The organism is Arthrobacter sp. StoSoilB13 (assembly GCF_019977255.1).
Lineage (GTDB): Bacteria > Actinomycetota > Actinomycetes > Actinomycetales > Micrococcaceae > Arthrobacter.
Map to the genome: position 1 here is coordinate 1 of NZ_AP024647.1, position 115,343 is coordinate 115,343.

Consider the following 115,343-nt stretch of genomic DNA (forward strand, 5'->3'; position numbering starts at 1 on the left):
ACTGGGGGCGGTAGTGTGGCCAAGGCATCCAAGTTCCCGGCCACGGCAGATTGTTCTGTGCTCACGCAGTCAGCTTTGCCCAGAAAGGTGAACAAAAGGTGTCGGCGGCTTCCTGCCGTTCACGGTTTGTTGCACGAATGATCGCTTTGCCGTTACGGCAGCAGCAGGACCTTCCCGTGGTGAGGCGTCCTTCGAGATCCCTGTGTGCCTGGGCCGCTTCGGCCAAGGGGTAGGTAGCGCCGACCCGAACCGCCAGCGTGCCGTTCGCTGCGGCCTCGAAGATCTCGGCTGAGCGCCAACGCCGCTCGTGCGTGTTCTGGACGAAATGGCCCATCGTGGGGCGGGTCAATGTCAGTGAGCCGCCGGAGTTCAGGCGTTGGGGATCGAACGGGGGGACGGGACCTGAAGCGGCGCCGAAGAGCACCATGGAACCCCTGATGCGCAGGCTCCGCAGGGAGTCGTCGAACGTATCCTTGCCCACGCCGTCGTACACCACATTGACGCCCTCGCCGTTGGTAAGTTCGCGGACCTTGTCCGCGAAGCCTTCATAGCGGAGGACTTCATCGGCGCCGGCGAGTTTGGAGAGGTCGGCCTTTTCGTCTGAGGAAACTGTGGTGATGACCCGTGCCCCACGCGCCTTCAACAGTTGGGTTAGAAGCAGTCCCACACCGCCGGCTCCCGCGTGCAGCAGCACCGTGTGGCCAGGTTCCACACGGAAGGAGGAGTTCATCAGGTAGTGGGCGGTTATTCCTGCAGTGGCAGGGCGGCTGCGGTGTGATCATCGACGCCGGCCGGCACGGGGAGCGCCCTCGCAGCGTCCACGAGTGCGTAGTCAGCGTAGGTCCTGGAACCTTCGGCAGTGGCGATCCTGTCACCTACAGAGAAGTCCTCTACACCCTCACCGATTGCTTCGATGGTTCCGGCGGCTTCCGCGCCGGGGGTGAAGGGGTACTCAACCTTGTAGGTGCCGCGGCGCTGGTAGGTCTCAATGAAATTGACCCCGGCAGCTGCGACCTTGATCAACAGCTGCCCGGGACCAGGTACGGGTGGCTCCACGGAAGCATATTCGAGGACTTCAGGTCCTCCCGGCTCCTTGGCAACAATCGCGTGCGTCATGGTGGCTCCTTACTCCGGGACGGTCCTTCCGGTGCCCGGTTCCAGAACCCATCCTATGAAGGATGACGCCTTTGGTTGTGGAGGCCTAGAAGCGTCCGTGCGTCGAAGCGACGGGGCAGTCGAAGCCACGACCAGCTGCCAGGCCTACCTCGTTGAGGTAGCTGACCACTATCCCGTAGGACTGAATCAGCGTGGTTTCCGTGTACGGGATGGAGTGCTTCGTGCAGAACTCGCGGACGATTCCTGCTGCCTTGTGAAGGTGGGGCCGGGCCATGTCAGGGAACAAATGGTGTTCCACCTGGCGGTTCAGCCCGCCCAGCAGGAAGTCCATGAAGCGTCCGCCTGAGATGTTGCGGGAGGTAAGGATCTGCCGGTTGAGGAAGTCGACTCGGCTGTCCTTGGGAAGGACAGGCATGCCCTTGTGGTTGGGGGCAAAAGAGGCACCCATGTAGAAGCCGTAGACCATGATCTGGACACCGAGGAACGCAAACGCCATACCGATGGGCAGGAAGGTGAAAGCGAGAACCGGGAGGGCGGCAAGACGGGCCACCAGGATAGGCGTCTCCACCCAGCGGTGGCGCACCTTCTGCTTGCCGAAGACAAAGCGAAGCGAGTCGAATTGCAGGCTCAGGCCAAGGAGCGTGAGGAGCGGGAAGAAAAACCAGCCCTGCTTCCTGGTCAGGAAGGCCAGGCGCCCCTTGCGTTCGGCGGCCGCATCTTCGTAGAAGACCAGCGCGTTGTTCCGGATGTCAGGGTCCTTGGAAATGACGTTGGGGTGGTTGTGGTGGGCACCGTGCTTTTGCTCCCACCAGGAGTAGCTGATGCCTGCGATTCCTGTTGCCAGGAGGCGGGCTGACCAGTCGTTGGCGCGACGGGACGCGAAGATCTGCTTGTGTCCGGCCTCGTGGGCCAGGAAGCTCAATTGTGTGCAGAAGATACCCACGGCGGCAGCGATCAAGAGCTGGAACCAGGAATCACCCAACAGGGCGAAGCCTGTCCAGGTGGCGGCCATGAGGATCATGAGGGCTACGAAGAGCCAGATGTAGAACCGCTGCGCCGTTCGAGAAGACCGGCAGCTTTCACGCTCTTAAGGAGCTCCGAATAGCTTTGAACAACGGGGTTTGGCTGAATTGCGCGTGTCTTGGGGCGCTCAGCGGTGGACGTGGGTGCCATATATGTGCCCCGTATCGCTAACGGGCAACGCTGCAGCCGACGTTCGGACTGCACGGTCTGGATCACCCTCCACTAAGCATACGCCGTCCGCACTAACTTATGTGACGCCGTGCACTCGCCAGAAGACGGCATGCATAAATATCGGCACCCATGAATAGTTTTGCTGTACAGTGGAGCTATGACTATTTCTGTTGCCGTCTCCGGTGCCAGCGGCTACGCCGGGGAGAAGTGCTGCGCCTGCTTGCGGGCCATCCGAACGTCACTATCGGTGCGATCACTGCGCACAGCAACGCCGGTTCCAGACTAGGGGAGTTGCAGCCTCATCTCCACGGTTTGGCGAGCCGGATTCTTGAAGACACCACTGTGGAGAACCTGTCCGGGCATGATGTCGTCTTCCTGGCCCTCCCGCACGGCGCTTCTGCGGAGATCGCTGCCCAATTGCCGGAAGGCACAGTAGTCATCGACGCCGGAGCGGACCACCGCCTGCAGGATCCGGCTGCCTGGGAAAAGTTTTACGGCTCGGCCCACGCCGGGACCTGGCCGTATGGGCTCCCTGAACTGCCGGGACAGCGCGACGCCCTCAAGGGTGCCAAGCGCATTGCGGTCCCGGGCTGCTACCCGACGTCGGCCCTGCTCGCCTTGACGCCGGGGTTCGACAATAACCTCCTCCTGACGGACGACGTCGTAATTGTCTCGGCCTCTGGTACCTCCGGTGCGGGCAAGGCGGCAAAGGTCAACCTGATCGGTTCCGAAGTCATGGGATCCATGAGCCCCTATGGAGTTGGCGGCGGGCACCGCCACACGCCGGAAATCGAGCAGGGGCTTTCCAATGCCGCCGGCGAGCCGGTGACGGTGTCCTTTACTCCAACCCTGGCTCCGATGAGCCGCGGTATCCTCACTACGGCCACTGCGAAAGTCGGGCACGGAGTTACCTACGCCGAACTGCGCCAGCCAGGCCTGGGCGGAAGCTTATGACGACGAGCCGTTCGTCCACCTTCTCCCCGAGGGCCAGTGGCCCAGCACCAAGTCAGTGCAAGGTTCCAACCACGCAGTCATGCAGGTGGCCTTCGACCAACACACCGGCCGCGTCATTGTCACGTGCGCTATCGACAACCTCACCAAGGGAACCGCCGGCGGAGCCGTGCAGTCCATGAACATAGCCCTCGGCCTGGACGAAACCGCCGGCCTGAACCTGCAGGGAGTTGCACCGTGACCATTACCGCACCCAAGGGATTCCGGGCTTCCGGCATCAAAGCCGGCATTAAAGCTTCCGGCAACCCGGACCTGGCCCTCGTCGTCAACGACGGTCCGCGAAAGTCCGCTGCCGCCGTCTTCACCTCAAACCGCGTCGCCGCTGCTCCAGTTCACTGGTCACGCCAGGTGGTCAGCGATGGCCGTGTGGACGCCGTGATCCTGAACTCCGGCGGAGCCAACGCCTGCACTGGCCCGCAGGGATTCCAGAACACGCATGCCACGGCCGAGAAAGTGGCCGAAGTGCTGGGAGTCTCAGCTTCCGACGTCGTGGTTTGCTCCACTGGCCTGATCGGCGAGCAACTGCCCATGGACAAGATCCTTCCGGGCGTTGAAACCGCGTTCGGCGAGCTTTCGGCAGACGGCGGTTCGGCCGCTGCCACGGCGATCATGACCACGGACAGCGTCTCCAAGGAGGCCGTCTTCACAGGAACCGACGCCGAAGGCAAGCAGTTCACAGTTGGCGGCATCGCCAAGGGTGCCGGCATGCTGGCCCCCGGTCTGGCAACCATGCTTGTTGTCCTCACCACCGACGCCGAGGTACCGGCGGACGAGCTCGACGTCGTCCTCCGCGATGCCACGCGTGTCACGTTTGACCGCGCGGACTCTGACGGTTGCATGTCCACCAACGACACCGTGGTGCTGATGGCCTCGGGTGCCTCCGAAGCACTGCCCTCTGCGGAACAGCTGAGCGAGGCCATTACGAAGGTCTGCGCCGAGTTGGCCCGTAAGCTTATCGGCGACGCCGAAGGTGCAAGCCACGACATCGCCATCCGTACCTTCAACGCGGCAAGCGAACGCGACGCCGAGATCGTTAGCCGCGCTGTTGCGCGCTCCAACCTCTTCAAAGCGGCCATCTTCGGCAAGGACCCCAACTGGGGGCGGGTACTCTCTGCCGTGGGCACCACCGATGCCGTGTTCGAGCCGGACCAGCTCAACGTGTCCATGAACGGCGTGCAGATCTGCCGCAACGGCAGCATCGGCGAGGACCGTAACATGGTGGACCTTGAACCGCGTGAGGTGCGCGTCGACATCGACCTGCAGGCCGGCGACGCCGAGGCAACCATCTGGACCAATGACCTCACGCACGACTACGTGCATGAGAACAGTGCATACTCGAGCTGAGCGGATGACTATGACTGCGCACACCCGGGAAACCACGTCCGCGAGCCACGTCTCGGCCGAAGCAGCCCAGGACAAAGCGGGCACGCTGATCGAGGCCTTGCCCTGGATCCAGCGTTTCGCTGGAACCACCATGGTGATCAAGTACGGCGGGAACGCCATGGTCAACGATGACCTTCGGCGTGCCTTCGCCGAGGACATCGTGTTCCTCCACCACGTGGGCATCCACCCTGTGGTGGTGCACGGCGGCGGTCCGCAGATCAACTCCATGCTGGGCCGGCTTGGCATCGAGTCCGAGTTCAAGGGTGGGCTGCGCGTCACCACTCCGGAAGCCATGGACGTGGTGCGCATGGTCCTCACCGGCCAGGTGGGTCGTGAACTTGTGGGCCTCATCAATTCCCATGGTCCGTATGCGGTTGGCATGTCCGGCGAGGATGGCGGCCTGCTGCGCGCAGTCCGCACCGGAACCGTGGTGGACGGCGAGGAAGTTGACCTCGGCCTGGTGGGCGAAGTTGTAGGCGTGGACCCCGCCGGGATCACGGACATCCTCGACGCCGGCCGCATCCCGGTGATCTCGACGGTCGCCCCGGAAATCCTCGACGACGGCAACGGTTCCGGTCCCACTACCGGCCAGGTCCTGAACGTCAACGCAGACACCGCGGCTGCAGCTGTCGCTTCTGCGCTGGGCGCCTCCAAGCTGGTCATCCTGACCGACGTCGAGGGCCTCTACGCGAACTGGCCGGACAAATCGTCGCTGATCTCTTCGCTGACTGCCTCCGAACTCCGCGAGATGCTGCCCAAGCTCGAGTCGGGAATGATCCCCAAGATGGCTGCATGCCTGAAGGCGATCGACGAAGGCGTGGAACGCGCGCACATCGTGGATGGCCGGCTGCCGCACTCAATGCTGCTGGAAACCTTTACGACCGCGGGCATCGGCACCCAAGTTGTCCCTGACGAGGAAGTGAACGCATGACCGCGAACGAAGCAGAACTGGTGGAATCCCCAACAGACGCCATTACTGGCCACAGCTCAGGCGCTGACTGGCTGGCCCGCTACAACTCGTCGCTGATGGGTGTCTTCGGCACGCCCCAGCGGGTCCTGGTCCGCGGCGCGGGTTGCCTCGTGTGGGACGCCGACGGCAAGGAGTACCTGGATCTCCTCGGTGGCATCGCCGTGAACGCGCTGGGCCACGCCCACCCCTTCGTCACCTCGGTGATCTCCAGCCAGCTCGCCACGCTTGGACACGTTTCCAACTTCTTCACGAGCCCCACGCAGATCGCTCTGGCAGAAAAGCTGCTGGCCATCACCAATGCTCCCGCGGGATCCAAGGTTTTCTTTGCCAACTCCGGCACGGAAGCCAACGAGGCAGCGTTCAAGCTGGCCCGCCGGAACAGCGACGCCGAGCGCACCAAGATTGTTGCCCTCGAAGGCGCTTTCCACGGCCGCACCATGGGTGCGCTCGCACTCACGGCAAAAGAGGCCTACCGGACACCGTTCGAGCCCCTGCCCGGCGGCGTGGTCCACATTCCGTTCGGTGACATCGAAGCCCTGCGCTCCGCCGTCGACGAATCCACGGCAGCCGTCTTCCTGGAACCAATCCAAGGCGAAGCGGGCGTCCGGCCGCTGAGCGCCGAATATCTGCAGGCAGCCCGCGAAGCCACCACGGCGGCCGCGCCCTGTTGATTTTGGACGAGGTCCAGACCGGCATCGGCCGGACCGGCAAATGGCTGGCCAGCGAAGACGCGGGGATTGTCCCCGACGCCATCACGCTTGCCAAGGGACTTGGCGGCGGCTTCCCGGTCGGTGCGTTGATTACTTTCGGAAGCACGACGTCGGCCCTGCTCACCGCCGGGCAGCACGGAACCACTTTCGGTGGAAATCCCGTGGCCACGGCTGCTGCCCTTGCCACGCTCCACGCGATCGAGAGCCAAAGTGTCCTCCAGAACGTCCTGAGTGTCGGGGCACACCTACGCGAGGGTCTTGCCCGAGTGGACGCCGTGACTGAGGTCCGCGGTGAAGGTCTCCTTATCGGATTCGACGTCAATGCCGATGTAGCTCCTGCCATGGTTACTGCAGGCCTTGACGCCGGGTTCATCATCAACAGCCCGGGGCCAAAGACCATCCGGCTGGCACCGCCGCTGATCCTCACCATCGAGCAGGCAGACCGTTTCCTGGCTGCGCTGCCTGAGCTCATTACAACGGCTACCGCCCAAACTGCTAAGGACGCACAGTGACTACATCCACCACCCGTCACTTCCTCAAGGACACCGACCTGAGCGCTGCTGAGCAGGCCGAGGTTCTTGAGCTCGCAGCCCGCATGAAAGCGGCGCCGTACAGCGTCCAACCTTTCGCGGCCGATGGCAATGGCCGGAAGACCGTCGCCGTCATCTTCGACAAGACCTCCACCCGTACCCGTGTTTCCTTCGCCACCGGCATCGCGGACATGGGCGGCAACGCGCTCATCATCAACCCCGGCGAAGCACAGATCGGGCATAAGGAATCCGTGGAGGACACCGCCAAGGTCCTTGAGCGCATGGTCTCCACCATCGTGTGGCGGACCGGGGCCCACTCGGGCCTGGTTGCCATGGCGGAGAACTCCAAGGTCCCGGTCATCAACGCCCTCTGCGACGACTACCACCCCTGCCAGCTCCTCGCGGATCTCCTGGCGGTCAAGGAGCACAAAGGCGAACTGAAGGGCCTGAGCATGGCCTACCTCGGTGATGCGGCCAACAACATGGCCAATTCCTACCTTCTGGCTGGCGTCACAGCTGGAATGCACGTCCGTATTTCCGGTCCCGTTGGCTACTGGCCGGCCCCGGAGATTGTCGCTGCTGCACAAGAGCGTGCCGCCGAGACGGGCGGCTCTGTGCTCATCACCAGCGATGCTGCCGAAGCCCTTAAAGGCGCTGACGTCGTGGCAACGGACACCTGGGTATCCATGGGTCAGGAAGCCGAGAAGGAAGCCCGGCTGCAGCTCTTCCGCGACTACTCCGTGGATGAGGCCGCCATGGGCAGCGGCCGCGCCGGACGCCGTCGTTCTTCACTGCCTTCCTGCTTACCGCGGCTATGAAATTTCCGCTGGCGTCATCGACGGCCCGCAGTCGATCGTCTGGGACGAAGCTGAGAACCGACTCCATGCCCAGAAGGCACTCATGGCCTGGCTGATGCACCGTTCCGGACTTGCGTTCGTGGAAGGTCTTTCTCCCGTCGAGGGCACTGGGGAGAGCACGTTCTAGTGTCCACGAATCCGTCGGTTCCGGGCGCCAGCCCGGCCACCAAGACTGCCCGCCAGGCGCGTATCACCGCGATCCTGACGGGTGAGTCCGTGCGTTCCCAGGCAGAGCTTGCAGCCCTGCTGGCGGACGACGGCGTTCAGGTCACCCAAGCCACGCTGTCCCGCGACCTTGTGGAACTTGGCGCGGTGAGGGTTCGCGGCAAGGAAGGCGCACTGGTCTATGCCGTTCCGGGGGAGGGCGGTGACCGCAACGCTAAAAGCGGCGTCACGCAGGAAATCCTGGACGCGCGGCTCTCCCGGCTGTGTGGTGAGTTGCTTGTAACTGCCGAGGCTTCGGGCAACATTGTTGTCCTGCGAACACCTCCGGGGGCAGCGAACTTCCTGGCACTGGCCATCGACCACTCCGTAATGCCGTCGGTATTGGGTACGATCGCAGGCGACGACACTCTGCTGTTGGTTGCCAGGGATCCCGACGGCGGAGCCGAACTGGCGGCCCGTTTCCTGCGAATGGCCGAGGAAGCCGGACCGGGAAACTAGCCCGCGGTGGCAACAACTGATTTACGCAGCATTGATTTCAAATGAACCAAGCAACAACAAAGGAGCACTCTCGTGACTGAGCGCATTGTTCTGGCCTACTCCGGTGGCCTCGATACGTCCGTAGCCATCGGCTGGATCGGTGAAGCCACCGGCGCCGAGGTCATCGCCGTGGCCGTCGACGTCGGACAGGGCGGCGAGTCCCTGGAGACCATCCGCCAGCGCGCCCTCGGTTGCGGCGCCGTCGAGGCCTATGTTGCCGACGCCCGCGACGAATTCGCCAACGAATACGCCATGCCGACACTGAAGGCCAACGCCCTCTACCAGGGCCACTACCCGCTGGTGTCTGCCATTTCGCGTCCGGTGATCGTCAAGCACCTCGTGAAGGCTGCCCGCGAATTCGGTGCCACCACCGTCGCCCACGGCTGCACTGCGGCCGGCAAGGGCAATGACCAGGTCCGCTTCGAAGTTGGCATCCAGACGCTCGGCCCGGACCTGAAGTGCATCGCACCGGTCCGCGACCTCGCCCTGACCCGCGACAAGGCGATTGCCTTCGCCGAGGAAAAGGGACTGCCGATCGAGACCACCAAGAAGAACCCGTACTCGATCGACCAGAACGTCTGGGGACGCGCCGTCGAGACCGGCTACCTTGAGGACATCTGGAACGCACCTACCAAGGACATCTACGACTACACCGCCACGCCGGAATTCCCGCCGGCGCCGGACGAGGTCACCATTTCCTTCGAAGCCGGCGTGCCGGTAGCCATCGACGGCGTGAAGGTCACCCCGCTGCAGGCCATCCAGGAACTGAACCGCCGTGCCGGCGCGCAGGGCGTTGGCCGCATCGACGTCGTCGAGGACCGCCTCGTTGGCATCAAGTCCCGCGAAATCTACGAGGCACCGGGTGCAATGGCGCTGATCACCGCCCACAAGCACCTCGAAGATGTCACAATCGAGCGCGAGCAGGCCCGCTTCAAGGCCACCGTTGGCCAGCGCTGGGCCGAGCTGGTCTACGACGGCCAGTGGTTCTCCCCGCTGAAGCGCTCCCTGGACGCGTTCATCGAGGACACCCAGAAGTACGTCTCCGGCGACATCCGCATGGTCCTCCACGGCGGCCAGGCAATCGTCAACGGTCGTCGCTCCGAGACTTCGCTGTACGACTTCGACCTCGCTACCTACGACACCGGCGACACCTTCGACCAGTCCATGGCGCGCGGCTTCATCGAGCTGTGGGGCATGTCCTCCAAGGTTGCCTCCGGCCGCGACCTGCGGGTCTCGGGCGAGTAATGACGTCCGCAACAAACGAAGGCGCACTGTGGGGCGGTCGGTTCGCCGGCGGCCCCGCGGATGCGCTGGCAGCATTGAGCAAGTCCACGCACTTTGACTGGCGGCTGGCCCGCTATGACATCGCCGGCTCCAAGGCGCACGCCCGCGTGCTGGCGAAGGCCGGATTGCTGGACGACGCCGAACTTGAAGGCATGCTTGCCGCCCTCAATCAGCTGGACGAGGACGTCGCCAGCGGTGCCTACCTCCCGGCCGAGAGCGATGAGGATGTTCACGGTTCACTTGAGCGTGGCCTGATCGAGCGTGCCGGAACACAATTGGGCGGCAAGCTCCGTGCGGGCCGTTCCCGCAACGATCAAGTGGCAACGCTCGGCCGCATGTTCCTGCGCGATCATGCCCGGATCATCGCTGCTGGCGTCCTCGCCACCATCGACGCACTCGTGGAGCAGGCAAAGGCCCACCAGGGTGTTGCGATGCCTGGCCGGACGCACCTTCAGCACGCCCAGCCGGTATTGCTGAGCCATCACCTTCTGGCACATGCCTGGGCACTGCTTCGCGACGTGCAGCGACTCCAGGACTGGGACAAGCGTGCTGGAGTTTCGCCGTATGGTTCTGGTGCCTTGGCCGGTTCGTCGTTGGGGCTGGATCCCGAGGCCGTTGCAGCTGATCTTGGCTTCTTCTCGGCTGTCCACAACTCGATTGATGGCACCGCCTCCCGCGATGTCTTCGCCGAGTTCGCATGGGTGTGCTCCATGATCGGAGTGGACCTGTCCCGGATCTCCGAGGAAGTCATCTTCTGGGCCACCAAGGAATTCTCCTTCGTGACCCTGCACGACTCGTACTCCACCGGGTCCTCGATCATGCCGCAGAAGAAGAACCCGGACGTTGCCGAGCTCGCGCGCGGCAAGGCAGGGCGCCTCATCGGCAACCTGACCGGACTGCTGGCAACGCTCAAGGGCCTGCCGCTCGCGTACAACCGCGATCTGCAGGAGGACAAGGAACCGGTCTTCGACGCCGCCGACACCCTGGAGCTGTTGCTTCCCGCCGTGTCCGGCATGATCGCCACGCTGAAGTTCAACACGGAGCGCATGGAGTCCCTGGCTCCCCAGGGCTTTGCGCTGGCCACGGACATCGCAGAATGGCTCGTCCGCCAGGGCGTTCCCTTCCGTGAAGCACACGAGCTTTCGGGGGCCGCGGTCAAGCAGGCTGAAAGCCGTGGGGTTGAGCTGTGGGACCTGACGGATGAAGAGTATTCAGCGATCTCGGAGCACTTGACTCCCGAGGTCCGCAGCGTGCTCAGCACTGAGGGTTCGCTCAACAGCCGCAACTCCCAGGGCGGAACTGCACCGGCCGCCGTCGAACGTCAATTGGTGGCGCTCACGGCAGAACTGGATGCAGCACGCAGCTACGCCGGCTAAACGCACCATCAATCCTGTGGGATGGCACATCACGTGCCGTCCCACAGGGCTTTAAGGGGTGCGTTAGCATGGCGCTATGACTCAGATCACCACTGGGGCGCTGCCCGCAGAGCTTCACAAAGCCGCCGACATCGTTACCCGCCTCCTCACCAAAATGGACGAGGCATCCGTCCCGCAACCGTCCGAGCTCCCGGGCTGGACCCGTGGCCACGTCCTTGCCCATATTGCCGGGATTTCGCGCGCCATGGCCCGCCAGCTCGAGTACGCCCGGCGCGGTGAGGCCGTGGAACTGTACGACGGCGGCATGGACGGCCGCAACAAGGCCATCGAGCTGGCCGCCGGACACAGCCTCGCAGACCATAAGGAGTCCGTTGACACCGCGCTGTCTCGTGCCTTGGCGGCGTTTGACGCACTGGAACCAGCCGACTGGGAGGCGCGCATCAGCTACCGGGACGGAACAGTCCTCGACGGCGGTCTGGCACTGTGGCGCGAACTCACCATCCATGCATCGGATCTTGGACTGGGATATGGGCCTGAAACCTGGAGCCGGCCCTTCTGCGAGCACCTGTTCACTTTCCTCGAAGCACGCGTTCCGGAGAAGTACAAATTTGTCCTGCAGCCCACAGGACTGCCGCAGCGGGTCATTGGCCACGGGGGCACCTCGATTGCCATTACGGGCATGCTCACGGACATCGCGGCATGGCTCGCCGGCCGCGAACCGAGCTTGGGAAGCCTGCGAGCTACCGCGGCGGCCGACGGCGTCGACCTGCCCGAGCTGCTCCCATGGCCGGCGGCACAACCTGCAGCCCGCTAGGCCGTCCTTCTCTCACTTCCTGACGTGTTTCGGCGGATGTTCTCTCACTTCCTGACGTGTTTCGGCCGGTGCTCTCTCACTTCCTGACGTGCTTCGGTGGATGCTCTCGCACTTCCTGACGTGTTTCGGCCGTCCTTCTCTCACTTCCTGCCGTTTTTTGGGTCGTGGTCGCTAACGTCCTGATGCATCGGGGGAGCGGTACGACGTCGGCACCCGGCTGAATGCCGACGCGGGGTTATGGGAGACGAAAGGGAGCTGCGAGTCCTTGTCCCTTGGGGATGTTCTCTCAGATCCTGAGGCTTTTCCGGCGACGCTCTCTCACTTCCCGCGGCGTTTTCCCCTTTCCTCTCTCACTTCCTGCCGCGTTGAGATGTGAGAGAGGAAACGGCGAAAGGCGTTGGGATGTGTGTGAAGGATCGCGGAAGGGCGTTGGGATGTGAGTGAAGGATCGCGGAAGGGCGTGGGGATGTGAGAGAAGGATCGCGGAAGGGCGCCGGGATGTGAGAGCGGAAACGGGAGCTACGAGTGTTTGGGCTTCGTTGCCGCCCGCCACAAATGCATGGTGGCGTAGGACCGCCAAGGACTGACTTCCCGGAATTCAGGGGTGAGGCCGGGACCAGGAGGGAGGATCCGCAACCCGTTTCGAACGGCCGCGTCATTGCTCAGGAAAACGTCGGGCGCTCCCAGCACGCGCATGGCGACATACCCTACGGTCCAAGGCCCAATTCCTTGTAATGGCAGCAACTTTCGCTCCAGTCCTGCAACGTCGTCGCCGTAGCCGAACTCGAGGGTCCCTGTGGCCATCGCTTCGGCCACGGCAACCACTGACTCGATGCGGCGCTGGGGTCCCCGCAGCAGGGTGCACGCGTCTTCGGCGAGTTCCGCCGCGGTCGGAAACAGGCGATCCAGACCGGGGACACCGCCGTCGATCGGGGAGCCGAGGGCTGATAATTGGGTCAGTGCCGTCCGGGCAGCAGCAACGGTGATTTGCTGGCCGATCAGCGCCCTGACCAGCAATTCCTGGGGGTCGACTGCTCCTGGCACGCGAATTCCGGGAACCTCCTTGATGCTCCCTTTGAGCCGGGGGTCCATCGCCAAGGCGTCGTCGATCGCTTCTGGGTCGGCGTCCAGATCGAACAACCTGCGGACACGACTCAACAACACCGGGAGGTCGTGGAGGTCCACCACCGTAGCCGACAACTGCAAGGGCTTGCCCTGCCTTGAGGGGCTGTAGGCCACCGAGAACGTGGCGTTGCCGCGCGGGAGGCGGAGGGTTCGGGCATAGGTCCTGGTTCCGTCGTGTCCGGTGCTTGCCGACTCGATGCCCGGCACAGCACGAACCGCCAGGAAATCGAAGATTCCCGGGTCGAAGGGCTCCCGATATGGCAGATTCAACGTCAGAGCGGCTGGTGTCCCGTCGCTTGCCTCCCCGGCACCCCTGCGAACTCCCGATTTCGCACCGGTGGTTCGCAGCGCCGTCGGGGTCATCGCAAAAACCTCGCCGATGGTGTCGTTGAATTGCCTCACGCTATTGAACCCCGAGGCAAAGGCGACATCGGCGAGGAGCATCTTCGTTGAGACCAACAGCGTCCTTGCTGTCTGCGCCCTGCTGGCCCGTGCCAGTGAGAGCGGGCCGGCGCCAAGTTCGTGGCTAAGGATGCGGTTGAGCTGGCGCGCGGAGTAGCCAAGGCGGTGCGCAAGGCCGTCGACCCCCTCGCGGGTGATAACGCCGTCGTTGATTAGGCGCATTGCACGGCCGGCAACGTCGGATCGGATGTTCCAGGCCGGTGTTCCGGGGACGGCCTCGGGCAGGCATCGCTTGCAAGCCCGGTACCCGGCTTCGTGGGCAGCGGCCGACGTCTCGTAGAACGTGACATTCTCGGCCTTCGGCGTACGGGCTGGGCAGGACGGCCGGCAGTAGATACCAGTCGAGCTGACGGCCGTGAAGAATTGTCCGTCGAAGCGGGTGTCGCGGGCGTCAATTGCCCTGTAGCGCTGCCAGAAGTCCATTCCTTCATCCTGTCAGGAGTGCACGTCCGCTGCTAGCGGAAATCGGACATAGCCGTTTCACGATTTTTGCTAGGGTCTGGGCATGAGCTCGTCCATGGAGAAGGGAGTCAGCGATCCCGAAAAAGTGCGTAAGTTCCTCGAAGGCGACCCCCGTGTCATCGCTCCACTGGTCCTTGGCGCGGTGCTCACCCACTACTCCGAAGCCGGTCCAGTCGCGGTGAGACTCACTGAAGTGGAGGCCTATATGGGCCCCCGCGATTCCGAACACCCCGATCCCGGATCGCACACTTTCGGCGGTCCCACGGCCCGTAACGCGCCGATGTTCGGACCACCGGGTTTCCTGTACGTGTACTTCACCTACGGCATGCACTACTGCGCCAACATCGTCTGCGGTCCAGCAGGCTCCCCGTCGGCGTTGCTTCTGCGGGCCGGCGATATTGTAGAAGGCGAGGGGCTTGCCACCGTAAGGCGGCCTGCCTCCAAAACACACAAGGACTTGGCCAGTGGACCTGCACGCCTGGCATCGGCGTTGGGACTTACGACGGCGGACACGGGCCGTGACGCGCTCGCCTCACCGTTCAGCTTTTGGCTGCCTAAGACGCCGGTAGCGGCCGTGGCCAGCGGACCGCGGGTTGGGGTAGCTGGTCCCGGTGGAAGTACGGAATATCCGTGGCGCTTCTGGATCGAAGATGATCCAACGGTGTCACGGTACAAAGCAGCGCGGCCACGCAACCGGGCGTGAACTTTGGCTGCTGGTCCGCCATATGACCTGGACCCAACACGTTTACCAAAATCGCTGTAGAATGGACGGTCTGTCTTTTGCGATAGGGGTTACGGTTCGATGCACGACGCTGATTTGGTCCACGAGCAGGAATACGTTGCTGGGCTGTACGCCCGGCTCGATGAGCTGCGCGAAGAAAAGCGTGCCCAGCTGGCCCAGGTGCGCAAGGGCCGGTGCAGTGGGAACCATGCAAAACGTGTCCGAACGTGACGCGTTCGCCGCGCTGTATGAGGACCGCCTTGCCCAGCTCGACGCCGTCGATGACCGTTTGGTCTTCGGGCGCCTCGATCTGGACTCGGGGGAGGCCCAGTACATTGGCCGTATCGGGTTGTCTACCGCCGATCTCCAACGGCTCATGGTTGACTGGCGCGCCCCGGAAGCCGGCCACTTTTACCAGGCCACCGCTTTCGACCGCCAAGGCGTGCGCCGCCGTCGACACCTGATCCTGCAAGGCCGGGACGTGAAGGCGATCGAGGACGATGTCCTGGATGCCGGCATGCTCGCGGACAACGATTCCCTGCAAGGCGAGGGCGCGCTCCTTGCGGCCCTGAATTCCAAGCGCACGGGCCGCATGTCGGACATCGTGGGAACCATCCAGTCGGAGCAGGACAGGATCATCCGTTCCTCGATCTCGGGCGCGCTCGTCGTACAAGGTGGTCCAGGCACGGGTAAGACCGCAGTGGCACTGCACCGCGCCGCCTACCTCCTTTACACGCACCGTGATCGGCTCAAGAGTGCCGGCGTTCTGCTGGTGGGACCGTCGTCGTCGTTTATGCACTACATCGAGCGTGTACTGCCCTCGCTGGGCGAGACCGGCGTCGTCATGGCCAGTCTTGGCCGGCTTATGCCCGGAATCCACGCTGTTCCCGAGGAAGATCCGGACGTTGCTGCGCTCAAAGGCAAGCTCGATATGGCCACGGTGGTGGCCAACGCCGTGGCGAACCGGCAGCGCACGCCTGTAGAAGACCGCATTCTCGAAGTCGATTCCCGCAAGCTGACGCTGACCGTCCGCCAGGTCCGCCGCGCACGGGAAAAGGCCCGGGCCACGGGCAAGCCGCACAACGAAGCGCGGCTGACGTTCGTCAAGATCCTTCTGCGTGAGCTCACGGAGCAACTAACGGACCTCGTCGAGGAGTCGAACATCGGCAATAACGCCGATCGCGCCTACCTCGCCGAAGACGTCCGGTCTGCGCGGGACGTCCGCATCGCCTTGAACCTGTGCTGGATGCCGATGACTCCGGAGAAGCTGATCTCCGAGCTCTTCAGCAAGCCCGCCATCCTGGAAGCCTGCACGCCACACCTCACACCGGAACAGCGATCCCTTCTGCAACGGCCAGCGGATGCGCCCTGGACCGAGGCGGACGTGCCGCTCCTTGACGAAGCTGCCGAACTGCTCGGTGAGCTGGATCCTGCCGCGGGCAGGGGACTGGCCCAGCAGGAAGCCGACCGCGCCCGCGATCTGGCCAACGCCAGGCAGACCCTGGCCAACATGGAAGCCATGGGCGTGGATGTCCTGGTGAGCGCCGAAGAACTGGCAGACCAGAACCAGGAACGCGAGAACCGGCTCACCGCAGCCGAGCGCGCCACGAGCGATCGTTCCTGGGCTTTCGGCCACATCGTGGTTGATGAGGCACAGGAACTTTCGGCCATGCAGTGGCGGCTCCTCGTGCGTCGCTGCCCGCTGAAGTCCTTCACGATCGTGGGGGACATCGCCCAAACGAGTGCAGCGGCAGGCGCCAATTCGTGGCAAAGCGCGCTCGCGCCGTCGTTCGGTGACCGCTGGCAGCTCGAAGAACTCACCGTCAACTACCGCACGCCGTCCCAGATCGCGGAAGCCGCTGTTCGGATGGCCAACCGCGCAGGCCTCGTGGTCTCGGCTCCGAAGGCCGTGCGCGAAGGCAAATGGTCGCCCATCGTGGACCGCGTCGAAGCGGACGGAATTGTCTCCCGCCTGGTCGAGGTCCTGCCTGAGGAAGTGGAAGCAATCGACGGCGGCCCCTGCTGGCTGTCATCGCCGACGGCCCACTGCTGCCGCAGGCGGCTGCCGCGCTGCGCGGGATCTACGGCCGCCGCATCGGCTCGGGAGCCGGAAGCTATGAGCAGGACATCGTGGTCATCAGCCCCAAGGAGGCGAAGGGCCTGGAATTTGATGGCGTCATTGTCCTGGAGCCGGCTGCCATGCTCAATCACGAGCATGGCAAGGTGGGCGACCTCTACGTCGCTATGACCCGACCCACGCAGCGGCTCAGGCTCATCGCCGCGGCACCGCTGCCCGCCGGCATCGAACGCTAGGAAAAGTGAACCCAACAATCCTGCTAACTTAGAACTCGTGTCACACGTAAACAACATCGAGTACCAGCACAACGATCCCGCCTTTGCCAACATCTGGCAGGAGCTCAAATGGCGCGGCCTGATCCACGTTTCCACCGACGAAACGGAACTGGAAAAGCTGCTCGCCGGGGACCCGATCACGTATTACTGTGGCTTTGACCCCACCGCTCCGTCCCTTCACCTGGGTAACTTGGTGCAGCTCCTGCTGATGCGGCGCCTGCAGTTGGCTGGCCACAAGCCGCTCGGCCTGGTTGGCGGATCCACGGGCCTTATCGGTGATCCGCGTCCGACGGCGGAGCGCACCTTGAACACCAAGGACACGGTTGCGGAGTGGGTCGGCTACCTCCAGGGGCAGGTGCGCCGTTTCCTCAGTTTCGAGGGCGATAACGCGGCACGCATGGTCAACAACCTGGACTGGACGGCGCCGCTGAGTGCCATCGACTTCCTCCGTGAGATCGGAAAGCACTACCGGGTGGGCACCATGCTTCGCAAGGATGCTGTCGCCTCCCGTTTGAGTTCCGAAGAGGGCATTAGCTACACCGAGTTCAGTTACCAGATCCTGCAGGGCATGGACTACCTCCAACTGTTCCGCGACTACGGCTGTGCACTGCAGACCGGTGGCTCGGACCAGTGGGGCAACCTCACCAGCGGTACCGAACTCATCCGCAAGGTGGAAGGCAAGAGCGTCCACGCCCTGGGTACGCCGCTCATCACCAACTCGGACGGTACCAAGTTCGGCAAGAGCGAGGGCAACGCCATCTGGCTGGACCCCGAAATGTGCAGCCCGTACGCGTTCTACCAGTTCTGGCTGAACACGGCCGACGCTGACGTGGTGGACCGGCTCAAAGTCTTCACGTTCCTTTCACGTGCGGAAATTGAAGAGCTTGGCCAGGCTGTTGCGGAGCGTCCCTTTGCACGGGAAGGCCAGAAGAAGCTTGCGTTCGAAGTCACGTCCTTGGTGCATGGCATCGATGCGACTGAAAAGGTCATCGCCGCTTCGGCAGCACTCTTCGGCAACGGCGACCTCACCGTCCTGGACGAGCGCACCCTGGAAGCAGCGACCGCGGAACTTCCCTCCGCGAAGATCAGCGCCGACGGTCTTGGAATTATCGACTTGTTGGTGGCCGCCGGTTTGTCCGACAGCAAGTCGGCAGCCCGCCGGACCATCGGGGAGGGCGGAGCTTACGTGAACAACACCAAGGTGTCCGATCCCGATGCCGTTATCGCGCAGGATGAACTGCTTCATGGCCGGTACCTGCTCCTTCGCCGGGGCAAGAAGAACCTGGCGACGATTGAGGTTTCGGCCTAGTTCGCCGTACATCGCAATACCTGAAAGGGCCGGCAACCGTTGTGGTTGCCGGTCTTTTCTGCGTTTAAGGGTGTTTGTGCGTGGGTGGGCGCGAAGGTGGCGGTCTTCCTCTGCGCGCTCGGTCGTTCCTCCCTTGGACGCGCGTTGCCGGATGAGCGCCGCCTTCTTCGGATGTTCTCTCAGATCGTGCGGGGTTTGGGGGATCGTTCTCTCAGATCGTGCGGGGTTTGGGGGATCGTTCTCTCACATCGCGACGTCTTTGGCGGATCGTTCTCTCAGATCGTGCGGGGTTTTGGTGGGTTGGGGGGTGGTGTTCGACGGCGGTGGTTGGCTTGGGTGTTTGGCGGCGGGGTGGTGGGGTGTGGTTGGTGTGACGGGCTTCACTGGGGTTGGTTTTTGGGGTTTTGGGGTGGTTTTGGCGGGTCTGTGGGGTTGTTTGGCCTGTGTTTGGGCGGTTTTGGCCGGTTTTTGGGTGGTGTTGGGGTGGATTTGTGTGGGGGCTGGTGGGCGTGTAATGTCTTCTGAGTCGCCGCGAGTGAGACAGCCTGGTGCTGGGAACTGCGGGGGCCGACCCCCTTTGATAACAGCCTGGAATATGGTGCGCTTTTGGGCGTGCTGGTTGCCGGGTGGGGCCGGGACCTGGATCGGGAATCGCGGAAACGTTGATTTGCCAAGATCGGGTTGATCGGGTAAGTTTGAAAAGTTGCTCCGGAGCGATCCAGCGAAGGCTGGTGGTACTGCTTTGGAATAGTGACCTGTTGTTTGAGAACTCAATAGTGTGCCAAGTTTGTTGATGCCGATTGTTTTTTTGATTGGTTGAAATTATGGCCAGGCTGCTGCGCACCCCCGTGTGTGGTGGTTTGGTTTTCAGCTGGTTTCGAATTTTGTGCAGCCGTGTTCGCCGTTATTTCCGGTGGGTGTGGTTGTGTCTGTTTGATTTTTTGTTTTCAACGGAGAGTTTGATCCTGGCTCAGGATGAACGCTGGCGGCGTGCTTAACACATGCAAGTCGAACGATGATCCCTGGCTTGCTGGGGGGATTAGTGGCGAACGGGTGAGTAACACGTGAGTAACCTGCCCTTGACTCTGGGATAAGCCTGGGAAACTGGGTCTAATACCGGATATGACCATCTGGCGCATGTCATGGTGGTGGAAAGCTTTTGTGGTTTTGGATGGACTCGCGGCCTATCAGCTTGTTGGTGGGGTAATGGCCTACCAAGGCGACGACGGGTAGCCGGCCTGAGAGGGTGACCGGCCACACTGGGACTGAGACACGGCCCAGACTCCTACGGGAGGCAGCAGTGGGGAATATTGCACAATGGGCGAAAGCCTGATGCAGCGACGCCGCGTGAGGGATGACGGCCTTCGGGTTGTAAACCTCTTTCAGTAGGGAAGAAGCGAAAGTGACGGTACCTGCAGAAGAAGCGCCGGCTAACTACGTGCCAGCAGCCGCGGTAATACGTAGGGCGCAAGCGTTATCCGGAATTATTGGGCGTAAAGAGCTCGTAGGCGGTTTGTCGCGTCTGCTGTGAAAGACCGGGGCTCAACTCCGGTTCTGCAGTGGGTACGGGCAGACTAGAGTGCAGTAGGGGAGACTGGAATTCCTGGTGTAGCGGTGAAATGCGCAGATATCAGGAGGAACACCGATGGCGAAGGCAGGTCTCTGGGCTGTAACTGACGCTGAGGAGCGAAAGCATGGGGAGCGAACAGGATTAGATACCCTGGTAGTCCATGCCGTAAACGTTGGGCACTAGGTGTGGGGGACATTCCACGTTTTCCGCGCCGTAGCTAACGCATTAAGTGCCCCGCCTGGGGAGTACGGCCGCAAGGCTAAAACTCAAAGGAATTGACGGGGGCCCGCACAAGCGGCGGAGCATGCGGATTAATTCGATGCAACGCGAAGAACCTTACCAAGGCTTGACATGAACCGGAAAGACCTGGAAACAGGTGCCCCGCTTGCGGTCGGTTTACAGGTGGTGCATGGTTGTCGTCAGCTCGTGTCGTGAGATGTTGGGTTAAGTCCCGCAACGAGCGCAACCCTCGTTCTATGTTGCCAGCGCGTTATGGCGGGGACTCATAGGAGACTGCCGGGGTCAACTCGGAGGAAGGTGGGGACGACGTCAAATCATCATGCCCCTTATGTCTTGGGCTTCACGCATGCTACAATGGCCGGTACAAAGGGTTGCGATACTGTGAGGTGGAGCTAATCCCAAAAAGCCGGTCTCAGTTCGGATTGGGGTCTGCAACTCGACCCCATGAAGTCGGAGTCGCTAGTAATCGCAGATCAGCAACGCTGCGGTGAATACGTTCCCGGGCCTTGTACACACCGCCCGTCAAGTCACGAAAGTTGGTAACACCCGAAGCCGGTGGCCTAACCCTTGTGGGGGGAGCCGTCGAAGGTGGGACCGGCGATTGGGACTAAGTCGTAACAAGGTAGCCGTACCGGAAGGTGCGGCTGGATCACCTCCTTTCTAAGGAGCTGCTAACAACCGTGTCGGTTCCCGTGCATGCGGGGGCTGGTGGTTGTCAGTGTTGCCCATTGCGCAGGCGTATGTTCTGCGGTGGGTGCTCATGGGTGGAATATCAACGAATCAAACGTTTGTTTGGCATGGCCTGACCGGTTGTGTCCTGGTGTTAGTACGGCAGTGCGTGCCCCCTTGGGGGTGTGTGTTGTTGGGAACGTGCCGGGGCGTGGTTTGTGTGGGTTGTGTTTGGCGCACTGTTGGGTCCTGAGGCAACAGGACCTTTTTGCAGCAATGCAGGGGGACACAGTTCTGGTGTTTCTTTTGTTCCTGCTTCCGGTTCGTACCGGCACCCGTGTGGGTGTTGGGGGTCTGGTTGACGGGGTTGTTGTTTGAGAACTACATAGTGGACGCGAGCATCTAGAACACGCATGGTGCCGGCTCTTCGGGGTTGGTGGGTGTGTGTTCTTACAGCAATTTCTTATGAATGAACCTGGCCTTTTGTGGTCGTGGTTCTCTCGAGTAAGTTTTTGATCTTGTGTGGTCAAGTTTTTAAGGGCACACGGTGGATGCCTTGGCATTAGGAGCCGAAGAAGGACGTAGGAATCTGCGATAAGCCTGGGGGAGTTGATAACCGAGCGTTGATCCCAGGATGTCCGAATGGGGAAACCCCGCACAACGCTGCAAGGTGATTGTGTGACCCGCATCTGAACACATAGGGTGCGTGGGGGGAACGCGGGGAAGTGAAACATCTCAGTACCCGCAGGAAGAGAAAACAAGAGTGATTCCGTTAGTAGTGGCGAGCGAACGCGGATCAGGCTAAACCGTTTCCATGTGTGATAGCCGGCGGGCGTTGCATGGGCGGGGTTGTGGGACTTTCCGTACTGGTTCTGCCGGACCGGTGGGGTGTGTAGTGCAGGCATAGGTGAACGGTCTTGAAAGGCCGGCCAGAGAGGGTGTGAGCCCCGTAACCGTAATGTTGTGTACCGCCTGGAGAGGATCCCAAGTAGCACGGGGCCCGAGAAATCCCGTGCGAATCTGTCAGGACCACCTGATAAGCCTAAATACTTCCTAATGACCGATAGCGGACCAGTACCGTGAGGGAAAGGTGAAAAGTACCCCGGGAGGGGAGTGAAACAGTACCTGAAACCGTGTGCTTACAATCCGTCGGAGCAGTCGTGAGTAATCACTAGTAACTGTGACGGCGTGCCTTTTGAAGAATGAGCCTGCGAGTTAGTGTTACGTCGCGAGGTTAACCCGTGTGGGGTAGCCGTAGCGAAAGCGAGTCTGAACAGGGCGAGTGTAGTGGCGTGATCTAGACCCGAAGCGGAGTGATCTACCCATGGCCAGGTTGAAGCGACGGTAAGACGTCGTGGAGGACCGAACCCACTTCAGTTGAAAATGGAGGGGATGAGCTGTGGGTAGGGGTGAAAGGCCAATCAAACTCCGTGATAGCTGGTTCTCCCCGAAATGCATTTAGGTGCAGCGTTGCGTGTTTCTTGCCGGAGGTAGAGCTACTGGATGGCCGATGGGCCCTACAAGGTTACTGACGTCAGCCAAACTCCGAATGCCGGTAAGTGAGAGCGCAGCAGTGAGACTGTGGGGGATAAGCTTCATAGTCGAGAGGGAAACAGCCCAGACCACCAACTAAGGCCCCTAAGCGTGTGCTAAGTGGGAAAGGATGTGGAGTTGCGAAGACAACCAGGAGGTTGGCTTAGAAGCAGCCATCCTTGAAAGAGTGCGTAATAGCTCACTGGTCAAGTGATTCCGCGCCGACAATGTAGCGGGGCTCAAGTACACCGCCGAAGTTGTGGATTTCACACGGTACCCTAGCCTTCGTGGTTCAGGGGTGTGGAGTGGTAGGGGAGCGTCGTGTGGGCAGTGAAGTCGCGGTGGAAACCAGCGGTGGAGCCTACACGAGTGAGAATGCAGGCATGAGTAGCGAAAGACGGGTGAGAAACCCGTCCGCCGAATGATCAAGGGTTCCAGGGTCAAGCTAATCTGCCCTGGGTAAGTCGGGACCTAAGGCGAGGCCGACAGGCGTAGTCGATGGACAACGGGTTGATATTCCCGTACCGGCGAAAAACCGCCCATGCCAAGCGGGGGATACTAACCGCCCGGAGCCTGCCCGCCCACCCTTGTGGTGTGTGGGTTTTGGCCGAGCGCGGGACCTGATCCCGGGAGGTAAGCGTATTAACAGGTGTGACGCAGGAAGGTAGCCGGGCCGGGCGATGGTTGCCCCGGTCCAAGGATGTAGGGTCAGGGATAGGCAAATCCGTTCCTGTGTGTTTCGAGCACGATCCTGAGATCTGATGGGACTCCCGTTCGGGGGGATCCGGTGATCCTATGCTGCCTAGAAAAGCATCGACGCGAGGTTTTAGCCGCCCGTACCCCAAACCGACACAGGTGATCAGGTAGAGAATACCAAGGCGATCGAGAGAATTATGGTTAAGGAACTCGGCAAAATGCCCCCGTAACTTCGGGAGAAGGGGGGGCCTGCCCCGTGATGGAGACTTGCTCTCCGTGAGCGGGTGTGGGCCGCAGAGACCAGGGGGAAGCGACTGTTTACTAAAAACACAGGTCCGTGCGAAGTCGCAAGACGATGTATACGGACTGACTCCTGCCCGGTGCTGGAAGGTTAAGAGGACCGGTTAGCCCCTTGCGGGCGAAGCTGAGAATTTAAGCCCCAGTAAACGGCGGTGGTAACTATAACCATCCTAAGGTAGCGAAATTCCTTGTCGGGTAAGTTCCGACCTGCACGAATGGAGTAACGACTTCCCCGCTGTCTCAACCATAAACTCGGCGAAATTGCAGTACGAGTAAAGATGCTCGTTACGCGCAGCAGGACGGAAAGACCCCGAGACCTTTACTATAGTTTGGTATTGGTGTTCGGAGTGGCTTGTGTAGGATAGGTGGGAGACGTTGAAGCCCGGACGCCAGTTCGGGTGGAGTCATCGTTGAAATACCACTCTGGTCACTTTGGACATCTAACTTCGGCCCGTGATCCGGGTCAGGGACAGTGCCTGATGGGTAGTTTAACTGGGGCGGTTGCCTCCTAAAAAGTAACGGAGGCGCCCAAAGGTTCCCTCAGCCTGGTTGGCAATCAGGTGTCGAGTGTAAGTGCACAAGGGAGCTTGACTGTGAGAGAGACATCTCAAGCAGGGACGAAAGTCGGGACTAGTGATCCGGCGGTACATTGTGGAATGGCCGTCGCTCAACGGATAAAAGGTACCTCGGGGATAACAGGCTGATCTTGCCCAAGAGTCCATATCGACGGCATGGTTTGGCACCTCGATGTCGGCTCGTCGCATCCTGGGGCTGGAGTAGGTCCCAAGGGTTGGGCTGTTCGCCCATTAAAGCGGTACGCGAGCTGGGTTTAGAACGTCGTGAGACAGTTCGGTCCCTATCCGCTGCGCGCGCAGGAAATTTGAGAAGGGCTGTCCTTAGTACGAGAGGACCGGGACGGACGAACCTCTGGTGTGTCAGTTGTACTGCCAAGTGCACCGCTGATTAGCTACGTTCGGATGGGATAACCGCTGAAAGCATCTAAGCGGGAAGCTCGCTTCAAGATGAGATTTCCATACACAATACGTGTGAGAGGCCCCCAGCCAGACCACTGGGTTGATAGGCCGGATGTGGAAGCGAGGACCAAAGACTCGTGAAGCTGACCGGTACTAATAGGCCAACAACTTACACCACACACAACACACTGCACGCGTCCACTATGTGGTTCCCGAACAACAACCGTTCCAGGAACCAACAACTGAATACACAACACCACAGTTGTAACCACACAGTCTTCCCACCCCACACCACAAAACCGGTGCGCGGGACGGGTAACAAGGTTACGGCGGTCATAGCGTGGGGGAAACGCCCGGTCCCATTCCGAACCCGGAAGCTAAGACCCACAGCGCCGATGGTACTGCACCCGGGAGGGTGTGGGAGAGTAGGACACCGCCGGACACACATTAGGTAGAGACCCCCAACCCACACCGGGTTGGGGGTCTCCCGCATTCAAACGACTGCATTCAAACGACACACATTTGACCAACACAAGACAAGCCCCGACCACCACAGCCGGGGCTTGACCCATTTAAACCCCCGGAAGACCCAGCGCCAATAGCGCTGTGAGACTTGCCACGGGATACCCCTGGAGCTGCTCCGACGTTCGGCGACTGAGGTGCTGTCGCCTAGAATTGCATAAGACATACGAGTCGGCAGCTCCGTGCTGCAGACGGCGTGACAACGAAATAAGGGTTATGAGCGACTACGCACGCGCCAGTGGTCGGCTCGCAACAGGAGGAATCCACCATGGCTGAGCACAACGGCGGCAATCGCGACGGCAACCGCGGAAACTTTGGCGGGAATCGCGGCGACCGCGGTTCTTTCCGCCCCAACAATAACTCCGGTGGAGATCCTCGCGGATTCCGTTCCAGGGAGAATCGCGACGGCAATGAGCAGGGTCGTTCCTTCGGTGGCGATCGTGATCGCAGGCCCTTTGGTGACCGCGGTGACCGTGGTGATCGTCCGGCGCGTGATGGTGAGCGTCGTCCGTTTAACAGCGACCGTGGCGAGCGTAAGCCGTTCGGTGACCGCCCGCCCCGTGATGGCGAGCGTCGTTCCTTCGGTGGCGATCGTGACCGTAAGCCCTTTGGTGACCGCGGTGACCGTGGTGATCGTCCGGCGCGTGATGGTGAGCGTCGCCCATTCAACAATGACCGTGGCGAGCGTAAGCCCTTCGGTGACCGCCCGCCCCGTGATGGCGAGCGTCGTTCCTTCGGTGGCGATCGTGACCGTAAGCCCTTTGGTGACCGCGGTGACCGTGGTGATCGTCCGGCGCGTGATGGTGAGCGTCGCCCATTCAACAATGACCGTGGCGAGCGTAAGCCCTTCGGTGACCGCCCGCCCCGTGATGGCGAGCGTCGTTCCTTCGGTGGCGATCGTGACCGTAAGCCTTTTGGCGACCGTGGTGATCGTCCGGCGCGTGATGGTGAGCGTCGCCCATTCAACAGCGACCGTGGCGAGCGTAAGCCCTTCGGTAGCCGTCCTGAGCGTGGTCCGCGGAACTTTGATGGTCCTCGTCGTGATGGCGAGGAGCGTCGTCCGTTCAACAATGACCGTGGCGAGCGTAAGCCCTTCGGTGACCGTCCGGACCGTGGCGGCGACCGTCGTCCCTTCAGCAATGACCGCGCCAACTCATGGGAAGACCGTCCGGCCCGGGTTCCCAACGCGAAGGACATTCGCAGCGCCAACCGCCCTGACCGCGAACGTTCTCCCGAGATCGATGAGGATGTCACGGGTAAGGAACTTGACCGCGCCACCGGCCATCAGATCAAGACCCTCGAAGAGCAGAGCGCAGGCTGGGTTGCCAAGCACCTGGTCATGGCCGGTCGCCTGATCGACATCGAGCCGGAGTTGGCCTTCCAGCACGCTTTGGCTGCCAGCCGCAGGGGTGGCCGGCTCTCGGCTGTCCGGGAGGCTGTTGGCCTGACGGCTTACGCTGCGGGTCACTATGGCGAAGCGCTCCGCGAATTCCGTACGTACCGCCGCATCAGCGGGTCCAACGTTCACCTGCCTGTCATGGCGGACTGTGAGCGTGGCCTTGGCCGTCCTGACCGTGCACTGGACATGGTCCGTTCTCCGGAAGCGCAGGACCTGGATGCTCCGGGCAAGGTAGAGCTGGCGATTGTGGCTTCGGGCGCACGCGCTGACCTTAACCAGCTTGACGCTGCTGTTGCCGAACTTGAGATCCCGCAGCTGGACATTAATCGGGCATTCTCCTACAGCCCCCGTCTGTTCCGCGCGTATGCGGAAGCACTGACGGCTGTGGGTCGCACCGAGGAAGCCGAAAAGTGGGCCCGCCAGGCAGTGGTTGCCGAGAATGCCTTGGGTGTTGGCGACTTCGCTGAACCGGAAATTCTTGATCTCGGCTGGGACGAGCAGGAAGAAGCAGCAGCGGCGCGGAAGCCGCGCTTCGAGAAGCGCGGCGAGGATTCCGACGTCGTTAGGCCGGAAAGCGAATCGGTGATCGCCGAGGCGGCTGCTGCAGATGCCGAACACGACGACGTTGACATCGATGATGCCGAATCGGATTACTTCGAGTCGGACGATGCCGAATCGGATATTGATTCAGCAGAAGAGTCTGACGAAGCCGAAGAAGAAGCAGAGGCTGACGAAATCGTGTCCCACACGGAATCCATCGATGAAGAGGCTACCCACGAACAGGGCACTGACTCCCAGCATGGCTGATTCACTCATTTCGTCCTTTGACGCGGTTCTTTCCGATCTTGATGGTGTCGTTTACGCGGGTCCCCACGCCATTCCCGGAGCTGTAGAGTCGCTGCAGCGCCTGGAGACGGTAGGCGTCGGGCTGGGTTACGTGACGAACAACGCCTCGCGTACTCCCGCCCAGGTTGCAGCGCACTTGAGGGAATTGGGAGCGCCTGCGGAGGATCACCAGGTGGTCAGCTCGTCGCAGGCCGCGGGGGAGCTGCTTGCTTCCATGCTGCCTGCGGGGGCTCACGTGCTCATCACTGGCAGTGCGGCGTTGGCTCACGAGATCGAGCTCGTGGGCCTCAAGCCCGTGCATAGTGCGGCGGAGTCGCCAGTTGCTGTTGTCCAGGGCTTTAACCCGGAGATCGGCTGGAAGGACCTCGCTGAGGCATCCTATGTTGTTGCCAGTGGCGCCCAATGGTTCGCGACCAACACGGATATGTCCATCCCGCAGGCGCGCGGTATGGCTCCTGGCAACGGTACTCTCGTTGCCGCTGTTGCGGCCGCAACGGGCAGGACGCCTATGGTGGCCGGTAAACCTGAAGCACCGTTGTTCCACGCTGCGGCCAAGCGCTTGAAGTCGGACCGTCCTTTGGTAGTCGGAGACCGTTTGGATACGGACATCCTGGGCGGTAATCGTGCGGGATTTGCGACGGCGGCGGTACTCACCGGCGTCGATACCACGCTGACGATTCTGGCTGCACGGACGGAAGAGCGCCCCGATTACCTGTTGGCGGATCTGGGTGATCTTTACAATCCATACCCCGAAATCGTCAGCGACGGTGGCACCTACCGTTGCGGTGCAGCTTCTGCGATTGCCGAGGACGGCAAGGTCACGCTTACAGGGCACAAGGATGACCTCGACGCGTGGCGGGCGGCGTGCGCTGCCTGGTGGGCTGCGGTTCCGGACACGGCTGTGGCCCAAGCGCCGAAGCTGGAATGGCGAACTCATTAGACTGGTGCGATGACTGAGCCCAACAATCTCCCGGAAGCTGAGGCTGAACGGACCGCTGTGCACTGGCCGGAGGCTCTCGATTCCACCGGCGATGCCCCGGTGGACCGTGCCCTAAGTTTGTTGGAGGGCGTTCATGGCGCTCCGGTGGCCGAGCATGCCGGGCTGTATTCAGCACTTCATGACTCTCTCCTGGAGGCGCTGGATGCTGAGCCTGGGCTCCCGCCGGCTGCTGACCGGCATGCCAGTCCTACCCGCCCGGAAGGCGACAAATAGCGGATGGCAAGACTTGATCAGGAACTCGTGACGCGTGGGCTGGCGAGGTCCCGGACGCATGCTGCCAAGCTCATTAGCGACGGCAAGGTGAGTTCAGACGGGGTCGTTTTGGCCAAAGCGGCCCAGCAGGTGGACGCCGGTACAGACCTGGACGTCCAATCCCACGTTGAGGACATCTACGTGAGCCGCGCCGGGCATAAGCTGGCTGGCGCGTTGGCAGCGTTTCCGGGGGTCGCAGTTTCCGGGAGGCGGTGTCTCGACGCCGGAGCCTCCACTGGTGGCTTCACCGACGTGCTGCTTCGGCAAGGCGCCGCGCAAGTGGTGGCGGTCGACGTCGGGCACGGCCAACTGGTGCCGCTCCTTCGCGATGATCCCCGCGTGGTGGTCCATGAGGGGCTAAACGTCAGGTACGTGACGCCGGACCAGATCGGCGGCACCGCGGCCCTGACAGTTGCAGACCTGTCCTTCATTTCCCTGACGTTGGTCCTGGGCCCCCTTGCTGCCTGCACGGAACCCGGCGGAGACCTTGTCCTGATGGTCAAGCCGCAGTTTGAAGTCGGCAAGGAGCGGCTGAGCCGCACGGGTGTGGTGTCTTCCGAGAATGAACGACGCCGGGCGGTGGCCCAAGTGGCCCGCGCTGCAGTTGATGCCGGGCTGGAACTTCATGGCCTGGCAGCAAGTCCACTCCCGGGCCAGGACGGAAATGTTGAGTACTTCCTGTGGATGAAGCGCAGGATGTCCGCTGTGTTGCCTAAGATCGAAGAGCGGGACGAGGACGTTGCTGCGTTGATAAAGAACCTCTGGCCAAACGACTAGAAAGCAGAACCCGATGAGCAGGCATGTACTTGTCCTTGCCCACACAGGGCGGGAGGAATCGCTCCGGGCGGCGTGGGATGCCTGTACGCAGCTGCACTCCTCGGGCCTGGTTCCGGTCCTCCAGAAGTCGGAATTGGCAGATGTCGAGCGCTTCTTTGGTGCCGTTGACACCCCCATTGAGATCCTCCACGACGACGTGAGTTTGGAAGACGTGGAATTGGTGATGGTTCTGGGTGGCGACGGAACCATCCTGCGCGCGGCGGAACTGGTCCGGGAGGTGGACGTTCCCTTGCTGGGCGTGAACCTGGGCCACGTGGGCTTCCTTGCCGAGAGCGAACGTGCTGACCTGGCCCAGACGGTTGAGTGGATCGCGAGCCGCCAATACACGGTCGAAGAGCGCATGACCATCGATGTCCAGGTGTGGATCAAGGGCCAGAAGATCTGGCATACCTGGGCCCTGAACGAAGCTGCCATCGAGAAAGCCAACCGGGAACGGATGCTTGAGGTCGTCACTGAGGTGGATGAACGCCCGCTGACGTCGTTCGGCTGTGATGGCGTGGTCCTCGCGACGCCAACGGGATCAACCGCGTACGCATTTTCGTCTGGTGGGCCGGTGGTGTGGCCTGAAGTGGAAGCGCTCGTCATTGTGCCGATCAGCGCCCATGCCCTTTTCGCGAAGCCCTTGGTGGTCTCGCCGCGTTCCAAGCTCGCCGTGGAAATTATGAACAGGACGGATGCCCTGGGCGTCCTTTGGTGCGATGGCAGGCGCTCTGTTGATTTGCCTCCGGGTGCGCGTGTTGAGGTGACCCGCTCAGCCACGCCTGTACGACTGGCACGGACGCACAGGACTCCTTTTTCGGCCCGGCTTGTGCGCAAGTTCCAGCTCCCCATCCACGGCTGGCGCGGTCCGGCTCCCCGGTCGGGGGAAGTCCACACTGGCCCCATCCCTGTGATCCGAACCCTTTCACCGGCTCCTTTGCCCACTCCCCGGGACGCGCATGATTCCCGGGACTCGAACGATTCCCGGGAGCCGAACGATTCCCTGGCCGCCGAAACATCCCTGTACCCGGGGCACGGTGAGCCATCCGACCCCACGAATGCGAAGTGAAGCATGCTTGAAGAACTCCGAATCCGTGACCTCGGTGTCATTACTGATGCCGCCCTGCCGCTAGGCCCCGGCCTCAGCGTGGTTACCGGCGAAACCGGTGCCGGCAAGACCATGGTGGTGACCGCCGTCGGGCTTCTCCTGGGGGCCCGTTCAGACGCGGGTGCCGTCCGCAGCGGCGCCAAATCTGCCTCCGCAGAGGCAGTCTTGAAGCTTGATCCAGCCCACAGCGCGGTGGAGCGGGCCAAGGAGGCCGGCGGTGAGGCGGAGGAGTTCGACGGCGTCGCTGAACTCCTGCTTGCCCGGACCGTTGGTGCCGATGGCCGCAGCCGGGCTTACGTTGGGGGACGGGCGGCGCCGGTGGGGGTTCTGGCCGAACTTGGCGAGAGTTTGGTGGTGGTGCACGGCCAGTCGGACCAGATCAGGCTGAAGAGCGCTACCGCACAGCGACACGCCCTGGATCGTTTCGCGGGTGCACCCTTGGCCAAGGTCCTGGGGGAATACCAGGATCTGTACAACCATTGGAAGTCCATTCAGGCCGAGCTGGAGACCCTTCGCAGCGAGGCGCGGGAGCGGCTTCGTGAGGCGGAGTCGTTGGACGCTGCGCTCAAAGAGATCGATGACGTGGATCCCCAGCCGGGTGAGGATGAGACCCTCAAGGCTGAGGCCGTCAAGCTTGCCAACGTTGAAGAACTCAGGCTCGCAGCAGCGGCGGCACATGAGTCGCTCATCGCGGAGGAATTCGGGGATGCCGGCGATGCCACATCGATGGTGGATGCGGCCAAGCGGACGCTGGAGCATGTTGCAGAGCATGATGAGGCGCTGGGGGCCGCTGCTGCACGCCTGGCCGAAGTTGGCTTCCTGCTGAACGATATCGCCGCTGACTTGTCCAGCTACCAGGCCGCATTGGACACCGAAGGCCCGGAGCGGCTCTCCGAAATCCAGGAACGCCGCGCCGCTTTGGCCAGACTGATCCGCAAGTACGCCCCAAGCATCGATGAAGTGCTGGAGTGGGCGGCCACGGCCCGTGTGCGTTTGGACGAGCTGCAGGACGATTCAAGCCGCATCGAATCCTTGGATGCCGAGGTGGCTTCGACCGAAGCTACCCTGCGCAAGCAGGCCGCAGCGATCAGCAAGGCCCGTCTCAAGGCGGCCAAGGACCTCTCGGCCCGTGTGAGTGCGGAGTTGAAGGCATTGGCCATGGCGGATGCCACGTTGATCATCCAAATAGAGGACAGCGGATCGCTTGGCCCCTGGGGAACGGATGAGATCGCCTTCCTCCTTCAGCCACACTCCGGCGCTCCTGCGCGCCCACTGGGCAAGGGAGCCTCCGGCGGTGAACTCTCAAGGGTGATGCTGGCGATCGAGGTAGTGCTCGCTGCGGTGGATCCTGTTCCTACGTTCGTCTTTGACGAGGTGGACGCCGGAGTAGGTGGACGGGCCGCCGTCGAGATCGGGCGCCGGCTGGCCATGTTGGCCCGCCACGTCCAGGTCCTCGTTGTGACGCACCTGCCGCAGGTTGCTGCCTTCGCAGATCAGCACATCAGGGTTACCAAAACCTCAGTGCGGGGCGCCGACGGAAAAACGTCCACGGGATTCACCTCCAGCGATGTGCAACTGCTGGATGACGACGAACGCGTGAAGGAGCTTGCCCGTATGTTGGCCGGGCAGGAAGACTCGGAATCTGCCCAGGCACACGCGCAGGAGTTGCTGGACGACGCGAAGTTGCTTCCCCAGCGGGCGTAGGAAATTCCGGGGACGCGGCCGGTGCCGGACTGCGACCACTATCACATCCGTGCACTTGGTCCCGCCCGGCTCTTGATTGCAGGCATGATCTTGGGCAACTATTGACCATTTGGGGAATCCGGACGGACGCTTGGAAGGCGTAATTGATGATAAGCTCGAATTCCGTGGTGCAGCGATCAAATTCCCGTGTAAATTCCCGGTTCCCGGGCTCGTCCAAGACGACCAAACACATCTTCGTCACCGGTGGTGTGGCGTCCTCGCTCGGTAAGGGTCTGACGGCTTCCAGCCTCGGCCACCTGCTGCGGGCACGCGGTTTGTCTGTAACTATGCAGAAGCTCGATCCTTATTTGAACGTGGATCCGGGCACGATGAATCCCTTCCAGCACGGCGAAGTTTTCGTGACTGATGATGGCGCCGAAACCGACCTCGACATCGGACACTACGAGCGCTTCCTCGATGAAAACCTCGAAGGTTCGGCCAACGTCACAACGGGCCAGATCTACTCCACGGTCATCGCGAAGGAACGCCGTGGTGAATACCTCGGAGACACCGTTCAGGTCATCCCGCACATCACGGATGAGATCAAGCGCCGCATGCGCCTTCCCGCAGAAGGCAAGAACGCTCCGGATGTCATCATCACCGAAATCGGTGGCACGGTTGGCGATATCGAATCGCAGCCCTTCCTTGAGTCGGCCCGCCAGGTGCGCCAGGACATCGGCCGGAACAATGTCTTCTTCCTCCATGTTTCCCTGGTTCCGTACATCGGTCCCTCCCAGGAACTGAAGACCAAGCCCACGCAGCACTCCGTGGCAGCCCTTCGTTCCATCGGTATCCAGCCCGAGGCAATCGTGATCCGTTCGGACCGCGAAGTGCCCGAGGCCATGCGGGAGAAGATCGGCCGCATGTGCGACGTCGACATCGACGCCGTGGTCAACGCTGCGGACGCACCCAGCATCTATGACATCCCCAAGACGCTGCACTCGCAGGGCCTGGACTCCTATATCGTTCGCGCACTGGACCTGCCGTTCAAGGACGTTGACTGGAGCAAGTGGGACAAGCTGCTTGAAGCGGTCCACAACCCCAAGCACGAGGTCGAGATCGCCCTGGTGGGGAAGTACATCGACCTTCCGGACGCTTACCTCTCCGTCACCGAGGCCCTCCGCGCCGGTGGGTTCGCCAACGAGGCCAAGGTCAAGATCCGCTGGGTCCCCTCGGACGAGTGCGAAACCCTTGCCGGTGCCACCAAGTCACTTGCCGGCGTCGACGCCATTTGCGTACCGGGCGGCTTCGGTATCCGTGGCCTTGAAGGCAAGCTGGGTGCACTGAAGTTTGCCCGTGAATCCAAACTGCCGGTCTTGGGCCTGTGCCTTGGCCTGCAGTGCATGGTGATCGAATACGCGCGAAACGTGGTTGGCCTGGAAGGGGCCTCGTCCAGCGAGTTCGAGCCGGACTCCAAGTACCCGGTCATCGCCACCATGGAAGAGCAGCTGGACATTGTGGAAGGCAAGGGAGACCTTGGCGGCACGATGCGCCTGGGGCTCTATGAAGCCAAGCTGGACGAGGGCTCCGTTGTCGCCGAGACGTACGGCACCACTTCAGTGAGCGAACGCCACCGCCACCGCTACGAGGTTAACAACAAGTACCGTGACCAGATCGCGGCGGAGGGCCTTGTCTTCTCGGGTACCTCGCCTGACGGCAAGCTGGTTGAGTACGTTGAACTTCCCCGCGACGTGCACCCGTATTACGTTGCTACGCAGGCACACCCGGAGCTTAGCTCCCGCCCGACGCGCCCGCACCCGCTCTTCGCGGGCCTCGTGAAGGCAGCCTTGGAGCGTCGTGAAGGTGCCGTTGTGGGAACCAAATCCGGTGCCGGTGCGGTAGCTGCCAAGTAGCGCGGTGGCCGCCAAGTAAACCGTAAACGCAAGCACTAACGAAGGACGGCGCGATGCCCGGCATTTCCGAAACCCCCAGCACCTCAAGGCAGGTTTCGGATGCGCCGAGCCCGCGCCGTCTTTTGTCTACGAGCAAGGTCTATGAAGGCCGCATCTGGGATGTGGTCAGCGACGCCTTCCAGCTCAGCGAGGATACGGACACCCTGGTCCGCGACTACATCGACCACCCCGGCGCGGTGGCTGTGCTGCCGATGAACGTTGACGGTGAAATCCTGCTCCTGAAGCAGTACAGGCACCCTGTTGGTATGGACCTCTGGGAAATCCCGGCCGGGTTGCTGGACGTTGAGGGCGAGGATTTCGTGGCGGGCGCTGCCAGGGAGCTCGCTGAGGAAGCTGATCTTGTTGCGGCCACGTGGAATGTCCTGGTGGACTTCTTCAACTCTCCGGGATCCTCCAGCGAGGCTGTCCGGATTTATCTGGCTCGTGGGTTGAGCGCTGTTCCCGAGGCTGACCTGCATGTCCGCACGGACGAAGAGTCGGAAATCGAGTTCCACTGGATTCCGCTCGACGATGCCGTGAAGGCTGTCCTTGAAGGGCGCCTGCACAATCCGTCCGCGGTCCTGGGAATCCTGGCAGCCGCCGCCGCGAAGGCCGACGGCTTTTCCAGCCTGCGCCCCGCTGACGCGCCGTGGCCCGCGCACCCGAGCCAGCGCTAAGAATGGTCGAGGCCGCCACCCGTCCTGCCAACGGCATCGATCGAGGAGTTACCGACTACCTCCAGCACGTGGGCGTGGAACGCGGCCTGGCAGCCAATACCTTGGCTGCCTATCGCCGTGACCTTGCCCGTTATTCGAACTTCCTGGCTGGCCAAGGCGTGGAACGCCCCGGAGACGTCACGCGCCATCACGTCACCGGTTTTGCCCAGGCCTTGTCAGACGGCTCCGATGGCGCCGCGGCCCTGGGCGTCCGCTCCGCAGCCAGGACCATAGTGGCCGTGCGCGGACTTCATAAATTTTGGGCCCTTGAAGGAACCACGACGTCGGATCCCGCCAGCGATGTCCACCCGCCGATGCCGGGCAAACGACTTCCGAAAGCCATCAGCGTTGGTGAAGTAACGCGGATTCTCGAAGCTGCGGGTTCGGACTCTGCGACCGGGCTAAGGGACCGGGCCTTGCTTGAATTTCTCTATTCCACCGGCGCGCGCATCAGCGAGGCCGTAGGGCTGGACGTTGACGATGTATCCCTGGAGCACGCAGGCGGCGAACCAGCAATAGTCAGGCTCTTCGGCAAAGGTTCCAAGGAGCGGCTGGTGCCTTTGGGCTCTTACGGTGCACGCGCCGTCGGAGCCTATGTGGTCCGCGGAAGGCCGTTGCTGGCTTCCAAGGGCAAGGGCACTCCCGCGTTGTTCCTGAACGCCCGTGGCGGCCGAATCAGCAGGCAGAGTGCCTGGACAATCCTCAAGGCTGCTGCAGAGAAGGCAAACATCGCCAAGGATGTTTCGCCGCACACCTTGCGGCACTCTTTTGCCACGCATCTCCTGGAAGGCGGGGCTGACGTGCGTGTAGTCCAGGAGCTGTTGGGGCACGCATCGGTTACCACCACCCAGGTCTACACGCTGGTTACCGCCGACACCTTGCGCGAGGTTTACGCTGCTGCCCATCCCCGGGCGCTCGGCTGATGCTGCAGCTAGTCCAATACACTGAACGTCAACTCCACGGCATCGACGAACAATGCCAGCAGCGACGTCCCCAAACCGGCCACGAGCAGAAGGCCTGGGTGGGCCAGTCCCACCACCACCCGCTTCAACCGTGGCTGTCCCTTGAGGAACTTTTTGGGTACCCGCGTCTTCAACGGTATTTGCCGCCAACCGCGTAGCCGGCGAAGGAACCAGGCGCACCGCACGATGAACGCCATCCACAGGACAGAGAGCACCAGCGGGACCGACGCCAGCATGAGGTTGAAGCCGAGTGCGGTCACCTCCTTTTCGGAGTCGCCGATGACGGTCTGCACCGTGGTCGAGATGGAAGCACTCATCACCACGGAGGCAGCCCACACCACGAAGGCGACCACCAGGGCCAGGAAGCGGACGAAGAAATGGCCCAGGACAGTGGCGTCCACTGCCTTGAGGTGGCTGCGAGGGGTGGCATGCAGCACGGCCAGCGTGGACAGCAGCGTTGGCAGGGCAGCGATGAGGACCAGCAGGTACCACGTCCAACCAGCCAGGTCCACCACCTCATCCAGAACAATGAGCCCGGCCCACACCACCGTCCAAGCCCAGCCGGCGTAGAGCGGATGGGCCACCACCCAGCGGGGCAGCCAGGCGTCGCGCTCCTGCCCGGCTCTGGTGGCTGATGGGGCCTCGGCCAGAGGGGCAGTTTCGGCATCTTCCCCGGCTTGGGCCTTCACCTCATGGTTGATGGCTTGCGCTTGTGCCTGTGTCCCGGCATGCAGTTCGCCCCCACCTTCGTTCATGGGCTCACTGTAGCAATTGGGCTGACTGTGGCAATGGGACCCCGGGTGCAGGAGATCGGGTTAAGGTAGGCAGCATGACAGCAGCCCATGTGACACTGTGCTTCCTCCTCCGTGACGGCGTGGACGGGGAACACGTCCTCCTCGGTACAAAGAAGACCGGTTTTGGGCGTGGGAAAGTGGTGGGCGTGGGTGGGCATGTGGAGCCGGGGGAGACGGCGCTGCAGGCGGTGTGCCGCGAGGTCATGGAGGAAATCAGCGTGGTGGTCCAGGCCGCGGACCTCATCCCCGCCGGCATCATCGACTTCGTCTTTCCTGCCAGACCCGAATGGAACATGTACACCACTGTGTATCTGACGCGTTCTTGGGCAGGCGAACCGTCGGAGAGCGACGAGATTGCGCCCGAATGGTTCCCGGTGTCCAAGCTACCGGTGGAACGCATGTGGGCCGACGCCGAGCATTGGCTGCCCGCGATGATTTCGGGGCAGCGGATCGCAGTTCGAGTCGATTTGGCTGCCGATAACGAGAGCGTGGCTGAAGTGCACACCATCGATTGGGCCGGAACCGACTAGAAGACAGGTTTTCCAGCATACGACGGCGGGTCGGCCGCCTTTTGGTGACCGACCCGCCGTCGTATGCTTCCTCCGCCATCGTGGGCTTCCGGCGCGGCCAGAAGCCAAGGGGCTACGGCACGTGCCGCTCTTCCGGTCCGTTGTATTCGCTCAGCGGACGGATCAGCGAGTTAGAAGCAAATTGTTCCATGATGTGCGCTGTCCAGCCGGTGATCCGACTGGCGACGAACAGCGGGGTGAACGTCTGGGTGTCAAAGCCCATGAGGTGGTACGTGGGGCCCGCGGGATAGTCGAGGTTGGGCTTGATGGCCTTGGCCTCGTCCATGGCCTGTTCGAGGCCGTTGTAGAGCCCCAGGAGTTCGGGCCGTCCGTAGTGGGCGATCATTTTGTCCAAGGCGGCCTTCATGGTGGGCACGCGGGAGTCGCCGTGCTTGTAGACGCGGTGTCCAAAGCCCATGACCTTCTTCTTCTGGGCAAGGGCGTTCTCCATCCACGCCCGCGCACGGACCGCGGCTTCCTCCATGGATTCTTCGCTGCGGATGCCGATTTCGTCGAAGGTGTGCATCACGGCCTCGTTGGCGCCCCCGTGCAGAGGGCCCTTCAGTGCACCGATCGCTGCCGTCACGGCGGAGTGCAGGTCAGAGAGCGTGGACGTGACCACGCGGGCTGTGAAAGTGGACGCGTTGAAGGAGTGCTCCGCGTAGAGGATCATTGAGACGTTGAACGCCTCCACCACTTCGGGAACCTGCTCTTCGCCGAACGCCATCCACAGGAAGTTGGACGAGTAGTCCAGGTCCTCCCGCGGTTCCACGGGCTCTTGACCCCGCCGGCGGCGCTGGTCGTAGGCCACGACGGCGGGCATCGCGGCCCAGAGGTCGATTGCTTTCTTCATGTTGGCATCGGGGGATGAATCCTCCGTCAGCTCGTGCCGGGCTCCCAATACGGAAGCTGCCGTACGGCAAACGTCCATGGGGTGTGAGGTGGTGGGCAACGTGTCAATGACTGACTTGACCACTGGATCAAGCGCACGCCCTGCCCGCTCGCGGGCAACAAACTCGGCCAGTTGGGCATCGTCGGGCAGTTCGCCGTTCCATAGCAGGTAGGCGACCTCTTCAAAGCTGCACTTGGCGGCCAGTTCCTGTACCGGGTATCCCCGGTACAGCAGGGAGTTGGTGTCCGGGTTGACCTTTGAGACGGCGGTGTAGTCCACCACGACGCCGGCAAGGCCTTTTTTGATGTCTTCAGCAGCCATGCTGAACTCCTTCGTTCATTATGCAAGAGCCCCGTTGGCCGGAGTGCTTGCTTTCCCCTTGATGATTCCCGGACCTAGCGGATGCCAGGAACCTGGAAGTTAAAAACGCCGGTATCGAACTGGTTATATGCCTCGTAATCCACGAGTTCGTAGAGGCGCGCACGCGTGAGCATGTTTTCCACCTGTGCCTCTTGGGTCCCCGCAGCCTTGATCGATTCCAGCGTACGCTCTGCAGCGCCCATGGCAATGCGGAGGAGGGTGACGGGGTAGATGACCATGTTTACCCCGACGTCTTGGAGTTGGTCCACGGTGAAGAGCTCGGACTTTCCGAACTCGGTCATGTTGGCCAGGATGGGCACGTCCACGGCGTCGCGGATGGCTTGGAACTCGGTCAGATCAGCCATGGCTTCGGGGAAGATCGCGTCGGCGCCGGCGTCGACCAAAGCGCGGGCACGGTCCTGCGCGGCTTGGATTCCTTCGACGGCGCGGATGTCGGTGCGGGCCATGATGAGGAAGTTCGGGTCGCGGCGGGCGTCGGCTGCCGCGCGGATCCGCTTGGTGGCGGTGTCGAGGTCCACGACGTTCTTGCCGTCCAGGTGGCCGCAGCGTTTCGGGTTGAATTGGTCCTCAATGTGCAGTCCGGCCAGGCCGGCGTTTTCGAGTTCCTGGATGGACCGGGCCACGTTCATGGGTTCACCGAAGCCGGTGTCCGCGTCCACCAAGGAGGGCAGGTCCGTCATGCGGGCGATCTGTCCGGCCCGGGTTGCAACCTCTGTGAGGGTGGTTAGGCCGATGTCCGGCAGGCCGAGGTCGTTGGCCAGGACCGCGCCGGAGATGTAGACCCCGGCGAAGCCTTTTTCCTCAATGAGGCGTGCCGAGAGCGGATTGAATGCACCGGGAAACTGCTGGACTGTCCCGGAAGCCAACAGTTCGCGCAGGCGCAGCCGCTTCTGTTCCGGGGTGACTTTGGAGTACAGCATTTAGAACAGTCCCTTAGGTGCGTTCTCGAGGTTGATGATACCGGGGGCTGCGGTGATGTTGAGTTGGTCCAGTTCTCCTTCGCCGAGTTCGGTGACGCGTTCGACGGCGGCGAGGAACCTTTCGATCTCGGCTTCCTCCACGAGTCCGGCGGCGAGGGTGCGGAACTTGTTGATGTATTGCTCGCGGGCGAACGGCCGGGCGCCGAGCGGGTGCGCGTCGGCGACGGCGATCTCGTCAGTGACCACAGTGCCGTCCGTGAGCGTAATGACAACAGTGCCGCCGAAGGCCTTCTCGGCGATGTCCAGGGAGTGGTAGCGGCGGGTCCATTCCGGGTCTTCGACGGTGGTGACCTTGTGCCAGAGTTCCACGGTGTCCGGGCGGGTGGCGCGTTCGGGGGAGTAGGAGTCCACGTGGTGCCAGGCGCCGTCCTGAAGGGCGACGGTGAAGATGTACGGGATGGAGTGGTCCAGGGTTTCCCGTGAGGCGGTGGGGGAGTACTTTTGGGGGTCGTTGGCGCCCGAGCCGATGACGTAGTGCGTGTGGTGGCTGGTCTTGATCAGTACCGAGGCCACGTTGGCCGGGGTGGTGGTTTCGGGGTGTTCGCGGTGGAGTTTGCGGGCGAGGTCGATCCAGGCCTGGGCCTGGTATTCGGCGGAGTGTTCCTTGGTGTAGGTGTCCAAGATCGCGCGCTTGGCTTCGCCCTTCTCCGGCAGCGGGACCTCGTAGGAGGCGTCCGGGCCGTCGAGCATCCACGCGATCACGCCGTCTTCGCCTTCGTAGATCGGCACGGGCGAGGTCTGTCCTCGCATGGCCCGGTCGGCGGCTTCCACGGCCATCTTTCCGGCGAAGGCGGGGGCGTGGGCTTTCCACGTGGAGATTTCGCCCTTGCGGGACTGGCGGGTGGCGGTGGTGGTGTGCAGGGCCTGGCCGACGGACTGGAAGATGGTCTCCACGTCCAGGCCCAGGAGCGTGCCGATCCCGGCGGAGGCGGAGGGGCCGAGGTGGGCTACGTGGTCGATCTTGTGCTTGTGGAGGCAGATGGCCTTGACCAGGTTCACCTGGATCTCGTAGCCGGTGGCGATGGCCCGCACCAGGTCAGCACCGCTGGCGCCCACGTGCTGCGCGACGGCCAGGATCGGCGGGATGTTGTCGCCCGGGTGCGAGTAGTCCGCGGCCAGGAACGTGTCGTGGTAGTCCAGTTCACGCACGGCCACCCCGTTCGCCCACGCAGCCCATTCAGGGGAGACCCGCTCGGTGATGCCGAAAACATGCCCGCCCTTGCCGTTCGCCGACGGCGCGTGCGTCAGGGCCTGGGCACGGGCCGCGACGATCGGTGCACGGTTCAACGACGCGACCGCGACGGAGGCGTTGTCGATGATCCGGTTGATCACCATATCCGTCACCTCCGGGGTCACCTCCACGGGGTCTGCCGCGACCACGGCGATCTTGTGCGCCAACTGCTCCTCGCGGGGAAGGTTCTCTTCGGACTTGTAGACGCGGACGTGGTTGTTCTTGACCATGATGCTCCTTCTAATGAGGGTCTTAGCGGGCCACATGAGCGGCCTTGACGTGGGTAAGGCTTCGGTGCAAATGAAGTGTGGTGGCCGCTTCGGCCAGCCGTGGATTCCCGGCGGCGATCGCTTCAGCAATGGCGGCATGCTCAGCCGCAGCGGCCTGGAGCCGGGCGGCGTCATCGGCCGCCAGCCGACGAACCCGGACCAAATGGACCCGGAGGCTGCGCATGGCCTGGGCCAGGTAGGAGTTGGAGATTGCGGCATCGATCGCCTCGTCCAGCCGGCCAACCAACGCGTAATACTCGTGACGTGCAGGATCCTCCTCGCTGAGCAGCTCCGGCGCCCTCAGCAGCTGCGCCTGCAGTTCGGCAAAAACGCCCGGCTCTCCGCGCTCAGCGGCCAGGGCAGCGGCCCGGACCTCCAGCGTTTCGCGTAGCTCGAACAGTTCGTCGATGCTGTCCAGCGAAATATCGGTGACGACGACGCCGCGCCCGCCTGCCGCCGTCGTCAATCCCTCAGCGGTGAGCCGGCCCAGCGCCTCCCGGACAGGCGTGCGGGAGACACCCAGCCGCTCGGACTGTTCTACTTCCGCCAGGACTGTGCCCGGCCGCAGGCGCCATTCAATGATGTCTTCACGAAGAGCCGCGTAGGCCCGATCACTGGCGCGCATGACTCCAGTGTATACATAAAGCCTGTGTTGTACAGGAAACAACTCAAAATCGGGCGCCCATGTATACATGCCTAGCATGTGGCCACGTAGTACGCGTTGAACGGATCTTCCTCAAGTTCCTTGACTTCCACGCTGGTGAAGCCCGCTTCGCGGATCATGGCCGCTGCCAATTCCGTGCCCCACACGGTTCCCAAACCCTCCCCGCCCTGTCCCAGGGAGACGGCCATGCAATGAAACGTGGAGATGGTGTAGAGGAAGGATGCCCACGGCAGGTCAACGTTCTTTTCCAGGTTGCTGGAGGCGTTGATATCCACCATAAGGAACGTTCCGCCGGGTTTGAGCGCCTTGTGGATATTCTTCAGGACCTGGGCAGGATGCGCTTGGTCGTGGATGGCGTCGAAGGCAGTCACAAGATGGTAGCGGCCTTCTTCCTCAAGCGTCGTTACGTCCCTGGACACGAACCGGACGTTGGAAAGTTTCAACGCTGCCGCTTCGGCCCGCGCCACAGTTAGCGCCGCGTCAGCGAAGTCATATCCCGTGAAAGTGCTGTGGGGATAAGTGCTGGCCAGCAGGTTTACAGCATGGCCTTCGCCGCAGCCGATATCGGCCACGGCGATTCCTGCCTGCAAGGCTTTTTCGCAGCCGGTCAAGGGGAGAATCGAGTCCAAAAGCGAGGCGTCATTCACTGCGGCACTTTCGGAAGCCATGATGTGGTGGAACTGCGGGTAATCACTGTAATTTGTTCCACCGCCCTCCCGGAACGCCGTGACAATCTTGGGGGACACCTCGCCCATCAGCGGGAGATACTGCAGGGTGCGCGCCAGGTTTTCCGTTCCGGTCCCGCACAGAACAGGAACAAATTCAGGACGAAGGCAGTAGGTTGAATCGCCGGGTTCGAAGTCCACGATTCCTGCGGTCGTCATCCCTCCCAACCATTCGCGGACGTAACGCTCTTGTGCTCCAGCAGCATCCGCCACAAGTTGGCTCGTCGCAGGAGGCAGCGAGGCAAGCGTCTCAAACAAGCCGGTTTGATGGCCCACGGCAATGAGCAGTCCGATGGATGAGCTGTTCAGGATGTCAATCAGCCTGCCGGTCGCTTCCTGCACCGCTTCTTCAAGTGCTATTCCGGGCATCGTCGCCGTTTCATACTTTCCGGACTGGGTGCTTTCCATGGCTTTTCCTTGGTCTTCGGGGACCGGTGGCTCCGGCCTGTTGCCCATATCCCACGGTAAATTCAGACCCCAACGAGCCTCTTCGGGCATTTTCTGCATTTTTTCTGTAGTCGTGGGGCGAACCATGCAGGGCCCCTGGATCGGCAACTATGATCCGGGCCGCTCCGGGATGCCGTGCTGGTGGGCCCAAGCAGCGGCAGCCGTCCGGGAAGTGACCCCGATCTTGGTAAAGATGTTCGCCAAATGACGTCCGGCTGTTTTCTCTGAGATAGTCAACGACCTGGCAATTTGCCGGTTACTGGAACCAGCCAGGACGCATCCCAGTACTTCCACTTCCCGGGAGGTTAAGCCGCCAGGCTCCTGGGCGGGACGCGTCCAGGAAATGTTCTTGGCGCCGAGCTGGTTCCGGATGGCGGCCGCAGTGGCGCGCTCGGCCTCAGCACGTCCGCTTTCACCCAGGGCAGCCCGGACAGTCGCCAGGCGTTCGTGGATCCGTGCCAGTTCGTAGCGCATGTGTTGGGAGCGGTAGGCCTGTGCTGCGGATTCAAGCTCATTGATCGCCTCATGCCACCGCCGCTCCGCCATCAGCACGGCGCCACGCGCATGGTGGGCCCAGGCCAGGAAGCCGGGGGTCCTGTAAAAAGCGGCGGTCTGTTCAAGTTCCATGCAATGGGTGGCCGCCGCACCGGGATCCCGGGGAGCCAGCAGTTCCACCAGGGGCAAGAGAAGGCTGGCCCTCCCCAGGGTTCCGCGGTCCGCCAAGGCAGCCTGAAGGGCCTCTATGGCGGACTCTGTCTTTCCCGCATCGGCAAGTAGCAGGGCACGTCCTGGTTGCGCATCCACGCCAAGCCCGCGGGCCAACTCAAACGCGGACCCAGCCCCGGCAACATCGCCCCGGCGCCGACGGATCTCACCCAGCTCACAGTAGCCGTCTGCGGCGATCCAGCCGTGGGCATTGCTAAGGCGCTCGGCTTCGTGGGGCATCTCAGCCTCAACCTGTCCCCAATTGCCCTCAGTGCCGAGCAATTGAAGTTCGTGAACGCGCGATATCCCGCTGTACATGAAGGACCGGGAAAGTCCGGCGCACCACGTGGCCAGCGCGTCAGTCCAAGCGCGCATCCGGGCGAAATCAGCCATCTCATAGCAGAGATGGATGATGGAGCAGTAAATATCTCCGCCCCACTCTGCCGGAACCTGCCCCGCCATTACGGGCAGCATGGCTTCATCCAGGTCCTGGAATCCTCGTGCGGACTGTCCTGTCCGAACCGCCGCCAAGCCGGACAACATGTACGCAAAGCTGGCCAGTTCGGGTGATTCGTGCCTCCGGGTCATCTCCTTGAGCGAAACTGAGGCGGCGAGGGCCGGAACCGGATCGCCTTCAAGGTTCATTGCGTCATTGGCCTCAAGGTAGAGCAGGTAGCCGTGTTCGGGCACCTCGGGCATATTCTCCAGCAGCCGGCGCGCCCGATTGAGCCACGCCGAAGAAACGGCGAGGTTGCCGCGGATGCCCCACTGCATGGACAGCGTCAGTGCCGTCCGGGCCGCGGCCTGCCTCTGGTGGTCGTCATCCAAGCGATGGAAGATCTCCTCTGCGAGGGACATGGAGCGTTGAACGTCTCCCAGCCACCAGGCGGAACGGGACAGGATCTCAAGGTGCGCGGAGCTGAGGGGAGCGTCCACGGCTGCACGTTCCAGGCTTCGGCGCGCCACGTCCCATTCCCCACGGGCAAAGGCTTCGCGGGCCTCGGAAAGTTGCTGCAGCTGCTGGGACATGGGCGCTCCACGGGTTCGGCTCCAGCATACTGCGGGAGCTGTTCCTTCGGCAGGAGGCTAGCCCCGGTTCCAGCCGTACTCGTTCTCCGGACGGCCCGGTGTTCCGTATCGCGGCGCCCTGGTGACCGTCCCGGCGTCGGCCAGGTACTCCAGGTACCGGCGGGCCGTTACCCGCGACATTCCCAACGCATCCATGACTTCACTGGCGGACACGGCTTGTTTCCGGGCGCGGACGAAATCCTTGACCGACTCCAGTGTGGAACCGGACAAACCCTTCGGCAGCGGTAGCTCCGTTGGTGCCCGAAGACTCGCGAAGGCCTGGTCAACATCGCTCTGGGAAGCTCCGGCCTTGGAGATGCCGGACTCCGAGCCCGCCAGTTGATCACGGAAAGTGCGGTAGCTGTTCAGCTTGTCGGCAAAGGTTGCGTAGGTGAAGGGCTTGATCAGATACTGCACGACGCCGATGGAAACGGCGCTGCGCACGATGTTCAGTTCACGGACGGCTGTGATGGCAATAATGTCGGCGAAGACTCCCGCTGAGCGCATGCGCCGGGCAACATCCAGCCCATGGAGGTCCGGCAGGTTCATATCAAGGAGGACCAGGTCCACGGGCGAGCCGGACCCAGCGAACTCGCCAAGGATGCGCAGTGCTGACTGACCATCCGGAGCCGTTCCCACCAGCTTGAACCCTTGGAGCCTGCCCACGTAAATGGAGTGGGCGTCCGAGGCGATGGGCTCGTCCTCGACCACCAGGACGCGGATGTCTGTCATGCCTTCTCTTCCTCGGGGATGGGCGCGGGCAGCACAACATGGAACTGGGCGCCGCCTGGATTGCTGATCGTCATAGTACCGTTCAGCCGCTGGACCGCCTGCCGGACCAGGGCAAGGCCGACACCACGGCCATGGGCTCCCCGCGGACCCTCCTGGGCGGACTTGGTGCTGTATCCGTACTGCAACACGTCATCGATCGAACCGGGATCGATACCGGCCCCGGAATCCCTAACGGTAAATCCAACACCGGCCGCACTGGCTTCGACGTCCAGTTCCACCTTTCGGGGCATCCCACCGGACGCCGCAGCATCAATGGCATTGTCCAGGAGGTTTCCCAGGATCGTCACGAGGTCCTGGATTTCCAGACCCCGGACACCCGAACTCCCTGATGTCCGAACCACCAGTTCGACCCCGCGCTCATGGGCCTCGGCGGCCTTGCCCATCACCAAAGCACTCATCACCGGTTCATCCACCGAAGCAAGCATGTCGTCCGTGAGCTGCTGGCTGAGCTCCAGGTCCTTGGTGGCGAACTCGAGCGCCTGGGGCGTGCGGCCCAACTCTAGAAGGGAAACGATCATATGCAGGCGATTGGCATGTTCATGGGTCTGGGCCCGCAATGCATCCGAGAGAGTCTTCATGGTTTCCAGTTCGGTGCCCAAGGACTCAATCTCAGTGCGGTCGCGAATAGTGGCCACGGTGCCGTAGACCGACGGCTTTTGCCGGCTGCGGGCAGGAACCGGGCCCACGGCCGGAGCTTGGTTTACCACCAGGATCCGTGAACCAGTCAAATGGATTTCGTCGTGGGCTGGCCTGCCGGATTCGAAAAGCGCTCGCAGGCTCCCGTCAAAGGGGAGGTCGGACAGCTTGGGAGCGTCATCGGGGGAGCGATCGGCCCCGGAAGGTTCCAGTCCCAGCAACTCCGCGGCCTGATCGTTATACATCACTGCTTTTCCCCGGGTATCGATCAGGATCACGCCTTCACGAACGGAGTGAAGGACTGATTCGTAGTAGGCGAAGAGCTGCGCGAGCTGTTCCGGACCCCATCCGCGCGTCACGGACCGCAGGTAACGTCCGAGCAGCCACGAAGCTATGGAGCCAAAGAACAACACCACCAGCGCGATGCCGCCAATCACTCCCAGCCTTTCGGCCACATCGGTATCCACGGTCCTTACGGTGATGCCTGCCGCCACCAAAGCTTTGACGGTTCCACCGGAGTCCTTCACCGGCGCGATGGTCCGGACCGAGGGCCCCAACGTACCAGCAGTGACTTCGGTGAAAGTCTCACCCCGCAGGGCAGGTTCGATCGTGCCGATATAGGGCTTGCCCAGCTCTTCGGGGCGGGGATGGGTCCATCGGGTCCTGTCGGGAGCCATGATGGTGATGAAATCCGCGTCCGCGTCCTTCATGACCTCCAGCGCATAGGGCTGCAGTATGGCCGACGGATCAGAGGTTGCCGCCGCCTGCAACACCAAGGGGTTGTTGGCAATGGACGTTGCGATCGCAAGCATCCGGCTGCCCGCATCCTCGTATGCCCTGTCCCGGGCCTCCAGCACCGAGAACGCGCCGAAGACAGCTGTCAGCACCAGCACGAACAGCAGGTTTGCCACAAACAAGCGGCGGGCGATGCTCCAGCGATGAAACAAATAGGCCTCCCATGACCAATATGACCGCAAGGGTGATGTGTGTCACCCGCAGCTGAATGATGGATATCACACAAGGGCAGCGGATTGGACACAAGTGCAGGACCGCAGCGCCTTACACAGTATCCAGAAGGAGAATCCCATGACCTCTCAACGAGGAGAGTCGGCAGTAGCCGCCACCGGTGGACGCAGGGGGCTCGACAAGTCGCATTACCTGTACATCGCGGTCATCCTGGCCGTAGTGCTTGGTGCCGTGGTCGGCCTGCTGTTCCCTGAGGTTGGAAAATCCCTGAAGCCGCTCGGGGACGGCTTCATCAAGCTCATCAAGATGATGATCGCTCCGGTCATCTTCTGCACCATCGTCCTTGGCATCGGCTCCATCGCCAAAGCTGCCACCGTCGGAAAGGTCGGCGGACTCGCACTTGGCTACTTCGTGGCCATGTCGACCTTCGCATTGGCTATCGGCCTCGTCGTCGGCAACCTCATCCACCCGGGTGAGGGCCCTGAAGCTGACTCCGTACGATCCCAACAAGAAGGCGGCCACGGACAGCACGGTGGACTTCCTGCTGGGCATCATCCCCGGCGACATTCCCGTCCTGCCCACCCTTCTTGCAGCCATCCTGGTGGGCTTCGCACTCCAGAAGATGGGTAAGCAGGGCACCCCGATCCTCACCGCAATCGGCCACGGACAGCGGCTTGTCTTCCGGATCCTCATCATGATCATGTGGCTGGCTCCGGTGGGCGCTTTCGGTGCGATCGCCGCCGTCGTGGGTGCCACTGGCGCCCAGGCAATCCTCAGCATGTTCACACTGATGCTGGCCTTCTACATCACCTGCGCTGTGTTCATCGTGGTCATCCTTGGCTCCCTGCTTCGTGCTGTGGCAGGCGTCAACATCTTCAAGCTGATGAAGTACCTGGCCCGGGAATACCTCCTCATCTTCTCCACGTCCTCCTCCGAGGCAGCCCTGCCCCGCCTCATCGCCAAGATGGAACACCTGGGTGTCTCCAAGCCGGTTGTCGGCGTGACGGTACCCACCGGCTACTCCTTCAACCTTGACGGCACGGCCATCTACCTCACCATGGCCTCCTTGTTCGTGGCCAACGCCATGGGGACGCCGCTGGACCTGGGTGCCCAGATCTCGCTGCTGGTGTTCATGATCATCGCTTCCAAGGGCGCCGCCGGCGTCACCGGAGCCGGCCTTGCCACCCTTGCCGCCGGCCTGCAGGCACACAAGCCCGAGCTCCTGGGCGGCGTGGGCATGATCGTTGGCATCGACCGCTTCATGTCAGAAGCCCGTGCACTGACGAACTTCACCGGAAACGCCGTTGCCACCGTTTTGATCGGCACCTGGGTCAAGGAAATCGACAACGGCCAGGTGGAGCGCGTTCTCTCCGGCAGCGAACCGTTCGACGAGACGACAATGATCGCCCACGGCGCAGAGGCTGAGACGGCTCCGGAAGCTGAAGCCCGCGACAAGGCAACCATCTAGCAGGATCAGCTTCGCGGGATATGAAGCAACGAGGACCGGCACCCGTACAGGGGTGTCGGTCCTCTGCCGTTCGCGGGGACGCCAAAGAATCATGGCCCAACTTCCTAACCTTCGACCTCAACTAGAGGGTAAAGGCTCAAAGATCGGCGAAAGTCAAGTTCCCCGAAATGCCGTGTCGGGGGCTGTAGCCTAGGTGGGTAGCAGCGCTGTACCCAGGGGAACAGCGGCAGGGAAGATCGTCGTCGAAAGAGTGGTTAGATACGTGAGCAGCGAACGGGGAACAGCTACGCTGGGAGACACCGAGCTCGATCTGGAAGACGCCATCATGGGGCCTACGGGCCGTCCTCACCGCGACTTTCCGGAACCGGCTCCGCTTGCCTCCCACGGCCCTGCAAGGGTCATTGCCATGGTTAACCAGAAGGGCGGCGTGGGCAAAACCACGTCCACCATCAACCTTGCGGCGGCGCTCGCGGAATACGGCCGGCGCGTGCTCCTGGTGGACTTTGACCCACAAGGTGCTCTTTCTGCCGGGCTCGGCGCCAATCCGCATGAGCTCGACCTCACTGTCTACAACGTCCTCATGGACCGCAAAGTGGACATCCGGGATGCCATCCAGCAGACCGGAGTGGAAGGCGTGGACCTTCTGCCCGCAAACATTGATCTCTCCGCGGCTGAAGTTCAACTGGTCAACGAAGTCGCCCGCGAGCAAGTCCTGGACCGCGCACTCAAGAGCGTTGAAGATGACTACGACGTCGTGCTGATCGACTGCCAGCCATCGCTCGGCCTGCTGACGGTCAACGCGCTGACGGCCGCCCACGGCGTCATCATTCCGTTGATCTGCGAGTTCTTCGCACTTCGCGCCGTAGCACTCCTCGTGGAAACCATCGAGAAAGTGCAGGACCGTTTGAATCCGCGGTTGCAGGTGGACGGTGTCCTGGCCACCATGTACGACGCCCGCACCTTGCACAGCCGCGAAGTCATCTCGCGCCTCGTGGAGGCCTTCGGGGACAAGGTTTTCGAGACCGTCATCAAGCGTTCCATCAAATTCGCGGACGCAACCGTGGCCGCTGAACCTATTACCAGCTATGCCGGCAACCACATCGGTGCAGACGCCTACCGCCGCCTCGCAAAGGAACTTATCTCGCGCGGCGGCGCACCGTAGCCAACGGCGTGGGACGGTCACTCGCCCCGCCCTCCGCGGTGGTCATTCCGGAAGAAACGCCCGACGCCGATACCTCCGACGCCGGCCCCTCCGAAGCCCGCAAGCCGGGCTTTGAGGTTCGGCTCGCCAACTTTACGGGGCCGTTCGATCTCCTGTTGGGCCTGATTTCCAAACACAAGCTGGACATCACGGAGGTGGCGCTGGCCACCGTCACCGATGAGTTCATCAAGTACATCCGCCGCCTCCAGGAACTGGGGGAGGATTGGGCGCTGGACGAGGCCAGCGAATTCCTGGTGATTGCCGCGACGCTCCTGGATCTCAAAGCTGCCCGGCTCCTTCCCGCCGGCGAAGTAGAGGATGAGGAAGATATCGCCCTCCTGGAAGCCCGGGATCTGCTGTTCGCCCGCTTGCTGCAGTACAAGGCGTTCAAGCACGTCGCAGGTCTCATCAGTGAGACGCTGGAACAGGAAGGCCGCAGATACCCTCGCCAGGTGGCTTTGGAAGGCCATTTCGCGGCGCTGCTGCCGGAACTCGTGTGGCGGCACACTCCCGAACAATTTGCGGAGCTTGCCGCCAAGGCGCTCAAACCGAAAGACTCCGTGCCCTCTGAGGTGGGATTGGATCACCTTCACGCACCGCCGGTGAGCGTCAAGGAGCAAGCCGAGATCATCGGATACCGCCTGCAACTCGGAGCCCCGCTCTCTTTCCGCACACTGATAGCGGACGCCGGGACAACCCTGGTGGTCGTGGCCCGCTTCCTGGCCTTGCTGGAAATGTTCCGGGACAAGGTTGTGGCCTTCGAACAGGCAGGTCCGTTGGCGGAGCTGACGGTTAGGTGGACCGGGGACGTGGCCGAATGGGACAGTTCGAACCTGAGCGAAGAATACGAAGAATCGAGCGAAGGGACAGCCAGTGACTGAGCAGGACATGGCCGAAGCCGGCCTTGCCGAGCTTGAAACTTTGCCTGGCGGCGCACGGGCAGCGTTGGAAGCCGTGCTCATGGTCATCGACGAGCCAGCCACAGCGGAGGAGTTGGCCGCGGGATTGAACGTAACGGTCGCCGTCGTCGAGGATTTGCTGCAGGACCTGCAGCGGGAGTATAGCGGCTATACTGTTAAAGCCCCGGACGTGGATGCTGTCGGCTTTGCCGTTGCCAGCGCTGCCCCCCGGGGTTTTGAATTGCGGAATGTCGCCGGTGGGTGGCGGATCTATTCACGGTCTGATTTTGCGGACATCGTGGGCAGGTTCGTCCTCGAAGGGCAGACCACCAGGCTCACTCAGGCAGCGCTTGAGACTCTGGCGGTCATTGCCTACCGGCAGCCGGTCTCCAGGGCCCGGGTGTCCGCAATTCGAGGCGTAAACGTCGATTCTGTGGTCCGGACTCTAACCCAGCGTGGTCTGATCGAAGACTCCGGGAACGATCCCGAATCCGGGGCTGTGCTGTACAGGACAACCTCCTACTTCCTGGAACGGATGGGCATCGGCTCGGTGTCGGAATTGCCCCAGCTCTCGCCGCACCTTCCGGGTTTGGAAGGGATCGACGAGTACTACGACGCCAGCCGGATGTAAGCCGGCACTGCACGAGAACTACATACTGATTCACGGCACCGCATGGACGGTGCCACGGCAACAAGGGGCAGACGATGTCTGCCCGGCTGGCTAGTGTTGATTGCAGCACTGAATGCCGGCCATTACTACACAAGGACGGGTCATGACACAGGCGGGACGCCAGGGTTCACCACGTAACAGTTCGGGACGCAACAGTTCTGGACGCAATGAGGCAAGGGGCGGCACGGGCCGCTCCAACGCCGGCGGCTTCTCCGGCCGCGGCGGAAGTGCCGGCGCTGGAAAGCGCAACTTCAACCAGGGCGAAGGCCGCCCGTTCAAGGCTTCAAAGCCACGGGAAGCGGCCCCCTTCGATCCCGATAACCCCACGACGGCGGGCGATTACGATCGCGGCCAGGCCGCCAGGCCTGCAAAGCCCTTCCGCAAGCCCGGCTCCAACAAGCCCGGTTACGGCAAGGCTCCCGGAACACCCGGTGCGTTGAAGCCCAAGGCCAAGCCCGCAAGGCAGTACGGCTCCAAGGCCTTTGGCAGCGAACGCTTCGGCCAGAACCTGGGCCCCATCCGCAAGCCTGCCCGCAACCGCGGTCCGCGCCAGGAAGTCCCGCAGTCGGACCTCCATGATGTCGACGGCGTGCGCCTGCAGAAGGTCATGGCGCAGGCCGGCGTGGCCTCCCGCCGCGTATGCGAGGAAATGATTCTCGAAGGCCGCGTCGAGGTTGATGGCCAGGTCACCACAGAGCTCGGCATGCGGGTCGACCCCAAAACCGCCGTGATCCACGTTGACGGTATCCGCATCCAGCTCGACGAAACCCTCGTCTACATGGTCTTCAACAAGCCCAAGGGCGTTGTCTCCACCATGGAAGACCCCGAGGGCCGGCCATGCATCAGCGACTTCCTGAAGAACGCCAAGGGTGAGCGGCTCTTCCACGTCGGGCGCTTGGACGTCGCCACGGAAGGCCTGCTGTTGTTGACCAACGACGGCGAACTCGCCAACCGTTTGACACATCCTTCCTATGAGGTGCCCAAGACGTACCTGGTTCAGGTTCGTGGTCCGTTCCCGCAGGGCGTCGGCGCGCAGCTGAAGTCCGGCGTCGAGCTTGAAGACGGCCTGGCAACCGTGGATTCGTTCCGCCTGGTTGACTCCACGCCCGGGCACGTCCTGATCGAGGTTGTCCTGCACTCCGGCAAGAACCGTATTGTGCGCCGCATGTTCGATGCTGTGGGTTTCCCGGTAGAGCGTCTTGTCCGTGTCAAGATCGGTCCCATTGGCTTGGGAGACCAGCGCCAGGGCAGCATCCGCAACCTCGGCAGGCAGGAAGTCGGTCACCTCCTGGCATCTGTGGGGCTCTAGGGCATGTCGGCATTCCGCACGCACGGCCGCGGCCATCTTGATGGCCCGGTCGTGGTTCTTGGTACAGGCCTGCTTGGAGCCAGCATTGGCCTTGGCCTGCGCGGACGCGGCGTTCCGGTTTTCCTTTTCGATCCGTCGCCGACCAACCAGGCGGTCGCTGTAGACATTGGTGCTGGGCGGCCCTTGGCTGAGCTTGACGGGCAGCCTCAGCTGGTTGTGGTCGCTGCACCGCCGGACGTGACGGCCGACGTCGTGGAGAAGGCCCTGGCGGACTACCCGTCCGCCGTCGTCGTTGATATTGCCAGCGTTAAGGCCACTATCCAATCCCAATTGCGGGAGCGCGGCGTGGACCTGGCGAGGTACGTGGGGACCCATCCGATGGCCGGCCGCGAAAAGTCGGGGCCGGTCGCCGCCAGGGGCGAACTTTTCACGTCCATGCCATGGGTGGTTTGCCCAACGGAGGAAACCGACACCGACGCACTGCAAACGGCACGTGCGCTGGCGGGGGACCTGGGGGCAATTGTCTCCCAGTTCACTGCCGACGAGCACGATGAAGCGGTGGCCTTGGTCTCGCATCTGCCGCAGATCATGTCTTCGCTGCTGGCGAGCCGCTTGCAAGGAACACCCCTGCATGCGCTGTCTTTGGCCGGTAACGGGTTGCGGGACACCACCCGCATCGCTGCCAGTGATCCCACCCTGTGGGTGCAGATACTGGGTGGCAACGCGGAAAAGGTTGTTTCCATCCTGCACGGCGTTCGTGAGGACCTGAATCGCTTGATAGGGACTTTGGAAGCGCCGGCTGCGCCCGGAGCGCGGTTGGATCTCGCCCAGCTCATCAGTGAAGGCAACGCCGGACAGGCCCGGATACCGGGCAAGCACGGCGGACCTCCGCAGGCGTATTCCTGGCTGACTATCCTGGTGGATGACAGGCCGGGCCAGATCGCGCAGCTTCTGACCGAAATTGGCGAGATCGGCGTGAATGTCGAAGACCTCCGGCTCGATCATTCATCGGGTCAGAACGTTGGCATGGTGGAGCTTTCAGTCCTGCCGAGCAAGCACGACCTCCTTGTAGAAGCCTTGACCGACCGTGGATGGCGGGTACTCCAGTAATGACGCGTGAATTCTTTGGGCCGGAGACAGTTGCCCGCCCCGGCAAGCCGCTCGTGATCGCGATTGACGGCCCCTCGGGATCGGGTAAGTCCAGCGTCAGCAAGGAAGTAGCCCGGCGCTTGAAGCTGGCGTACCTGGATACAGGTGCGATGTACCGCGCACTCACGTGGTACTGCCTCAAAACAGGCCTCGACCTCCAGGACGGCGCTGCGGTGGAGCAGGCTTCCAAGGTCATGCCCTTGGAAATCAGCACCAGCACGGCCACCGAGTACGTGGCAGTGGACGGCACGGACATTACCGATGAAATCCGCGATCCCTTGATTTCGTCTTCCGTGAGCGCCGTGGCTACTACGCTGGGCGCGCGCACGGAGTTGATCCGCCGCCAGCGCCAGCTCATCGACCAGCACCATCACCGGATGGTGGTGGAGGGACGCGACATCACCACGGTGGTTGCCCCCAATGCCGAGGTCCGCATGCTCCTGACCGCAAGCGAAGAGGCCAGGCTCCGGCGTCGTGGAATTCAGTTGGGTGGGACGCAAAGCAAGGAACAGCTTGCCGCGCAGGTGACGCAGCGTGATGCCAAGGACTCCACGGTGGTGAACTTTACCCAAGCGGCTGACGGCGTCGTGACCCTCGATTCCTCGGAGCTGGACTTTGAGGAAACAGTGGAAACAGCCCTGGCGATCGTTAGCAAGGTCATCTATGGCGACTAACCAGCCTCCTGCGGTCCGCCTCCCAGCCAAGTGGACACGCATCTGGAGCCGTCCCGTTGGCTGGGTCCTGGATCATGTCATCTACCGCACGGTCGTGGCGGGCAAGAGCAACATACCCGCTGCTGGTCCGGTGATTTTTGCAGGCAACCACATCAGCTTCCTGGACGGTCCTGTGATGTTCGGCGCCTCGCCGCGCCCCATGCACATCCTGGTCAAGAAAGAGATGTTCCGTGGATTCCTGGGGCGCGTCCTCAGGGGATCAGGGCAGATTCCCGTGGACCGAAGCGGTGACCGCAGCGCACTGCACGTGGGCAAACAACTGCTCGACGCCGGCCGTTGCGTTGGGATCCTGCCCGAAGGTACCCGGGGGAGCGGCTCCGCTGACAGCATCAGCAATGGTGTCGCCTGGCTGGCCATCAACTCCGGGGCCACCGTCATACCAGTCGCGATCCTCGGAACCCGTAAGGGCGATGAGCACCGCGACCATATTCCCAAACCCCGCCGCAGGCTGTATGTCAGCTTCGGCGAACCCCTCACGGTGCAGCGCCGGAAGGGCGAACCGGGGCGTGTTTCAATGGACAGGGCGGCTGCGGCAATCCGCGATGCACTGGCAGGACACGTCCAGGATGCAGTCAGGACTACAGGGCAGGGCCTTCCCCAGGAACCTCCGTCCGGACCATCCGCACCGCAGCACCGCCAAACAGAAGTAGCCGGGACGCCGGCAGACCACCATTAAGGAACGTGCAATGAGCGATACGACTCAAAAATCCGGCCTCCACGGAGCCGGCGACGACGAATACACGCCCACCGGCACCGACCAGGTGGCTGAAAACCTGGCTGCCCTGGACGATGAAGAGGCCGAACTCCGTGCAGCCACCCTCCGGGCGGGACTGGATGATTACGACCTCGACGAAGACGACGCCGCGCTGCTTAGCGGCGACTACGACGACGAAGGCGATGAAGGTCCCCTCAAGCTGGATCCCGTGCTTGCCATCATTGGCCGTCCGAACGTGGGCAAGTCCACCTTGGTCAACCGCATCCTGGGGCGCCGCGAAGCTGTTGTCGAGGACACCCCGGGTGTTACCCGCGACCGCGTGATGTACTCCGCGCGTTGGAATGGCCGCAACTTCACGTTGGTAGACACTGGCGGATGGGAGCACGACGCCAAGGGCATCCACGCCCGTGTTGCCGAGCAGGCCGAGATGGCTGTTGAGCTTGCCGACGCTGTCCTCTTCGTCGTGGACTCCGCCGTAGGCGCGACCGCCACGGATGAAGGCGTCATGAAGATGCTGCGCAAGAGCAAGAAGCCGGTCATCATGGTGGCCAACAAGGTGGATGACTTTGCACAGGAAGCTGACTCCGCAGCATTGTGGGGCCTCGGTTTCGGCCAGCCCTACCCTGTGTCCGCCCTTCACGGCCGCGGCGTAGCGGACCTCCTGGACCACGTCATGGACACCCTGCCCGAGTTCTCCCTGGTGGAGGGCGTGGAGCGTTCCGGTGGACCGCGCCGCATCGCCCTGATCGGCCGTCCGAACGTCGGAAAGTCCTCGCTGCTGAACAAGCTGGCCGGCTCTGAGCGCGTGGTCGTGGATCCACTGGCGGGCACTACGCGTGACCCCGTGGACGAGTTCATTGAACTTGGCGGCCGGACCTGGCGCTTCGTGGACACCGCAGGTATCCGCCGCCGCCAGCACATGGCGCAGGGCGCCGATTTCTACGCGTCACTGCGTACGCAGGCTGCGCTCGAAAAGGCGGAGGTCGCCGTCGTGCTCCTCGCCGTGGACGAGGTCCTCAGCGAACAGGACGTCCGTATCCTGCAGTTGGCCATTGAATCCGGCCGGGCCCTTGGTACTCGCGTTCAACAAGTGGGACCTGCTGGACGACGAACGCCGCCGCTACCTTGAGCGTGAAATCGAGCAGGACCTGGCCCACGTTGAGTGGGCTCCGCGGGTCAACATTTCTGCGAAGACGGGTTGGCATAAGGACCGCCTGGTTCCTGCCTTGGATACCGCATTGGAAAGCTGGGACCGCCGTATCCCCACTGGCCGCCTGAATGCCTTCCTGGGTGAACTGGTTGCTGCCCACCCCCACCCGGTTCGCGGTGGCAAGCAACCGCGTATCCTCTTCGGCACCCAGGCCTCCAGCCGCCCGCCGAAATTCGTGCTGTTCACCACCGGCTTCCTGGATCCCGGATACCGCCGTTTCATCACGCGTCGCTTGCGCGAAACGTTCGGCTTCGAAGGCACGCCCATCGAGGTCAACATGCGCGTCCGCGAGAAGCGCGGCAAGAAACGCTAAATGAGACGGGCATCACAGCCGAGTTTGGCTGTGATGGCGTTGGCACCCTCCAACTTCGTGTAAGCTTTTGGAGGTGGTTCGGCCGGACTGCTTAGGTGGGACTCTTCGGAGGAAAACCTGGGCGGAGAACGGTGGAACCAGCGGGCTGTAGCGCAGCTTGGTAGCGCACTTGACTGGGGGTCAAGGGGTCGCAGGTTCAAATCCTGTCAGCCCGACCATAAAGGCCGGAACCACGCGGAAACGCGGGGTTCCGGCCTTTGGTCGTTAACGAGTTGGTGGCCTCGGTTCAGGGTGTAGGCAGCAAGGCAAGTCAGGGCTGTAGGCAGCAAGGCAAGGCCTTGTTCGCTGAACTCGACGTTGTAGGGGGCGTTCAGCGAACAAGGACGGACTTTGTGCCTGCCTAGGCCTTCTGCAGCGCTCCGAGCGCGCGTACCAGAGGTTCGAGTTCCGGAACCTGCTCAGCGGCCTCCAACGCCGACGCCAGGGTCTCATCGTGCACGGGCTTTGCTGCCTCAAGCAGCTTTTGGCCCGCCACCGTGAGTTCGGTGTAGATCCCGCGGCGGTCATCGGCGCAGAGGATCCGCGTCAGCAGCCCCCGGTCCTCGAGGCGGTTAACCAGGCGCGTCGTGGCGCTGCTGGAAAGGGCCGTGGCGCGGGCAAGCTGCTGCATCCGCATGTGCCATCCGTCCTGGCGGCTCAGGGCGTCAAGAACCGTGTATTCCACTACCGACAGCTCGGTGGAAGCCTGGAGTGCTTTTTCGAGTTCCGCCTCGATGCTTCCGTGCAGGGCGGCGAGGGTGCGCCAACCCTGTGCCCGTACTTCTACGGCGTCATCCTTGATGCCCATGCCTGTTGTGCTCCTGCCTTGGTTTGCGTATCAGCGCAGTCGCCGAAAGTAGTTGCTTGCGCAATTATCTAGCGTGTGCAACTATATATACAGCGTCTGCAACTATTATTCTACGGGTTCCCGAAGGCGCACATCCACTTTGCTTTCAGGAGCCACCCACTTAAGGAGTTCCACATGCCCGCAGGGTTGATAGCCCTTGCCCTTGGCGGATTTGGCATCGGACTAACCGAATTCGTCATCATGGGCCTTTTGCCGGAAGTAGCGGCAGATTTCCAGGTGAGCGAAGCCTCGGCAGGCTGGTTCATTTCCGGCTATGCACTTAGCGTCACGGTCGGCGCCCTCCTGGTTACCGCCGCCGTTACCAGGCTTCCGCGAAAGCCGGTCCTTGTCGGATTGCTTGTTCTGTTCATCGCCGGCAACTTCCTCTCCGCAATCGCGGACTCGTACATGGCCATGCTTGTGGGCCGGATCATTGCGGCGTTGTGCCATGGTGCGTTCTTCGGAATCGGCTCGGTGGTGGCAGCCAGCCTGGTCCCTGCGCACAAAAAGGCCGGTGCCATTGCCATCATGTTCACTGGGCTTACAGCTGCCAACGTCCTTGGTGTTCCTTTCGGTACTCTCCTCGGCCAGAACCTGGGCTGGCGTTCAACGTTCTGGGCCATCACCGGTATCGGCGTGATGGCACTGCTTGGCATCGCGTTGATGGTCCCGAAGGGGAGTACGCAGCCGGCCAAGGGTCTCCGCAGCGAACTGGGTGCGTTCACATCCGGCCAGGTTTGGCTTTCCATCCTGGTGACGATTTTGGGTTTTGGTGGCATGTTCGGTGCTTTCACGTACATTGCCTTCACGCTTACCGAAATCTCCGGGTTTGAACCGGGCGCCGTCCCATGGTTGCTGGTGCTGTTCGGCGGCGGACTGTTCGTCGGCAACTTCCTGGGCGGGAAGGCGGCCGACAAAAACCTGGACGGATCGCTCGTCAAGATCCTCGCCGGCTTGGTGCTGGTCCTGGGCTTCTTTGCCCTGACCGCGGCCAGCAGCATCGCAACTTTGTTCTCACTGGCACTGATGGGCGGCTTCGGTTTCGCTACTGTCCCGGGTCTGCAGATGCGCGTGATGCACTATGCATCCTCCGCGCCCACGCTGGCATCCGGTGCCAACATTGGCGCCTTCAATCTGGGTAATGCTCTGGGCGCCTGGCTCGGAGGGGTTACCATTTCGGCCGGCTTGGGCTACACCTCGCCCATCTGGGCAGGGGCCGCGATTACTTTGGCCGCGTTGCTGGTCATGCTGGCTGCCGCTGCAGCAGCCAAGCGCAAGGAAGATTCGGCAGCAACGGCCAGGCCCGACGTCGAACGCGAACCCCAAGGGGCGGCCGTCTCCTGACGTCTCCTGACGTCCGACCGGGAAAGTGAGAGCCCGCGTGGAACGGTTCAACCGTTCCAGGCGGGCTCTTCAGCGTCCCAGGGGTCGCTTAGGGCTTGGGCGTACTTTCGCGGGCTGCCTGCTCTGCTCTCTTAGCAGCCCTGGTTCGTTCGCTCTCTGCCTGCTTCAACACCTTCATCTGCTTGCCCCGCCTGCGCCACAGGGCCCAAAGAACTGTAACCACCACAAAAACCACTGCAGCCGCTACGGCCGAGATCGCGGTCCAGGTGGTGAAGAATCCGGCATCCACGCTCAAAGTGCGCTGGCCGGCGTGCGCGGACTCGGTGGAACCGAACACAATGCCTGCCGTAAGCAGGTTGGGCGTGGCAATGGCGACGGCCGCCAGCACGATGGCGATCTTCCAAGGCCAAGAGACAGCCTTATGGGTTGCCTGCCATGCCACCGCGAGGGGAATGAACGTAAAGACGAAGCCGTAGAACATGCCCACCAGCACGCTCGCGCCGAGGTCCCGTCGGATCTGCCCCGCCACGACGTCGGACCACCAACGCGGCAGGATGGCCCCAAGGATAAAGTAGGCTGCCACAGCGACAAGCAATGCCACCAGGATCAGAATAATTTTGACGCCCCAATTGCGTTTTTTCCGAGCCGGTACTTGTGCTTGTTCAGTCATGGGTCAATCATGGCAGAGACCTCATCAGGCACAGGGGAATTGTGCCTATACTTTCAGCGGTGGCCGGATGCCCGGGCCGCCGTCGAGATCCGTAAATGTCCCGATGAAAGGCGACCCATGAGCAATATTCCAGCCGATCTTTCCTACACTGCAGAGCACGAGTGGGTTTCCGCTCCTGACGCCGATGGCGTGGTGCGGATTGGTATCACCGACTTCGCACAGGACGCCCTGGGTGACGTTGTCTACGCCCAGATGCCGGAACCCGGAACCAAGATCACCGGGAATGAAGTTGTTGGCGAGGTTGAATCCACCAAGAGCGTCAGTGATATCTATGCTCCCGTTAGTGGTGAAGTCATTAACCGGAATGACTCTTTGGACCAGGATCCGGCACTGATCAACTCTGATCCTTACGGCGACGGTTGGCTTTTTGAAGTAAAGCTGGCAGAAGCGGATGCAGTGGATTCCCTGCTCAGTGCATCGGAGTACGAACAGCAGGTAGGCTAAAGTTATCTGGCCCGCCCGGCTGCGTTCTTTTAGCCAAGGACGCGGGAAGGCGGGCCAGCAACCGATTTGCCCGGCGGTACCGGGAGGCGGAAGTGGCTGGCGGGGTTTGGAACTGCCGGCGGATGAGGAGGAAATTCCATGGTTGGCGGAGAACAGAATCAAGCCAATGTCGGAAAGGGCGCGGAAGAGCAACCCACGTCGGAGACCACCTCGATCAGCATTACGCCAACGTGGGACGAGCCCAGGGTTGCACCCAGGCTTGCACCGGAAGAGCGCGCGTCCGTTGAAGCCCTTCCGCCGGACTCTGCCTTGCTCATCGCACACAGCGGACCAAACGCAGGAGCCCGCTTCCTTCTGGACGCCGATACCACTACTGCGGGCAGGCACCCCGACGCGGACATCTTCCTGGATGACGTCACGGTGTCCCGTAAGCATGTGGAATTCCACAGGACCCCAACGGGCTTCGAACTCGTGGATATGGGCAGCCTCAACGGAACCTACGTGAACCACGACCGCGTGGATCGGGTGCAGTTGAAGAGCGGCAATGAGGTCCAGATCGGCAAGTTCCGGCTGACTTACTACTTGAGCCCTGGCCGCCCGGCGGGCCAAGTCTGACCCCGGGGTACCTGCCTGTGGCAATGGCCCAGCCGGAACGTCGCGGACCGCAGGTCCTGAACATCGGGGAAGTCCTGGCTCAATTGAGCGACGACTTTCCTGGCATGACCGCGTCCAAAATCCGCTTTCTTGAGGAAAAGGGCCTCATTAACCCCAAGCGGACCCCTGCCGGGTACAGGCAGTACACGGACAGCGACGTTGAGCGCCTCCGTTTTGTTCTTGCCCTTCAGCGGGACCAATACTTACCACTGAAAGTGATTAAGGATTACCTGGACGCGATTGACCGCGGGGAGCGGCCTGAGAACCTGCCTCCGGGCGTCACGGTGTCTCCCCGGGTGGTTTCCGCGGAGATGGCTGCGGAAATCCAAGGCCGGGCGCGCGCCCTCAGCGAGGAGCAGCTCCGGGCCGAATCGGGTGCCAGTGTGCCCTTGCTGGAGTCGCTCCTGAGCTTCGGGCTTATCAGCCACGTTGGCGGCAAGTTCGATGAACACGCCCTCCAGGTTGCGCGTGCTTGCGTTCAGTTGGAGGGTCACGGCTTGGAACCCCGCCATCTCCGGCCGTTCCAGGCCGCAGCCGAGCGTGAGTTCGGACTGGTGGAAAGAGCGGTTGCGCCCCTGACGTCCAGGCGCGACGCAGCCTCCCAAGCACGGGCTGCCGAGGCGGCGCGTGAAATCAGCGAACTGTGCCTTACGCTGCACAGGGCGCTCGTCCACGACCGTATCTCCCGGATGGACACCTGATGATCGAAGTTGAAATTGTCGGCGTCCGGATCGAACTGCCGTCCAACCAACCCTTGGTCCTCCTTCGCGAAATCAAGGGGGAGCGGCATGTACCCATCTGGATTGGAACACCCGAAGCCAGCGCCATCGCCCTGGCCCAGCAAGGTGTTGTCCCACCGCGACCCATGACCCACGATCTCCTGATTGACGTCGTGGAGGCCCTGGGGCATTCGATCATCAGCGTTAACATCGTGGCGGTTGAGGACAACATCTTCTATGGGCAGCTGCAATTCGACGATGGCACGGTTGTCAGTTCGCGCGCTTCTGATGCGTTGGCGCTTGCGTTGCGGGCCAAGTGCCGCATTTGGTGCGCGGATGCAGTGATGGAGGAAGCCGGTGTCCGGATCACTGAGCATGATGAAGGCGAAGATTCAGAGCCGGATCCCAGCGTGGACGAAGAACGCGAAATGCGGCGTTTCCGCGAGTTCCTGGACGACGTCGAACCTGAGGATTTCGAAGGCTGAATCACCCTAAGCCTAAAGTTGAGGGTGAAACTTTCGACACGACCGGATTTTGCGTCCGGGGTCTTTGACCTAGGGCCCTCCCGGGCCTAACGTCGAAGGTATCAAGTTCCCGTTGCATACACTGCCCGCGCAAGTCACACTGGAAGGTGCGGCTTGTGGGAATTACACGGCTGAATTTCGGCGTTGTGATCAGTGGTACGCACCGTCCCCAAGGGAACTGAGAACAAGGAGGTCACGTGAGTCCGAAAGGCGAAGCAGGCGAGCTGAAGCAGGCCTCGACCGGCATTGCTGCGCCCGCATCCGGCGCCCAAGGTTTGCTCTTCACAGAGGACCTTCCAGTGCTGGACGAGGACGCGGGCTACCGCGGGCCGACTGCCTGCAAGGCTGCAGGTATCACGTACCGTCAGCTGGACTATTGGGCACGCACGGGCTTGGTCGAGCCGGCCGTCCGTGGTGCTGCGGGTTCGGGCTCGCAACGTCTCTATGGATTCCGCGACATCCTGGTGCTCAAGGTGGTCAAGCGCCTGCTTGATACCGGCGTTTCCCTCCAGCAGATCCGCACCGCGGTTGAGCATCTTCGCGAGCGTGGCGTTGAAGACCTTGCGCAGATTACGCTGATGAGCGATGGCGCCAGCGTTTATGAATGTACCTCTGCCGACGAAGTGATTGACCTCGTGCAAGGCGGACAGGGTGTCTTTGGCATAGCGGTCGGACGTGTATGGCGGGAAGTCGAGGGAAGCCTTGCCGCGCTTCCGAGCGAGCATGCCGCCGAGCAGTCCTTTCCGGACGACGAATTGAGCAAGCGGCGCGTTGCACGCCGCATCGGCTAAGAACGCCCCCACTGGATCTCTCAGCAACGGAAGAAGCCGCCCCTGGATACAGGGTGCGGCTTCTTCCGTTGTATGGCTGTTGAGTTGAGGGCTAGCGCTGCTGCCGATTCCGCGAAACGGGTTGGCTTTGCAGCAGGCTCTGCAAGAGTGCATCGAAAAGTTTTGCGGAGTTTTTGGCGGAATCGCCTGGCCAATGATGTACCGAATGCGCTGCGCCCTGGATCTGCTGCCAGTTCGCCTGTTCCGGAATGTGCGGAGTCAGGAGCAGCTCGCCGAACATGGACTCCATCTCGGACAGCCGGAAGGTGTGCTCGGCTGATCCGGAACGAACCCGGTTGGCGACGATTCCCGCTGGCGCCAGGTGCGGAGCAAACTCCTGCCTGAACAACTGGATGGCGCGCATGGTTCGTTCAGTACCGGCCACGGAGAACAGGGCCGGGTTCGGCCACGAGTACTACGCGGTCGCTCGCGCTCCATGCCATCCGTGTGAGCCCGTTCAGCGAAGGAGGGCAGTCCACAAGAATCAATTCGTAGTTGGTGGTCCCTGCAAGAACGGCCGAGAGCCTGCGAAGGTCCCGTCGGCCGAGGTCCGGGCGATCATAGATGCCCGTGAAAGCCGATCCGACAGCAACGTCAAGCTTGCCGCCGCTGGAACCGTTGGAGACCCAGCTGCTGCTGGCGACGTTCTCGGGGAGTTTGGCTTTTCTGGGACTCTTGAGCATGCGGCCAATGTCCAACTGCCCGCCTCGCTGGACGCCGAGTGCCGTCGTCGCGTCCGCATGGGGATCGAGGTCCACCACGAGGGTTGGAATGCCGGCCGCGAGGGCCGCCGACGCCAGGCCGGTGGTCACGGACGTCTTTCCCACTCCGCCTTTGAGGCTGCTGATGCTGACTACTTGCACTTGAAAACCCAAAACCTAACGCCGGTTGCCGTATCGCGCTGTTTTCCGCTTCGGGACCGCCGAAGCCGGGGCTTGCCGAAGCCCCTCCAACATCATATGGGGCGGGGCGGTGGAATCCCGCTTTCTACGCGCCCGGGCAGCGTTGGATGGTGCGGGCATTAGCACGGCAGGGAGTCGCGCGCACGCATATACAGCCCAGATGACGATTCCATTGTGATGGTTGCCACAAAGATTTGTGTTTGATGCTGGCGGCACTACACACTGTGACCACCGACCGATCCACCCGCAATGATGCAGGAGAAGTATGTTTTCGAAAATTCTGGTGGCCAATCGCGGCGAAATCGCGATCAGGGCGTTTCGCGCTGGTTATGAACTGGGCGCCAAGACCGTAGCCGTCTTTCCGCACGAGGACCGTAACTCGATCCACCGTCAGAAGGCCGACGAAGCTTACCTGATCGGCGAGGTGGGCCATCCTGTCCGCGCCTATTTGGACGTAGAGGAGGTTGTCCGCGTCGCCAAGGAAGCCGGCGCTGACGCCATTTACCCGGGTTACGGATTCTTGTCCGAGAACCCGGACCTCGCGCGCGCTGCCAAGGCCGCGGGCATCACCTTTGTGGGTCCGCCAGCTGAGGTGCTTGAGCTTGCGGGAAACAAGGTTGCTGCCTTGGAAGCTGCCCGCAAGGCCGGTGTCCCCGTGCTGAAGTCGAGCAAGCCTTCAAAGGACCTCGACGAGCTCATTGCGGCAGCCGACGAAATCGGCTTCCCGATCTTCGCCAAGGCCGTTGCCGGCGGTGGTGGACGTGGAATGCGTCGCGTGGAGACCCGCGAAGCCCTCCCCGAGGCCCTGCAGTCCGCCATGCGCGAGGCCGATGCCGCGTTTGGCGATCCCACGATGTTCCTCGAGCAGGCGGTGCTGCGCCCGCGCCACATCGAAGTGCAGATCCTGGCGGACGCCGAAGGCAACGTCATGCACCTGTTCGAACGTGACTGTTCCTTGCAGCGCCGCCACCAGAAGGTAGTGGAAATCGCGCCCGCGCCCAACCTGGATGAGAACATCCGCCAGGCGCTATACCGTGACGCCGTGGCCTTCGCCAAAGCCCTGAACTATGTCAACGCCGGAACGGTGGAGTTCCTGGTGGACACCGAGGGTGAGCGGGCCGGCCAGCACGTTTTCATCGAAATGAACCCCCGCATCCAGGTTGAGCACACTGTGACAGAAGAAATCACGGATGTGGACCTCGTGCAGGCGCAGATGCGTATTGCCTCAGGGGAGACCCTTGCGGACCTTGGCCTGAGCCAGGAGACAGTATCCATCAAGGGCGCCGCGTTGCAGTGCCGCATCACCACGGAGGATCCGGCCAACGGCTTCCGCCCGGACGTCGGAAAGATCACCGGCTACCGTTCCGCAGGTGGCGCAGGCGTGCGTCTCGACGGCGGTACCGTCTACTCCGGTGCCGAGATCAGCCCGCACTTCGACTCCATGCTCGTCAAGCTGACCTGCCGCGGACGCGATTACCCGGCTGCGGTTGCCCGTGCGCGGCGCGGCCTGGCAGAGTTCCGGATCCGTGGCGTGTCAACCAACATTCCGTTCCTGCAGGCCGTGCTGGCCGATCCGGACTTCAACGCCGGCAACGTAGCCACGGACTTCATCGATAAGCGGCCGGAGCTGCTCAAGTCGCACATCTCCGCGGACCGCGGCACCAAACTGCTGACGTGGTTGGCCGATGTCACGGTGAACAAGCCCAATGGCGAGCTGACGGTCCACTCCGATCCCGCCAAGAAACTGCCCGTCGTCGAGGGTCCGGTTCCCACGTCAGGATCGCGCCAGAAGCTGCTGGAGCTCGGTCCTGAGGGCTTCGCGAAAGCCCTGCGAGAGCAGCAGGCAGTCGCCGTTACGGACACCACGTTCCGTGACGCGCACCAGTCCTTGCTGGCTACCCGTGTCCGTACCCGCGACCTCGTGGCTGCCGGCCCGGCCGTCACTGCCTTGCTGCCGGAGCTTCTTTCCGTGGAGGCCTGGGGTGGTGCGACGTACGACGTCGCGCTGCGCTTCCTCGGCGAGGACCCTTGGGACCGCTTGGCTGCTTTGCGCCAGGCGCTGCCGAACACCTGTATCCAGATGCTGCTCCGTGGACGGAACACCGTTGGTTACACGCCCTACCCGGAAGAGGTGACCGAGGCTTTCGTCAACGAGGCCGCGGCTACGGGCATTGACATCTTCCGCATCTTTGACGCCCTCAACGACGTCAACCAGATGGCCCCGGCAATACGGGCTGTGCGTGCCACCGGAACGGCCGTCGCAGAGGTGGCGCTTTGCTACACAGGCAACCTCCTTGACCCGAACGAGGACCTGTACACCCTCGACTACTATCTGGACCTTGCCCAGAAGATCGTCGATGCCGGTGCCCACATCCTCGCCATCAAGGACATGGCAGGTCTCCTGCGTCCCGCTGCGGCTGCCAAGCTCGTCTCGGCTTTGCGTGAACGCTTCGATCTCCCGGTGCACCTGCACACGCATGACACCGCCGGTGGCCAGCTCGCAACAATTCTGGCGGCCGTGGATGCCGGAGTCGACGCCGTCGATGTCGCTTCTGCTTCACTGGCGGGCACTACCAGCCAGCCTGCTGCATCCGCCCTCGTTGCGGCCTTGGCCAATACACCGCGCGACACCGGGATGAGCCTTGCCAATGTCGGCGCACTGGAGCCTTACTGGGAAGCGGTCCGACGCGTGTACGCGCCGTTCGAGTCCGGGCTGCCAGGTCCCACAGGCCGTGTCTACCAGCACGAAATCCCTGGGGGCCAGCTGTCCAACCTTCGCCAGCAGGCCATCGCCTTGGGGCTGGGGGAGCAGTTCGAAGCCATCGAGGACATGTACACGGCGGCAGACCGCATCCTGGGCCGCCTGGTCAAGGTGACGCCGTCCTCCAAGGTGGTGGGTGACCTTGCCCTGCACCTCGTTGGACTGAACGCGGATCCCGCAGACTTCAACGAGAATCCGCAGAACTATGACATTCCGGATTCTGTCATCGGCTTCCTCTCCGGCGAGCTCGGCAACCCTCCCGGAGGCTGGCCGGAGCCGTTCCGTACCAAGGCCCTCCAAGGCCGCAGCATCAAGGTCCGGGACGTTGAGATCAGTTCAGAGGACAGCGCCGCGCTGAAGGGTGATTCGAAGACCCGCCAGCACACCCTGAACAGGCTTCTCTTCGCAGGTCCTACCAAGGACTACCTCAAGAGCGTGGAGACCTACGGCAACATCTCCGTGCTGGACACCCGTGATTACCTCTACGGGCTGCAGCGCGGTGCTGAGCACGTCATCGAGCTGGAGAAGGGCGTACGGCTGATCGCCCAGCTTGAGGCTGTCTCCGAAGCCGACGAGAAGGGCATGCGTACAGTGATGTGTACGCTCAACGGCCAGTCGCGTCCGGTGGTTGTCCGCGACCGTTCCGTGGTGAGCAACGTCAAGGCCGCAGAGAAGGCCGACCCCGCACAGCCCGGGCAGGTTGCAGCCCCGTTCGCGGGGGCGGTCACCGTTACGGTCAAGGCAGGCGATGTGGTCAACGCCGGCGATACCGTTGCCACGATCGAGGCAATGAAGATGGAAGCATCCATCACGACGCCGGTGGCCGGCACGGTTTCCCGCCTCGCCATCTCCTCGGTGGAGCAGGTCCAGGGCGGCGATTTGCTGCTGGTGATCGGCTAACGATCCATCAACGAAAAACCCCTTCCGGAGGAATTCCGGAAGGGGTTTTTCGTTTGCGGTGGCGCCTTGGCTACTGCGGCCGGGGCGCCGAATACATCTCTTCAATCACGGCGTCAAAGTCCTTCATGACCTGCGCGCGCTTGACCTTCAGCGACGGAGTGAGGTGGCCTGAGGCCTCCGTGAAGTCCGCCGGGACTATCCGGAAGGATTTGATCGCCTCCGCTTGGGAGACAGACTGGTTGGCTTTGCTGATGAGGTCCTGGACGGCAGCCCGTACTACCGGGTTCCCGGCAGCTTCCTCCAGGGTGGTACCGGACGGGAGCCCATGGCGCTCCAGCCATCCCGGCAACGCCTCCTCGTCCAGGGTTACCAAAGCGCCGATGAACGGACGGTTGTCGCCCACTACCAGGACCTGGGAAACCAAGGCGTCTGCACGGATCTGGTCTTCCAGCAGGGCAGGAACCACGTTCTTTCCACCTGCCGTGACGATGATTTCCTTCTTGCGGCCGGTGATCTTGAGGAAGCCGTTGCTATCCAGCTCGCCGATGTCGCCGGTGCGGAACCATCCGTCGGCAAAAGTTTCCTGCGTGAGATCCTCGCGCTTGTAGTAGCCACGCATGACGCAGACGCCCTTGGCGAGAATTTCGCCGTCGTCCGCGATCTTGACGGCATTGCCGGGAAGTGGGGCGCCCACGGTGCCGATCCTGATCATCGAGGGTGTGTTGACGGAGATGGGTGCCGTGGTTTCCGTCAGGCCGTATCCCTCCAGGATCTGCAGGCCGATGCCCTGGAAGAAGTGGCCCAGGCGTTCGCCCAAGGGGCCGCCACCGGAGACAGCGTGTGCCACATGTCCGCCCATGGCGGCGCGGAGCTTTCCATAGACGAGTTTGTCGAACACCGCATGCTTGAGCTTCAACCCCAAGCCCAGGGAACCGGCCTGGCGCGCCTTGGAGTACTCGATCGCCGTGTCCACTGCACGGTGGAAGATGGCGCCCTTGCCACTGTCCTCGGCTTTCGTAAGTGCGGAATTGTAGACCTTCTCGAAGACACGCGGCACAGCAAGGATGAACGTTGGCTGGAAGCTCTGCAGATCGGCCAGCAAATGTTTGATATCCGGCGTGTGGGCAACTTTGACGCCCCCTGCAACGGCAAGGACGGAGATGAAGCGCGCAAAGACGTGGGCCAGAGGCAGGAACATGATGGTCTTGGCCGACTCGTTGATGATTTCGCCCAGCGCCGCACGGGCGTTCTCGGAGAGCTCCACGAAGTTTCCGTGGGTCAGTTCGCAGCCCTTGGGCCTGCCCGTGGTTCCTGACGTGTAGATAATGGTGGCCAGGTCTTTCAGGCCTGCAGCGGAGCGGCGCTTTTCAAGTTCTTCATCGGTGACGCTGGTGCCAGCGGCGCGAAGGGCATCAAGGCCGGCACCCTCAAGCTGCCAAACGTTGGCCACTGACTGTATGTCTTCGGCCGCGACGGCCTGCCTGATGATGTCCTCGTGGTGTGCGGCTTCACCGAAGGCGGCCACAGCACCGGAGTCGCCCAGGTTCCAAGCCACCTGCGATGGGGAAGAGGTCTCATAAATCGGGACAGAGACAGCGCCTGCGAACCAGATGGCAAAGTCCACCAGCGACCACTCATAACGGGTCCGGGACATAATGCCGACGCGGTCGCCAGCGCCCACTCCACTGGCGATAAGGCCCTTGGCCAAGGCCTTGACGTCGGCAAGGAAATCCGTGGCCCGGATGTCCTGCCACTCTTTGTTGCTGTCCAGCTTGGCGAACAGGGCCGGGTTCGAAGCCTTGGCGGCTTCCCGGACGACGAGGTCCGTGATGTTGGTTTCAGGGGCAACGTTGACAAGGGGCGGAACACTGAATTCACGCACGGTAGCTCCTTTGATATGCACGGGCCGCGTGGGGCTGCTTTCACTCTAGTATGCCCACCCGCGGAGGTGTGTCCTATTTCACCTACTGGCGAGTAACTTTACGGATGACCCCCCGTTGCGGGCAACTTGGCGCTGTCCAATCCTTCCGATGGCTACCTGCCTTGCCCGGGCAGAATAGGATGTTGGGATGCCTTCACTACGGTCCAGTTCCCGTGCCCGGCCCCGGCCACCCGTCGCTGCCTTGAAGGACGTTCCCTGGGCTGGGCGCAGGAGCCATTTGGGCCGACGGGGGCTGGCCATCGGCATCGATATCGGCGGCACCAAGGTAGCTGCCGGCGTGGTTGACGCGGAGGGCAGGATCCTTGCAGAGGCACGCAGGTCCACGCCAGGCGCCGACCCCCGGGCCGTGGAGCGGACCATCGTGGAACTGGTTGACGAACTCAGCGCGGACCACCGGATTGCCTCCGTGGGTATAGGCGCGGCCGGTTGGATGGACCTCGACGGCGGTACGGTCCTCTTCAGCCCGCATCTTGCGTGGCGCAACGAACCCCTGAGGGAAAGCCTGCAGAACCTGTTGAGGCGGCCGGTATTGCTAACGAACGACGCCGATGCGGCCGCTTGGGCGGAGTGGCGCTTTGGCGCCGGCCAAGGTGAGAGCCGACTGGTGTGCATCACGTTGGGCACAGGCATCGGCGGCGCAATGGTGATGGACGGGAGGGTTGAACGCGGCCGCTACGGTGTGGCTGGCGAATTTGGCCACCAGATCATTTTCCCCGGCGGGCACCGTTGTGAATGCGGCAACCGTGGCTGCTGGGAGCAATATGCGTCAGGCAACGCCCTCGGCCGTGAGGCCCGCCAATTGGTGCGAACCAACTCGCCTGAAGGCCGCGCACTCCTTGAGCGGGCCGGCGGTGTGGCGGAGAGCATCACCGGAGCTGCAGTTACCGAATTGGCGCTGGCCGGGGACTCCACGTCAAGGGAACTGCTGGCGGACCAGGGTGAATGGTTGGGCTTGGGGCTGGCCAACCTGGCGGCGGCACTGGATCCCGGTATGTTCGTGATCGGAGGCGGATTGTGCGATGCAGGGGACCTGCTCGCCGGACCGGCCCGTGAGGCGTTCGCCAGAAATCTGACGGGGCGTGGATTCCGTCCGATGGCAAGGATTGAGCTTGCCGCTCTCGGACCCCGTGCAGGCATGATCGGCGCTGCTGATCTTTCCCGGGTCAGCGGGCGTGCCCACAGCTAGGAAAGCCCACAAGCAAGCGGACCCGTCCAGCTAGATGCGGGCGCCGTCGTCGTCCTCGTTTTTCTCGTGCGGTAGCCGCATGATCAGGTAGACCACGGAAGCTGCAAAGGCCACCACTATGCCAAGGATGGCCAGCAACGGTGCGGAACGCCAGAACATCGCCGTAAAAAGCAGGGCGAGGGGGCCGCCCACAGCGCCGATCCACGCCAGCATGGTCAGCGGGTCTGTTCCCACCAGGCTGGGAGGCTCCTCGGGCACAAAGGCACCGTCGTCGTCGTCCACCTCGAAATCGCGGGGACCCATTGGCCCGCCGTTCAATTGTTCCTTTTCTCCTGGTGTCGTGCCGGCATCAGGCGCTGCTGCCGTGGCCGGAGTAGACAGTCCCAGCGGATCAAAGTCCCTGAAGGCCTTCGGAGCGTCCTCCCTGGCTGGCCCGGCTCCTGCCTGGTCCCTTTCCTGCCGACCCGGCTCGGCGGTCTCTCCGAGCGGTGAGGATTCCGTCGCTTCCAGCCGTGCCACCAAATCCAACCAGACGGCGTCGTCATCTTTGTTGGCACTCTGATCGGCAGAGTTGGGATCAGGCCTGTTCATCGGCTTTGTCCTTTTCGAGGGAAGGCCCGTTGCCGGCCAGTGCCGCCAAGGTCTTGTGGATGAAGTCGACAGTTCCCGCGAAGATTTCAGGGGCGTCGTTGTCCAGGGTCGCAACATGATGGCTGTTGCTGAGGTAGGTGACGTCAACGGGCGCCTGGACCCGGGCACGGAGGAACTCCAGGCTGGCATTGGAGATGACATTGTCCACTGTGGAGCGGAAGACGCGGACAGGCGAACCAATGCGGGGCAGCAGCGCGGCCGTATCCTTGTACATCTTCTTCAACTCGTGGGCCGCGGCAACCGGGGTGCGGGAATAGGCCCCTTCGTCCTGGTCCGGCTTCAAAATGTCATTGGCGATCGCCGGAGTGCTCTTTATGACGTACTTGAGGGCGGCAACAATGACAGCCCGTGGGTCATCAAGGACCAGGCCAGGGTTGACCACAATGGTGCCGGCCACGGGTCGTGTCGCCGCGATGCGCAGTGCCAGTGTTCCGCCCATGGACAGTCCGGCCGCGAAGACGAAATCGCATTCGCCTGCCAGTTCCCTGTAGGCATCGTCAACGGCCTGGTGCCATTCGCGCCATGAACGTGTGGCCATGTCCTGCCAGGTAGTTCCGTGCCCGGGGAGCAATGGAACCCTGACGGCATATCCTGCCGCTGCCAGATGCTCGGCCCAGGGCCGGACGCTGTGCGGGCTTCCCGTAAAGCCGTGGGACATAACGACGCCAACCCTGGGGCCTGAGCCGGTCCAGTTGCTGAGGAACGGGGAGAAATCGGGACGCATTTTCATGATGACTCTGAGGCTACTCTGTCCGCGGCATGCTGACGGAAAAACTCCGCCGATTCTTCAAAGATGGTGGGTGCATCCACATCCAACGTGGCCACGTGGCCGCTCGCCGGGAGGGTCACCACTTTGAGTCGCGACGGGTCCATATGCCTGCTGATCATAGCTACGGAACTGGGCGGGATGACACCGTCCACTGACGATTTGAAGACAAGCGCCGGTGCTTGAATTTGTGGGAGGGCGCGGGTTGCCTGGCGGAAGAGCTTCTTCAGTTCGTGCACGGACCTCAAAGGCGTCTTGGAGTAGTCACCGTCCTGCGTGGCGGACGCCGTCGGCTTTTCTTCCTCAATGGGTGACGTGGTCCGCATGACGTATTTGAGTGCTCCGACGTACCTGACCCGGCGATCGTAGAAACTCAAACCCGGGTTCACCAGGACCAGGCCCGGAACATCATGCAGTGAAGCCACGCGGAGGGCAACGGCACCGCCCATGGACAGGCCTGCCACAAAACATGATTCCGTCCGGGCCGCGAGATCCAGATAGCTTCGTTCGAACGTCCTGTACCAATCCTGCCAGCGTGTGGTGGCCAGATCGTGCCAGCTGGTTCCGTGACCGGGAAGCAAAGGCACTGAAACGGAAAAGCCCTGCCCGGCCAAATACTCGGCCCACGGCAGGACGCTCAGCGGGCTACCCGTAAACCCGTGGCAGATGGCCACTCCGGTGGAAGCGTTCGCTCCATGGCCGGGGTGGTGGAAGGCGAGCGGCGCGGCCGGTTGGTTGCGTTCCGTCATGGCTCCATCGTGTCACTCTTCCCGACATTTCTCACTGGAGTAGGGTTGCTGTTGAGTGCCGCCGGCTTGACCGGATGGACGCCCGTAAACCGGCCGTGAGAGGACAAACGTGTTCTATTGGGTCATGAAGAGGATCTTTCTTGGTCCTGTTCTCAAACTCCTGTTCAGGCCATGGGTCAAGGGGCTGGACAACGTCCCCGAAAACGGCCCAGCGATACTTGCATCCAACCACTTGTCCTTTTCGGACTCCATCTTCCTTCCCCTGATGGTGGACCGGCCGGTGATCTTCCTTGCCAAGTCCGAGTACTTCACCGGCAAGGGCATCAAGGGCCGCTTGACGGCGCTGTTCTTCAGGTTGACCAACCAACTGCCCATGGACCGTTCTGGCGGAGCCGCGTCGGAGCTATCGCTGCAAGCCGGGAAGGACGTCCTGAATTCCGGCGGCCTCTTGGGAATCTACCCCGAAGGCACCCGCAGTCCGGACGCCAAGCTTTACCGCGGCAAGGTCGGTGTCGCCAAGCTGGCGCTCCAGACCCGGGTCCCCGTAGTGCCGGTGGCCATGATTGGAACGGAAAAGGTCCAGCCCATTGGCAAGAGGCTGCCCAGCATCCGGCGTATCGGTGTGATCTTCGGCCAGCCCATGGACTTTAGCCGCTACTACGGCATGGAAGACGACCGGCTCATTCAAAGGACCGTAACTGACGAAATCATGTACGAGCTGATGCGGCTTTCCGGCCAGGAGTATGTGGACGAATACGCAGCTGTGGTCAAGGCCCGGATGGATGGCAAAGGACCCGGGACGGTTGGAAAAGTCAAAGAAGCCGAGGAGGCTCCTTCGGACATCGCTGATGACAAGGACGGGCCCAAGGAAAACGGGGGAGCAACCAGCGGGTGACTGTGACGCATCCGGCAAGGACAGTTACGCCTGCAGTGCCCCAACCTTGGCGGAGGCTACTACTCTTGAAGGGTGACTGAGCTAACCGCGAACACCGCACCCCCTGTAGTAGACCCACTCGCCAGCACCGCCCAGAGTGGGGCTGCAAATTACCCCGGTCTCGACGCCTGGCGGGACCTGCCGATTTCCCAGCAGCCCACGTGGTCTGACTCTGAAGTCTTCAAGGCCTCCGTTAAGGAACTTTCCGTCGTTCCACCTTTGGTATTTGCCGGCGAAGTTGACGTTCTTCGGGAGCGCCTGGCTGCGGCCGCCCAGGGCAAGGCTTTCCTCCTGCAGGGGGGAGACTGCGCAGAGACCTTTGAAGCCGCCACGGCGGACAAGATCAGCGCACGCGTCAAGACGATCCTCCAGATGGCCGTCGTGCTCACGTACGGTGCGGCGATGCCTGTCATCAAGATGGGTCGCATGGCAGGCCAATTCGCCAAGCCACGCTCGTCCAACGATGAAACCCGCGACGGCGTGACACTTCCCGCGTACCGCGGAGATATCGTCAACGGCTACGACTTCACGCCCGAGTCCCGCGCGCACGACGCCGGCAGGATGCTGCAGGCGTACCATACGTCCGCATCAACGCTGAACCTGATCCGGGCATTCACCCAGGGCGGTTTCGCGGACCTGAGGCTGGTCCACCAGTGGAACAAGGGCTTCACTGAGAACCCGGCACATGCCCGGTACGAGTCCCTTGCCCGTGACATTGATCGCGCCATCATGTTCATGGACTCGTGTGGTGCTGACTTCGAGGCCCTCAAACGGGTTGAGTTCTTCGCCAGCCACGAGGCGCTGCTGCTGGACTACGAACGCGCACTGACCCGCATCGACTCCCGGACGGGCCTGCCGTACGACACTTCCGCCCACTTCCTCTGGATCGGCGAGCGGACCCGCGAACTCGATCATGCGCACGTGGACTTCCTCTCCCGTGTGCGGAACCCCATTGGCGTCAAGCTAGGCCCCACCACCAGCGGCGACGATGCCCTGCGCCTTATCGACAAGCTGGACCCGAACCGCGAACCCGGGCGCCTGACATTCATTACCCGCATGGGGGCCAAAAACATCCGCGAGAAGCTGCCTGCCGTCGTCGAGCGCGTTACCGCTTCCGGCGCCCAGGTCCTGTGGGTGACGGACCCGATGCACGGCAACACGGTGACCTCGCCCAACGGATACAAGACCCGCAACTTCGACGACGTCATTGACGAAGTACGTGGATTCTTCGAAGTACACCACTCGCTGGGTACGGTTCCGGGCGGCCTGCATGTCGAAATGACCGGCGACGACGTCGCCGAGTGCCTCGGTGGCGCAGATCCCATCGACCAGGACGCTTTCCTGGACCGCTATGAGTCTGTCTGCGACCCGCGCCTGAACCACATGCAGTCACTTGAGATGGCCTTCCTGGTCGCAGGGGCTCTGTCCAAGCGGTAACGCTAAAACGCAAAAGGCGCGGTTCGGAGAAGTCCGAACCGCGCCTTTCGTGTATCTCGGCTAAACCACGGAAAGTTTGATGGTTGAACCTTCCGCGACTTCCGTGTCCTTCGGATCCTGCTTCAGGACGACGTTTAGGATTGCCAGGTCTTGCTCTCTGACGACCACAAAACCTAGCTTCTCCAGTTCTTTCTGCGCCGCATCTGCGTTTTTCCCGATGAAGTTAGGCACTTTAACCAGTTTGGGTCCCTTGGAGACCGTCAGGGTCACTGTTTCGCCGCGGATGAGCGTGCCGTTGCCAGGCGTCTGTGCCACCACGGCGCCTTTGGGCACGGTTTTGTCGTTGACAGCCTCAGGGGCAATGACTGCCTTCAGGCCAGCGTCCTGAATTGCTTTCACGGCAGCATCCTGCTGTAAGCCGCGAACATCGGGAACGGGGATGGGCTGGGGTCCCTTGGAGACGACGAAGGATACCGGCGTGCCGTGGCGGACTTCCTTGCCCGGTGCAGGGTCCTGGGAGATGACAATGCCCGCAGGGATCTTTTCGTCGAACGCCTCCGTGACATTTCCGAGGGTCATTTGGGCGGCGTTCAGGGCACTCTTAGCTTGATCAAGGGTTCCGCCTGCCAGCCCGGGCAGTGCAAAGAGCTGTGCGCCTTTCGAAACGAAAAGGGCGATGGGTTGAAATTTCCGTACCACTTCCCCCGATTTTGGTTCAGTCCCGACGGCGAGACCGGCCTGGACGTCGTCGTCGAATACGTCCTGGGGCTCAGACTGGAATCCTGCCGTTCGCAAGAGCTGTTGGGCCTCGGCCACTGTCTTGTTCTTGACATCGGGAACCGTGCCTGGAGATCCAGGGCCCATGCCGAAGAACCAACCGGCAGAACCTGCCAGCAGGGCCAGGATCACGATCACGACTGTCCAAATCGCAGCGCGTCGGCGGGGATTGCCTTCACGAAGGGGGCGCACAGGAGTAGCAGCAGCCCGGGCTTGGTCTTTAGCCTGTTGCCGCTCCAGCTTTTTTTGCTCCCGTTTGCCGGGCTGGCGCGGGTCATCGTTCGCACCGGGAAGGGCGAGGCCGGCGTTGTGTGGTTGCCGCGCTGCCATGACGGTTGTCGGGTTGCTTTGATGTGGAATGAATTCCGTGGGCGATGCTGTAGTGGCAAGGGCCTCGGTGGGATTCTCCTGCGGGGTTGCGCCGGAACCGGGGCCCGCGGAAGCAGCTGCCCCAACGGAACCAACTGCCCCGGCAGCAGCTGCAGGGGAGAGAGGCCGGGAGGACGGCTGCCTGTGGTCCAGTTGCTCGTCACTGAGTGTGGTCCGGATGTGGCGCAGTTCCGATAGCAGGGCGGAGCCGTCCACGGGCCGGTTTTCGGCGTCCACGGCAGTGCACCACTGCACAAGTTCGTCGAGGTCTTCGGCAAGACCGGGGGCAGCCTCGGAGGGGCGGCCAACCACGGCGTTGACGTGCTGGTAAGCAACTTGAATCGGGGATTCACCAGCATATGGCTGCTTGCCTGTGAGCATTTCGTAGAGCATGATGCCCGCTGAGTAGACGTCGCTGCGGGCGTCAGCGGGTTTGCCGAGCACCAATTCGGGGGCGAGGTACGCGACCGTGCCGATCAAGGCGCCAGTACTTGTGGTGGCCGTGACAGCCCTGGCCAATCCGAAGTCCCCTACCTTGATCCGGCCGTCTTCCGCTATGAGCACGTTCTCGGGCTTGATGTCCCGATGGATGAGTCCGGATCCGTGGGCGGCCGCCAGGCCTTCGATGACCGGATCGATCAGGGCGAGGGCCAGGCGCGGTGGAAGTGCGCCCTGTTGGTTGATGACGTCGCGGAGCGTATGGCCTTTGACATACTCCATCACCAGATAAGCGATATGCCCGTCTTCGCCCTGGTCCAGCACGCTGACAACGTGGGGATGGGACAGGCTCGCGGCGGCCTTGGCCTCGCGGCTGAGCCGTGACAGGAATGTTTCGTCGTTGGCCAGGTGCGGGTGCAGGACTTTGAGGGCCACGTCGCGCTCCAGGCGCTGGTCCGTGGCCAGGTAAACGGTGGACATTCCACCTCTGGCAAGGCGTGAGCGGACGTGGTAGCGCCCGTCCACCGTGGTCCCGATGAGGTGGTCCTGCGTTGGTTCCTGCACCATACGATCCTAAACGAGGCAGGGAAGAGGCCCGAATCCGCGGGGAATCCGGGCCTCGTCCAAAGGTGCTTGGGACGGCCTAGCCGAAAGTGCGTTGCCGGGCTTTGATCGATTCGACGTAGCGCTTCGTGTCGTCGTACATGCCGTACTTGCTGACCGAGTACTGCCCTTGGTAGTAACCGGCGATGGCGTTGTCAAGGTCTTTGCTGGTGGCGATGAGTGCCCTGATGATGGCGACGCCGGCCGTCGCATTGTCATATGGATCCAAGAGGTTGAGCTTGCGGCCCACCAAATCCGATGCCCATTGGCCCGAGGAAGGAATGACCTGCATGGTTCCAATGGCGTTGGCGGGGGAGACCGCGCGCTGGTCAAAGCCGGATTCCTGCTCGGCGAAAGCGAGTGCCAAGGAGGGGCTGACTCCCATGCGGCGGGCGGTATCAGCCACGATTGACTTCATTTCATCCCGGCTCGGGACCGGCGAAGCGTTCAACAGCGCCTTGTTTTCGTTCGCAGAGCTGACAACAGCGGGCGGGTACGTAAAGCCGAGGAAGGTGCTCGGCACCAGTGGCTTGGTCTCCCCGGCGGGCTGCAGCGACGAAGTGCCGGGGATGGTGAGCTTCTGCCCGGGATAAATGACGGTCGTCGCCGAAACTGTATTCACGCTCATCAGCGCTGACAACGAAACGTTGTGACGCGATGCAATGGAGCTGAGGGTATCGCCCGCTTTGATGGTATACGAGCCTGTGCTGGCGACAGGAGTGGCCGCAGGTGCCGGGGCGGGGGCAGGAGCAGGCGGAGTCGAAGGCGAAGAGCCGCCACTGACCTTGATCTTCTGGCCAGGGTAGATGATGGAGCTTCCACCGAGATTGTTCCAGCTGAAGATGCTGGACAGCGGGACACCGTGCCGGGCGGCGATCGCGCCCAGCGTATCGCCCGGAACCACCGTGTAGGTGGTGGCATTCGGAGGTGCCGCAGGCGCCGGCGTCTGTTCAGGGGCGGCCGGGGCGGTGCCAGTGAGTTTGATGGTCTGGCCAGGGTAGATCAGCGTTGTTGCCGTGAGCTTGTTCAGCTGCAGGACAGCGGCCGTGTCCAGGTTGAAGCGGCGTGCAATGGCACTGATGGTGTCTCCGCGGACGATCTTGTAGGTGTCCGGGACAGCGGGGGCCATGGGCCTCAGGGCGGCAGGAAGCGTTGCCGCAACCGCTTGGGCGGGAATCACGTTGCCCACTTTGGTGGCCTGGGCCCTTCATGGCTGCCGCGAGGGTAGCCGGAATCTTGCGCGGTTGGGGTGCCGGTGCAGCCGTGGCTGGCTGGGCCAAGGCAAGCGAGGACAAAACCACGGCGGGAAGCGCAGCCGTGGTTGCCGCAATTACCGGCATGCTCATGGTTCGTTTCGGCGAGCGGGGCGTCGTCATGGAGTGTGTCCTCATCTCAGCAGCGGGAATAGTTTGTGTTGCCGCTGTTACCAGTGTTGCCAATGTTACTGATGTTATCAATGTTGCAAGTGTGATCAGTGTGAATCTCTCACACTTATTCATTCGGCACAACAATTCCTGCACTATGGAAATCCCGTCGCTGAATTCATCCCCCTGGAAAGGCGACTTTCTCGCGCATGGAGGGACCGTCGTCGTACTCCGGCTAGGCGACTGGCAGCCCGGCGTGGCAACCTAGTTCCGTGAGTAATGTAGAAAGCCTTGTTTCCGACTGGTTGCCGCTGCCGGATGTCGCCGAGCTGTTGGGAGTTTCCATCACCAAAGTCCATGGACTGTTGGATGAGCGTGCGCTGGTGGCCATCAGGCGGGGAGAGCGGAATATCCGCTCGATCCCGGCGCTGTTTATTCAAGATGGACATGTCGTAGACAGCTTGAAGGGGACCATCGCGGTTCTTAGCGATGCTGGTTATAACGACGAAGAACTCATCGTGTGGTTGTTTACGCCTGACGATTCATTGCGGGGACGGCCTGTCGATGCGTTGCGCGAAGGACGCAAGACGGAGATTCGGCGTCGCGCCCAATCGCTCGCCTGGTAGATCAGTCGCTCGCCTGGTTGCCGGTTAGCCGGCGCTTAGATTCCCATAAGTAGTTAAACAGTGGACGACGGCGGTTTTTGACCGCCGTCGTCGTCTCAACGTCTGGAAATGCCCGGTCAGGCGGCCCGGCTGACAGCTGCCTCGGCCAGTTGGCGCAATGCCGTGAGCGGTAATTCTTCCAGCGGCAGTTGTTCCAGGGCAGCGAAGGCTTTGTCGCTCAGCTCGTCGATGAGGGATTCCGTGGCATCAAGGGCGCCGCACTCGACCATTATGTTGCGGATTGTGGAAACTTCGTCCTCACCCAGCTTCGGTTTCCCCAACATTTCGTCCAAGTACGTGGCTTGATCCGTGGGAGCCAGATTAATGGCAAACCCAACGAGCACTGTCCGCTTGCCCTCCCGGAGGTCATCGCCGGCAGGTTTTCCCGTTGTCTCCGGATCGCCGAAAACGCCCAGGACGTCATCGCGCAATTGGAACGCCTCGCCCAAGGGCAATGAAAATGCCGAATATGCCTTCAGCAGGTCCTTCGATGCGCCCGCCAATGCTCCGCCCAGGGCCAAGGGGTGCTCGGTGGAATATTTGGCGGATTTATAGCGAATAATCGAGGTGGCGCGCTCTACGGAACCCGCGCGATCGCGTACCGGACCGGCTACTTCCTCAAGAATGTCCAGGTATTGCCCGGCCATTACCTCGGCCCGCATGAGGTTGAAAATACGGCGTGCTTCACTTCCTGCGGCTGCCCTGGGGCCGATTTCCGTGAAGGATTCCTCGCTGAAGGAAAGGCACAAATCGCCGGTCAGGATCGCCGCGGCGTGGCCGAACCGTTCATTGTCCAGCGCCCATCCGTTGGCCTCGTGGAGTTGGCTGAAGCGGCGGTGCACACTGGGGCCTCCGCGACGCGTATCGGAACGGTCAATGATGTCGTCATGGATGAGGGCCGCGGCTTGGAAAAGTTCCAAAGCGCAGCCGGCCGTTAGGATGTCCGCGTCACCCGCGGGACCGCCCGCACCCCGCCAGCCCCAGTAGCACATCAGTGCACGAAGCCGTTTTCCGCCTGTGACGAGGCTGGATATTGACCCCATGAGGGGGGCGACGTCCGGGGAAATCGTAGCCATCATGTCCTGCTGGACCGCCAGGAACCCGTTCAGCTTCCCGGCGACGCCGGCAATAAACTCGAGTTGCTCCGTGTGGAGTTGGGAAACCGGCGTCACTTGACGGACCCGGCCGCCACGTTGGCGCCGATGGTGAACGTGGAAACGCCTTCCTTTTGCCTCACCGACACGTTGACCGTCTCACCGTCACCGCGGATGAAGTCGATTGATGTGACGTTTCCTACGGCTTCGGGGCCTGGAACAACCTTGAATCCTTGTGCTTCAAGCGAGGTCTTGTAGTAATCCACCACGCTTTCCGGCGGAGCTTTGACCGTTCCTACGAGGGCAACCGTGGCAGGAGATACGTTCTTGTCAAAGCTGCTGGAGCGCACGGACGTCTTGGGCATCACCGGGATGAGCTGTTCCGGAAAGCCCGGGACCAAAGCGCCAACTGTGGCCGTCGCGCCGGGCACGGGTCCGGCTGACGCGGACGTGTCAGGAGCCTGTGACGACGATGGGTCGGAGGCCGGGGAAGAGGTCGTAGCCGTGGAGGAATCAGGGGAGTTCCCGGATGCGGGTGTGGCAGCCGGGCTGCCGGGGGATGGAGTACAGGCGGAAACCGCCAGGGCGACACTCGCTGCGAGCAGGGTAAACCCTCGCGATTGAGGAGTTCCAAAGAGCTTCACAGGGGTATCCTTCCTTGGGCTGACGGGGGACTGTGCCTCCAGTTTAGTCAGTGGCCGGGCATAGTATTGCCGTTGTGAGGCAGGAAGCATTCGGTGGCGCCCAAAGCGCCGGCAGCGAACCAGCCCGCAGCGCGCAAGACGCCCTGCGGGAACAGCGGCGAACCAGCATCCTGCACGTGGACATGGACGCCTTTTTCGTTTCCGTGGAACTGCGCAGCCGGCCGGACTTGCGTGGAAAGCCAGTGATCGTCGGCTTCCCTGCCGAACGCTCCGTCGTCTTGTCCGCGTCCTACGAAGCCCGGGCCACAGGTGTGAAGTCAGCGATGCCCATGGCCATTGCCATGCGGATGTGCCCCGGCGCTGTCATCATCCACCCGCGCCACAAGCTCTACTACGAGGTTTCGGCACAGCTCATGGAGATCTTCGCCTCCATTACGGACCTCGTGGAGCCCTTGAGCGTTGACGAGGCTTTCCTGGACGTTGGTGGGGCAATCCGACGTCTCGGATCTCCCTTGGACATCGGACATCTCATCCGTCGTCGTGTTCGGTCTGAACTTGGTATCACCGCTTCAGTGGGGATTGCCGGAACCAAGTTTGTGGCCAAGATCGCGTCCACGCGGTGCAAGCCGGACGGCATCCTCCAGATCGACGCCGAGGACACCATCGCGTACCTTCACAGCTTGCCGGTCAGTGCCCTCTGGGGCGTCGGCGGCAAGACCGCCGAGGTGCTGGCACGCCTCGGCATCCGGACGGTGGCCGACGTGGCGGCTACGCCGGTGGCATCGCTGAAAAAAGTCCTTGGCGCCAGCGGAGAGCACGTCCACAGGCTGTCGATGGGAATAGATCCCAGGCCGGTCACTCCTACGAGGCTGGAAAAGAGCATCGGCGCGGAGGAGACTTTCGCCACAGATTCGGCGGACGATGCCCTGCTGCACAGGGAGCTACTCAGGCTGTCCCATCGCACGGCGGCGCGGCTGCGCAGTTCCGGGATGCTGGCCCGTACGGTAGCTTTGAAACTCCGGTACGCCGACTTTTCCACGGTGACCCGCAGCCGGACGGTGCATACTCCCGTTGACAGCGCCCAGCTTATTTACCAGGTTGCCGTGCAACTGCTGGAGTCCTTGGGGGCACGATCCATGAGCGTTCGTCTCGTGGGTGTCCGTGCGGAGCAGTTGGAACCGGCCGGCCAAGCGTCCATGCAGCTCAGCCTTGACCGGCGCGATGACAACTGGCGGGCCGCGGAGCAGGCCCTTGACCGCGTCGCCGAACGCTTCGGCTCCAAAACATTGCTCCCGGCCAGGCTCCTGGATCCGGGCAAGACTCCTGACGTGAAATGACCGCTGCGATGCCACGCAGGCGCCTTCCGCGCGTCTTTCAGAACAGCGCCTGACAAACTATCCTAATTAGTACAGATATTTAGATCGTCTGGACAGCTGTTTCCTGAGCAGTCGGTCCCAGGATGTCCGCTAACAAGGCGGAAATTTTTGGGGAACGCTTTTCGTGGCCCGATCGTTTTGGAAACAGACGCACAGGCCGCGATTCGTCCAGACGCTGGCTGACTAAAGGAGGTCGCGATGCCCCTCTCGGAGCATGAACAGAAGCTGCTTGAGCAACTTGAGAAGCAGCTTCATGAGGACGATCCGAAGTTTGCCAACACCATGGGTTCGGATCCCATCCGCAGCTGGTCAACCCGGCACGTGATAATTGGTGTCCTTGGTGCCATCGCAGGCATCCTTTTGCTGCTGGTCGGCGTGTCGCTTCAACAAATTTTTGTTGGCGTCCTCGGCTTTGTGGTGATGGGCGCAGGTGTCTACTTTGCGACTCTTAGGGGCGCGGCGTTCGGCAAGGGCCCGGAAAGGGAAAGCCGGAAAGTCAAAGTCCAAGAGTTCGTTCATGAGCAATCTAGAGGAGCGCTGGGACGAGCGCCGCCGCGACGACAATTGAGCGTGGCCGCAAGCATTAGCCCGGAACCGGATCCCTTCCACGCGACGATTCCTGAATAACCTGCGCCTATACCTGGTGCATGCCCCTGGGTGGCAGGGGACACAAAGGACCCTTCACGGGTCTTTTTGCGTTTAACCCCTGTCCTCCACTTTCCACCCCTTCGAGGTTGATAAGCCGCTGTGGACGCGGAGCGCGGCCATCCCTGCACCCGATTCCGACCGGGGAGCATGGGGCATGCCCCAGGCCTTCCTCTGCCCTCCACTTGCCCTCCACTTCCCACCACGCCCTTGAATCCGCGCATTCACGCGCCTTCGGAAACTCAAAGTGGTGGAGAAACGGTCCGTGGTGCGTTGACTGTGGGGCTTTGTGGAGTAAAGTGGAGCGCATAAGAGGGTATTGGCAGGGTTGGGTTTGAACGGGCACCTTGACTGAGGGGCGGTGGGCCGGTGTTTCTTGGCACCCATTCCCCACGCCTTGATGAAAAGGGCCGGATCATACTTCCCGCGAAGTTCCGTGAGGAACTTGCCGAGGGCCTGGTTCTCACAAGGGGTCAGGAACGCTGCATTTACGTCTTCAGCCAGAGGGAATTCGAGCGCATTCACGAATCGATGCGGGAGGCACCACTGTCCTCCAAGCAGGCTCGTGATTACATTCGGGTTTTCCTGTCTGGGGCCTCTGACGAGGTACCTGACAAGCAGGGGCGCGTGACGATTCCGCCGGCGCTCCGGGCCTATGCAGGGCTCGGCCGGGAATTGGCAGTTATCGGTGCCGGTACCCGCGCGGAGATCTGGGATGCCGAGGCTTGGAATGAATACCTCGCCGAGAAGGAAGCAGCCTTCTCGGAAACCGACGATGACAATCTGCCCGGGTTCATCTAACCGGGGGATGGGGCCTTGGCCCCGGTCCTTGGATGGGATCTCCAGCCGCCCATCGAACTGTCTTCCTGGCTCAACTTCCCCTGGGCCAGGCCGGCGGAACGATAGGCGCGGATGGGGATCCGATCCAAGGAACTGAATGCAAGCGATTGAGGAAAGAGGAGGCAACGTGGAAGAGCAGGACGCGGCAAAGCCCACATCTGAGCGCCACGTGCCCGTCCTGAAGGACCGCTGCATCAACTTGCTCGCCCCGGGCTTCGAAGCAGCCCGGTCCAGGGGTGAGACCCCGATTGTTATTGATGCCACCTTGGGCATGGGCGGCCACTCCGAGGCCATGCTGCAGCGATTCCCGGACTTGCACCTCGTGGGGATCGACCGCGATGAGGAAGCGTTGGCCTTGGCTGGCGCGCGGCTGGAGCCCTTCTCCGACCGCACGGACCTGGTTCATGCCGTCTATGACGAAATCGAGGACGTCCTTGCCGATCTCGGCATCCCGGAGGTCCATGGCATCCTCATGGACCTGGGTGTTTCGTCCCTGCAGTTGGACGAGCGCGAACGCGGCTTCGCCTATTCGTATGACGCGCCACTGGACATGCGGATGGATACCAGCCGCGGACAGACAGCTGCGGACGTCGTCAACAACTACAGCGAAGAAGACCTGGTTCGTATCATCCGCAAGTGGGGTGAGGAAAAATTTGCCGGCAGGATCGCCAATCGCATTGTGAACGCCCGCGCCGAGAAGCCCTTCGCCACTACCGGAGAACTCGTTGAGCAAATCCGCAGTGTAGTACCTGCTGCTGCCGCCAAGAGTGGTGGCCACCCGGCTAAACGGACCTTCCAGGCACTGCGTATCGAGGTCAACGAAGAACTCGACGTCCTGGAGCGGGCTATTCCAGCCGCCGTCGCAGCGACTGCCGTGGGTGGGCGGATTGTCGTCATGTCCTACCACTCCCTGGAGGACAAGATCGTAAAGTCCGTTTTCCAGGCCGGATCCAAGTCCTCAGCACCGCTCGGATTCCCCGTTGAACTCGAAGAACACAAACCCGAACTGAAAACACTGACCAAAGGCACGGAAGTGCCTACGGCCGCAGAAATTGCCGAGAACCCGCGCGCGGCGTCTGCCCGACTCAGGGCCGTGGAGCGCATCAAGCCAAGGAGAGTCGCATGAGCACCGCCGCAGCGAAGACACTGCCCTCCGTGGTAGGCAACACGGCCAGGGCACTTCCGGCTCCAGCCGGCAAGCCCGACGCCGGTCGAAAGGCCCGTACGCCGCTTTCGCTTGTGCGCAGCGCCCCAGGGAAGCGGCGCACTCCCTTTGTCGTCCTGTGCTTCGTGGTGATGGCGGCCGCTCTGCTGACAGTGCTCGTCCTTAACATTTCTGTATCCACGGCCCAGTACCGGTTGGTGCAGCTCAAATCAGAAGCAGCCACCCTGAACAAGGAAAACCAGGATCTGACACAGAAGAAGCAGAACTTCGAGGCTCCCCAGAATCTGGCTGCAAAGGCTGCAGAATTGGGAATGGTACAGTCCACCGTCAAGGGCCAGATCGATCTGAACACCATGACGGTCACCGGAAAGGCGACCCCGGCTGTAAAGGGTGACAACCCTGCGGCCGTGATCGCCCCTCCCGCCGTTGCCGGCCAGCTTGATGTGGTGCCCTCGGTGACTACCAAGGATCCGTTGGAAAACCTCAAACCGGCAACACCCGTAGCGCCTGCGGCCACACCGGCTGCGCCCGCTGCCAAGCCCGCAGCCCAGGCGCCTGCAGAGCTTCACGGGGGATCCGTTCCCGCTCCCCGGCAGAAGGCACCAGGGCAATAGCCCGCAAGATCACCGACGCAAGGCCAGCAGCAAGGAATCCACGTGGCGCAAAACCCCGGCAAATCAAAAAAGACGAAGGTGCCGGCGGCGAGGAAGCGGCTCCGGGTTGGTCTTGGCATCATGCTGACACTGCTGTTGGTGGTGGGCGGGAAACTCTTCATGGTGCAAGGCCTTGATGTCGGTGGCATGGCCGAGGCGGCCCTTGCGAACCGCCTCACGCCGCAGGTACTGCCGGCCGAACGCGGCAGGATCCTGGACGCCAACGGCACTGTCCTGGCCAGCAGTGTCATCCGCTACAACATTGTGGTGGATCAGGTCCTGAACACCGCCACCGCTGAGTTCAAGCGCTACAACGAGAAGACCGAAGAAGTAGAGACCATCCCGCGGGACCAGGGTATCTCCGAACTGGCTTCGCTCCTCGGGGCCGATCCCGCCAAGGTCAGGGAGTCCCTCACTGGCGACAAGAAGTACTTCACGGTGGCCAAGGATGTGAAACCCGAGCTTGAAGACCGCATTTCCAAGCTGCATATTCCCGGTGTTGCCGCCGAAGGCGTCAGTAAGCGTGTCTATCCGAACGGCAGCGTGGCAGGCGGGGTGGTGGGTTTCCTCCAGGACGGCACCACAGGCCAGGCAGGCATCGAGCAAACCCAGGACCAGGTCCTCCGCGGTACCGAGGGCAAGCGTGTTTTCGAGATTGGCGCCGATGGCCTCAGGATTCCCGTGGCAACTGATGAACTCACGCCGGCTGTTGATGGAAGCGACGTCAAGCTGACGCTCAACACGGACATCCAGTACTTCGCACAGCAGGCCATCCAAAGCCAGGTCAACAAGATGAACGCCGAGTGGGGTTCCATCATTGTGATCGACACCAAGACAGGCAATCTCATTGCCTTGGCCGACACGAATGCCCCGGACCCCAACGATCCCGGGAAAGTTGATGCCAAGGACAGGGGTGTGCGTTCTGTAACGGCCGCCTACGAGCCCGGATCCGTCGAGAAGATGATCACTGCCTCTGCCGTGATCGAGGAGGGTAAGTCCTTCCCGCTGGACCATTTCACTATCCCGCCGTCCTACACCATTGACGGCCAGACGTTCACCGATGCGTTCGAGCACGGCACCGAAGAACGCACGCTGGCCGGAATTCTGGGCTGGTCCATGAACACCGGGACCGTGATGGCGGGAAGCAGGCTGACCAAAGAGCAGCGCTATGAATGGCTGAAGAAATTCGGCGTCGGCGAGCAAACGGACATCGGCCTTCCCGCGGAGGCCACGGGTATCCTCGCCAAGCCCGATCAGTGGGATGAACGCCAGCAATACACGGTGCTGTTCGGTCAGGGCGTATCGCAGTCCACGCTGCAAACCGTGCGGGCCTTCCAGTCGATCGCCAACGACGGCGTGATGTTGCAGCCCAGGCTCATCGACAGTTACATCACCCCCGAGGGTGAAGAGCAGAAGGTTCCCGCCAAGGAGTCCCGGCAGGTGGTGTCCAAGGAAACTGCCCAGCAAATGCGGGACATCCTGGAAAGCGCAGTGACCGAGGGGCAGATCAAGGACGCAGCCATCGACGGCTACCGGGTGGGCGCCAAGACAGGAACCTCGCAGGCGCCCCGCGAAGATGGGCTCGCCGGCTTTGACGGGTACACGGCCTCGATGGTGGGCATGGCGCCCATGGATGATCCCCGGTTCATCGTCGAAGTCGTGCTGCAGCGGCCGAGGGGAAATATCTACGGCATCACCAATGGGCCCGTGTTCCGTTCGGTCATGTCGCAGGTCCTCAGGACCTACAACGTGGCGCCATCCACCGGGACCCCCGCGCGCCTGCCGCAGTTCGTCAAGTAAGCTTCTTGGGCGTCTGTTTCGGCCAAAGAATTTGATCCATCACTACCGGCTGGGCGCCGCTGGCCCCAAGCCGGTCGTTCCACCGAGCATCAACGGAGAACCACGTGTCAGAGCACAAAGAGGCCGCTTTCCATGCCGAGACGCCGGAGACCGGCACATCCGGCTTTCGTCCGGCGTCTGTGGCTGCAGTGCCTTTGTCGACCATTGCAGAAGCCCTGGGAGTCGCCGTCCCGGCGGACGGCGGAACCAGGGGAGTGACGGGCATCTCGCTGAACTCCCGGGCCGTTGAACCCGGTGACCTTTACATGGCCCTGCCCGGCGCTTCGCGCCATGGTGCCGACTTCGTCCCCCAAGCGGTCGACGCCGGCGCGGTCGCCGTAGTCACGGACGACGCCGGGGCACGGCAGCTTGCCTTGGCAGGCGAGCAGCCCGTACCTGTCCTTATCGTCGAGGAGCCGCGCACCGTCGTCGGGCGTTTGGCTGCCCTGATCTACCGCAGCCAGCCGGACGACGGCGGGTTCCCGACACTGTTCGGAGTGACCGGGACCAACGGTAAAACGACCACAACGTACTTCATCAACTCCTTGCTCCGTGCCCTGGGTAAAACCCCGGGGCTCATCGGAACAATCGAAATCCTGGCCGGGGGAGATCCCATTCCGAGCTTGTTGACGACGCCGGAATCCACCGACGTCCATGCACTGCTTGCCTTGATGCGGGAACGTGGGCTGGAGGCGGCCTCCATGGAGGTGTCCTCCCACGCCGTTGCTTATCACCGCGTGGATGGCGTGATGTTCGACGTCGCCGGGTTCACGAACCTCACCCAGGACCACCTGGACCTGCACGGCAGCATGGACGAGTATTTCCGCACCAAAGCTGAGCTGTTCACCCCGGGACGGGCACGCCAGGCAGTGGTGATGGTGGACGACGAATGGGGCCGCAACCTGGCGCGAACAGCGGACATTCCGGTAACCACACTCACTGCCACGACGGGAGGCAGCCCTGCCGATTGGTCCGTTGCCTCAACCACGGCCCGTGGACTCGGCACCGATTTTGAACTGCGGCACACGGACGGCCGTGTCCTGAGCGTACACACTGGCTTGCCGGGTGACTTCAACGTGGCGAACGCGGCCCTGGCCACGATCATGGTCCTTTCATCAGGCGTCGATGCAGAGACCCTCCAGGGCGCACTCGACGCCCACGATCCCTTTACCGTGGCCGTTCCCGGACGAATGCAGCTCATCTCCACCGCGCCGGCCTCCGTGGTGGACTTTGCCCACAACCCGGATGCCCTGGCCCGCGCGCTTCAGGCTGTGCGGTCCCGCGAAGAAGGCTCCCGTGTGATCGTGGTGTTCGGGGCTACCGGGCAACGGGACCAAAGCAAGCGTCCTACGATGGGCGCCATCGCCGCACGCTTGGCAGACATTGTCATCGTCAGCGACGACGACCCCCACGACGAGGATGCAGCAGCTATCCGTTCAGAGGTGCTGGCAGGTGCCTATGCTGCCCGTGAGGCCGGCAACCTGACCAGTGAAATCATCGAAACCTCGCCGCGGGATGCCGCCATCAGACGTGCAGTGGAGTTGGCCACCCCGAAGGACACCATCCTCATCGCAGGTCGCGGCCACGAGGTATGGCAAGAGGTCAAGGGAGTCAACCTCGCCCTTGACGACAGAGTGGAATTGCGGGCCGCCTTGACATCCAGGGGATTCAGCGTTTCAACGGACCAGCGGATAGAGTCCTAAACCGAGATGATTGCACTTACTGCGGCGGAGATCGCCCACATCACCCATGGCCGTTTAACCGGAGACGGGGACATCGCGCCCACTTCCGTCGTCACTGATTCCCGGGAAGCTACACCTGGTTCGCTCTACGTGGCGAAGCCCGGCGAACACGCGGACGGTCATGACTTCGTCGACGCTGCCTTCGAGCGGGGTGCCGTCCTGGTGCTGGCCGAACGCGAGGTCACCGATGTCGACGGCAAGCCGTATCCCGCCGTCGTCGTCGATGACGCCGTGCTCGCCATGGGAGCCCTTGCTGCCGAAGCAATCCGCCGCATCCGCTCCGCCAGGGAACAGCGCGGCGAGGAATTTACGGTCATCGGCATTACCGGGTCCGCCGGCAAAACCACCACCAAGGACTTACTCGCCGGCGTGTTGTCCCAAGCCGGGCCCACGGTGGCTCCGCGCGGCTCATACAACGGTGAGGTCGGCGTCCCGTTGACGGTCTTTGCTGCCGATACGGACACTCGCTTCCTCGTCATTGAGATGGGAGCCACCGGCATCGGGCACATCAAGTACCTCGCTGGGATGGTGCAGCCCGATATTGGTGTGGTGCTGGTGGTCGGCACCGCGCACGCCGGGGAATTCGGCGGTGTGGAAAACATCGCCACGGCCAAGGGCGAACTCGTTGAAGGGCTCAGTGAGCACGGTACGGCTGTCCTGAACCTGGACGATGGCCGGGTTTCCGCCATGAAGAGCCGCACCACGGCGAAAGTCCTGGGCTTTAGCGCCTCTCCAGCGACGAACGAAGACGTGGAAGCGCGCAACGTTGTGGTCAACGCAGAGGGCCACCCCGAGTTTGATCTTGTACTGCCCGACGGCGGCCCTTCCGTTCGCGTCCGCAGCCGCCTGATCGGCGGCCATCACGTGACGAACCTGCTGGCTGCCGCTGCTGCGGCATTTGCCGCGGGCATCCCGGCGGCCGACATTGCTTCCTCGCTTAGTTCCCAGTCCGCCGCCAGCCGCTGGCGCATGGAACGAACCGAACGCCCTGACGGTGTCACCATCATCAACGACGCATACAACGCCAATCCTGAGTCGATGCGGGCAGCACTGCGCACACTCGCTGATCTTGGACAGGGCAGACGGACCTGGGCCGTGCTTGGGGCCATGCTGGAGCTCGGCGAGGATTCCATCCGCGAGCACACCGCCGTGGGAACACAGGTGGTGCGCTTGAACATCTCCAGGCTCGTGGTGGTGGGACGCGAAGCGCGGGCCCTTTACATATCGGCTATCCAGGAAGGTTCGTGGGGGGACGAATGTTCGTTCACGGAGACTGCCGAAGAAGCTTACGAACTCCTGCAACGGGAGCTGCAACCCGGGGACCTGGTTTTGTTCAAGTCCTCCAATGGGGTGGGGCTGAGGCATTTGGGTGATCGGATAGCATTACCCCCACGGGCCCGAGTCCACCGGGGAAAGCGCGGCTGAAGATGCCGCAAGCGAAGGGAACGAGCTGCTGTGATTGCACTTTTGATCGGCGCCGGCGTCGCCCTTCTGGTGGCCCTGATAGGGACGCCCCTGTTCATCAGATTCCTGGTGGCAAAGAGCTATGGCCAGTTCATCCGCGACGACGGCCCAACCTCGCACCACACCAAGCGAGGCACGCCCACCATGGGCGGGACCGTGGTTGTTGCGGCGGTCCTGATCAGCTACTTCGTGACCCACTTGATCATGTGGATGATGAATCCACGGTCCGAGGGGCCCTCCGCGTCCGGGCTGCTTCTGCTGTTCCTGATGGTAGGAATGGGCTTCGTTGGCTTCCTGGATGACTACATCAAAATTTCCAACAAGCGCAGTTTGGGCCTGAACGCCCGTGCCAAGCTGATCCTGCAAGCCGCCGTTGGCATCATTTTTGCCGTTCTCGTGCTGCAGTTTCCCAACGAGGACGGACTCCGTCCGGCTTCCACGCAAATTTCCCTCGTCCGTGACATCCCCTGGCTGGATCTCGCCTTTGGCGGGACCATCCTGGGCGCAATTCTCTTTGTCATTTGGTCCAACCTCATTATCACTGCGGCTACGAATGGCGTGAACCTGACAGACGGCCTGGATGGCCTCGCGTCGGGAGCATCCATCATGGTGTTCGGCGCCTACACGATCATGGGGATCTGGCAGAACAACCAGGCCTGTGGTTCGCCCCGTGAGGCGGGCAGCGGTTGTTACCAAGTACGCGACCCCATGGACCTGGCGCTCCTGGCGGCAATCCTGAGCGCCGCTTTGGTGGGCTTCCTCTGGTGGAACACATCACCGGCCAAGATCTTCATGGGTGACACTGGTTCCCTGGCAATCGGAGGCGCTGTTGCCGCCTTCGCAATCCTCTCCCGCACAGAACTTTTGCTGGCCTTCATCGGTGGTTTGTTCGTCCTGATCACCCTTTCCGTCATCATCCAGGTTGGCTTCTTCAAGCTGTCGGGTGGCAAACGGGTCTTCAAGATGGCCCCACTGCAACATCACTTCGAACTGAAGGGTTGGGCAGAGGTCACGGTTGTTGTCCGCTTCTGGATTCTTGCCGGGCTCTTCGTGGCCGCAGGCCTTGGAATCTTCTACGCTGAATGGGTGGTGCTGCTGTGAACGCAAACCAGGAGAGCTCGCAGTCGGCCAACGACCGCCTCAAGGATCTCACCAGCTGGGATGCTGATTGGCGTGGCTTGCGGGTGGTGGTGACCGGAATCGGCGTGTCGGGTTTTGCTGCCGCAGATACCCTCATCGAACTTGGCGCAAAAGTTGTGGTGGTGGATGCCTCGACCACGGCGAAAGCAGAGGCGCAGGCCGACACCCTGAAAATCGTGGGTGCGGTGGATGTACTGCTGGGCGAAGAGGCCGTCAAGGTCCTTCCCCTCATCGACGGCAACAAGCCCGAGCTCATTGTGACCTCGCCGGGATGGCGCCCGGACCAAGCCTTGCTGGCCGCCGCCAAACGCAAGCACATTCCCGTGTGGGGCGACGTCGAATTGGCGTGGCGCGTCCGCGAACGGGCTGGCCGGAAGACCGCTGATTGGCTCACCATCACCGGCACCAACGGCAAGACCACCACGGTTGGGATGACAGAGTCCATGCTGCAGGCGGCCGGACTCAAGGCCATTGCGGTGGGCAACGTAGGCACGCCCATCCTTGACGCGCTCAGGGATCCGGTGGAGTACGACGCTTTTGCGGTGGAACTCTCAAGCTTCCAGTTGCATTGGAGCCATTCGCTGTCACCGGTGGCCAGCGTATGCCTGAACGTCGCCGAAGACCACGTGGACTGGCATGGCTCCTACGCGTCGTACCTTGCAGACAAAGCGAAGGTCTACGAGAACACGCAGAAGGCCGCAATCTACAACGCCGATCAAATTGAAACCGAACGCATGGTGGAGAACGCGGACGTCGTGGAAGGCTGCCGCGCGGTCGGATTCACCACGAACACCCCTGGCATCAGCATGCTGGGCGTCGTGAATGGATTGTTGGTTGACCGCGCGTTTATCGAAGAGCGGAAAAACTCAGCCGCCGAACTCGCGTCCATCTCCGATCTGGGGCCAGTGGCACCGCGCCATATGGTGGCCAATGCCCTGGCCGCAGCTGCCCTCGTCCGTGCTTATGGGGTTGAGCCTGCCGCCGTGAAGCAGGGCTTGGTCAACTATCTTCCCGGTGCACACCGTATCCAGCTCGTGGCCAAACACGACGACGTGCTGTGGATCAATGATTCAAAGGCCACCAACCCACACGCTGCCTCGGCCGCTCTTTCGGCTTTCCACAATGTGGTGTGGATCGCAGGGGGACTCTCCAAGGGCGTCAATTACGATGACCTCGTCAAGGAGCACGCTCCCCGTTTGAAGTCGGTTGTGCTCATCGGCACTGACACGGAGGCCTTGGAAGCGTCGCTCCAGCGACACGCAACGGATGTCCCCGTGATAGCCCAGCCCAAGGGCGACACTGAAAGTGTGCAGACCGCAGACGGTAACGCCTCCTCGCCGATTTTTGGTGAGACCATCATGGCCCAGGCTGTGAGGGCAGCGGCCAGCGTGGCGGAGCCAGGTGACACCGTGCTCATGGCTCCGGCGGCTGCATCCATGGATCAGTTCTCTTCCTACGCTCACCGTGGCGACGCTTTCGTCCAGGCAGTACGCGAGCTCGTGGAAGGGCAGGCAAAGACCACCGAGGAGTAACAATGGTCAGCACGCCCACCCGCAGCCGCGGCAAGGTTTCCGGGGATGTCGGAGCCCAGGCTCCTTCGGCTGCCCGCAGGAAGCCCGCCCGGCTTCGGGGCCACGTTCGCTCCTTCTGGGAAGGCTTGGAGGGCAAGAGCAAAGCTCCCAACAGCTCCACGTATTACCTCATTCTTGGATGCGCCCTGGCCCTGACCGCCATCGGTGTGATGATGGTGCTCTCCGCATCCAGTGTGGAAGCGATCTCCGAAGGCAAGTCGCCCTACGCCGATGCATTGAAGCAGGCGATGTTTGGCGTCGTCGGACTGGTGGCGATGTACCTGATCTCGCGGACCAACGTCAGCTGGATGAAAAGGCTGTCCTGGTGGGGCCCTCGGTGCCGTTGTGGTCCTGCTGATACTTGTCCAGGTTTTCGGTCGCAGCACCTTGGGCAACCAGAACTGGATCGATATCGGCGGCATCAGCATCCAGCCCTCGGAAGTTTCGAAGCTGGTCCTTTGTGTTTGGATCGCTGCAGTCCTGGCACGCAAGGAGAAATACCTGCACCGCTGGATGCACGTGATCATACCGGTGGTCCCAGGGGCCGGCCTGGTCCTTGGGTTGATCCTCGTGGGCAATGACCTGGGCACAGCGATCGTTGTCATGGCCATCGTTGCCGCAGGGCTGTACTTTGCCGGGGTTCCCACAAAGATGCTGGCAATTGCCGGCGTCGCCGGAGCCATTGGCGCTACAGCCATGACAATCATCAGTCCCAACCGGATCTGCCGGGTGACGGCCTGGCTGGGCATGGCAGGGGATTCCTGCACCGCAGATTCCGACTTCACCTACCAGTCCACCAATGGCATGTACGGATTGGCGCAGGGCAGTTGGACCGGTCTTGGGCTGGGGCAGAGCCGGCAAAAATACAACTGGCTTCCAGAGGCCCACAATGACTTCATTTTTGCCATCATTGGCGAGGAACTGGGACTGGTGGGCACCTTGGTGGTCCTGGTGCTGTTCGCCATCCTCGGCATCGCCATTTTCCGTGTCGTCGTACGGCAGACCGATCCGTTCCAGCGCACGCTCGCCGGTGGCATCATGGTGTGGCTCCTGGGACAGGCAAGCATGAACATGGCAGTGGTGACGCAGCTGCTTCCCGTGATCGGTGTCCCGCTGCCTTTCATTTCTGCAGGTGGCTCGGCCTTGGTGATGTCGCTGTGCGGCGTGGGCGTAGTGTTGTCCTTGGCCCGCGGACAGTTGCCACCACAACAGCGTCCCCGGCTCTTGCCGCGTCGTTTGTCCAAGACCGCACGAAAGCGTAAATAGCACTTCATGACTTCAGATTCCTCCCACGCGTCCAAGCCTTTGTCCGTCGTGCTTGCAGGCGGTGGTACGGCTGGCCATGTCAGTCCGTTGCTGGCCATCGCGGACGCAATCAAGGAAAAGCGTCCGGAAGCTGCCATCCTGGCTGTGGGCACGCCGTCGGGCCTGGAAACCAGGCTTGTCCCAGCGGCCGGGTACAAGCTCGCCACGATTGACCGGGTCCCGTTGCCACGAAAACCGTCCCTGGATCTCCTGAAGCTTCCGGGACGGTTGCGGGGAGCCGTCAAGCAAGCGGAACGAATCCTCCATGAGGCCCAGGCAGATGTCCTGGTGGGCGTGGGCGGCTACGTTTGCACTCCCATGTACCTGGCAGCCCGCAGGCGCGGTACGCCCATCGTGATCCATGAGGCCAACATGAAAGCAGGGCTCGCAAATCGCGTAGGTGCACGGTTCAGCCGACATGTTGCCGTGGCGTTTGCCGGTACGCGCCTTCGCGGCGCCCGCCATGTGGGCATGCCCATGAGCCGGGCAATCTCGGGACTGGACCGCTCCGGGGCCGCGCCTGCTGCCAAGGCTTCGCTGGGCCTCAATCCGGACCGTCCTGCCCTGATCGTGACTGGTGGGTCCTCCGGAGCCCTGAGCATCAACCGTGCTGTGGCTGCTGCCTTGCCCGAGCTGGCAGCTGCGGGGATCCAAACACTGCACATCACCGGTGCCGGCAAGGCAGTCCTGGATAACGACGGCGGACCCCTCGCCGCTGATGGGTACCGGCAGGTGGAGTACGTGGATGGAATGGAGGATGTCTACGCTGCTGCCGACATCCTGCTCGCCCGTGCCGGAGCCGCAACGGTCAGCGAAGTGGCAGCAGTAGGGGTTCCTGCGGTGTTCGTGCCCCTGCCCATCGGCAATGGTGAGCAAGCGCTTAATGCAGCCGCGCTGGTGGAGGCCGGCGGAGCGCTGATGGTCCAGGACAAAGATTTCACCCCGGAATGGCTCAAAGAAGAGCTCATTCCGCTCGTATCGGATCGCGGGAGGCTGGACGAAATGGCCCGCAGGTCCGAGGCCCTTGGCATCAGAAACGCCGATCAGCGCATGGCTGATCTTGTCTTGGAAGCGGTATCCGCATGACACACGCGATTGCACCACTTGAGTCCCTTGGACGAGTACACTTCATCGGCATCGGCGGGGTGGGAATGTCTGCCATCGCCCGGATCATGGTGGCCCGCGGTGTTCCTGTGAGTGGTACTGACGCCAAGGACCTTCCCGTCATGCATGACCTGGCTGCAGCAGGTGCCCGTATTGCAGTGGGATACGATTCCGGCAACCTGGGTGACGCCCAGACTGTTGTTGCCGGCTCCGCAATCCGTGCCGACAATCCTGAGTTGTCGGCGGCCCGCGAGGCCGGTTTGCCCGTGCTGCATCGTTCCGAGGCATTGGCTGCGACCATGGGCGGCCACAGGGTTGTCACCATCGCCGGCACCCACGGCAAGTCGACCACCACGTCCATGGTTGCGGTCCTGCTCAAGGAAGCGGGATTGGATCCGTCGTTTGCCATTGGCGCGAACGTCCCGGCGCTGGGGGTCAACGCGGCCCACGGTTCCTCGGACATTTTCGTGGCTGAAGCGGACGAGTCCGATGGCTCGTTCCTCAACTACCGTCCCCTGATCGCCGTCGTCACCAACGTGGAAGCCGACCACCTGGACCACTACGGAACCGCGGAAGCTGTTTTCGCCTCCTTCGATAACTTCGCAGCGCTCCTGCCGCCCCACGGAGTCCTCCTGGCATGTGCGGACGACCCCGGCGCCCGCGCGTTGGCGGAGCGGACGGCCGCCAAGGCAACCACGCGTGTGCTGACGTACGGGACAAGCCACGACGCCGATATCCGGCTTGGCGATGGCGGTCCGGGTGATGTGTCGGTAGCGGTGGATGGAGCCAGCTACACCTTGAACCTGCAGGTCCCCGGAAGGCACAACGCCCTGAACGCCGCAGCCGCATTCGCCGTCGCCTTGGAGCTTGGCGTAGCGCCAGGGACGGCAGCTACGGCACTTGGACACTTCACCGGTGCGTCCCGGCGCTTTGAACTTAAGGGGCAGGGGAGGGGCGTGCGTGTGTACGACGACTACGCCCACCACCCAACCGAAGTGCGTGCAGCCCTGTCCGCCGCCCGCTCCGTGGCTGGCGGCAACAAAGTCCACGTTCTCTTCCAGCCGCATTTGTTTTCCCGGACCCGGGAATTCGCTGCGGAGTTTGCATCGGCGCTGGATGCTGCGGACACGGCGTTGGTCCTGGACATCTACCCTGCCCGTGAAGACCCCATCCCCGGTGTCACTAGTTCGCTGATTGCTGACAGGCTCTCCCAGGGACGACTGGTCTCCGGCGACGAAGCTGTGGAAGCCATTGTGGCGGCCGCTGGTGAGGGTGACATAGTGCTGACCGTGGGAGCCGGAGATGTCACTGCATACGGCCCGGTGATTGTGGAGGCGTTGGGTGGCTAGCACCCGCAAGCCAACCTTCAAGCCCGCGGCGGATTCCGGTCGGGAGAATAAGGGCCGTCCGGCGGGTGGTTCCCCGGAAAGCGTCATCAGCGCCCAGAGGTCAGTTGAGCCTTCTCCAAAAAACGGCCCGGACAATGTCATTGCTTTTCCCGAGCCGAAGGGCAAACGCAAGCGCCGGCTCCTGCTGTGGACTTTCGCCATCGTTACGGCTTTCGTCGCCGTGCTCATAACGGGTGCCATCTATTCACCCGTGCTCGCGGTCCGGACCATCACGGTGGACGGAACCAAGCTGCTGACGCCTGAGGACGTGCAGAAGGCCTTGACAGCCGTGGAGGGCAAGCCGCTGCCGCAGGTGAGCGGGCAGGAAGTCAATGAGCTCCTGAAGCCCTTGGTCCAGGTACGTTCGGCAACCGTGGAGGCAAGGCCGCCGTCGGAATTGCTGGTGCACGTCAATGAGCGCGTACCGGTGGCCCTGTTGAAGCAGGGTGACACGTTTGTGATGGTGGATGTGGATGGTGTTCAGCTGGGAGCCACGCAGGATCAGTCTGCGGTGGCGCTGCCCCTGATCGACGCCGGTGCAGGTGCCACCAACACCGGGCTGTTTAAAGCGATTGCGGCTGTCCTGAACACTTTGCCGGCCGATGTGCTGGCCAGGATGTCCACGGCATCTGCTGCGTCGCCTGATGCCGTCGAGCTAAAACTGGTGGACGGAAAGACGGTAGTGTGGGGCAATGCCGAGGACAAGGAACTGAAGGCGAAGGCACTTGAGGCACTGCTGAAGATGCCGCCGGATCCCAAAGTCCCCGTGAACGTCTACGACGTCAGCGTGCCCCGGCATCCATTCACCAAATAAAGAGCATTGAGCACGTAACCTGCGGGCCTCGGTGACCTTATTTCGCGACAATCAAGCGACACGCGCAAGCGGTCATTGCATGTGCGAAGCGGAGGAAATACCGTCGCAGTAGAGTTACTTGACATAACTATAACCTTCAACTAGAGGGTTAAGGTCCAAGGATTCAAGTTGGACTCGATCAGTTTCGCTATAGGACACAAGCAAGGGGCACGAAACGTGGCAGCACCGCAGAATTACTTGGCCGTCATCAAGGTCGTCGGCATCGGCGGCGGTGGCGTGAACGCAGTCAACCGCATGATCGAGGTCGGCCTCCGGGGCGTCGAGTTCATTGCCATCAACACTGACGCGCAAGCGCTCCTCATGAGCGATGCCGACGTCAAGCTCGACGTCGGTCGTGAGCTTACGCGCGGCCTCGGCGCCGGAGCCAACCCCGAGGTCGGCAAGCAGGCCGCTGAAGACCACGCTGACGAGATCGAAGAAGTTCTCCGCGGCGCTGACATGGTCTTCGTGACGGCCGGCGAAGGTGGTGGCACCGGAACTGGTGGAGCCCCTGTAGTCGCGCGCATCGCCCGCTCCCTTGGTGCGCTGACCATTGGCGTGGTGACCCGCCCCTTCACTTTCGAGGGCCGCCGTCGTGCGGGCTCCGCCGAAGCAGGTATCGATGCCCTGCGTGACGAAGTTGACACCCTGATCGTGATCCCCAACGACCGGCTCCTGTCCATCAGCGATCGCAACGTCTCCGTCCTGGACGCTTTCCGCTCAGCTGACCAGGTACTGCTCTCCGGTGTCCAGGGCATTACGGACCTCATCACCACCCCGGGCCTCATCAACCTCGACTTCGCCGACGTCAAATCTGTCATGCAGGGTGCGGGCTCCGCGCTCATGGGTATCGGATCCGCACGTGGCGAAGACCGCGCGGTGAAAGCTGCCGAGCTGGCCATTGCCTCGCCACTCCTGGAAGCCTCCATTGATGGCGCGCATGGCGTGCTGCTGTCCATTCAGGGTGGTTCAGACCTCGGCCTGTTCGAAATCAACGAGGCAGCCCGCCTGGTACAGGAAGTCGCGCACCCGGAAGCGAACATCATCTTCGGTGCGGTCATCGACGACGCCCTCGGCGACGAAGCCCGTGTCACCGTCATTGCCGCCGGGTTCGACGACGTCAAGGCAACCTCTCCGTCCATGGACCAGTCGCGTCCCGCGCAGAACCCCGTGCCTGCCGAGCGTCCTGCCGCGCCGAGTACCGCTCCGTCCAACGCGAATGCACCGCAGCATGCAACTGCAGGCATCGGCGCCGCCGGCCTGAGCAACTGGGGCCAGCAGCGTCCGTCGGCGCTCCCCGCGGACTCCGGATTCGACGTCGACCTTCCGGCCGTTGTGGAGCCGGACCTGTCGGGTAGCCGCTCGGATGACCTCGACGTTCCCGATTTCCTGAAGTAAGCGGGCTTCGAGAGTCGATATCCCGTGTTTTGGTGGCGCAATGAAGTACGGCCCGGCGTTTCTGTTGCCTTCACGGACACAGGCGCCGGGAACCTGGCCCTCCATGTGGGGGACAACCCCGGGGATGTGACTGCGCGTCGTTCCCGGTTGGACGATGCCGCAAGCCTGGGCAACCGTAGCTTTCAGTACATGGACCAGGTCCATGGCAATGAGGTCGCGCTTATTTCGAGCTACGGTCCCGGTCCCACCGCGGATGCAATGGTCTCAGTGCCTTCGGGTGGCCAGGCTGCCCAGCCATTGTCGGTCATGGTGGCTGACTGTGTTCCTGTGGTCCTCATTGGAGATGCAGGCGATCGCGGTCCCGTCATCGCTGTTGCGCATGCAGGCCGGCCGGGCGTAGCCTCCGCTGTTGTCCCGGCAACCGTCAACGAGATGCGCATGCTCGGTGCCCTGAACATCAGTGCCTGGCTGGGGCCTTCTATTTGCGGCTCCTGCTATGAGGTTCCCGAGCAGCTTCGCGAAGAAGTTGCCGAGGTGGCACCTGCCGCCTGGTCGAGCACATCGTGGGGAACGCCGGCTTTGGACCTTCCCGCCGGTGTTCGCGCCCAGCTGGCCGAAGAAGGCGTCACCGTTGAGTACTCAGGGGAATGCACCCTGGAAAATGACTCCCTTTATTCCTACCGGCGGGATGCCCGTACCGGGCGATTCGCAGGTTTGGTGTGGACTCATGACTAGCCTTGGGCAAGATAACGCGGTGTCCGGCGTTGCAGGTTCTGATGCCCGCACCACTGAACTCGCCCGGCGGCTTGAGATTGTTCAGACGCGGATTTCCGCGGCGACGGCTGCGGCGGGACGCGTGGATCTGCCAGGGCTGATCGTCGTGACCAAGTTCCACCCGGCAGCTGATGTCCGGCGACTATCCACGCTGGGTGTCCGGGATTTCGGCGAGAACCGGGACCAGGAAGCTGCAGGCAAAAGCGCCGAACTCACGGACCTGGACGTCCGATGGCATTTCATTGGCCAATTGCAGAGCAAAAAAGCGAAATCAGTGGCTAAATACGCCTACTCGGTGCAGTCTGTGGATCGTCCCCAGGTGATTGAGGCACTTGAAAAGGCAGTCGCCCGCGAACAGGACGCCACAGGCCGGAATGACCTTGAGTGCTACATCCAAGTCAGTTTGGATGACGACGCCGGGGCGCACCGTGGTGGGGCGCGGCCCTCGGACGTGGAATCCCTGGCGGCAATGATCGCTTCCGCGCCAGGACTGAGGCTCGCCGGGGTGATGGCTGTGGCCCCGCTGGGTGCAGATCCTGAAGCGGCCTTTGAGCGGCTTGCGGGTGTTTCCGCAGGACTTCGGACCAATCATCCGGCTGCTTCAGGGATATCAGCGGGGATGAGCCAGGACCTTGAGGCCGCTATCAAGTTTGGGGCGACACACCTGAGAATTGGCTCCGATATTCTCGGTTCGCGTCCGGCCGTGGGGTAGCGTCAAAGTATTGGAATGACGGGCCGGGGTTCCAATATGTCAAGTCATGGCGGCCCGCCTACTGCAGAAACGATAGGAGTGCACCATGGCTGGCGCTCTGCGCAAGACAATGATCTATCTTGGGCTCGCCGACGGCGATGAACACTACGAATCTGAGCAGGCCGTCGCGCACCACGACGAAGAACGCCCCCAGGCACAGGACCGGGAAGAGCGCCGAGCGCCTGCACCCGTCCGGGAAGTTGTCCGTGAAATGCCCACTGCTGACGCCGAAGAGGAATACCGCGCACCCGTGACACCCATTAAGCGTGCGGCGTCGAGCCGCGAAGATGCCTCGGGTTTGAGGCAGATCACCACAGTCCATCCGCGTTCCTATAATGACGCCAAGATTATTGGCGAAAGCTTCCGGGATGGCATTCCCGTGATCATGAACGTCACCGATATGGGCGAGGCAGATGCCAAGCGTTTGGTGGATTTCTCGGCCGGTTTGGTCTTTGGCCTCCATGGCAGCATCGAGAGGGTGACCAACAAGGTCTTCCTGCTGTCGCCGTCGTATGTTGAAGTCATCGGGGACGACAAGAAGGCCAGCGAAACGCAGGCCAGCTTCTTCAACCAGAGCTAAGAACGATCGCTACGATGATGCCAGGCGGGTCAACCTGCCTGGCATCTGTGTTGCAATAGTAAGGACCGATCGGCATTCCGGAACAAGTGGGAGATCTGAGCTAACTCGTGGGCATTGTTTTCGGCCTTATCTATATTGTGTTGTTGCTGTTTTTCATTGCCCTTATCATCAGGCTGATCTTCGAATGGGTTCAGATGTTCGCCCGTCAATGGCGTCCCCGCGGTGTGGCGTTGGTAACAGCCCATATTGTCTACTCGGTGACAGACCCACCACTGAGGAGGCTTCGCAGGTTGATACCTCCACTGCAGCTGGGTGGAATCTCCCTGGACCTGGGCTTCCTGATCCTGATTATCGCCGTGAGCATTGCCATGGCGGTGAGCAGTAGCCTGGCGTAGCTGCGCAGTGATGCTGTACCGCGGAACCGGGGGCTCGCGATGGGTCTGAAGGCCGCAAATTCTCCAATTCAACACGATGGTGTTGAATTGGAGGAACCAGATGATATTTAGGTACCGTAGTTTTGAACGGCCGGAAGGCCTACTGACTAACTAGACCAACGAGGTGACCAGATGGCTTTGACGCCAGAAGACGTTGTCAACAAGCGCTTTCAGCCGACCAAGTTCCGCGAAGGCTACGACCAGGACGAGGTAGATGACTTCCTCGACGAGATCGTGGTTGAGCTGCGCCGCCTGAACCAGGAGAACGACGAACTTCGCAAGAAGCTCGGCGAAGCTGGCTCGGCTGTGCCCGCGGCAACTGCTGCGGCTCCGGTCGTCGAGAAGGTTCCTGCCCCGGCCAAGGTGGACAAGGAAGCCGAGGCCAAGGCGGAAGCCGAAGCGAAGGCTGCTGAGGCTGCCAAGAAGAAGGAAGCCGAGCAGGCCGCTGCGGCTGCCGCCGCCAAGGCACCGGCTCCCAGCAACGGTGTTACGCCGACCGCTGAGTCCGCTGCAGGCCTGCTGGCCATGGCGCAGCAGATGCACGACAAGCACGTTGCCGACGGTGCACAGCAGAAGGAAAAGATTATCGCTGAGGCGCAGATCGAGGCTTCCAGCCTGGTCAACGACGCCCAGGAGAAGTCCCGGAAGATCCTTGGCGCCCTTGAGCAGCAGCGTTCGGTCCTGGAGCGCAAGGTTGAGCAGCTCCGTGGTTTCGAGCGTGACTACCGCTCACGCCTGAAGGCATACATCGAGGGCCAGCTGCGCGACCTCGACGCCCGTGGTTCCGTCGCTGCCCCTGAGGTCGGCGAAGCAACCGCTGACGTTTAGCAAGTATTCTGAAAGCCGGTGGCTGGGGTCTCCTCTGCCACCGGCTTTTGCTGTTAACACCCTGACAGCAGCCCCCAACGCTCCACGAACGAAAGCACTATGACCGACGACCTCACCGACGACGCATCCCGGCCGGAACTTCCCGTCCGGAAATGGCGTCCCGCAATGCTGTGGCTCTTTGCCGGCTTTGCGGTTTTTGCCTATGTCTTTGACCAGCTCACCAAGCTCTGGGTGACCAGCACCATGACAGAAGGTGAGCGCATTCCAGTGCTGCCACCACTGCTGCACTGGTACTACATCCGGAATTCAGGGGCAGCTTTTTCCATCGGTGAGAACGTCACTTGGATCTTCACGATCGTCATGGCCGGGGTGTCTGTAGCCATCCTTTTGCAGTTGCGACGGCTCGGCTCCGCCTGGTGGGCATTGTCGCTTGGGCTGCTGCTTGGCGGTGCATTGGGAAACCTGACCGACCGCTTGTTCCGTGAACCGTCCTTCGCCATGGGCCATGTAGTGGATTTCATCCAGGTACCAAACTTTGCGATCTTCAACATCGCCGACTCCGCTGTTGTATCGGGCGTTGTCATCATTTGCCTGCTGACCCTGCGCGGGGTGGGCATGGATGGCACCCGGCAAGTGGCCGCACCGAAGTCAGCGAAGCCAGCCAAGCCGGCTCCGGGCTCCGGCGGGGAGACTGTCGGTGAGTGAATCGGTTGTAGTACCTGAGGACCTTGCAGGAGCGCGGGCTGACGCCGGCCCTTGCAAGGTTGCTGGACATTTCGCGTTCTGCTGCGGCGCTGCTTATCGCCGAAGGAAACGTCACCAGCGGCGGTGCGGCTCTCGGCAAGTCAGCAAAGCTCATTGCGGGCGCGGTGCTGGACGTCACGGTTCCCGAGCGGCCGGATCCCTTGGAAGTCGTGGAGGAAGTTGTGGAAGGCCTGAAGATCCTGCTGGATGACGAGGAATTCGTTGTCATCGACAAACCCGTGGGAGTGGCGGCGCATCCATCGCCTGGTTGGGTGGGGCCCACGGTGGTCGGAGGCCTGGCTGGAGCCGGCTACCGGATTTCGACGTCGGGAGCACCGGAGCGTGCGGGCATTGTCCACAGGCTCGACGTCGGCACTTCCGGCGTGATGGTCGTGGCCAAGACCGAGCATGCCTACACGGTCCTCAAGAGGGCTTTCAAGGAACGCACGGTGGACAAGGTCTACCACGCGGTTGTCCAAGGACTTCCGGATCCGCTGGAGGGCACTATTGATGCCCCGATCGGCCGCCACCCCGGCCACGACTGGCGCTTCGCGGTGATCGAAGACGGCCGGCCCTCAGTGACCCACTACGAGGTCCTGGAAGCCTTTGGTAAAGCTACGTTGGTGGAGGTGCACCTGGAAACGGGCCGCACGCACCAGATCAGGGTCCACTTCTCTGCGTTGCGGCACCCTTGCGCCGGCGATCTCACCTATGGTGCTGATCCCCGTCTCGCAGCAAACCTGGGACTGACACGGCAGTGGCTTCATGCACGGCAACTGGGTTTCACACACCCGCGGACCGGCGGGTGGGTGGAAGTCACCAGCGACTACCCGGCGGACCTTCAGTACGCCCTTGACCTGCTGGCCACGGGCTCAGCCTAGGCAACCGTTCCGGGCCTGCCCGGTCCAAGGGCTCCGCATTTTGTCGGGGGCGGGACGGTAGACTGTCGTGGTGACTTCCAGCAATGATTCGTTCGTCCACCTGCACACCCACACCGAATACTCCATGCTGGATGGAGCGGCCCGACTGGGTGAGCTGTTCGATGAAACCGAACGCCTGGGGATGCCCGCCCTGGCCACCACTGATCACGGCTACCTCTTTGGTGCCTTCGATTTTTGGCGCAAGGCCACCGACAAGGGCATCAAGCCGATCATCGGTGTAGAAGCCTACGTAACCCCTGGTACGGCCCGGGGGGACAAAGAACGTGTCCGGTGGGGGGATGAGAGCCAGCGCAAGGACGACGTCTCCGGTGGTGGTTCCTACACCCACATGACGCTTCTGAGCTACAACAACGTTGGCATGCGGAACCTGTTCCGGGCTTCGTCCATTGCTTCATTGGATTCAGTCTTTGGCAAGTGGCCCCGCCTGGACCGGGAATTGCTCAATACGTACTCCGAGGGGCTTATTGCCACCACAGGATGCCCGTCCGGTGAAGTCCAGACCCGCCTTCGGCTTGGCCAGTACCGTGAGGCGCTGGAGGCCGCGGCAGAGTTCAGGGACATCTTTGGCGCGGAGAACTATTTCTGCGAGCTGATGGACCATGGCCTGGACATTGAGCGCCGCGTCACCGGGGACCTCCTGCGCCTGGCCAAGGACCTGAATCTTCCCCTGGTGGCCACGAACGACCTCCACTACACGCACGAGCACGATGCGAAGGCGCACGAGGCACTGCTGGCCATTCAGTCCGGTTCCACGCTTCTTGAGCCCACGTACGACAACGGCGGATCCAGGTTTGCCTTCTCCGGCAGCGGCTACTACCTGAAATCCCCGCAGGAAATGCGTGAGCTTTTCCGTGATCACCCGGATGCCTGCGATAACACGCTGCTCATTGCCGAACGTTGCGAGGTGTCCTTCAACACCGACGCCAACTACATGCCGCGCTTTCCTTGCCCGCCGGGCGAGGACGAAACCTCCTGGCTGGTCAAGGAAGTGGACAAGGGGCTGGCCTACCGCTATCCGCAGGGCGTGCCGGACAAGGTGCGCAAGCAGGCTGACTACGAACTCGGGGTCATCACCTCGATGGGCTTCCCGGGTACTTCCTCGTGGTGGCCGACTTCATCAACTGGGCCAAGAACAACGGGATCCGCGTTGGTCCGGGGCGTGGTTCCGGTGCAGGCTCCATGGTGGCCTACGCCATGCGTATTACCGACCTTGATCCGCTCCAGCACGGCCTGATCTTCGAACGCTTCCTCAACCCGGACCGTGTCTCGATGCCTGACTTCGACGTCGACTTCGATGATCGCCGCCGCTCCGAGGTGATCGACTACGTCACGAAGAAATACGGCGACGAGCGCGTGGCGATGATCGTCACGTATGGAACCATCAAGACCAAGCAGGCGCTCAAGGACTCCTCCCGTGTGCTTGGCTACCCGTTCAGCATGGGCGAGCAGTTGACCAAGGCCCCTGCCGCCGGCCGTCATGGCCAAGGACATCCCACTGGCCGACATCCAGAACCCGGAGTCCAAGCGCTACAGCGAAGCAGGAGATTTCCGGCAGCTGATCGCCACGGACCCCGAGGCCGCCAAGGTCTTTGAGACTGCGCTGGGCATTGAGGGCCTGAAACGCCAATGGGGTGTCCATGCCGCCGGAGTCATCATGTCCTCGGACCCCATCATCGATGTCATTCCGATCATGCGCCGTTTCCAGGACGGCCAGGTTATTACCCAGTTCGACTACCCAACGTCCGAGGGCCTCGGCCTGATCAAGATGGACTTCCTGGGCCTCCGGAACCTCACGATCATTTCGGACGCCCTGGAAAACATCAAGATGAACCGCGGTGTCGACCTGGACCTGGAAAACCTCGCACTGGATGACGCCGCCTCCTACGAGCTCCTGGCGCGCGGTGACACCTTGGGCGTGTTCCAGCTCGACGGCGGGCCCATGCGGTCCCTGCTCAAACTCATGAAGCCTGACAACTTCGAAGACATCTCCGCTGTCCTTGCGCTGTACCGGCCTGGACCCATGGGCGCCAACGCCCACACCGACTACGCCCTGCGTAAAAACGGGATCCAGGAAGTAATTCCCATCCACCCGGAGTTGGAAGAACCGCTCAAGGAAATCCTGGGTGGGACATTCGGCCTGATCGTGTACCAGGAACAGGTTATGGCGGTGGCGCAGAAGCTTGCCGGCTACTCGCTGGGCCAAGCCGACATCCTGCGCCGTGCCATGGGCAAGAAGAAGAAGTCGGAGCTGGACAAGCAGTTCGCCGGCTTCTCCCAAGGTATGCAGGACAACGGCTACTCCATGGCCGCCGTCAAGACGCTCTGGGACATTCTGCTTCCGTTCTCCGACTACGCCTTCAATAAAGCGCACTCGGCCGCATATGGGGTCATTTCTTACTGGACTGCCTACTTGAAGGCACATTATGCGCCCGAGTACATGGCTGCCCTGCTGACGTCCGTCGGTGATGACAAGGACAAGTCTGCGATCTATCTCAACGAGTGCCGCCGGATGGGCATTACCGTTCTTCCGCCGGACGTCAATGAATCCTCGTTGAACTTCACCCCTGTGGGAACGGACATCCGCTTCGGCATGGGGGCCATCCGAAACGTCGGCGTGAACGTGGTGGAAGCCATGGTCTCTGCGCGGGCCACGGAGGGCAGCTACACATCGTTCAAGGACTTCCTGATGAAGGTGCCTGCCGTTGTCTGCAACAAGCGCACGATCGAATCCTTGATCAAGGCCGGTGCCTTCGACTCGCTTGGACACCATCGCCGTGCTTTGGCCATGATCCACGAAGAAGCCATCGACTCCGTCATCACCCTCAAGCGCAATGAGGCAATCGGCCAGTTTGACCTCTTCGCCGGCTTCGAGGACCAGGAACCTGAAGCTTCGCTGACTACGGAAATTCCGGACCTTCCCGAATGGGAAAAGAAGGACAAGCTGTCCTTCGAGCGCGACATGCTCGGTCTCTATGTTTCGGATCACCCCTTGCAGGGCTTGGAAGGCGTCCTCAGCCAGCATGCGGAGCAGTCCATTACCTCGATCATCGCCGAGGACGGACCGCACGACGGCGCGATAGTCACCATCGCGGGCATGATCACCTCGTTGAGCCGCAGGATCGCCAAAGCCAGTGGCAACGCCTACGCCCGTGCCGAGATTGAAGACCTGGGCGGCTCCATGGAGGTCATGTTCTTCGGCCAGGTGTACGGGCCGATCGCCTCCGTCCTGGCTGAAGACCTGATCGTGGTGGTCAAGGGGCGCCTGCAGCGCAGGGACGATGGCGCCGTGACGCTGAACTGCATGGAACTCTCCGTGCCGGACCTCAGTGAGAGCGTGAACGGACCGGTGGTGATCACGATTCCGACGTTCAAGGCCACCGAGGCGGTGGTTACCGACCTTCGGGATGTGCTGCGGACACATCGGGGCAACTCAGAGGTCCGGCTCAAGCTCATGGGGGACACCAAGGTTGAGGTCATGGGGCTTCCCGTGCACATGCGGGTCAACCCCAGCCCATCGCTCTTTGGCGACCTGAAAGTCCTGTTGGGTCCGGCCTGCCTGGATAATTAGCGCACCGGATGGCCGGAATCCTGGAGGAGGCTAGATTTCGTAGTCCAGCGGCCTCGGCTGGCTGTAGCCGCCACCGTGATAGAGCAGGGGAGCGCCGTCGTCGCCCACCTGGCCGTCCACGACCTCCACGACCACAACGGCGTTGTTCTCGAACGACAACCGCATTTGGATCTTTCCCACCAGCCAACCTGCGACGTCCTTGAGAATGGGGACTTCGTACGGACCTGGCTCCCAGTGGTCTCCCTCGAAGCGGTCCCGCGTCTTGGCGAAACGATCTGCCAGCGCCTGGTTCTCCAGTCCGAGCATATGCACGCCAATGTAGCTGGCATTGGCGATGGCCGGCCAGGAACTTGAGCTTCGGGCCATGTTGAAGGTGAAACGCGGCGGTTCGGCGGACAGGGACGCAACGGAGGTGGCAGTGAAGCCGAACGGCTTGCCATTCAGGTTGGCTGTGATGATGGCCACCCCGGCGGCATGGCGGCGAAACATTTCCCTGAACGTCTTTTCGAAGCCGGATAGTTCGCTTGCCACGTTGATGAATCTCCTGGAACTGGGGTCGGGGGCGTCTTTCTCTCAGGGTATTCCTCCCTGTGCCCCACTTCCGCATTTTAATGAGCACACGTGAACCTTTGTTAATGTGAGTTCCATGACTCAGCCCACTGTGCACGTTCCCGCGGAAACCCAACCCGACGCCGCAACTCCCTGGCGTTCGCGGGACGCCCTGTGGCTTGTCCTACCTGCGGCGGCGGGGGTAGCCGTAGGCGTTCTCTGGTGGATCCTGGCGCCGGGCGGGGGGAACCTGGTATCGGGTAACCCCGAACTGGCAAATCCTGCCAACCCTGATTCGTGGTTGCCGCGCGACCTGGTCCTTGCCGGGCTGACGTTGGTGGCCGGGTGTGTCATGGGCCTCATTCTCGACGGAAAGCTCCAGGGGAGCGGGGCCGGCAGGCGGTTGGCGCTGGCGCTGGCAGGGGGCGCTGCAGGCGCAGCGATTGCCTGGGTGGTTGGCTTGCTTGCGGCGCAGCTATGGGGCCCGGCTCCGGACCCTTCCCTGGGCGCGGACTACGGTTTCACCCTTCGTTCCTACGCCGTCCTCTTCCTGTGGCCCGGTGCTGTCGCCTTCGTGACGTTCGTACTTGCGCTGTTCGGGGTTCTTTCCAGGAAGCCCGTAAAATAGCCGGGTGACCACTTCTTCGGATACTTCCGCCCCTGCCGCTGCCTCCTTGAATTTCCGCAGTATCGATTTCCGCGGCCGCCACCTCTCGCTGGCTGAGCTGCGCGCTGCGGTACCCAGGGCGAAGCATCAGACGATGGCGGACGCGGAGCAGAAGGTCCTGGACATCATGGGAGCCGTCCGCAGCCGGGGTTTTGCCGCTCTGGCGGAACTTGCAAGGAATTTCGACGGCGTTGAACAGTCCCACCCGCGTGTACCGGCGGAGGCACTTGCCAAGGCCCTGGCCGACATTGATCCCACTGTCCGCGCCGCGCTGGAAGAGTCGATCAGCCGGGCCAGGCAGTTCGCCGACCAGCAGCGTCCAGCCAATGTTGACGTCGCCTTGGCTGATGGCGCGGTTGTCAGCCAGAACTGGATTCCCGTGGGCCGTGTTGGGCTGTATGTCCCCGGTGGTCTGGCGCCCCTGGCATCCTCGGTGATCATGAACGTTGTTCCCGCCGTTGCTGCAGGTGTCGAATCCATCGCCCTGGCGTCGCCGCCTCAAAAGGACTTCGGCGGACTCCCGCACCCCACCATCCTTGCCGCGGCAGCGCTGCTGGGAATCGATGAGGTCTATGCAATTGGCGGTGCCCAGGCAGTCATTTCGTTTGCCTACGGCATCCCCGGTTCGGAAGGAGTACCTCCTATCGAGCCCGTGGATCTCGTCACGGGGCCCGGCAATATCTTCGTCGCCACTGCCAAGAGGCTGGTGAAGGGAGTCGTTGGCATCGATTCCGAGGCAGGAACTACCGAGATCGCTATCCTGGCCGATTCCACTGCCCACCCCGCGCTGGTGGCTGCCGACCTCATCAGCCAGGCCGAGCACGATCCCAAAGCCGCCTCTGTCCTGGTGACGGACTCCGCAGACTTGGCGGACGCCGTCGTGGGTGAATTGGCACGGCAGGCAGCGGCCACGAAGCACAGCGCACGTGTCCTTGAGGCACTTTCCGGTCCACAATCGGGTGTAGTGCTGGTGGATGACCTGGAACAGGGGATTGCGGTGTGCAACGCCTATGCCGCTGAGCACCTTGAAATCATGACGGCGGATGCACCGGCCGTGGCGGCGCGGATTCGCAACGCGGGCGCCATTTTCGTGGGGGACTACAGCCCTGTGAGCCTCGGCGACTATTGTGCCGGGTCCAATCACGTCCTGCCCACGAGCGGTACGGCTGCCTTCTCCTCGGGGCTGAACGTCACCACCTTCCTGCGGGCAGTGCAGGTCATCAACTACAGCCGTGCGGCTCTGGAGCAGGTCAGTGGCCACATCGTGAGTTTGGCCGGCGCGGAGGATCTTCCGGGCCATGGGGATGCGGTCAGGATCCGCTTCAGCGGTCGAAGCTGACGTCGAAGACCGCAGGTGCCCGAGGCGACCTGACCACAACATGTACGGGTCAACACCACTACATGTAGTAATTACAAGCTTGTCATTAGGGTGTCATCGAACGTAAACTGGTGCCGGAAGAGAATCTTCCGGCACCTTTGCGTTTCCGGCACCTGCCGGTCGGACGTGGGCCGGAGCTGATCAGGGAGGCCCAGCGTGTACTGTCCGTTCTGCCGGAATCCTGACTCGCGCGTCGTCGACAGCCGCATGGCTGACGACGGAACTTCCATCCGGCGCCGCCGGCAATGCCCTGAATGCGGGCGACGCTTCACCACGGTGGAAACCACCAGCCTGTCCGTCATCAAGCGTTCAGGAGTCGGGGAGCCGTTCAGCCGCATCAAAGTCATCAGCGGCGTCCGCAAAGCGTGCCAGGGCCGCCCTGTCACCGAAGACGATCTCGCCATGCTGGCGCAGGAAGTCGAGGAGAACATCCGCTCCTCGGGTGCCGCCGAAATCGACGCCCACGAAGTAGGCCTGGCCATTCTCGGTCCACTGCGGAAACTGGATGAGGTGGCGTACCTGCGGTTCGCCAGCGTCTATCAGGCATTCGAGTCGCTCGAAGACTTCGAATCCGCCATATCCTTGCTCCGGCATGAGGCCGAGGCCCACGCGAAAGCCGGCGCCAAGGAAGCCAAAGGCTCCGGGAAAAGCCAGCTCTAGCGGCCGCCGGATACTGGGAGGACTGCCCCAGTAATGTAGCCGGCCTCGCCGGACATTAACCACATCACAGCCGCGGCCACCTCTTCAGGTTCAGCGCCCCGGCCCATGGGAATGGTTGGATTGAGCCTCTCCACGCGGTCGGGCATTCCTGCAGCTGCGTGGAGTCCGGTGTTGGTGCTGCCGGGAGCGACGGCATTGACGCGAATGCCCTGCTTGGCCACTTCCGCTGCCAGGCCAACCGTCAGAACGTCCACGGCACCTTTCGACGCCGCGTAGTGAACCCAGGTGCCGGGGGAACCGGCCCTTTGTTGCTGTCGATGAAATGTTGATGATGGAACCACCCGGACCGCCGTGGTCGGTAGAGAGTCTGCGGACAGCTTCCTGGCACATGAAGATCATGCCGGAGACGTTCACGTCCATGACGCGCTGCACGGTCGCGGCAGGGACCTCCGCCAGTGTTCCAATCAGGTTGCCCGTGATGGCCGCGTTGTTGATGACCGCTGTTACGGGACCCCATGCGGCGGCCGCGTCGAACAAACGCCCGACGTCGGCGGGCTGGCTGACGTCGGCCTGCACGGCCATTGCCTGACCCCCTTCGGCGAGGATCTTCCCCACAACGTCATCGGCGCCGGGGGCGTCCGAGGAGTAGTTGACGACGACGCCGTACCCTTTCCGGGCGGCAGCAAGCGCTACGGCTGCTCCAATGCCCCGGCTGGCGCCGGTGACGATTGCGATTTCATGTACGGCGTCGTTGTCGATCACGAGGTACCGGTTACTTTGCCAGCTTGTGGTGCAAGGCGACTTCAAGGGCGGCACCGACAATGCCGGCGTCGTTCTTCAACTTGGCGGTGACAATGTTGGTGCGCAATTGCAGGTGCGGGAAGTATTCATCCGAACGCTTGGAGATGCCGCCACCGATGATGAAAAGTTCGGGGGAGAACAGGAACTCGACGTGCTGCAGGTAGCGGTTAAGCAGGACGCCGTACTCGTCCCAGCTCAAGCCATCGCGTTCGCGCGCCACGGCTGATGCCTTGGTTTCGGCGTCGAATCCGTCCACCTCAAGGTGGCCGAGCTCGGCGTTGGGAACCAACTGACCGTTGAAGATGAAGGCGGAGCCGATTCCGGTGCCGAGCGTGATGACCAGGACGGTGCCGTCCACGCCCTCGCCCGCGCCGTAGCGGGCCTCTGCGAGACCGGCGGCGTCGGCATCGTTGATGACTTCGACGGGTCGGCCCAGTCGCTCAGTAAACTTCTTGTCGATGTCTGTGCCCAGCCAGGACTTGTCCACATTTGCGGCAGAGTTGACCACACCGTGCTGGATGATGCCCGGGAAGGTGACACCCACAGGGGAATCCGCGGCAGGAGCGTCAGGGCGGCTGGAAAGTTCTTCGACGATTTCTGCCACAACTTCGGCAACTGCTTCGGGGGTGGCTGGCTGCGGCGTGGGAACCCGGAAGCGTTCGCCGATCAGCTTGCCCTTCTTGAGGTCGACGATGCCGCCTTTGATACCCGTGCCGCCGATGTCGATTCCGATCAGCGGAGCGTTCTTGTGGGTCTTCTCATCCTTCTTGGACAATGCAATTCCGATCATGGCAGGAGGGGTGGGCATGGCGCAGCCGCCCGGGGCTGCGATGGACCTTCCGGAAAGCTAGGGAAGGGTCAGGATTTCCGCGCCGGTCTCGGTGACCAGCAGGGTGTGCTCGAATTGGGCCGTGCGCTTGTGGTCCCTGGTAACGACGGTCCAGTCGTCGGACCACATATCCCATTCGATCGTGCCAAGGGTCAGCATGGGTTCGATGGTGAAGACCATGCCTGCCTCGATCACGGTGTTGTACGCCGGGGCTGCGTCGTAATGCGGGATGATGAGGCCCGTGTGGAACGCCTCACCAACACCGTGGCCAGTGAAATCCCGTACCACGCCATAGCCGAAGCGCTTGGCGTAGGACTGGATCGCGCGGCCGATTACGTTGATTTCGCGGCCGGGGGCCACGGCCTTGATGGCCCGGTTGAGCGACTCCTGCGTACGCTCAACCAGCAAACGGGATTCCTCGTCCACGTCGCCAACCAGGAAAGTGTAATTGGTATCTCCATGCACTCCACCGATGAATGCGGTGATGTCAATGTTCAGGATGTCCCCATCCTGAACCACCGTGGAATCGGGGATGCCGTGGCAGATAACTTCATTGAGGGAAGAGCAGAGGGACTTCGGGAAGCCCCGGTAGCCCAGCGTGGACGGGTAGGCATTGTGGTCCACAAGGAACTCGTGCCCAATCTTGTCCAACTGGTCCGTCGTCACGCCGGGCTGGATGTGCTTGCCAACTTCAACGATGGCCTGGGCAGCAATCCTGCTGGCGATACGGATCTTCTCGATGGTCTCCGCAGACTTCACTTCGGAGCCGGTGAACTTGCTGGGTGCCTTCTTGCCGACGTACTCGGGGCGGGGGATCGACGCCGGGACGGGCCGTTCGGGGCTGATGATTCCCGGAGTGAGCGTGCCGGTGGGTGCGGTCGAAGCAAGAGAAGGCATAGATTGATCATATAAGGCACACAAGAGACGCAAGTAACAAAGCGCGGCTGGGCCCACGTGACTCCGCCAACGTTACGCGTTTGAGGGCAAACGGGACGAGGAGGAGACGTGACGGAGTACTGGTACAACGTCAAGACGCATGAGATCGAAGAGGACGCCATGTCCGATTGGACACAGCTGATTGGTCCTTACAAGACCCGGGAAGAAGCGGAGCACGCGCTGGAAAAGGTAAAGCAACGCAACGATGCCTGGGACGCCCAGGACGATGACTAGGGCGCCCGGGACATCTTAGAAGGCCCGGAACAGCTTAGAAGGCCCGGAACACTTTAGAAGGAATGCTCAGGTCCGGGGAATCCTCCGGACCTGACGTCCTCTCCAAAGGCTGCGGCGGCATCCGTGAGCGTCGTGCGAAGGTCTGCATACTGCTTGACGAACTTCGCCATCTTGCCCCCTCGCAGTCCGGCCATGTCTTGCCAGACCAGCACTTGGCCGGTGGTGCTCTTGCCGGCTCCGATGCCTACCGTCGGTACGCGCAACGCTGCATCGACGGCAGCAGCCGTATCCGCGGGCACCATTTCCATGAGGACGCTGAAGGCGCCTGCGTCCTGCAACGCCACTGCGTCCTCGATCAGCCGTTGGGCGTCATCGCCCCTGCCTTGGACCCGGTAGCCACCCAGGGAGTGTTCACTTTGGGGAGTGAATCCAATGTGGGCCATGACAGGAATGCCTGCCTGGACCATGGCCTTCACAGTCTCCGCATAGTATGCAGAGCCTTCGATTTTGACCGCGTGGGCCAATCCTTCCTTGAGGAAACGCACGCCGGTGGCGACTGCCTGCTCGGTTGAAACCTCGTAGCTGCCAAACGGCAGGTCAGCCAGGACCAGGGCGCGCTTGGCTGAACGGCTTACCGCCCGGCACAGGGGCAGCAGCTCGTCCACAGTGACGGGAAGGCTGGTCTCGTTGCCGAAGACGTTGTTTGAGGCGGAGTCACCCACCAGGAGGACTTCGATCCCTGCTTGGTCGAAGATCTCAGCGGTGTATTGCTCGTAGGCGGTGAGCATAGCGAAGTGTTCGCCGTTGTCCTTGGCCTGCTGAAGGTGATGGATGCGCACCCTGCTGACCTGTTTCTTGGCGCCCGTTGACGGTGCCTGGACTGCCGCCGCTGGACCGTTGCCATAGGGCGCGGGGACTTCGGCGGGCGTGGTGGACTCAGGAAGGTTGCTTGGGGCCATGGATAGAGCCTAAGCCGTGCCGGCGACGCCTGCCAGCAGAGTGTCAAGGGTCACTGTTTGTAAACGCTGTGTTACGCGCAGCTACTGCGGCGGCATTCGCACCGAATGCTTAGTAGAGTGAAGTCTGAGCTGCCGTGGCTTCAATGATGGGAACTGCGGCATGGACACCGAACCGGAAAAGAGGCCCTATGGACCGCCAGCAAGAGTTCGTTCTGCGGACGATCGAAGAGCGTGACGTGCGCTTCGTACGCTTGTGGTTCACCGACGTCGTGGGTTCACTGAAGTCGGTGGCTCTTGCGCCGGCAGAAGTTGAAGGTGCCTTCGAAGAGGGCCTGGGATTCGATGGTTCAGCGATCGAAGGCCTTGCGCGGGTTTTTGAATCCGACATGCTGGCACAGCCTGACCCCTCAACCTTCCAGATCCTGCCTTGGCGCGGTGAGACCGAACAAACGTCCAGGATGTTCTGCGACGTCCTGACGCCGGACGGGGAACCCTCGGCAGCAGACCCCCG

Annotated in this window: 85 protein-coding genes, 1 tRNA gene, 3 rRNA genes and 15 pseudogenes (1 of these 104 running past the window's edge); 75 read left to right on the top strand and 29 right to left on the bottom strand. The window is 62.2% G+C overall.

The genetic code is table 11. From position 1 onward, the window contains the following. Positions 1-169: 169 nt before the first annotated feature. Positions 170-1,116, bottom strand: a pseudogene (locus LDP01_RS00005) (quinone oxidoreductase family protein); the annotation flags it as partial. A gap of 85 nt (positions 1,117-1,201) precedes the next feature. Next, positions 1,202-2,289: pseudogene (locus tag LDP01_RS00010) on the bottom strand (fatty acid desaturase family protein). A 178-nt stretch (positions 2,290-2,467) separates the two neighbouring features. Between LDP01_RS00010 and argC the strand changes: the two are divergent. From argC to LDP01_RS00055, 9 genes and pseudogenes are all read left to right on the top strand, one after another. Then, positions 2,468-3,502: pseudogene (gene argC / locus LDP01_RS00015) on the top strand (N-acetyl-gamma-glutamyl-phosphate reductase). Next, positions 3,499-4,665: a bifunctional glutamate N-acetyltransferase/amino-acid acetyltransferase ArgJ gene (argJ, locus tag LDP01_RS00020; RefSeq protein ID WP_224089461.1), complete on the top strand. Its 1,167-nt coding sequence runs from the start codon at positions 3,499-3,501 to the stop codon at positions 4,663-4,665. The pseudogene argC and the gene argJ overlap by 4 nt, the downstream one beginning before the upstream one ends. Positions 4,666-4,675: 10 nt before the next feature. After that, on the top strand, positions 4,676-5,635 hold the full coding sequence (gene argB / locus LDP01_RS00025) for an acetylglutamate kinase (protein WP_224089460.1): 960 nt from the start codon (positions 4,676-4,678) through the stop codon (positions 5,633-5,635). Next, positions 5,632-6,896: pseudogene (locus LDP01_RS00030) on the top strand (acetylornithine transaminase). The gene argB and the pseudogene LDP01_RS00030 overlap by 4 nt, the downstream one beginning before the upstream one ends. Beyond that, positions 6,893-7,898, top strand: a pseudogene (gene argF / locus LDP01_RS00035) (ornithine carbamoyltransferase). Before LDP01_RS00030 ends, argF begins: the two co-directional pseudogenes overlap by 4 nt. After that, on the top strand, positions 7,898-8,434 hold the full coding sequence (locus tag LDP01_RS00040) for an arginine repressor (protein WP_223936621.1): 537 nt from the start codon (positions 7,898-7,900) through the stop codon (positions 8,432-8,434). The pseudogene argF and the gene LDP01_RS00040 overlap by 1 nt, the downstream one beginning before the upstream one ends. Before the next feature lie 72 nt (positions 8,435-8,506). Then, positions 8,507-9,718 (top strand): argininosuccinate synthase, encoded by a 1,212-nt coding sequence (locus LDP01_RS00045; protein WP_224089457.1) that lies wholly within the window; start codon positions 8,507-8,509, stop codon positions 9,716-9,718. Continuing rightward, on the top strand, positions 9,718-11,133 hold the full coding sequence (gene argH / locus LDP01_RS00050; RefSeq protein WP_224089456.1) for an argininosuccinate lyase: 1,416 nt from the start codon (positions 9,718-9,720) through the stop codon (positions 11,131-11,133). Before LDP01_RS00045 ends, argH begins: the two co-directional genes overlap by 1 nt. 76 nt (positions 11,134-11,209) lie before the next feature. Further along, positions 11,210-11,947 carry a maleylpyruvate isomerase family mycothiol-dependent enzyme gene (locus tag LDP01_RS00055; RefSeq protein WP_224089454.1) on the top strand — a complete coding sequence of 246 codons (738 nt, stop codon included), beginning with the start codon at positions 11,210-11,212 and terminating at the stop codon, positions 11,945-11,947. Positions 11,948-12,466: 519 nt separating this feature from the next. On the opposite strand, the gene LDP01_RS00060 is transcribed toward LDP01_RS00055, so the two are convergent. Beyond that, entirely contained in the window at positions 12,467-13,957 is a 1,491-nt protein-coding gene (locus LDP01_RS00060; RefSeq protein ID WP_224089463.1) for a DNA-3-methyladenine glycosylase 2 family protein, read from the bottom strand. A gap of 94 nt (positions 13,958-14,051) precedes the next feature. Here LDP01_RS00060 and LDP01_RS00065 point away from each other — a divergent pair, with 94 nt between their 5' ends. The 15 genes and pseudogenes from LDP01_RS00065 to xerD all read left to right on the top strand — a co-directional run bounded on the left by LDP01_RS00065 (position 14,052) and on the right by xerD (position 35,577). Beyond that, positions 14,052-14,699: a DNA-3-methyladenine glycosylase gene (locus LDP01_RS00065; protein ID WP_224091188.1), complete on the top strand. Its 648-nt coding sequence runs from the start codon at positions 14,052-14,054 to the stop codon at positions 14,697-14,699. Positions 14,700-14,798: 99 nt separating this feature from the next. Continuing rightward, a pseudogene (locus LDP01_RS00070) lies at positions 14,799-17,030 on the top strand (HelD family protein). A gap of 37 nt (positions 17,031-17,067) precedes the next feature. After that, positions 17,068-18,378, top strand: coding sequence for a tyrosine--tRNA ligase (gene tyrS / locus LDP01_RS00075; protein ID WP_224089452.1), 1,311 nt, complete (start codon positions 17,068-17,070; stop codon positions 18,376-18,378). Positions 18,379-19,325: 947 nt separating this feature from the next. Beyond that, positions 19,326-20,848: ribosomal RNA gene (locus tag LDP01_RS00080) — 16S ribosomal RNA — on the top strand. 533 nt (positions 20,849-21,381) lie between these two features. Next, a 23S ribosomal RNA gene (locus tag LDP01_RS00085) occupies positions 21,382-24,538 on the top strand. A gap of 147 nt (positions 24,539-24,685) precedes the next feature. Next, a 5S ribosomal RNA gene (gene rrf / locus LDP01_RS00090) occupies positions 24,686-24,802 on the top strand. The 16S, 23S and 5S rRNA genes sit together here, the layout of an rRNA operon. A gap of 348 nt (positions 24,803-25,150) precedes the next feature. Next, positions 25,151-27,088 (top strand): hypothetical protein, encoded by a 1,938-nt coding sequence (locus tag LDP01_RS00095; RefSeq protein WP_224089464.1) that lies wholly within the window; start codon positions 25,151-25,153, stop codon positions 27,086-27,088. Further along, on the top strand, positions 27,081-28,067 hold the full coding sequence (locus LDP01_RS00100) for an HAD-IIA family hydrolase (protein ID WP_224089466.1): 987 nt from the start codon (positions 27,081-27,083) through the stop codon (positions 28,065-28,067). Before LDP01_RS00095 ends, LDP01_RS00100 begins: the two co-directional genes overlap by 8 nt. A 9-nt stretch (positions 28,068-28,076) precedes the next feature. Then, positions 28,077-28,340 carry a hypothetical protein gene (locus LDP01_RS00105; RefSeq protein ID WP_224089468.1) on the top strand — a complete coding sequence of 88 codons (264 nt, stop codon included), beginning with the start codon at positions 28,077-28,079 and terminating at the stop codon, positions 28,338-28,340. A gap of 3 nt (positions 28,341-28,343) precedes the next feature. Continuing rightward, positions 28,344-29,156: a TlyA family RNA methyltransferase gene (locus LDP01_RS00110; RefSeq protein WP_224089469.1), complete on the top strand. Its 813-nt coding sequence runs from the start codon at positions 28,344-28,346 to the stop codon at positions 29,154-29,156. 13 nt (positions 29,157-29,169) lie between these two features. Beyond that, entirely contained in the window at positions 29,170-30,264 is a 1,095-nt protein-coding gene (locus LDP01_RS00115; RefSeq protein ID WP_224089471.1) for an NAD kinase, read from the top strand. A gap of 3 nt (positions 30,265-30,267) precedes the next feature. Beyond that, positions 30,268-32,007, top strand: coding sequence for a DNA repair protein RecN (recN, locus tag LDP01_RS00120; RefSeq protein WP_224089473.1), 1,740 nt, complete (start codon positions 30,268-30,270; stop codon positions 32,005-32,007). Positions 32,008-32,153: 146 nt separating this feature from the next. Further along, a complete protein-coding gene (pyrG, locus tag LDP01_RS00125) occupies positions 32,154-33,899 on the top strand; it encodes a CTP synthase (protein WP_224089475.1) in 1,746 nt (581 codons plus the stop codon). A 53-nt stretch (positions 33,900-33,952) separates the two neighbouring features. After that, complete coding sequence (locus LDP01_RS00130; RefSeq protein ID WP_224089477.1) at positions 33,953-34,615, top strand: NUDIX domain-containing protein; 663 nt, start codon at positions 33,953-33,955, stop codon at positions 34,613-34,615. A 2-nt stretch (positions 34,616-34,617) separates the two neighbouring features. After that, positions 34,618-35,577 carry a site-specific tyrosine recombinase XerD gene (gene xerD / locus LDP01_RS00135; RefSeq protein WP_224089479.1) on the top strand — a complete coding sequence of 320 codons (960 nt, stop codon included), beginning with the start codon at positions 34,618-34,620 and terminating at the stop codon, positions 35,575-35,577. 8 nt (positions 35,578-35,585) lie between these two features. Here xerD and LDP01_RS00140 read toward each other — a convergent pair whose 3' ends face one another. Continuing rightward, on the bottom strand, positions 35,586-36,371 hold the full coding sequence (locus tag LDP01_RS00140; RefSeq protein ID WP_224089481.1) for a hypothetical protein: 786 nt from the start codon (positions 36,369-36,371) through the stop codon (positions 35,586-35,588). Between the two features lie 74 nt (positions 36,372-36,445). Here LDP01_RS00140 and LDP01_RS00145 point away from each other — a divergent pair, with 74 nt between their 5' ends. After that, positions 36,446-36,940, top strand: coding sequence for an 8-oxo-dGTP diphosphatase (locus LDP01_RS00145; protein ID WP_224089482.1), 495 nt, complete (start codon positions 36,446-36,448; stop codon positions 36,938-36,940). Positions 36,941-37,052: 112 nt separating this feature from the next. Here the strand turns inward: LDP01_RS00145 and LDP01_RS00150 are convergent, their stop codons facing one another. The 8 genes from LDP01_RS00150 to LDP01_RS00185 all read right to left on the bottom strand — a co-directional run bounded on the left by LDP01_RS00150 (position 37,053) and on the right by LDP01_RS00185 (position 46,716). Further along, complete coding sequence (locus LDP01_RS00150; protein WP_224089483.1) at positions 37,053-38,192, bottom strand: bifunctional 2-methylcitrate synthase/citrate synthase; 1,140 nt, start codon at positions 38,190-38,192, stop codon at positions 37,053-37,055. Between the two features lie 74 nt (positions 38,193-38,266). Then, positions 38,267-39,172: a methylisocitrate lyase gene (gene prpB, locus LDP01_RS00155; RefSeq protein ID WP_224089485.1), complete on the bottom strand. Its 906-nt coding sequence runs from the start codon at positions 39,170-39,172 to the stop codon at positions 38,267-38,269. Continuing rightward, positions 39,173-40,693, bottom strand: coding sequence for an MmgE/PrpD family protein (locus LDP01_RS00160; protein WP_224089488.1), 1,521 nt, complete (start codon positions 40,691-40,693; stop codon positions 39,173-39,175). A gap of 22 nt (positions 40,694-40,715) precedes the next feature. After that, positions 40,716-41,357, bottom strand: coding sequence for a GntR family transcriptional regulator (locus LDP01_RS00165; RefSeq protein ID WP_224089489.1), 642 nt, complete (start codon positions 41,355-41,357; stop codon positions 40,716-40,718). Between the two features lie 71 nt (positions 41,358-41,428). After that, positions 41,429-42,529 (bottom strand): class I SAM-dependent methyltransferase, encoded by a 1,101-nt coding sequence (locus LDP01_RS00170; RefSeq protein ID WP_224089490.1) that lies wholly within the window; start codon positions 42,527-42,529, stop codon positions 41,429-41,431. A 147-nt stretch (positions 42,530-42,676) separates the two neighbouring features. Further along, entirely contained in the window at positions 42,677-44,302 is a 1,626-nt protein-coding gene (locus LDP01_RS00175; protein WP_224089492.1) for a helix-turn-helix domain-containing protein, read from the bottom strand. Positions 44,303-44,359: 57 nt separating this feature from the next. Then, a complete protein-coding gene (locus LDP01_RS00180; RefSeq protein WP_224089494.1) occupies positions 44,360-45,073 on the bottom strand; it encodes a response regulator in 714 nt (237 codons plus the stop codon). Further along, positions 45,070-46,716: a sensor histidine kinase gene (locus LDP01_RS00185; protein ID WP_224089495.1), complete on the bottom strand. Its 1,647-nt coding sequence runs from the start codon at positions 46,714-46,716 to the stop codon at positions 45,070-45,072. Before LDP01_RS00185 ends, LDP01_RS00180 begins: the two co-directional genes overlap by 4 nt. A 139-nt stretch (positions 46,717-46,855) precedes the next feature. On the opposite strand from LDP01_RS00185, the pseudogene LDP01_RS00190 reads away from it, so the two are divergent. From LDP01_RS00190 to LDP01_RS00235, 10 genes and pseudogenes are all read left to right on the top strand, one after another. Then, positions 46,856-48,203: pseudogene (locus LDP01_RS00190) on the top strand (dicarboxylate/amino acid:cation symporter). A 262-nt stretch (positions 48,204-48,465) separates the two neighbouring features. Further along, positions 48,466-49,365: a ParA family protein gene (locus tag LDP01_RS00195; RefSeq protein ID WP_224089498.1), complete on the top strand. Its 900-nt coding sequence runs from the start codon at positions 48,466-48,468 to the stop codon at positions 49,363-49,365. Between the two features lie 8 nt (positions 49,366-49,373). Next, a complete protein-coding gene (locus tag LDP01_RS00200; protein WP_396133565.1) occupies positions 49,374-50,285 on the top strand; it encodes a segregation and condensation protein A in 912 nt (303 codons plus the stop codon). A gap of 7 nt (positions 50,286-50,292) precedes the next feature. After that, entirely contained in the window at positions 50,293-50,934 is a 642-nt protein-coding gene (scpB, locus tag LDP01_RS00205) for an SMC-Scp complex subunit ScpB (RefSeq protein WP_224090948.1), read from the top strand. Positions 50,935-51,076: 142 nt separating this feature from the next. Then, positions 51,077-52,282, top strand: coding sequence for a pseudouridine synthase (locus tag LDP01_RS00210; RefSeq protein ID WP_224089499.1), 1,206 nt, complete (start codon positions 51,077-51,079; stop codon positions 52,280-52,282). A 3-nt stretch (positions 52,283-52,285) separates the two neighbouring features. Next, positions 52,286-53,392, top strand: a complete 1,107-nt coding sequence (locus LDP01_RS00215) for a prephenate dehydrogenase (RefSeq protein ID WP_224089501.1) — start codon at positions 52,286-52,288, stop codon at positions 53,390-53,392. Further along, complete coding sequence (gene cmk / locus LDP01_RS00220; RefSeq protein WP_224089503.1) at positions 53,392-54,105, top strand: (d)CMP kinase; 714 nt, start codon at positions 53,392-53,394, stop codon at positions 54,103-54,105. The genes LDP01_RS00215 and cmk overlap by 1 nt, the downstream gene beginning before the upstream one ends. Beyond that, positions 54,095-54,841, top strand: a complete 747-nt coding sequence (locus tag LDP01_RS00225; RefSeq protein ID WP_224089505.1) for a lysophospholipid acyltransferase family protein — start codon at positions 54,095-54,097, stop codon at positions 54,839-54,841. The genes cmk and LDP01_RS00225 overlap by 11 nt, the downstream gene beginning before the upstream one ends. Before the next feature lie 10 nt (positions 54,842-54,851). After that, a pseudogene (gene der, locus LDP01_RS00230) lies at positions 54,852-56,403 on the top strand (ribosome biogenesis GTPase Der). A gap of 141 nt (positions 56,404-56,544) precedes the next feature. Next, positions 56,545-56,621 (top strand) — tRNA-Pro (locus LDP01_RS00235). Between the two features lie 182 nt (positions 56,622-56,803). On the opposite strand, the gene LDP01_RS00240 is transcribed toward LDP01_RS00235, so the two are convergent. Next, entirely contained in the window at positions 56,804-57,250 is a 447-nt protein-coding gene (locus tag LDP01_RS00240; protein ID WP_216922909.1) for a MarR family winged helix-turn-helix transcriptional regulator, read from the bottom strand. Between the two features lie 174 nt (positions 57,251-57,424). Between LDP01_RS00240 and LDP01_RS00245 the strand changes: the two genes are divergently transcribed. After that, complete coding sequence (locus LDP01_RS00245) at positions 57,425-58,633, top strand: MFS transporter (RefSeq protein WP_224089506.1); 1,209 nt, start codon at positions 57,425-57,427, stop codon at positions 58,631-58,633. 88 nt (positions 58,634-58,721) lie between these two features. Here LDP01_RS00245 and LDP01_RS00250 read toward each other — a convergent pair whose 3' ends face one another. Then, positions 58,722-59,303 (bottom strand): hypothetical protein, encoded by a 582-nt coding sequence (locus tag LDP01_RS00250; RefSeq protein ID WP_224089508.1) that lies wholly within the window; start codon positions 59,301-59,303, stop codon positions 58,722-58,724. A 117-nt stretch (positions 59,304-59,420) separates the two neighbouring features. Here LDP01_RS00250 and gcvH point away from each other — a divergent pair, with 117 nt between their 5' ends. The 5 genes from gcvH (at position 59,421) to LDP01_RS00275 (ending at position 62,495) form a co-directional block, all read left to right on the top strand. Continuing rightward, entirely contained in the window at positions 59,421-59,807 is a 387-nt protein-coding gene (gene gcvH / locus LDP01_RS00255; protein ID WP_216922914.1) for a glycine cleavage system protein GcvH, read from the top strand. A gap of 138 nt (positions 59,808-59,945) precedes the next feature. Then, complete coding sequence (locus tag LDP01_RS00260; protein WP_224089510.1) at positions 59,946-60,422, top strand: FHA domain-containing protein; 477 nt, start codon at positions 59,946-59,948, stop codon at positions 60,420-60,422. A 23-nt stretch (positions 60,423-60,445) separates the two neighbouring features. After that, a complete protein-coding gene (ftsR, locus tag LDP01_RS00265; protein WP_224089512.1) occupies positions 60,446-61,162 on the top strand; it encodes a transcriptional regulator FtsR in 717 nt (238 codons plus the stop codon). Further along, entirely contained in the window at positions 61,162-61,665 is a 504-nt protein-coding gene (locus LDP01_RS00270; RefSeq protein ID WP_224089514.1) for a bifunctional nuclease family protein, read from the top strand. Before ftsR ends, LDP01_RS00270 begins: the two co-directional genes overlap by 1 nt. Positions 61,666-61,901: 236 nt before the next feature. After that, on the top strand, positions 61,902-62,495 hold the full coding sequence (locus LDP01_RS00275; protein WP_275965381.1) for a MerR family transcriptional regulator: 594 nt from the start codon (positions 61,902-61,904) through the stop codon (positions 62,493-62,495). Between the two features lie 91 nt (positions 62,496-62,586). On the opposite strand, the pseudogene LDP01_RS00280 reads toward LDP01_RS00275, so the two are convergent. Further along, positions 62,587-63,397 (bottom strand): annotated as a pseudogene (locus tag LDP01_RS00280) (ParA family protein). 304 nt (positions 63,398-63,701) lie between these two features. On the opposite strand from LDP01_RS00280, the gene LDP01_RS00285 reads away from it, so the two are divergent. Beyond that, a complete protein-coding gene (locus LDP01_RS00285) occupies positions 63,702-67,097 on the top strand; it encodes a pyruvate carboxylase (protein WP_224089517.1) in 3,396 nt (1,131 codons plus the stop codon). Positions 67,098-67,167: 70 nt separating this feature from the next. Here the strand turns inward: LDP01_RS00285 and LDP01_RS00290 are convergent, their stop codons facing one another. Continuing rightward, a complete protein-coding gene (locus LDP01_RS00290; RefSeq protein ID WP_224089519.1) occupies positions 67,168-68,979 on the bottom strand; it encodes an AMP-dependent synthetase/ligase in 1,812 nt (603 codons plus the stop codon). Positions 68,980-69,166: 187 nt separating this feature from the next. On the opposite strand from LDP01_RS00290, the gene LDP01_RS00295 reads away from it, so the two are divergent. After that, complete coding sequence (locus LDP01_RS00295) at positions 69,167-70,225, top strand: ROK family protein (RefSeq protein WP_224089521.1); 1,059 nt, start codon at positions 69,167-69,169, stop codon at positions 70,223-70,225. A 30-nt stretch (positions 70,226-70,255) separates the two neighbouring features. Here the strand turns inward: LDP01_RS00295 and LDP01_RS00300 are convergent, their stop codons facing one another. Genes LDP01_RS00300 through LDP01_RS00310 form a run of 3 tightly spaced genes read right to left on the bottom strand, consistent with a single transcriptional unit; the run spans position 70,256 to position 72,391 of the window. Beyond that, the gene (locus LDP01_RS00300; RefSeq protein WP_224089524.1) at positions 70,256-70,816 is read right to left on the bottom strand and encodes a hypothetical protein; all 561 of its coding nucleotides are present in this window, start codon (positions 70,814-70,816) and stop codon (positions 70,256-70,258) included. Next, positions 70,803-71,606 (bottom strand): alpha/beta hydrolase, encoded by an 804-nt coding sequence (locus LDP01_RS00305; RefSeq protein WP_224089525.1) that lies wholly within the window; start codon positions 71,604-71,606, stop codon positions 70,803-70,805. The genes LDP01_RS00300 and LDP01_RS00305 overlap by 14 nt, the downstream gene beginning before the upstream one ends. Continuing rightward, positions 71,603-72,391, bottom strand: coding sequence for an alpha/beta hydrolase (locus tag LDP01_RS00310; protein WP_224089528.1), 789 nt, complete (start codon positions 72,389-72,391; stop codon positions 71,603-71,605). Before LDP01_RS00310 ends, LDP01_RS00305 begins: the two co-directional genes overlap by 4 nt. A gap of 109 nt (positions 72,392-72,500) precedes the next feature. Between LDP01_RS00310 and LDP01_RS00315 the strand changes: the two genes are divergently transcribed. Both LDP01_RS00315 and LDP01_RS00320 read left to right on the top strand, forming a co-directional pair. Further along, entirely contained in the window at positions 72,501-73,286 is a 786-nt protein-coding gene (locus LDP01_RS00315; RefSeq protein WP_224089530.1) for a lysophospholipid acyltransferase family protein, read from the top strand. 72 nt (positions 73,287-73,358) lie between these two features. Further along, positions 73,359-74,762, top strand: a complete 1,404-nt coding sequence (locus LDP01_RS00320) for a class II 3-deoxy-7-phosphoheptulonate synthase (RefSeq protein WP_224089531.1) — start codon at positions 73,359-73,361, stop codon at positions 74,760-74,762. Positions 74,763-74,822: 60 nt separating this feature from the next. On the opposite strand, the gene pknB is transcribed toward LDP01_RS00320, so the two are convergent. Next, the gene (gene pknB / locus LDP01_RS00325; RefSeq protein WP_224089534.1) at positions 74,823-76,913 is read right to left on the bottom strand and encodes a Stk1 family PASTA domain-containing Ser/Thr kinase; all 2,091 of its coding nucleotides are present in this window, start codon (positions 76,911-76,913) and stop codon (positions 74,823-74,825) included. A gap of 76 nt (positions 76,914-76,989) precedes the next feature. Then, positions 76,990-78,250: pseudogene (locus LDP01_RS00330) on the bottom strand (LysM peptidoglycan-binding domain-containing protein). On the opposite strand from LDP01_RS00330, the gene LDP01_RS00335 reads away from it, so the two are divergent. Both LDP01_RS00335 and LDP01_RS00340 read left to right on the top strand, forming a co-directional pair. Further along, the gene (locus LDP01_RS00335; protein WP_224091199.1) at positions 78,159-78,581 is read left to right on the top strand and encodes a hypothetical protein; all 423 of its coding nucleotides are present in this window, start codon (positions 78,159-78,161) and stop codon (positions 78,579-78,581) included. The pseudogene LDP01_RS00330 and the gene LDP01_RS00335 sit on opposite strands and share 92 nt — an antisense overlap. A gap of 4 nt (positions 78,582-78,585) precedes the next feature. Further along, positions 78,586-78,939, top strand: a complete 354-nt coding sequence (locus LDP01_RS00340; RefSeq protein WP_216922937.1) for an Rv2175c family DNA-binding protein — start codon at positions 78,586-78,588, stop codon at positions 78,937-78,939. A 116-nt stretch (positions 78,940-79,055) separates the two neighbouring features. On the opposite strand, the gene LDP01_RS00345 is transcribed toward LDP01_RS00340, so the two are convergent. Both LDP01_RS00345 and LDP01_RS00350 read right to left on the bottom strand, forming a co-directional pair. Continuing rightward, on the bottom strand, positions 79,056-80,150 hold the full coding sequence (locus tag LDP01_RS00345) for a polyprenyl synthetase family protein (RefSeq protein WP_224089537.1): 1,095 nt from the start codon (positions 80,148-80,150) through the stop codon (positions 79,056-79,058). Continuing rightward, a complete protein-coding gene (locus tag LDP01_RS00350) occupies positions 80,147-80,716 on the bottom strand; it encodes a hypothetical protein (RefSeq protein WP_224089538.1) in 570 nt (189 codons plus the stop codon). The genes LDP01_RS00345 and LDP01_RS00350 overlap by 4 nt, the downstream gene beginning before the upstream one ends. A 74-nt stretch (positions 80,717-80,790) precedes the next feature. Between LDP01_RS00350 and dinB the strand changes: the two genes are divergently transcribed. From dinB to dnaE, 23 genes and pseudogenes are all read left to right on the top strand, one after another. Next, a complete protein-coding gene (gene dinB, locus LDP01_RS00355; protein WP_224089540.1) occupies positions 80,791-82,053 on the top strand; it encodes a DNA polymerase IV in 1,263 nt (420 codons plus the stop codon). Between the two features lie 237 nt (positions 82,054-82,290). Beyond that, a pseudogene (locus LDP01_RS00360) lies at positions 82,291-82,660 on the top strand (SCO2097 family morphological protein). A 446-nt stretch (positions 82,661-83,106) separates the two neighbouring features. After that, positions 83,107-83,538 carry a division/cell wall cluster transcriptional repressor MraZ gene (mraZ, locus tag LDP01_RS00365; RefSeq protein WP_216922947.1) on the top strand — a complete coding sequence of 144 codons (432 nt, stop codon included), beginning with the start codon at positions 83,107-83,109 and terminating at the stop codon, positions 83,536-83,538. Between the two features lie 136 nt (positions 83,539-83,674). Beyond that, on the top strand, positions 83,675-84,703 hold the full coding sequence (gene rsmH / locus LDP01_RS00370; protein WP_224089544.1) for a 16S rRNA (cytosine(1402)-N(4))-methyltransferase RsmH: 1,029 nt from the start codon (positions 83,675-83,677) through the stop codon (positions 84,701-84,703). After that, complete coding sequence (ftsL, locus tag LDP01_RS00375) at positions 84,700-85,356, top strand: cell division protein FtsL (RefSeq protein WP_224089546.1); 657 nt, start codon at positions 84,700-84,702, stop codon at positions 85,354-85,356. Before rsmH ends, ftsL begins: the two co-directional genes overlap by 4 nt. A gap of 42 nt (positions 85,357-85,398) precedes the next feature. Further along, positions 85,399-87,195: a peptidoglycan D,D-transpeptidase FtsI family protein gene (locus LDP01_RS00380; RefSeq protein ID WP_224089548.1), complete on the top strand. Its 1,797-nt coding sequence runs from the start codon at positions 85,399-85,401 to the stop codon at positions 87,193-87,195. A 104-nt stretch (positions 87,196-87,299) separates the two neighbouring features. Further along, positions 87,300-88,937, top strand: a complete 1,638-nt coding sequence (locus LDP01_RS00385) for a UDP-N-acetylmuramoyl-L-alanyl-D-glutamate--2,6-diaminopimelate ligase (RefSeq protein ID WP_224089550.1) — start codon at positions 87,300-87,302, stop codon at positions 88,935-88,937. Positions 88,938-88,943: 6 nt separating this feature from the next. After that, entirely contained in the window at positions 88,944-90,401 is a 1,458-nt protein-coding gene (locus LDP01_RS00390) for a UDP-N-acetylmuramoyl-tripeptide--D-alanyl-D-alanine ligase (RefSeq protein WP_224089552.1), read from the top strand. A gap of 30 nt (positions 90,402-90,431) precedes the next feature. Beyond that, positions 90,432-91,541 carry a phospho-N-acetylmuramoyl-pentapeptide-transferase gene (gene mraY, locus LDP01_RS00395; protein ID WP_224089553.1) on the top strand — a complete coding sequence of 370 codons (1,110 nt, stop codon included), beginning with the start codon at positions 90,432-90,434 and terminating at the stop codon, positions 91,539-91,541. Beyond that, positions 91,523-93,112, top strand: coding sequence for a UDP-N-acetylmuramoyl-L-alanine--D-glutamate ligase (murD, locus tag LDP01_RS00400; protein ID WP_224089554.1), 1,590 nt, complete (start codon positions 91,523-91,525; stop codon positions 93,110-93,112). Before mraY ends, murD begins: the two co-directional genes overlap by 19 nt. Before the next feature lie 2 nt (positions 93,113-93,114). Then, positions 93,115-94,417: pseudogene (gene ftsW / locus LDP01_RS00405) on the top strand (putative lipid II flippase FtsW). Between the two features lie 6 nt (positions 94,418-94,423). Further along, on the top strand, positions 94,424-95,542 hold the full coding sequence (murG, locus tag LDP01_RS00410; RefSeq protein ID WP_224089555.1) for an undecaprenyldiphospho-muramoylpentapeptide beta-N-acetylglucosaminyltransferase: 1,119 nt from the start codon (positions 94,424-94,426) through the stop codon (positions 95,540-95,542). Then, a complete protein-coding gene (murC, locus tag LDP01_RS00415; RefSeq protein ID WP_224089556.1) occupies positions 95,539-96,909 on the top strand; it encodes a UDP-N-acetylmuramate--L-alanine ligase in 1,371 nt (456 codons plus the stop codon). Before murG ends, murC begins: the two co-directional genes overlap by 4 nt. Continuing rightward, complete coding sequence (locus LDP01_RS00420) at positions 96,902-97,762, top strand: cell division protein FtsQ/DivIB (protein ID WP_224089557.1); 861 nt, start codon at positions 96,902-96,904, stop codon at positions 97,760-97,762. The genes murC and LDP01_RS00420 overlap by 8 nt, the downstream gene beginning before the upstream one ends. Positions 97,763-97,978: 216 nt before the next feature. Next, positions 97,979-99,199, top strand: a complete 1,221-nt coding sequence (gene ftsZ / locus LDP01_RS00425; RefSeq protein ID WP_216922971.1) for a cell division protein FtsZ — start codon at positions 97,979-97,981, stop codon at positions 99,197-99,199. Positions 99,200-99,223: 24 nt separating this feature from the next. Next, positions 99,224-99,934: a purine nucleoside phosphorylase YfiH/LACC1 family protein gene (locus LDP01_RS00430; RefSeq protein WP_224089558.1), complete on the top strand. Its 711-nt coding sequence runs from the start codon at positions 99,224-99,226 to the stop codon at positions 99,932-99,934. After that, on the top strand, positions 99,927-100,685 hold the full coding sequence (locus LDP01_RS00435; protein ID WP_224089559.1) for a YggS family pyridoxal phosphate-dependent enzyme: 759 nt from the start codon (positions 99,927-99,929) through the stop codon (positions 100,683-100,685). Before LDP01_RS00430 ends, LDP01_RS00435 begins: the two co-directional genes overlap by 8 nt. Before the next feature lie 85 nt (positions 100,686-100,770). Then, a complete protein-coding gene (locus tag LDP01_RS00440) occupies positions 100,771-101,304 on the top strand; it encodes a cell division protein SepF (protein WP_224089560.1) in 534 nt (177 codons plus the stop codon). A gap of 107 nt (positions 101,305-101,411) precedes the next feature. Then, entirely contained in the window at positions 101,412-101,699 is a 288-nt protein-coding gene (locus LDP01_RS00445; protein ID WP_224089562.1) for a YggT family protein, read from the top strand. A 171-nt stretch (positions 101,700-101,870) separates the two neighbouring features. Next, complete coding sequence (locus LDP01_RS00450; RefSeq protein ID WP_216922981.1) at positions 101,871-102,566, top strand: DivIVA domain-containing protein; 696 nt, start codon at positions 101,871-101,873, stop codon at positions 102,564-102,566. Positions 102,567-102,665: 99 nt separating this feature from the next. After that, positions 102,666-103,271 carry a signal peptidase II gene (gene lspA, locus LDP01_RS00455; RefSeq protein ID WP_224089564.1) on the top strand — a complete coding sequence of 202 codons (606 nt, stop codon included), beginning with the start codon at positions 102,666-102,668 and terminating at the stop codon, positions 103,269-103,271. After that, positions 103,264-104,191, top strand: a pseudogene (locus LDP01_RS00460) (RluA family pseudouridine synthase). The gene lspA and the pseudogene LDP01_RS00460 overlap by 8 nt, the downstream one beginning before the upstream one ends. Positions 104,192-104,315: 124 nt before the next feature. Further along, positions 104,316-107,819, top strand: a pseudogene (gene dnaE, locus LDP01_RS00465) (DNA polymerase III subunit alpha). Between the two features lie 30 nt (positions 107,820-107,849). On the opposite strand, the gene LDP01_RS00470 reads toward dnaE, so the two are convergent. Beyond that, positions 107,850-108,350 carry a flavin reductase family protein gene (locus LDP01_RS00470; RefSeq protein ID WP_309930603.1) on the bottom strand — a complete coding sequence of 167 codons (501 nt, stop codon included), beginning with the start codon at positions 108,348-108,350 and terminating at the stop codon, positions 107,850-107,852. Positions 108,351-108,465: 115 nt separating this feature from the next. Here LDP01_RS00470 and LDP01_RS00475 point away from each other — a divergent pair, with 115 nt between their 5' ends. The 3 genes from LDP01_RS00475 (at position 108,466) to nrdR (ending at position 111,073) form a co-directional block, all read left to right on the top strand. Next, the gene (locus LDP01_RS00475) at positions 108,466-108,996 is read left to right on the top strand and encodes a hypothetical protein (protein WP_224089566.1); all 531 of its coding nucleotides are present in this window, start codon (positions 108,466-108,468) and stop codon (positions 108,994-108,996) included. A gap of 4 nt (positions 108,997-109,000) precedes the next feature. Continuing rightward, positions 109,001-110,374, top strand: a complete 1,374-nt coding sequence (hisD, locus tag LDP01_RS00480) for a histidinol dehydrogenase (RefSeq protein ID WP_224089568.1) — start codon at positions 109,001-109,003, stop codon at positions 110,372-110,374. 195 nt (positions 110,375-110,569) lie between these two features. Further along, positions 110,570-111,073 (top strand): transcriptional regulator NrdR, encoded by a 504-nt coding sequence (gene nrdR / locus LDP01_RS00485; protein ID WP_224089570.1) that lies wholly within the window; start codon positions 110,570-110,572, stop codon positions 111,071-111,073. On the opposite strand, the gene LDP01_RS23235 is transcribed toward nrdR, so the two are convergent. The 4 genes and pseudogenes from LDP01_RS23235 to map all read right to left on the bottom strand — a co-directional run bounded on the left by LDP01_RS23235 (position 111,070) and on the right by map (position 113,600). Beyond that, the gene (locus tag LDP01_RS23235; protein WP_346658914.1) at positions 111,070-111,414 is read right to left on the bottom strand and encodes an SDR family oxidoreductase; all 345 of its coding nucleotides are present in this window, start codon (positions 111,412-111,414) and stop codon (positions 111,070-111,072) included. The genes nrdR and LDP01_RS23235 overlap by 4 nt on opposite strands. A gap of 10 nt (positions 111,415-111,424) precedes the next feature. Beyond that, positions 111,425-111,889, bottom strand: a pseudogene (locus tag LDP01_RS23240) (SDR family NAD(P)-dependent oxidoreductase); the annotation flags it as partial. Then, positions 111,846-112,649: a polyphosphate--glucose phosphotransferase gene (gene ppgK, locus LDP01_RS00495; protein WP_275959816.1), complete on the bottom strand. Its 804-nt coding sequence runs from the start codon at positions 112,647-112,649 to the stop codon at positions 111,846-111,848. The gene ppgK and the pseudogene LDP01_RS23240, both read right to left, overlap by 44 nt. Before the next feature lie 72 nt (positions 112,650-112,721). Further along, entirely contained in the window at positions 112,722-113,600 is an 879-nt protein-coding gene (gene map, locus LDP01_RS00500) for a type I methionyl aminopeptidase (RefSeq protein WP_224089571.1), read from the bottom strand. Positions 113,601-113,708: 108 nt separating this feature from the next. On the opposite strand from map, the gene LDP01_RS00505 reads away from it, so the two are divergent. Next, positions 113,709-113,873 carry an SPOR domain-containing protein gene (locus LDP01_RS00505; RefSeq protein ID WP_216922998.1) on the top strand — a complete coding sequence of 55 codons (165 nt, stop codon included), beginning with the start codon at positions 113,709-113,711 and terminating at the stop codon, positions 113,871-113,873. A gap of 53 nt (positions 113,874-113,926) precedes the next feature. Here the strand turns inward: LDP01_RS00505 and panB are convergent, their stop codons facing one another. Next, the gene (gene panB, locus LDP01_RS00510; RefSeq protein WP_224089572.1) at positions 113,927-114,832 is read right to left on the bottom strand and encodes a 3-methyl-2-oxobutanoate hydroxymethyltransferase; all 906 of its coding nucleotides are present in this window, start codon (positions 114,830-114,832) and stop codon (positions 113,927-113,929) included. Between the two features lie 188 nt (positions 114,833-115,020). Between panB and LDP01_RS00515 the strand changes: the two genes are divergently transcribed. Next, positions 115,021-115,343, top strand: partial view of a glutamine synthetase family protein gene (locus tag LDP01_RS00515; RefSeq protein WP_224089573.1) — the beginning only. It continues 1,018 nt past the right edge of the window; the window shows 323 of its 1,341 coding nt (coding positions 1-323); the start codon lies at positions 115,021-115,023; its stop codon lies beyond the right edge, outside the window.

What these genes read in the sequence shown, in the direction of transcription:
- scpB (WP_224090948.1), top strand. Translation starts at nt 50,293, where the DNA reads ATGGCCGAAGCCGGCCTTGCCGAGCTTGAAACTTTGCCTGGCGGCGCA.
- ftsL (WP_224089546.1), top strand. Translation starts at nt 84,700, where the DNA reads ATGAGCACCGCCGCAGCGAAGACACTGCCCTCCGTGGTAGGCAACACG.
- xerD (WP_224089479.1), top strand. Translation starts at nt 34,618, where the DNA reads ATGGTCGAGGCCGCCACCCGTCCTGCCAACGGCATCGATCGAGGAGTT.
- prpB (WP_224089485.1), bottom strand. Translation starts at nt 39,172, where the DNA reads ATGCTGTACTCCAAAGTCACCCCGGAACAGAAGCGGCTGCGCCTGCGC.
- LDP01_RS00095 (WP_224089464.1), top strand. Translation starts at nt 25,151, where the DNA reads ATGGCTGAGCACAACGGCGGCAATCGCGACGGCAACCGCGGAAACTTT.
- LDP01_RS00170 (WP_224089490.1), bottom strand. Translation starts at nt 42,529, where the DNA reads ATGGAAAGCACCCAGTCCGGAAAGTATGAAACGGCGACGATGCCCGGA.
- LDP01_RS00165 (WP_224089489.1), bottom strand. Translation starts at nt 41,357, where the DNA reads ATGCGCGCCAGTGATCGGGCCTACGCGGCTCTTCGTGAAGACATCATT.
- LDP01_RS00210 (WP_224089499.1), top strand. Translation starts at nt 51,077, where the DNA reads ATGACACAGGCGGGACGCCAGGGTTCACCACGTAACAGTTCGGGACGC.
- LDP01_RS00060 (WP_224089463.1), bottom strand. Translation starts at nt 13,957, where the DNA reads ATGGACTTCTGGCAGCGCTACAGGGCAATTGACGCCCGCGACACCCGC.
- LDP01_RS00180 (WP_224089494.1), bottom strand. Translation starts at nt 45,073, where the DNA reads ATGACAGACATCCGCGTCCTGGTGGTCGAGGACGAGCCCATCGCCTCG.
- LDP01_RS00270 (WP_224089514.1), top strand. Translation starts at nt 61,162, where the DNA reads ATGATCGAAGTTGAAATTGTCGGCGTCCGGATCGAACTGCCGTCCAAC.
- cmk (WP_224089503.1), top strand. Translation starts at nt 53,392, where the DNA reads ATGACGCGTGAATTCTTTGGGCCGGAGACAGTTGCCCGCCCCGGCAAG.
- LDP01_RS00100 (WP_224089466.1), top strand. Translation starts at nt 27,081, where the DNA reads ATGGCTGATTCACTCATTTCGTCCTTTGACGCGGTTCTTTCCGATCTT.
- LDP01_RS00105 (WP_224089468.1), top strand. Translation starts at nt 28,077, where the DNA reads ATGACTGAGCCCAACAATCTCCCGGAAGCTGAGGCTGAACGGACCGCT.
- LDP01_RS00390 (WP_224089552.1), top strand. Translation starts at nt 88,944, where the DNA reads ATGATTGCACTTACTGCGGCGGAGATCGCCCACATCACCCATGGCCGT.
- LDP01_RS00245 (WP_224089506.1), top strand. Translation starts at nt 57,425, where the DNA reads ATGCCCGCAGGGTTGATAGCCCTTGCCCTTGGCGGATTTGGCATCGGA.
- LDP01_RS00175 (WP_224089492.1), bottom strand. Translation starts at nt 44,302, where the DNA reads ATGTCCCAGCAGCTGCAGCAACTTTCCGAGGCCCGCGAAGCCTTTGCC.
- LDP01_RS00335 (WP_224091199.1), top strand. Translation starts at nt 78,159, where the DNA reads ATGGCTGCCGCGAGGGTAGCCGGAATCTTGCGCGGTTGGGGTGCCGGT.
- LDP01_RS00310 (WP_224089528.1), bottom strand. Translation starts at nt 72,391, where the DNA reads ATGACGGAACGCAACCAACCGGCCGCGCCGCTCGCCTTCCACCACCCC.
- LDP01_RS00130 (WP_224089477.1), top strand. Translation starts at nt 33,953, where the DNA reads ATGCCCGGCATTTCCGAAACCCCCAGCACCTCAAGGCAGGTTTCGGAT.
- LDP01_RS00440 (WP_224089560.1), top strand. Translation starts at nt 100,771, where the DNA reads ATGGCTGGCGCTCTGCGCAAGACAATGATCTATCTTGGGCTCGCCGAC.
- LDP01_RS00110 (WP_224089469.1), top strand. Translation starts at nt 28,344, where the DNA reads ATGGCAAGACTTGATCAGGAACTCGTGACGCGTGGGCTGGCGAGGTCC.
- LDP01_RS00150 (WP_224089483.1), bottom strand. Translation starts at nt 38,192, where the DNA reads ATGGCTGCTGAAGACATCAAAAAAGGCCTTGCCGGCGTCGTGGTGGAC.
- LDP01_RS00450 (WP_216922981.1), top strand. Translation starts at nt 101,871, where the DNA reads ATGGCTTTGACGCCAGAAGACGTTGTCAACAAGCGCTTTCAGCCGACC.
- LDP01_RS00225 (WP_224089505.1), top strand. Translation starts at nt 54,095, where the DNA reads ATGGCGACTAACCAGCCTCCTGCGGTCCGCCTCCCAGCCAAGTGGACA.
- LDP01_RS00055 (WP_224089454.1), top strand. Translation starts at nt 11,210, where the DNA reads ATGACTCAGATCACCACTGGGGCGCTGCCCGCAGAGCTTCACAAAGCC.
- LDP01_RS00300 (WP_224089524.1), bottom strand. Translation starts at nt 70,816, where the DNA reads ATGAACAGGCCTGATCCCAACTCTGCCGATCAGAGTGCCAACAAAGAT.
- LDP01_RS00115 (WP_224089471.1), top strand. Translation starts at nt 29,170, where the DNA reads ATGAGCAGGCATGTACTTGTCCTTGCCCACACAGGGCGGGAGGAATCG.
- LDP01_RS00065 (WP_224091188.1), top strand. Translation starts at nt 14,052, where the DNA reads ATGGAGAAGGGAGTCAGCGATCCCGAAAAAGTGCGTAAGTTCCTCGAA.
- LDP01_RS00435 (WP_224089559.1), top strand. Translation starts at nt 99,927, where the DNA reads ATGACTAGCCTTGGGCAAGATAACGCGGTGTCCGGCGTTGCAGGTTCT.
- LDP01_RS00240 (WP_216922909.1), bottom strand. Translation starts at nt 57,250, where the DNA reads ATGGGCATCAAGGATGACGCCGTAGAAGTACGGGCACAGGGTTGGCGC.
- map (WP_224089571.1), bottom strand. Translation starts at nt 113,600, where the DNA reads ATGCCTTCTCTTGCTTCGACCGCACCCACCGGCACGCTCACTCCGGGA.
- gcvH (WP_216922914.1), top strand. Translation starts at nt 59,421, where the DNA reads ATGAGCAATATTCCAGCCGATCTTTCCTACACTGCAGAGCACGAGTGG.
- LDP01_RS00285 (WP_224089517.1), top strand. Translation starts at nt 63,702, where the DNA reads ATGTTTTCGAAAATTCTGGTGGCCAATCGCGGCGAAATCGCGATCAGG.
- LDP01_RS00260 (WP_224089510.1), top strand. Translation starts at nt 59,946, where the DNA reads ATGGTTGGCGGAGAACAGAATCAAGCCAATGTCGGAAAGGGCGCGGAA.
- LDP01_RS00140 (WP_224089481.1), bottom strand. Translation starts at nt 36,371, where the DNA reads ATGAACGAAGGTGGGGGCGAACTGCATGCCGGGACACAGGCACAAGCG.
- ftsR (WP_224089512.1), top strand. Translation starts at nt 60,446, where the DNA reads ATGGCCCAGCCGGAACGTCGCGGACCGCAGGTCCTGAACATCGGGGAA.
- panB (WP_224089572.1), bottom strand. Translation starts at nt 114,832, where the DNA reads ATGGCCCCAAGCAACCTTCCTGAGTCCACCACGCCCGCCGAAGTCCCC.
- murD (WP_224089554.1), top strand. Translation starts at nt 91,523, where the DNA reads ATGGGTGGTGCTGCTGTGAACGCAAACCAGGAGAGCTCGCAGTCGGCC.
- LDP01_RS00145 (WP_224089482.1), top strand. Translation starts at nt 36,446, where the DNA reads ATGACAGCAGCCCATGTGACACTGTGCTTCCTCCTCCGTGACGGCGTG.
- argH (WP_224089456.1), top strand. Translation starts at nt 9,718, where the DNA reads ATGACGTCCGCAACAAACGAAGGCGCACTGTGGGGCGGTCGGTTCGCC.
- pyrG (WP_224089475.1), top strand. Translation starts at nt 32,154, where the DNA reads ATGATAAGCTCGAATTCCGTGGTGCAGCGATCAAATTCCCGTGTAAAT.
- LDP01_RS00215 (WP_224089501.1), top strand. Translation starts at nt 52,286, where the DNA reads ATGTCGGCATTCCGCACGCACGGCCGCGGCCATCTTGATGGCCCGGTC.
- lspA (WP_224089564.1), top strand. Translation starts at nt 102,666, where the DNA reads ATGACCGACGACCTCACCGACGACGCATCCCGGCCGGAACTTCCCGTC.
- LDP01_RS00475 (WP_224089566.1), top strand. Translation starts at nt 108,466, where the DNA reads ATGACTCAGCCCACTGTGCACGTTCCCGCGGAAACCCAACCCGACGCC.
- murC (WP_224089556.1), top strand. Translation starts at nt 95,539, where the DNA reads ATGACACACGCGATTGCACCACTTGAGTCCCTTGGACGAGTACACTTC.
- rsmH (WP_224089544.1), top strand. Translation starts at nt 83,675, where the DNA reads ATGCAAGCGATTGAGGAAAGAGGAGGCAACGTGGAAGAGCAGGACGCG.
- LDP01_RS00305 (WP_224089525.1), bottom strand. Translation starts at nt 71,606, where the DNA reads ATGAAAATGCGTCCCGATTTCTCCCCGTTCCTCAGCAACTGGACCGGC.
- LDP01_RS00160 (WP_224089488.1), bottom strand. Translation starts at nt 40,693, where the DNA reads ATGGTCAAGAACAACCACGTCCGCGTCTACAAGTCCGAAGAGAACCTT.
- murG (WP_224089555.1), top strand. Translation starts at nt 94,424, where the DNA reads ATGACTTCAGATTCCTCCCACGCGTCCAAGCCTTTGTCCGTCGTGCTT.
- recN (WP_224089473.1), top strand. Translation starts at nt 30,268, where the DNA reads ATGCTTGAAGAACTCCGAATCCGTGACCTCGGTGTCATTACTGATGCC.
- LDP01_RS00250 (WP_224089508.1), bottom strand. Translation starts at nt 59,303, where the DNA reads ATGACTGAACAAGCACAAGTACCGGCTCGGAAAAAACGCAATTGGGGC.
- pknB (WP_224089534.1), bottom strand. Translation starts at nt 76,913, where the DNA reads ATGGTGCAGGAACCAACGCAGGACCACCTCATCGGGACCACGGTGGAC.
- argB (WP_224089460.1), top strand. Translation starts at nt 4,676, where the DNA reads ATGACTGCGCACACCCGGGAAACCACGTCCGCGAGCCACGTCTCGGCC.
- LDP01_RS00295 (WP_224089521.1), top strand. Translation starts at nt 69,167, where the DNA reads ATGCCTTCACTACGGTCCAGTTCCCGTGCCCGGCCCCGGCCACCCGTC.